General features: G+C 55.8%; 99 protein-coding genes and 3 tRNA genes (2 of these 102 cut by a window edge). 55 read left to right on the top strand and 47 right to left on the bottom strand.

What is annotated here, in order from left to right; translation table 11 throughout:
- Both ACXAIA_RS13175 and ACXAIA_RS13170 read right to left on the bottom strand, forming a co-directional pair.
- A protein-coding gene (locus ACXAIA_RS13175; RefSeq protein ID WP_475349724.1) for an N-acyl amino acid synthase FeeM domain-containing protein crosses the window boundary here: on the bottom strand, window positions 1-1,150 show its 5' portion. It extends 53 nt beyond the left edge of the window; the window shows 1,150 of its 1,203 coding nt (coding positions 1-1,150); the start codon lies at window positions 1,148-1,150; the stop codon falls past the left edge of the window.
- 241 nt (window positions 1,151-1,391) lie between these two features.
- Window positions 1,392-1,479: transfer RNA gene (locus ACXAIA_RS13170), tRNA-Leu, on the bottom strand.
- Window positions 1,480-1,595: 116 nt separating this feature from the next.
- On the opposite strand from ACXAIA_RS13170, the gene lipB reads away from it, so the two are divergent.
- From lipB to ACXAIA_RS13155, 3 genes are all read left to right on the top strand, one after another.
- Window positions 1,596-2,246 carry a lipoyl(octanoyl) transferase LipB gene (lipB, locus tag ACXAIA_RS13165; RefSeq protein WP_475349723.1) on the top strand — a complete coding sequence of 217 codons (651 nt, stop codon included), beginning with the start codon at window positions 1,596-1,598 and terminating at the stop codon, window positions 2,244-2,246.
- Between the two features lie 34 nt (window positions 2,247-2,280).
- Entirely contained in the window at window positions 2,281-3,312 is a 1,032-nt protein-coding gene (locus ACXAIA_RS13160) for a diguanylate cyclase (protein ID WP_475349722.1), read from the top strand.
- 301 nt (window positions 3,313-3,613) lie between these two features.
- The gene (locus ACXAIA_RS13155) at window positions 3,614-4,153 is read left to right on the top strand and encodes a hypothetical protein (RefSeq protein ID WP_475344644.1); all 540 of its coding nucleotides are present in this window, start codon (window positions 3,614-3,616) and stop codon (window positions 4,151-4,153) included.
- 347 nt (window positions 4,154-4,500) lie between these two features.
- Here the strand turns inward: ACXAIA_RS13155 and ACXAIA_RS13150 are convergent, their stop codons facing one another.
- Entirely contained in the window at window positions 4,501-4,806 is a 306-nt protein-coding gene (locus ACXAIA_RS13150) for a DUF4169 family protein (protein WP_475344641.1), read from the bottom strand.
- Between the two features lie 118 nt (window positions 4,807-4,924).
- Window positions 4,925-6,049 carry an OmpA family protein gene (locus ACXAIA_RS13145; RefSeq protein ID WP_475349721.1) on the bottom strand — a complete coding sequence of 375 codons (1,125 nt, stop codon included), beginning with the start codon at window positions 6,047-6,049 and terminating at the stop codon, window positions 4,925-4,927.
- Between the two features lie 337 nt (window positions 6,050-6,386).
- On the opposite strand from ACXAIA_RS13145, the gene ACXAIA_RS13140 reads away from it, so the two are divergent.
- The 3 genes from ACXAIA_RS13140 to ACXAIA_RS13130 all read left to right on the top strand — a co-directional run bounded on the left by ACXAIA_RS13140 (window position 6,387) and on the right by ACXAIA_RS13130 (window position 7,288).
- Window positions 6,387-6,463 (top strand) — tRNA-Arg (locus ACXAIA_RS13140).
- A gap of 54 nt (window positions 6,464-6,517) precedes the next feature.
- Window positions 6,518-6,594 (top strand) — tRNA-Arg (locus ACXAIA_RS13135).
- A gap of 172 nt (window positions 6,595-6,766) precedes the next feature.
- A complete protein-coding gene (locus ACXAIA_RS13130) occupies window positions 6,767-7,288 on the top strand; it encodes a glycine cleavage system transcriptional repressor (RefSeq protein WP_475349720.1) in 522 nt (173 codons plus the stop codon).
- Here the strand turns inward: ACXAIA_RS13130 and ACXAIA_RS13125 are convergent, their stop codons facing one another.
- Entirely contained in the window at window positions 7,289-8,380 is a 1,092-nt protein-coding gene (locus ACXAIA_RS13125; RefSeq protein WP_475349719.1) for a GGDEF domain-containing protein, read from the bottom strand.
- A gap of 459 nt (window positions 8,381-8,839) precedes the next feature.
- On the opposite strand from ACXAIA_RS13125, the gene ACXAIA_RS13120 reads away from it, so the two are divergent.
- Complete coding sequence (locus ACXAIA_RS13120) at window positions 8,840-9,826, top strand: HpcH/HpaI aldolase/citrate lyase family protein (RefSeq protein WP_475349718.1); 987 nt, start codon at window positions 8,840-8,842, stop codon at window positions 9,824-9,826.
- Between the two features lie 92 nt (window positions 9,827-9,918).
- Here the strand turns inward: ACXAIA_RS13120 and ACXAIA_RS13115 are convergent, their stop codons facing one another.
- Complete coding sequence (locus ACXAIA_RS13115; RefSeq protein WP_475349717.1) at window positions 9,919-10,941, bottom strand: zinc-binding alcohol dehydrogenase family protein; 1,023 nt, start codon at window positions 10,939-10,941, stop codon at window positions 9,919-9,921.
- 187 nt (window positions 10,942-11,128) lie between these two features.
- On the opposite strand from ACXAIA_RS13115, the gene ACXAIA_RS13110 reads away from it, so the two are divergent.
- From ACXAIA_RS13110 to ACXAIA_RS13075, 8 genes are all read left to right on the top strand, one after another.
- Entirely contained in the window at window positions 11,129-11,497 is a 369-nt protein-coding gene (locus tag ACXAIA_RS13110; RefSeq protein ID WP_475349716.1) for a winged helix-turn-helix transcriptional regulator, read from the top strand.
- A gap of 236 nt (window positions 11,498-11,733) precedes the next feature.
- Window positions 11,734-12,690: an acetyl-CoA carboxylase carboxyltransferase subunit alpha gene (locus ACXAIA_RS13105; RefSeq protein WP_475349715.1), complete on the top strand. Its 957-nt coding sequence runs from the start codon at window positions 11,734-11,736 to the stop codon at window positions 12,688-12,690.
- Window positions 12,691-12,816: 126 nt separating this feature from the next.
- Window positions 12,817-13,653, top strand: a complete 837-nt coding sequence (locus ACXAIA_RS13100; protein WP_475349714.1) for an ion transporter — start codon at window positions 12,817-12,819, stop codon at window positions 13,651-13,653.
- A gap of 114 nt (window positions 13,654-13,767) precedes the next feature.
- Window positions 13,768-14,547 (top strand): MBL fold metallo-hydrolase, encoded by a 780-nt coding sequence (locus tag ACXAIA_RS13095; RefSeq protein ID WP_475349713.1) that lies wholly within the window; start codon window positions 13,768-13,770, stop codon window positions 14,545-14,547.
- Between the two features lie 93 nt (window positions 14,548-14,640).
- A complete protein-coding gene (locus tag ACXAIA_RS13090; protein ID WP_475349712.1) occupies window positions 14,641-17,868 on the top strand; it encodes an ABC transporter transmembrane domain-containing protein in 3,228 nt (1,075 codons plus the stop codon).
- A gap of 59 nt (window positions 17,869-17,927) precedes the next feature.
- Window positions 17,928-18,173: a hypothetical protein gene (locus tag ACXAIA_RS13085; protein WP_475344612.1), complete on the top strand. Its 246-nt coding sequence runs from the start codon at window positions 17,928-17,930 to the stop codon at window positions 18,171-18,173.
- Window positions 18,174-18,348: 175 nt separating this feature from the next.
- On the top strand, window positions 18,349-19,836 hold the full coding sequence (locus tag ACXAIA_RS13080) for an NAD-dependent succinate-semialdehyde dehydrogenase (protein ID WP_475349711.1): 1,488 nt from the start codon (window positions 18,349-18,351) through the stop codon (window positions 19,834-19,836).
- 42 nt (window positions 19,837-19,878) lie between these two features.
- A complete protein-coding gene (locus ACXAIA_RS13075; protein ID WP_475349710.1) occupies window positions 19,879-21,279 on the top strand; it encodes an aminotransferase in 1,401 nt (466 codons plus the stop codon).
- Window positions 21,280-21,410: 131 nt separating this feature from the next.
- On the opposite strand, the gene ACXAIA_RS13070 is transcribed toward ACXAIA_RS13075, so the two are convergent.
- Both ACXAIA_RS13070 and ACXAIA_RS13065 read right to left on the bottom strand, forming a co-directional pair.
- On the bottom strand, window positions 21,411-21,812 hold the full coding sequence (locus tag ACXAIA_RS13070) for a hypothetical protein (protein ID WP_475349709.1): 402 nt from the start codon (window positions 21,810-21,812) through the stop codon (window positions 21,411-21,413).
- 194 nt (window positions 21,813-22,006) lie between these two features.
- Window positions 22,007-23,026 (bottom strand): TRAP transporter substrate-binding protein, encoded by a 1,020-nt coding sequence (locus ACXAIA_RS13065; RefSeq protein WP_475344603.1) that lies wholly within the window; start codon window positions 23,024-23,026, stop codon window positions 22,007-22,009.
- Between the two features lie 219 nt (window positions 23,027-23,245).
- Between ACXAIA_RS13065 and ehuR the strand changes: the two genes are divergently transcribed.
- From ehuR to ACXAIA_RS13020, 9 genes are all read left to right on the top strand, one after another.
- Window positions 23,246-24,643, top strand: a complete 1,398-nt coding sequence (ehuR, locus tag ACXAIA_RS13060) for a MocR-like ectoine utilization transcription factor EhuR (RefSeq protein ID WP_475349708.1) — start codon at window positions 23,246-23,248, stop codon at window positions 24,641-24,643.
- A 155-nt stretch (window positions 24,644-24,798) separates the two neighbouring features.
- Window positions 24,799-25,383 carry a TRAP transporter small permease gene (locus ACXAIA_RS13055; protein ID WP_475349707.1) on the top strand — a complete coding sequence of 195 codons (585 nt, stop codon included), beginning with the start codon at window positions 24,799-24,801 and terminating at the stop codon, window positions 25,381-25,383.
- 14 nt (window positions 25,384-25,397) lie between these two features.
- A complete protein-coding gene (locus ACXAIA_RS13050) occupies window positions 25,398-26,681 on the top strand; it encodes a TRAP transporter large permease (RefSeq protein WP_475349706.1) in 1,284 nt (427 codons plus the stop codon).
- A gap of 108 nt (window positions 26,682-26,789) precedes the next feature.
- A complete protein-coding gene (locus ACXAIA_RS13045; RefSeq protein ID WP_475349705.1) occupies window positions 26,790-27,590 on the top strand; it encodes a maleate cis-trans isomerase family protein in 801 nt (266 codons plus the stop codon).
- Complete coding sequence (eutB, locus tag ACXAIA_RS13040) at window positions 27,587-28,576, top strand: hydroxyectoine utilization dehydratase EutB (RefSeq protein WP_475349704.1); 990 nt, start codon at window positions 27,587-27,589, stop codon at window positions 28,574-28,576. Before ACXAIA_RS13045 ends, eutB begins: the two co-directional genes overlap by 4 nt.
- A gap of 4 nt (window positions 28,577-28,580) precedes the next feature.
- Complete coding sequence (gene eutC / locus ACXAIA_RS13035) at window positions 28,581-29,573, top strand: ectoine utilization protein EutC (protein WP_475349703.1); 993 nt, start codon at window positions 28,581-28,583, stop codon at window positions 29,571-29,573.
- A 48-nt stretch (window positions 29,574-29,621) separates the two neighbouring features.
- Window positions 29,622-30,803 (top strand): ectoine hydrolase DoeA, encoded by a 1,182-nt coding sequence (gene doeA / locus ACXAIA_RS13030; protein ID WP_475349701.1) that lies wholly within the window; start codon window positions 29,622-29,624, stop codon window positions 30,801-30,803.
- A 126-nt stretch (window positions 30,804-30,929) separates the two neighbouring features.
- A complete protein-coding gene (gene doeB, locus ACXAIA_RS13025) occupies window positions 30,930-31,928 on the top strand; it encodes a N(2)-acetyl-L-2,4-diaminobutanoate deacetylase DoeB (RefSeq protein WP_475349700.1) in 999 nt (332 codons plus the stop codon).
- A gap of 2 nt (window positions 31,929-31,930) precedes the next feature.
- A complete protein-coding gene (locus ACXAIA_RS13020) occupies window positions 31,931-32,422 on the top strand; it encodes an Lrp/AsnC family transcriptional regulator (protein ID WP_475349699.1) in 492 nt (163 codons plus the stop codon).
- Between the two features lie 79 nt (window positions 32,423-32,501).
- Here the strand turns inward: ACXAIA_RS13020 and ACXAIA_RS13015 are convergent, their stop codons facing one another.
- The 11 genes from ACXAIA_RS13015 to ACXAIA_RS12965 form a co-directional block, all read right to left on the bottom strand.
- Window positions 32,502-32,687: a hypothetical protein gene (locus ACXAIA_RS13015; RefSeq protein ID WP_475344580.1), complete on the bottom strand. Its 186-nt coding sequence runs from the start codon at window positions 32,685-32,687 to the stop codon at window positions 32,502-32,504.
- A complete protein-coding gene (locus tag ACXAIA_RS13010; protein WP_475349698.1) occupies window positions 32,687-34,039 on the bottom strand; it encodes an amidase in 1,353 nt (450 codons plus the stop codon). The genes ACXAIA_RS13015 and ACXAIA_RS13010 overlap by 1 nt, the downstream gene beginning before the upstream one ends.
- A 13-nt stretch (window positions 34,040-34,052) precedes the next feature.
- The gene (locus ACXAIA_RS13005) at window positions 34,053-35,474 is read right to left on the bottom strand and encodes a TRAP transporter large permease (RefSeq protein ID WP_475349697.1); all 1,422 of its coding nucleotides are present in this window, start codon (window positions 35,472-35,474) and stop codon (window positions 34,053-34,055) included.
- A gap of 56 nt (window positions 35,475-35,530) precedes the next feature.
- Complete coding sequence (locus tag ACXAIA_RS13000) at window positions 35,531-36,103, bottom strand: TRAP transporter small permease subunit (protein WP_475344572.1); 573 nt, start codon at window positions 36,101-36,103, stop codon at window positions 35,531-35,533.
- Window positions 36,104-36,200: 97 nt separating this feature from the next.
- Window positions 36,201-37,358 (bottom strand): TRAP transporter substrate-binding protein, encoded by a 1,158-nt coding sequence (locus ACXAIA_RS12995; protein WP_475344568.1) that lies wholly within the window; start codon window positions 37,356-37,358, stop codon window positions 36,201-36,203.
- A gap of 206 nt (window positions 37,359-37,564) precedes the next feature.
- The gene (locus ACXAIA_RS12990; protein WP_475349696.1) at window positions 37,565-38,530 is read right to left on the bottom strand and encodes a 2-hydroxyacid dehydrogenase; all 966 of its coding nucleotides are present in this window, start codon (window positions 38,528-38,530) and stop codon (window positions 37,565-37,567) included.
- 599 nt (window positions 38,531-39,129) lie between these two features.
- Window positions 39,130-40,293, bottom strand: coding sequence for a Gfo/Idh/MocA family protein (locus ACXAIA_RS12985; RefSeq protein WP_475349695.1), 1,164 nt, complete (start codon window positions 40,291-40,293; stop codon window positions 39,130-39,132).
- A gap of 69 nt (window positions 40,294-40,362) precedes the next feature.
- The gene (locus tag ACXAIA_RS12980) at window positions 40,363-41,418 is read right to left on the bottom strand and encodes a sugar phosphate isomerase/epimerase family protein (RefSeq protein WP_475349694.1); all 1,056 of its coding nucleotides are present in this window, start codon (window positions 41,416-41,418) and stop codon (window positions 40,363-40,365) included.
- Window positions 41,419-41,520: 102 nt separating this feature from the next.
- Entirely contained in the window at window positions 41,521-42,477 is a 957-nt protein-coding gene (locus ACXAIA_RS12975) for an ABC transporter substrate-binding protein (protein ID WP_475349693.1), read from the bottom strand.
- Between the two features lie 63 nt (window positions 42,478-42,540).
- Window positions 42,541-43,554 carry an ABC transporter permease gene (locus tag ACXAIA_RS12970; RefSeq protein WP_475349692.1) on the bottom strand — a complete coding sequence of 338 codons (1,014 nt, stop codon included), beginning with the start codon at window positions 43,552-43,554 and terminating at the stop codon, window positions 42,541-42,543.
- Complete coding sequence (locus tag ACXAIA_RS12965; RefSeq protein ID WP_475349691.1) at window positions 43,547-45,100, bottom strand: sugar ABC transporter ATP-binding protein; 1,554 nt, start codon at window positions 45,098-45,100, stop codon at window positions 43,547-43,549. The genes ACXAIA_RS12970 and ACXAIA_RS12965 overlap by 8 nt, the downstream gene beginning before the upstream one ends.
- Before the next feature lie 177 nt (window positions 45,101-45,277).
- Between ACXAIA_RS12965 and ACXAIA_RS12960 the strand changes: the two genes are divergently transcribed.
- A complete protein-coding gene (locus ACXAIA_RS12960; protein WP_475349690.1) occupies window positions 45,278-46,327 on the top strand; it encodes a LacI family DNA-binding transcriptional regulator in 1,050 nt (349 codons plus the stop codon).
- Window positions 46,328-46,345: 18 nt separating this feature from the next.
- Here the strand turns inward: ACXAIA_RS12960 and ACXAIA_RS12955 are convergent, their stop codons facing one another.
- The gene (locus tag ACXAIA_RS12955) at window positions 46,346-46,834 is read right to left on the bottom strand and encodes a VOC family protein (RefSeq protein WP_475349689.1); all 489 of its coding nucleotides are present in this window, start codon (window positions 46,832-46,834) and stop codon (window positions 46,346-46,348) included.
- Window positions 46,835-47,369: 535 nt separating this feature from the next.
- On the opposite strand from ACXAIA_RS12955, the gene nspC reads away from it, so the two are divergent.
- From nspC to ACXAIA_RS12915, 8 genes are all read left to right on the top strand, one after another.
- Complete coding sequence (gene nspC, locus ACXAIA_RS12950) at window positions 47,370-48,467, top strand: carboxynorspermidine decarboxylase (RefSeq protein ID WP_475349688.1); 1,098 nt, start codon at window positions 47,370-47,372, stop codon at window positions 48,465-48,467.
- Between the two features lie 80 nt (window positions 48,468-48,547).
- Window positions 48,548-49,789, top strand: a complete 1,242-nt coding sequence (locus ACXAIA_RS12945) for a saccharopine dehydrogenase family protein (RefSeq protein WP_475349687.1) — start codon at window positions 48,548-48,550, stop codon at window positions 49,787-49,789.
- A gap of 392 nt (window positions 49,790-50,181) precedes the next feature.
- Entirely contained in the window at window positions 50,182-51,258 is a 1,077-nt protein-coding gene (locus ACXAIA_RS12940) for a substrate-binding domain-containing protein (RefSeq protein WP_475349686.1), read from the top strand.
- Entirely contained in the window at window positions 51,255-52,601 is a 1,347-nt protein-coding gene (locus tag ACXAIA_RS12935; RefSeq protein ID WP_475349685.1) for an ABC transporter substrate-binding protein, read from the top strand. The genes ACXAIA_RS12940 and ACXAIA_RS12935 overlap by 4 nt, the downstream gene beginning before the upstream one ends.
- An 80-nt stretch (window positions 52,602-52,681) precedes the next feature.
- Window positions 52,682-54,001: an ABC transporter permease subunit gene (locus ACXAIA_RS12930; protein WP_475349684.1), complete on the top strand. Its 1,320-nt coding sequence runs from the start codon at window positions 52,682-52,684 to the stop codon at window positions 53,999-54,001.
- The gene (locus tag ACXAIA_RS12925) at window positions 54,001-55,230 is read left to right on the top strand and encodes a carbohydrate ABC transporter permease (RefSeq protein WP_475349683.1); all 1,230 of its coding nucleotides are present in this window, start codon (window positions 54,001-54,003) and stop codon (window positions 55,228-55,230) included. The genes ACXAIA_RS12930 and ACXAIA_RS12925 overlap by 1 nt, the downstream gene beginning before the upstream one ends.
- Window positions 55,227-56,576 carry an MGH1-like glycoside hydrolase domain-containing protein gene (locus ACXAIA_RS12920; RefSeq protein WP_475349682.1) on the top strand — a complete coding sequence of 450 codons (1,350 nt, stop codon included), beginning with the start codon at window positions 55,227-55,229 and terminating at the stop codon, window positions 56,574-56,576. The genes ACXAIA_RS12925 and ACXAIA_RS12920 overlap by 4 nt, the downstream gene beginning before the upstream one ends.
- 1 nt (window position 56,577) lies before the next feature.
- Window positions 56,578-57,642, top strand: a complete 1,065-nt coding sequence (locus tag ACXAIA_RS12915) for an ABC transporter ATP-binding protein (protein WP_475349681.1) — start codon at window positions 56,578-56,580, stop codon at window positions 57,640-57,642.
- Between the two features lie 175 nt (window positions 57,643-57,817).
- Here ACXAIA_RS12915 and ACXAIA_RS12910 read toward each other — a convergent pair whose 3' ends face one another.
- The 5 genes from ACXAIA_RS12910 to ACXAIA_RS12890 all read right to left on the bottom strand — a co-directional run bounded on the left by ACXAIA_RS12910 (window position 57,818) and on the right by ACXAIA_RS12890 (window position 64,420).
- On the bottom strand, window positions 57,818-58,246 hold the full coding sequence (locus ACXAIA_RS12910; RefSeq protein ID WP_475349680.1) for an Lrp/AsnC family transcriptional regulator: 429 nt from the start codon (window positions 58,244-58,246) through the stop codon (window positions 57,818-57,820).
- A 228-nt stretch (window positions 58,247-58,474) separates the two neighbouring features.
- Window positions 58,475-59,695: an amidohydrolase family protein gene (locus tag ACXAIA_RS12905; protein ID WP_475349679.1), complete on the bottom strand. Its 1,221-nt coding sequence runs from the start codon at window positions 59,693-59,695 to the stop codon at window positions 58,475-58,477.
- Window positions 59,688-62,237, bottom strand: coding sequence for a branched-chain amino acid ABC transporter ATP-binding protein/permease (locus ACXAIA_RS12900; RefSeq protein ID WP_475349678.1), 2,550 nt, complete (start codon window positions 62,235-62,237; stop codon window positions 59,688-59,690). Before ACXAIA_RS12900 ends, ACXAIA_RS12905 begins: the two co-directional genes overlap by 8 nt.
- Window positions 62,238-62,251: 14 nt before the next feature.
- Complete coding sequence (locus ACXAIA_RS12895) at window positions 62,252-63,127, bottom strand: branched-chain amino acid ABC transporter permease (protein ID WP_475349677.1); 876 nt, start codon at window positions 63,125-63,127, stop codon at window positions 62,252-62,254.
- Window positions 63,128-63,232: 105 nt separating this feature from the next.
- The gene (locus ACXAIA_RS12890) at window positions 63,233-64,420 is read right to left on the bottom strand and encodes an ABC transporter substrate-binding protein (protein WP_475349676.1); all 1,188 of its coding nucleotides are present in this window, start codon (window positions 64,418-64,420) and stop codon (window positions 63,233-63,235) included.
- A 270-nt stretch (window positions 64,421-64,690) separates the two neighbouring features.
- Between ACXAIA_RS12890 and ACXAIA_RS12885 the strand changes: the two genes are divergently transcribed.
- A complete protein-coding gene (locus ACXAIA_RS12885) occupies window positions 64,691-65,116 on the top strand; it encodes a nuclear transport factor 2 family protein (protein WP_475344537.1) in 426 nt (141 codons plus the stop codon).
- Window positions 65,117-65,216: 100 nt separating this feature from the next.
- Here the strand turns inward: ACXAIA_RS12885 and ACXAIA_RS12880 are convergent, their stop codons facing one another.
- Entirely contained in the window at window positions 65,217-65,930 is a 714-nt protein-coding gene (locus tag ACXAIA_RS12880; protein WP_475349675.1) for a GntR family transcriptional regulator, read from the bottom strand.
- Between the two features lie 141 nt (window positions 65,931-66,071).
- Here ACXAIA_RS12880 and ACXAIA_RS12875 point away from each other — a divergent pair, with 141 nt between their 5' ends.
- Window positions 66,072-67,664, top strand: coding sequence for a gamma-glutamyltransferase family protein (locus tag ACXAIA_RS12875; RefSeq protein ID WP_475349674.1), 1,593 nt, complete (start codon window positions 66,072-66,074; stop codon window positions 67,662-67,664).
- Window positions 67,665-67,798: 134 nt separating this feature from the next.
- Here ACXAIA_RS12875 and ACXAIA_RS12870 read toward each other — a convergent pair whose 3' ends face one another.
- The 5 genes from ACXAIA_RS12870 to ACXAIA_RS12850 all read right to left on the bottom strand — a co-directional run bounded on the left by ACXAIA_RS12870 (window position 67,799) and on the right by ACXAIA_RS12850 (window position 72,995).
- Entirely contained in the window at window positions 67,799-68,551 is a 753-nt protein-coding gene (locus tag ACXAIA_RS12870; RefSeq protein ID WP_475349673.1) for an ABC transporter ATP-binding protein, read from the bottom strand.
- Window positions 68,548-69,309, bottom strand: a complete 762-nt coding sequence (locus ACXAIA_RS12865) for an ABC transporter ATP-binding protein (protein WP_475344530.1) — start codon at window positions 69,307-69,309, stop codon at window positions 68,548-68,550. The genes ACXAIA_RS12870 and ACXAIA_RS12865 overlap by 4 nt, the downstream gene beginning before the upstream one ends.
- 3 nt (window positions 69,310-69,312) lie before the next feature.
- Entirely contained in the window at window positions 69,313-70,491 is a 1,179-nt protein-coding gene (locus tag ACXAIA_RS12860) for a branched-chain amino acid ABC transporter permease (protein ID WP_475349672.1), read from the bottom strand.
- A 4-nt stretch (window positions 70,492-70,495) separates the two neighbouring features.
- The gene (locus ACXAIA_RS12855) at window positions 70,496-71,512 is read right to left on the bottom strand and encodes a branched-chain amino acid ABC transporter permease (RefSeq protein ID WP_475344523.1); all 1,017 of its coding nucleotides are present in this window, start codon (window positions 71,510-71,512) and stop codon (window positions 70,496-70,498) included.
- A 121-nt stretch (window positions 71,513-71,633) separates the two neighbouring features.
- A complete protein-coding gene (locus ACXAIA_RS12850) occupies window positions 71,634-72,995 on the bottom strand; it encodes an ABC transporter substrate-binding protein (RefSeq protein WP_475349671.1) in 1,362 nt (453 codons plus the stop codon).
- A 202-nt stretch (window positions 72,996-73,197) separates the two neighbouring features.
- Between ACXAIA_RS12850 and ACXAIA_RS12845 the strand changes: the two genes are divergently transcribed.
- The 4 genes from ACXAIA_RS12845 to ACXAIA_RS12830 all read left to right on the top strand — a co-directional run bounded on the left by ACXAIA_RS12845 (window position 73,198) and on the right by ACXAIA_RS12830 (window position 78,309).
- A complete protein-coding gene (locus ACXAIA_RS12845; RefSeq protein ID WP_475349670.1) occupies window positions 73,198-74,775 on the top strand; it encodes a helix-turn-helix domain-containing protein in 1,578 nt (525 codons plus the stop codon).
- 118 nt (window positions 74,776-74,893) lie between these two features.
- Complete coding sequence (locus ACXAIA_RS12840; protein ID WP_475344517.1) at window positions 74,894-75,277, top strand: response regulator transcription factor; 384 nt, start codon at window positions 74,894-74,896, stop codon at window positions 75,275-75,277.
- Between the two features lie 83 nt (window positions 75,278-75,360).
- Complete coding sequence (locus ACXAIA_RS12835) at window positions 75,361-75,540, top strand: hypothetical protein (RefSeq protein WP_475349669.1); 180 nt, start codon at window positions 75,361-75,363, stop codon at window positions 75,538-75,540.
- 3 nt (window positions 75,541-75,543) lie between these two features.
- Window positions 75,544-78,309 (top strand): ATP-binding protein, encoded by a 2,766-nt coding sequence (locus ACXAIA_RS12830; protein WP_475349668.1) that lies wholly within the window; start codon window positions 75,544-75,546, stop codon window positions 78,307-78,309.
- A gap of 86 nt (window positions 78,310-78,395) precedes the next feature.
- Here ACXAIA_RS12830 and ACXAIA_RS12825 read toward each other — a convergent pair whose 3' ends face one another.
- A complete protein-coding gene (locus tag ACXAIA_RS12825; RefSeq protein ID WP_475349667.1) occupies window positions 78,396-79,895 on the bottom strand; it encodes a CoA-acylating methylmalonate-semialdehyde dehydrogenase in 1,500 nt (499 codons plus the stop codon).
- A gap of 170 nt (window positions 79,896-80,065) precedes the next feature.
- On the opposite strand from ACXAIA_RS12825, the gene ACXAIA_RS12820 reads away from it, so the two are divergent.
- Window positions 80,066-80,977 (top strand): LysR family transcriptional regulator, encoded by a 912-nt coding sequence (locus ACXAIA_RS12820; protein ID WP_475349666.1) that lies wholly within the window; start codon window positions 80,066-80,068, stop codon window positions 80,975-80,977.
- A gap of 118 nt (window positions 80,978-81,095) precedes the next feature.
- Window positions 81,096-81,914, top strand: coding sequence for a hypothetical protein (locus ACXAIA_RS12815; RefSeq protein ID WP_475349665.1), 819 nt, complete (start codon window positions 81,096-81,098; stop codon window positions 81,912-81,914).
- A gap of 131 nt (window positions 81,915-82,045) precedes the next feature.
- Here ACXAIA_RS12815 and ACXAIA_RS12810 read toward each other — a convergent pair whose 3' ends face one another.
- Window positions 82,046-82,507 (bottom strand): MarR family winged helix-turn-helix transcriptional regulator, encoded by a 462-nt coding sequence (locus ACXAIA_RS12810; RefSeq protein ID WP_475349664.1) that lies wholly within the window; start codon window positions 82,505-82,507, stop codon window positions 82,046-82,048.
- A 140-nt stretch (window positions 82,508-82,647) separates the two neighbouring features.
- Here ACXAIA_RS12810 and ACXAIA_RS12805 point away from each other — a divergent pair, with 140 nt between their 5' ends.
- Entirely contained in the window at window positions 82,648-84,600 is a 1,953-nt protein-coding gene (locus ACXAIA_RS12805) for an FAD-binding monooxygenase (protein ID WP_475349663.1), read from the top strand.
- An 86-nt stretch (window positions 84,601-84,686) separates the two neighbouring features.
- Here ACXAIA_RS12805 and ACXAIA_RS12800 read toward each other — a convergent pair whose 3' ends face one another.
- Window positions 84,687-85,100, bottom strand: coding sequence for a DUF2218 domain-containing protein (locus ACXAIA_RS12800; RefSeq protein WP_475349662.1), 414 nt, complete (start codon window positions 85,098-85,100; stop codon window positions 84,687-84,689).
- A 333-nt stretch (window positions 85,101-85,433) separates the two neighbouring features.
- The gene (locus ACXAIA_RS12795; protein WP_475349661.1) at window positions 85,434-86,276 is read right to left on the bottom strand and encodes a fumarylacetoacetate hydrolase family protein; all 843 of its coding nucleotides are present in this window, start codon (window positions 86,274-86,276) and stop codon (window positions 85,434-85,436) included.
- 226 nt (window positions 86,277-86,502) lie between these two features.
- Between ACXAIA_RS12795 and ACXAIA_RS12790 the strand changes: the two genes are divergently transcribed.
- From ACXAIA_RS12790 to ACXAIA_RS12780, 3 genes are all read left to right on the top strand, one after another.
- Complete coding sequence (locus tag ACXAIA_RS12790; RefSeq protein ID WP_475349660.1) at window positions 86,503-87,162, top strand: dienelactone hydrolase family protein; 660 nt, start codon at window positions 86,503-86,505, stop codon at window positions 87,160-87,162.
- Window positions 87,163-87,206: 44 nt separating this feature from the next.
- Window positions 87,207-88,163: a D-2-hydroxyacid dehydrogenase family protein gene (locus ACXAIA_RS12785; protein ID WP_475349659.1), complete on the top strand. Its 957-nt coding sequence runs from the start codon at window positions 87,207-87,209 to the stop codon at window positions 88,161-88,163.
- Window positions 88,164-88,296: 133 nt separating this feature from the next.
- The gene (locus tag ACXAIA_RS12780) at window positions 88,297-90,018 is read left to right on the top strand and encodes an ABC transporter ATP-binding protein (protein ID WP_475349658.1); all 1,722 of its coding nucleotides are present in this window, start codon (window positions 88,297-88,299) and stop codon (window positions 90,016-90,018) included.
- A gap of 21 nt (window positions 90,019-90,039) precedes the next feature.
- Here ACXAIA_RS12780 and ACXAIA_RS12775 read toward each other — a convergent pair whose 3' ends face one another.
- The 9 genes from ACXAIA_RS12775 to ACXAIA_RS12735 all read right to left on the bottom strand — a co-directional run bounded on the left by ACXAIA_RS12775 (window position 90,040) and on the right by ACXAIA_RS12735 (window position 100,210).
- Window positions 90,040-90,831, bottom strand: coding sequence for an ABC transporter ATP-binding protein (locus ACXAIA_RS12775; RefSeq protein WP_475349657.1), 792 nt, complete (start codon window positions 90,829-90,831; stop codon window positions 90,040-90,042).
- Complete coding sequence (locus ACXAIA_RS12770; RefSeq protein ID WP_475349656.1) at window positions 90,828-91,877, bottom strand: FecCD family ABC transporter permease; 1,050 nt, start codon at window positions 91,875-91,877, stop codon at window positions 90,828-90,830. The genes ACXAIA_RS12775 and ACXAIA_RS12770 overlap by 4 nt, the downstream gene beginning before the upstream one ends.
- Window positions 91,874-92,350: a TroA family protein gene (locus ACXAIA_RS12765; protein ID WP_475349655.1), complete on the bottom strand. Its 477-nt coding sequence runs from the start codon at window positions 92,348-92,350 to the stop codon at window positions 91,874-91,876. The genes ACXAIA_RS12770 and ACXAIA_RS12765 overlap by 4 nt, the downstream gene beginning before the upstream one ends.
- Before the next feature lie 13 nt (window positions 92,351-92,363).
- A complete protein-coding gene (locus ACXAIA_RS12760; RefSeq protein ID WP_475349654.1) occupies window positions 92,364-92,858 on the bottom strand; it encodes a sigma-70 family RNA polymerase sigma factor in 495 nt (164 codons plus the stop codon).
- A gap of 327 nt (window positions 92,859-93,185) precedes the next feature.
- Window positions 93,186-94,970, bottom strand: a complete 1,785-nt coding sequence (atzF, locus tag ACXAIA_RS12755; RefSeq protein WP_475349653.1) for an allophanate hydrolase — start codon at window positions 94,968-94,970, stop codon at window positions 93,186-93,188.
- Window positions 94,971-95,021: 51 nt separating this feature from the next.
- Window positions 95,022-96,650: a dipeptide ABC transporter ATP-binding protein gene (locus ACXAIA_RS12750; protein WP_475344463.1), complete on the bottom strand. Its 1,629-nt coding sequence runs from the start codon at window positions 96,648-96,650 to the stop codon at window positions 95,022-95,024.
- Between the two features lie 2 nt (window positions 96,651-96,652).
- On the bottom strand, window positions 96,653-97,570 hold the full coding sequence (locus tag ACXAIA_RS12745; RefSeq protein WP_475349652.1) for an ABC transporter permease: 918 nt from the start codon (window positions 97,568-97,570) through the stop codon (window positions 96,653-96,655).
- Window positions 97,571-97,575: 5 nt separating this feature from the next.
- Entirely contained in the window at window positions 97,576-98,601 is a 1,026-nt protein-coding gene (locus tag ACXAIA_RS12740) for an ABC transporter permease (RefSeq protein ID WP_475344458.1), read from the bottom strand.
- A 4-nt stretch (window positions 98,602-98,605) separates the two neighbouring features.
- Window positions 98,606-100,210 (bottom strand): ABC transporter substrate-binding protein, encoded by a 1,605-nt coding sequence (locus tag ACXAIA_RS12735; protein ID WP_475349651.1) that lies wholly within the window; start codon window positions 100,208-100,210, stop codon window positions 98,606-98,608.
- A 131-nt stretch (window positions 100,211-100,341) separates the two neighbouring features.
- On the opposite strand from ACXAIA_RS12735, the gene ACXAIA_RS12730 reads away from it, so the two are divergent.
- Window positions 100,342-101,247, top strand: coding sequence for a LysR family transcriptional regulator (locus tag ACXAIA_RS12730; protein WP_475349650.1), 906 nt, complete (start codon window positions 100,342-100,344; stop codon window positions 101,245-101,247).
- Between the two features lie 49 nt (window positions 101,248-101,296).
- On the opposite strand, the gene ACXAIA_RS12725 is transcribed toward ACXAIA_RS12730, so the two are convergent.
- Together ACXAIA_RS12725 and ACXAIA_RS12720 are read right to left on the bottom strand one after the other, a co-directional pair.
- Window positions 101,297-101,998: a GntR family transcriptional regulator gene (locus ACXAIA_RS12725; protein ID WP_475349649.1), complete on the bottom strand. Its 702-nt coding sequence runs from the start codon at window positions 101,996-101,998 to the stop codon at window positions 101,297-101,299.
- On the bottom strand, window positions 101,995-103,368 hold the full coding sequence (locus ACXAIA_RS12720; protein WP_475349648.1) for a formimidoylglutamate deiminase: 1,374 nt from the start codon (window positions 103,366-103,368) through the stop codon (window positions 101,995-101,997). The genes ACXAIA_RS12725 and ACXAIA_RS12720 overlap by 4 nt, the downstream gene beginning before the upstream one ends.
- Before the next feature lie 82 nt (window positions 103,369-103,450).
- Between ACXAIA_RS12720 and hutI the strand changes: the two genes are divergently transcribed.
- The 7 genes from hutI (at window position 103,451) to ACXAIA_RS12685 (ending at window position 112,033) form a co-directional block, all read left to right on the top strand.
- Entirely contained in the window at window positions 103,451-104,665 is a 1,215-nt protein-coding gene (gene hutI / locus ACXAIA_RS12715; RefSeq protein WP_475349647.1) for an imidazolonepropionase, read from the top strand.
- A gap of 44 nt (window positions 104,666-104,709) precedes the next feature.
- Window positions 104,710-106,251 (top strand): histidine ammonia-lyase, encoded by a 1,542-nt coding sequence (gene hutH, locus ACXAIA_RS12710; protein ID WP_475349646.1) that lies wholly within the window; start codon window positions 104,710-104,712, stop codon window positions 106,249-106,251.
- A 2-nt stretch (window positions 106,252-106,253) separates the two neighbouring features.
- Entirely contained in the window at window positions 106,254-107,057 is an 804-nt protein-coding gene (gene hutG / locus ACXAIA_RS12705) for an N-formylglutamate deformylase (protein WP_475349645.1), read from the top strand.
- A complete protein-coding gene (gene hutU, locus ACXAIA_RS12700) occupies window positions 107,054-108,730 on the top strand; it encodes a urocanate hydratase (protein ID WP_475349644.1) in 1,677 nt (558 codons plus the stop codon). The genes hutG and hutU overlap by 4 nt, the downstream gene beginning before the upstream one ends.
- 77 nt (window positions 108,731-108,807) lie before the next feature.
- A complete protein-coding gene (locus ACXAIA_RS12695) occupies window positions 108,808-109,902 on the top strand; it encodes a TRAP transporter substrate-binding protein (RefSeq protein ID WP_475349643.1) in 1,095 nt (364 codons plus the stop codon).
- A gap of 62 nt (window positions 109,903-109,964) precedes the next feature.
- Window positions 109,965-110,486, top strand: a complete 522-nt coding sequence (locus ACXAIA_RS12690) for a TRAP transporter small permease subunit (RefSeq protein ID WP_475344433.1) — start codon at window positions 109,965-109,967, stop codon at window positions 110,484-110,486.
- Window positions 110,486-112,033, top strand: a complete 1,548-nt coding sequence (locus ACXAIA_RS12685; protein ID WP_475349743.1) for a TRAP transporter large permease — start codon at window positions 110,486-110,488, stop codon at window positions 112,031-112,033. The genes ACXAIA_RS12690 and ACXAIA_RS12685 overlap by 1 nt, the downstream gene beginning before the upstream one ends.
- A gap of 89 nt (window positions 112,034-112,122) precedes the next feature.
- Here ACXAIA_RS12685 and ACXAIA_RS12680 read toward each other — a convergent pair whose 3' ends face one another.
- Window positions 112,123-113,412 (bottom strand): NtaA/DmoA family FMN-dependent monooxygenase, encoded by a 1,290-nt coding sequence (locus ACXAIA_RS12680; protein ID WP_475349642.1) that lies wholly within the window; start codon window positions 113,410-113,412, stop codon window positions 112,123-112,125.
- Window positions 113,413-113,543: 131 nt separating this feature from the next.
- Here ACXAIA_RS12680 and ACXAIA_RS12675 point away from each other — a divergent pair, with 131 nt between their 5' ends.
- Together ACXAIA_RS12675 and ACXAIA_RS12670 are read left to right on the top strand one after the other, a co-directional pair.
- Window positions 113,544-114,332, top strand: coding sequence for an ABC transporter ATP-binding protein (locus ACXAIA_RS12675; RefSeq protein WP_475349641.1), 789 nt, complete (start codon window positions 113,544-113,546; stop codon window positions 114,330-114,332).
- Window positions 114,329-115,343, top strand: partial view of a FecCD family ABC transporter permease gene (locus ACXAIA_RS12670; protein WP_475349640.1) — the 5' portion only. The gene runs 11 nt beyond the window's last position; 1,015 of the gene's 1,026 nt are visible here — the first part of the coding sequence; the start codon lies at window positions 114,329-114,331; the stop codon falls past the right edge of the window. Before ACXAIA_RS12675 ends, ACXAIA_RS12670 begins: the two co-directional genes overlap by 4 nt.

Genomic DNA, 115,343 nt, shown 5'->3' with positions numbered 1-115,343 from the left:
TGTTTTCTGCCTGAAGCTTATCAAGGAAACGCTCTGCCTCTTCCAATGAGGCGCGCGACATATCGGCAAATTCCTGCACGGTCATTTTGGAGCGCAAAATATCAGGGTTCCGAACATCTTCGACCGCCGTTCTGCGCAGCATTTCGGCGAAATAGCTCAAACGCTCGTCCAAAGAGGCGTAGGCATAGATCATGCTCAGGTTGTTTGCGTCCCGAAGACGCGCAGCAAGAACCTGCATCAGGTCTTTCAGCCGCGTTGGATCCTCATAGCTTTTATCCCAGAACACATCGCGATTGATTACAACCAATTCGGTATTACGGCTCGCAACAGCCGTTGCGGATCGTTCGGAACTGTCGATCAGTGAAAGCTCGCCGAACATATCGCCTGGTCCCAGCCGCGCCAGATAGAGCGTTTTGTCCGCAGCTTCATGAAAGCAGGTGATATCAACACTCCCCGTGGTGATCAGATACGCTTCGTCGCCAGGCTCCCCCTGGGAAAATATTTTGGTCCCCTTGTCGACCAGATACCAGGTAAAGCACCCGCTGAACTGTTCCAGCAGGTCTTTTTTCTCCCGGAACATGCCAAACGCCCAGCGATACATTGACGCCATCGTCGTTGCAAAGGGCGATATGTTAACCCCAAAGTCCCCCATCGGCACCGGCGAGGACAACCTTTCCCACCCCAGCCGCTCATAGATGCCGGCTGTCTCATCATTCACCGTCGCAACAATATGGGTAACCCCGAACATGTGACCGATATCAACAGCCATCCGCAGAAGCCCCGCAAACACATTGCGACGATTGCGCCACTCTGCTGCAATCGCAAGCATCCCGGCACTGGCAAAGATCGGCTGGCTCCGACCAGCAGCCTGTTCCTCTGCGGCAATGCGTTCCCGGTAAGGTGTGAAATCATAAGTGTGATCTGATGGCAGCTTAAGTGCGGTATCCAGATTGACCCGGATCGTCGCGATTGGCACGCCATCGTTATAAGCGATAATGTTGGCAACCGACGGAATGGCGTCGAATACATCGACGATTGCATCATCATATTCTTCGGCAAATCGCCCTAACTCGGAATAGACCTGATAACGTAACCGATAAACATCACTCAGTTCTTGTTCGGTTTCGGCAAGTTTTATTCTGATAGACATCGTATCGCCTTCACGCCTTCGCTATCCCGATGGCCTTATCGTGGGCAACCGCAAGAGGCTATGGCAACACCGACTGAAAGGACATGGAACTTCCTTTTGTACCGACCTTCACACCAATACGTGCCCAACAATAGCCATAACCATAGGTTACACAATCAAATTTTGTGATGTTTGGACCGCGCGCTGCAAAGACATGCCGGAATCAAAAAAGCCCTCCCTTGAAAATAAGGGAAGGCCTTTTTGGTGCGGTCGAGAAGACTCGAACTTCCACGGGCTATTAACCCACAGCGACCTCAACGCTGCGCGTCTACCAATTCCGCCACGACCGCATATATATGTCAACAAGCCCTTGAGGTACTGAAGCGGGCTTGCCTTGGCGCGGAAAGGGAGATAGCAAATTGGTATCCCCTGATCAAGGGCTCATTTCACTTATTTGACAGGAAAAATGCAAAGCAACGCCCCAACCGCGCAAAACCCCGAGTGGCGCACCACCTCCGGGTTGGTTTCCTACCCCGAAGCCCTTGCCGAAATGGAAGCCCGCACCGAAGCGATAAATGCCGGCGAAGCCCATGAACTTGTTTGGTTTCTTGAACATCCCCCGCTTTATACAGCGGGCACCAGCGCGCATGTCGAAGACCTTGTCGACCCGGATCGCTTTCCGGTCTATGACGCGGGCCGTGGTGGGCAATATACCTATCACGGGCCGGGTCAGCGCACTGTTTACCTGATGCTGGACCTCAAGAATCGTGGGCGCGATGTCCGCGCCTATGTCCATAATCTTGAAGAATGGGTGATTCGCACACTGGCGCTGCTTGGCATTACGGGCGAACGTCGGGATGGCCGTGTCGGCATCTGGGTCGTGCGCGATGATGGTCGCGAAGACAAGATCGCCGCCATTGGCGTGCGTGTGCGCCGCTGGGTGACCTTCCACGGCATTGCAATCAATGTCGCCCCCGACCTGTCACATTTTGGTGGGATCGTCCCCTGTGGCATTTCCGATCATGGTGTCACCAGCCTGAAGGACCTTGGCGTCGACATCCCTATGGCGCAGCTCGATCGCCTGTTAAAACAAACCTTTGATGAAATCTTTTCGTAAACACGATCCCTGAAACGGATCCGGGGCCATTCGCATGAGTGACACGTCGCAACCGGCCAAGGCTGACCCTGCCCTGGCAAAGCCAACCACCGGCAAGTCCAGGGGCCACAAGATGCCCGAAAGCGTTGCTGATGGCGGGATGGCCGATGCCGAACGCGACATCCTGGCCGAACTCGACAAGGCGCTTGGCGAACATGTGGCCCTTTTGCTGCGCTGGAACCGCAAACTCGCCCTGCCGGATTCGCCCGCCGGTCCCGATCCCGATACGGACGATGACGATCATGATTGCGATTTCGGGTCCTGGTATGCGCTTAATCGCCATAACCGGCTGATTGACCAACCCGCCATGCATGCGCTGGCCGCGACCCATCAACAATTGCACGATTCGGCCAAGCGGCTTTTATCGGCGCGCGAAGTTGACGGCGAAGTCGATTCGGCCGAATTCGACATGATGGCGCTGCGTGCAGAATCCTTCTTTGCCCAGCTCCGTCGCCTTGAACGCGCTTTCAGAACCGCACGTTCGGATGTTGACCCTCTCACGGGCACCTATAACCGGCAAACCATGATGGGTGATCTGAATTCCGAACGGGAACGCGCGATCCGGACCCAAGTCCCCACCGCCATTGCATTGGTCGATCTCGATCACTTCAAATCGGTCAATGACACCTATGGCCACCAGGCAGGCGACATTGTCCTGCAATCGGTGGCGGGCATCCTGCAATCGCATGTCCGCCCGTTCGATAAGGTTTATCGTTATGGCGGGGAGGAATTCCTGATCTGCCTGCCCAATGCCGATATGAAGCAATGTGCGCGTGTGCTTGAACGCCTGCGTCGTGTGATCGAGGCATCACCGGTCACCATCAGCGATGAGACGGTTCTGCCCGTCACCGCCTCGATTGGGGCCGCCCCGATGACCAAAAGCCGCACGACCGAGCAAATCATCGAAAAGGCCGACAAAGCCCTTTATGCCGCCAAGGAAGGCGGTCGCAATCGCGTGCGCGTCTGGCGCAACCCGGATGGCAAGACGGCCTCCACGGCGTCAAAACCGGGCAAGGATGCGACCTGATCGGCGCACTACCATCCACACAATCCCCATCTGAACACAGATCGCGAAAATTTTTCCCCAAGCGTCATTGCAGCGCAGCACCCTTAATCTGTGGCGGATTTCAATTTATTAGCCGGGAAAAGTGTTTTTGTTCACTGCGAAGAACAAAAAATTCCGCATAAGCGAAATCTTGTCTTCACAAGTTGGAAACATATCTGCAAACTATAATAACAATAAGGCAGCCGGGTTTATAAACCCATGAGAGAGAAAAACGCTGCCGACTTGGGAGGGAATTCGTTTAGACCCGAACGGAGGCCCATGAATGTCCAGTTCTATGGATTTCGCGCCCGGCGATCCCGCCTTGATGCTGACCGTACTTCGTAGCGCCGAGGCAAATCTTGATCGCAGCATGTTGCTGCGCCGTGTCTTATCCCTTTTTTGCACTGATGATGACGGCAACCAGGTTGCCATCGAAGACGGCCCGGACCTGCAGCGCCGTATCGACAGTGCCATTGCCCACCTCAAACTGGCCGGACTTATCCGCATGACGGCTGGTGACGAACTTTCGATCACCTCGCTTGGCTCTGCCATGATGATGGCCTACCCGATGGGCATTGATGATGGCGTGCTCTGCTCCCTGCCGGCATTCCGCAACAGCATCTATGAAACCCACGCCCCCGTGGTTCAGGAACGCCATCTGCCGAACTCGGCCTATGGTTCGGGCTTCTCGGCGGGTATCGATGCCCACCGCCTGACTGAAAACCCCTATCCATCTGATTCCCGCGACTTTGAAGACTGGTTGATGGGCTGGGACGAGGCGCTTGATCAGGCCAAACGCGAAGCGGAAACGCTGGTGAACTGATCCCTGCACTGCCCCTTATCCAAGCGGCAATGCGACCAAAGACATGCGACCGGCACCGCAAACGTGATTTATCGGTGCTGTGATTTGAAGACCCGGCCATGCCGGTATTGCCGTGCCGCCCTGTGTAACGGCCCATGCCTGCCCGTTTGACCCGCAACGATGGCAACACGCCATTGTCACTGCGCACCAAACAAGGGCAGCGGCTTTTTGCCCCCTGATCGCAATTTCCTGAAAAATCCGCCGAAGGCCCCATCACCGCATCTGCACGTCCGCAGCGCAGCGCAACGCATGCGATGGCGACCCCGTGTGGCTTAATAATGGTTCGTGAAAAGCGCTGAGGTCAGGTCTCAGTCAGAAGAACGATCCGGGGAAAAGATCGAGACAACATTGTTTTCAACCCCCTCAGTGAACGCTGCATCTTCGGTGGGCGCTGCGTCCTCGCCTGTAGACGTTTCAAGCAAAGGCTCATCCTTGCCAGCATGGACACGCTTGTGCCCGTCATGCTTTTTATCGGCGCTCTTTCGTTCCTGCTCGGTCAAACTGCGCTCGTCACGGGTGCGACCGTGCAAAGCCCGGTTCTGATCGGCCTTGCGGGACTTTTCATCACGCTGTTTTTGTTTGCGCACCTGACGCAGATTGACGAGATCGCCCATATCACTTTCCGGGTTTCAGCCTGCCAACAGGGCAAAGCCGCAAATAAAAAACGGGTGCTTCGATTTCGCGAAGCACCCGTTAGCCGTTCTTAAAATCCCCGTTGGTGTCCAGCAGGACTTAGCGCACGAAGACGTGCACCTCGTTGGCCGAGACAGATGCGCTGGTCGCATCAGAAGCACGCACACGCGAGCTTGGCATGCCCATATCGGTCAGGGACCGAAGAACTGCCTGCGCGTTGCGCTTGGATTTGTTGGCGTTCAGCGCAACCTGCGCCGGGGTACCACGATTCGGCGTGACCGCAACCACATCAAAGCTTGCCTGCGGGCGGCGTTCCAGAACGCGGTTGACCGCGTTGTAAAGCGCCTGTTCGTATTTCACGCTTGCCGTGTCAAAGCGAATGACAACCAGCGGGCGGTCACTTGGCGTGGATGCCATGCGCTGACCGCTTGATGCCGGTGCGGCCTGCGACTGGAAAACACGCTTGGAAAGGGAATCCCCGAAGATTTCGCCATTTTTGACAGCCAGAGCCAGCGCATTAAGGTTTGCGCGCTCGGTACTTACATAAGACGTCTGACGAGCAAGGCTTTCGCTGATTTCATTGAGAAGACGGTCAATCAGCACTGTGGTGCGGTTGGTTTCGTCTTCAAGCAGCGCCAACTGACGGTGGTCTTCGTCAATCGCACCGGAAACCTGATAGGCCGAACGAACCGACTCAAGCAGGAAGGTCGACAGCGTGCTGTCGGCAGCAACCTTGTTGGCCAGCGAGTTCAGCGCGGCGATATCATCGTTTACACGATCAAGTTCGCCTTGCGCAGTGTTCCACTGCTGCACCAGAACCGGGTTACCCGGCGTGGTGCCGACTTGCAGACGTGCACTGATCGCAGCCACAGTACCGTGATAGGCCTGCGAATGCGCAACTGTCTGTGCACGAAGCTGCTGTAATTCATTGTTATGCTGGTTCAAAGCCGCCTTAAGACGGTTGAGTTCCTGCTGCATGTTCTCGACTTTGGAACCGACAAAGGTTCCGGTCTGAGACACACCGGTCAGCGGTTCCGTGCTTGCAGCAGCGGTATAGCTGGTGGTGGTGGTGTCAGCACCAGCCGGCTGAGAAGCAACGACGTTTTCCTGCGTCGTTTCCTCTTCTCCGGCGAGTGTCGGCCAAAGGGCCTCAGAAGAAAAAGAACATCCCCCCAGCATCAGGGCGGTGCCGATTACGGCGAGGTAGGTTTTACGAACGGCCATTTCGATCTATTACCTAAGTAGAAATATGCGAATCTCCCTGGGCTTGCCTTTTTATCTAGGTGAAACAAGCCCCTGCTCCCCCGGGATTGAAAGCATCTTAGTCTACGACCACTTATGGAACAAGACGCATTTGCCCCTTTTTTGCCGAGTCTTGTCCTTATTCACTTTAAACCGGACAAAGCCGGGCAAAACAGGGCCGTAGCAGTCAGGCAAACCGCGCCTTACGAAAAAATGGCAAAATTTCAAATTTACTACTTGCAATGACCAGCTCGTTTGCATAAGTTCCGCTCCGCCGACGGGGAGCAGTCCTTTGCAAACCGCCGGAAAACAAGGCAAAGCGCCCGTAGCTCAGCTGGATAGAGCATTTGACTACGAATCAAAAGGCCGGGAGTTCGAATCTTCCCGGGCGCGCCATTGAAAGGCTCGACGTTAGCGCGTCGAGCCTTTGCCTTTTATACAAGCCAAAAAGCGCCCGTAGCTCAGCTGGATAGAGCATCTGACTACGAATCAGAAGGCCGGGAGTTCGAATCTTCCCGGGCGCGCCAATCAAAGGCCCGACGTCACCGCGTCGGGCCTTTGTGCTTTTAAGCCCCTTCCCCACACAAAAGACTTGCTGTCCCGTGCCCTCAAAAGAAATGGGAACATCGAAACCGGGATGATAAGGTTTGCCAAGACCGCCCCACGAGGAAATACCGAGAAAATACAAGGAGTGCCGCGATGAAAGCCAATACCCGCATCTCAGTGTCCTGCAATGACCGCGTTGGACTGGTGTCTGACATCACCGGACGGCTTTTTGATATCGGCGCCAACCTTGGACCGACCTCGTTTGCGCTAGAAGGCGCGACGGCAAAGTTCGAAACCAGCTGCGAACTGCCCGAAGACTGCCCGATCACCGAATGTGAAACCGGCCTTCGGGAACTCGCGCTTGAAAATGCCGATATCACGGTCGAGGCCATCGCGGCTGCCCCGGAACTGACCACCGCACCGGGTGCCACCCATCTCATTGAATGTTCGGGGATTGATCAGCCGGGGTTAATCGCGCGCCTGTCGGAAATCTTTATCGAATACAACGCCAACATCGTGCGCCTGGCCGCATCCGCCACCGATGAAAAAGATGCCCGGATCTATACCCAGCGCTTTGCGGTTGCCATTCCGCCAGAACGTTCGGCCAATTGCCTGGCAACCCTTGCCAATACGGCAGGCTCGATGCGCCTTGTCTTCAAATTTGACGAGCTTTAATCAGATCACCACCCGGTTCCGGCCTGATTGCTTTGCCTGATAAAGTTTCTGGTCGGCACTTTTCAGAACCGCCCACGGATCGGTGGTGTCTTCGTCGCGTTCGCACACACCAACTGAAATGGTGACGGAAACGGATTTATTCTTGTCCGGCGGGGTGATCTTGTTGTCCGAGATCCGTTGGCGCAGGGCATCAAGCGGTTCTTGGGCGCGCTCGGACGTTCGTCCGGCAAATAGGACGGCAAATTCTTCGCCGCCATAACGATATGCCTTGCCCCCGCCGCCAACACGGGCCAGTTCACGCGCGACCTTTTTAAGGACGATATCGCCAACATCATGGCCATAGGTGTCGTTGAACTTCTTGAAGTGATCAACATCAAGCATCGCAATCGCATATTGATTGCCAAGTTCGGCCATCGCATGGCCAAGGGCACGCCGACCCGGCAATCCGGTCAGATCATCGACAAACGCCATCCGCCAGGCTTCCTGCGCCAATCCTGCCAACACCACACCGGTTGCCGCCAGATACCCATATTGAATAACGCCAGTCCCCATCACGGTGGCCACATCAATCGCAATGATCGCGCTCGCAAAGCTGGTTTCAAGCGGCTTGTGACGGATTAAAAGCAACACCACCGCAAGAACCGAAATGACCATCGCTGGATGGGGCAACGCCCCAAGCACACCCGTGCTGACAAAGAATCTGGTCTCAAGAAGCCGATAAAGGGCTGATCCAACATCAGGTTGGCCCGCAAGCATCAGCATGACAAAAATCTGCAAACCCAAAATCAGCATTCGGGCAATGCCACGCGGGTTCAAAACACCACGTTCTGCGGTAAAGCCCAGCAACAGCAGATTGATCGGGATCAGATAAAGGGTCGCAACCCGAAGGAACGCCAAACCCTCGGCCGAAATGCCCGCCCCGTTACCCACCAAAAGCCAATAACAAATCAGCAGCAACAGCATGACGAAAACCGCACGTCCGCGGTTAAACCACCAGCCAATCGCCCCGCCCAGCATCGCCAGCAAGAACGGCCCGTATCGCACAAGCCCGGCAAGTTCTGCGGGCACCAGCGTCGGAGATACGGCCAGCATAAGGCACGCCCCCATAATAAGCGCAGGCGCCAGACCGGCAGAAACAACGATGGAATAAGCGCGACGCATGGGTCGTTTAATACTACCTGCTGATAGGGACTTTCGGGCGCGCGTTTGGCCACAAACCCGATATTGTCGGTAATCTAACGACAGTCTTGTTAAGGGGCTATTGCTTTATCGGGCTTATCTCGAGTTTTTCTGAAGTACCGACCCTGTGCGTCGAAAGCACTAGAAGGATAGGTGTATTTGGGCTTGCCACCATTCGCATCCGCACCATAGATTACCCACAGGATTACTGCGACGCACAATGATCGCAGGCCACATAACTGTCACGGCGGCCACGGTACGATCCCGAAAACGGGACGCAAGAATACGCCACATGCTTCGCGCGATGATCCCTCGGCGATCCGTCGCCTGCGACGCACTGATTGAAATGACAGGTTCTGGAGAAACGTTACCATGAGCTTCACCACACCGACCCCGGCCCCGGCACGTCTGAACCGGTCCGAACTTGCCGTTCCCGGCAGCCGGATCGAACTGTTTGAAAAGGCCGCCAAATCCAAGGCCGATGCCATTTTCCTTGATCTGGAAGACGCCGTCGCGCCCAGTGACAAGGAACAGGCACGCAAAAACATCATCGCCGCGATCAACGATATCGACTGGGGCGACAAGGTTCTGTCGGTTCGTATCAACGGTCTTGATACCCATTACATGTATCGCGATGTCGTCGATGTTCTCGAACAGGCCGGTGACCGACTGGATCTGATCATGATCCCCAAGGTCGGGACCGCGGCGGATGTTTACGCCCTTGATATGATGGCAACCCAGATCGAAACCGCCAAGGGCCGCAAGAAACGCATCGGGTTTGAACTGATCATTGAAACCGCCCTTGGCATGCAAAACATCCACGAAATCGCGGCTGGTTCGCCGCGCAATGAAAGCCTGCATTTCGGTGTCGCCGATTACGCCGCCTCGACCAAGGCGATGACGACCGGCATTGGCGGCCCGAACCCGCATTACGGCGTTTTGACCGACAAGGACGGTGATAATCCGCGTGACTATCACTGGGGCGATATGTGGCATTACGCCATTGCCCGCATGGTGGTGGCGGCCCGCGCCAATGGTCTCCGGCCGATTGACGGCCCGTTTGGTGATTTCTCTGACCCGGATGGCTACCGCGCCCAAGCCGCCCGCGCCATGGTACTGGGTTGCGAAGGCAAATGGGCCATCCACCCAAGCCAGATCGCGCTATCGAACGAGGTTTATTCACCGTCCGAAGAAGAAGTCACCAAGGCCAAACGCATCCTCGAAGCCATGGAAAAGGCCCAGGTCGAAGGCTCTGGTGCCGTCGCCCTTGATGGCCGCCTGATTGACATCGCCTCGATCAAACAGGCCGAAGTCATGGTGCGTCAGGCCGAGGCCATTTCCGCACGCGACGCGGGCTAAGCCCGAAACACCAACAAAATTAGCCAAATCAGAAAGGGCCGGCGGTTTCATCCCCGGCCCTTTTCCCGTACGCCAACAACAAAGAAGCTGACTTAATCTGCAATACCGTCAAAGGTGATTTTGCCGATTGCCTTGCCACTTTCAAGCAACGCATGCGCCTTTTGCAGACTTTCCGGTGACAGAGGGCCAAAGCTTTCATTGGCGGTGTTGGTGATCGTTCCATCATCAACCAAATGGGCCACAGTCGCCAGAAGCTTGTGCTGTTCAATCATGTCAGCCGTCTGGAACATCGAACGGGTAAACATGAACTCATACGAGAAGCTCGCAGACTTGGCTTTCAAGAGATCCACATTGTGGTTTTCCGTGGCCTCGGTAATCGTCACGATCCGGCCCTGCGGGGCGATGATTTCGGCCATCACATCAAAATACTGATCGGTTTCCGAGGTGCAGAAAATGTAATCGACATTGGCAACATCAATTGCTGCCAATTCTTCATCCAGCGGATTGCGATGGTTGATGACGATATCCGCACCAAGCTTTTTAACCCAGTCAATGGTTTCCGGTCGCGATGCGGTCGTAATCACCTTAAGGCCCGCAAGCTTGGCCAACTGAATGGCGATTGACCCCACGCCACCGGCACCACCGATGATCAGGATCGATTTCGATGCGTTGACATCAATTGCGGTGCGGTCAATCAGAAGACGATCAAACATTGCTTCCCATGCCGTGATGCTCGTCAACGGCAGGGCTGCGGCGGCCGCAAAATCAAGCGACTTTGGTTTCGATGCCACAATGCGCTCATCAACCAGTTGGAACTGCGCGTTTGACCCCGACCGGGTCACATCGCCAGCATACCAAACTTCATCACCCGCACGGAACAGGGTCACATTTTCGCCAACAGCCTCGACGATACCGGCGGCGTCCCAGCCAAGCACCTTGAACTCACCATCATCCTGCTTGCCCTGGCGGACTTTGAAATCGACCGGATTAACCGCGACACCTTTTACCCGTACGAGGATGTCATGGCCCTCCGCCACCGGAATATCTGTTTCGATCTGGGTGAACAGGTCCGGGGTTTCGACCGGCGCGGATGTGTAAACACCAATGGCTTTCATTTCTGCATCCTTTTCATCAAAGGTTTGAATTGTGAATGTGAAACAAATAGACCATAATCACGATTGTGATAAGTACGCACAATTTATGCATATAGTATCAATTTGTATACTAATGTGATTTTCTGCGAAAGAAGAACCAGCATCGCGCCTTCCCCGTCGATATCGACGCCGTCAAAGGAGACACCTGATGGATATCTGCCCACCCAACAGAAGCCCTGGCTGCCCGGTTGAAGGCGCGCTTGATCTGATTGGTGGCAAGTGGAAAGGCGTTGTGATGTTCCATCTGCTTGATGGCAAAAAACGCTTTAACGAATTGCGCCGTTTGATGCCCGGGGTGACCCAGCGCATGCTGACCCGCCAGCTCCGGGAACTTGAAGGCGACGGCCTCGTCCATCGTGAAGTTTACGCCGAAGTCCCGCCGCGCGTTGAATACAGTCTGACCCAAAAGGGTGAAACACTGCGCGCAATTATTCTGGCCTTGAAGGACTGGGGCGAAACGCACGTGCCATATTATGCCATGTCAAATCACCCGCTGCCTGACAGTGAATCAGCGTAATCGGGCGTTTGGGCGAATACGCAGCACCTTTGCCCCCGGACTTTGAGCCCGGTGTGATCTGGTTACTGGACGGGACTGGCATCAGCGTGCAAACTGACGACCAATTAAAGACAGCACCTGACGCTATATACTTTACGTAAACGGAAAATACAGGCTGCTCATCGGTCGACCCTTGACGTAGCGGGTCGATATACTATGTTCCGCCCCATTGTTTCCCAGTCGGATATGATGCACTGATGCATAACTTCCTCGATTTTGAAAAGCCGATCGCCGAACTTGAAGGCAAGATCGAAGAGCTCCGTCACCTGACGGGCAATGACGAAGTCAACATCGCAGACGAAGTCTCGCGCCTGCAAGAAAAGCTGACCAAGCTTTTGCAGGGCACCTATGGCAAGCTGACCCCCTGGCAGAAAACCCAGGTGGCGCGCCATCCGGACCGTCCGCATTTCACCGACTATATCGCCAACCTGTTTGACGATTTCACCCCGCTTGCCGGCGACCGCCAGTTTGGCGAAGACGCGGCAATCATCGGTGGGTTCGGTCGTTTGCAGGGCCGCACGGTGATGGTCATCGGCCATGAAAAAGGCCGCGATACCGAAACCCGCGTAAAGCACAATTTCGGCTCCGCCCGCCCAGAAGGTTATCGCAAGGCGATCCGCCTGATGCGTATGGCCGAACGGTTCAACATTCCGGTTGTCACCCTTGTTGATACCGCCGGTGCCTTCCCGGGTGCCGATGCCGAGGCACGCGGCCAGTCCGAAGCCATCGCACGGTCGATTGAAGCCTGCCTTGATATCAAGGTGCCGCTGGTTTCCGTCATCATTGGCGAAGGCGGATCGGGCGGTGCGATTGCGCTTGCGGTCGCAAACTCGGTACTGATGCTTGAAAACTCGATCTATTCGGTGATTTCGCCGGAAGGGTGCGCATCAATCCTTTGGCGTTCGGGCGATGAAGCCAAAACGGCCGCCGAGGCGCTGCGTCTGACCGCACAGGATCTTTTGCAGCTTGGCGTCATTGATGAAATCGTGCCCGAACCGCTTGGCGGTGCGCAGCGCGATGCCAAGGAAGCCTGCAAACGGGTTGGCAATGCCATCATCAAGTCGCTTGAAAGCATGGACGATGTCGAAGGTGGCGTTCTCAAAGCCCGCCGTCGCGACAAGTTCCTTGAAATGGGCCGCAAAGGCCTGAACTGATTTTCCATTCAGGGCGCAGACCATCGATAGCGATGCTGCGCCCTGTTGTTATTTTCCGGCGCAGTCTGTCCGTCGGTGACATCCGGCACAATGAAGCGCCCTTTTCCGACCTGGTCGGGAGGCATCATGAACGTTCTTCGCCGGATTGTTGAATCCAGCCGTTTTCAGAATTTCATCACCGCTGTTATTGCGCTGAATGCCGTCATTCTCGGGCTTGAAACATCCCCGACCGTGATGAATGCCGCGGGTACCGTCCTGCATGTGCTTGATCAGCTGGCTGTTGCGATCTTTGTGATCGAACTTCTGATGAAACTCGCCGTTTATCGGTTGGCCTTTTTCAAGCGCGCCTGGAACATCTTTGATTTCACCATTGTTGCCATCACCCTGATGCCCGCGGGTCAGGGCGTCTCGGTCTTGCGTGCACTGCGTATCCTGCGTGCCTTCCGCCTGATATCGACCGTGCCGTCCATGCGTAAGGTGGTCGAAGCCTTGATGCGCGCCATTCCGGGCATGATTTCGGTCCTGACCCTGCTGTCGCTGGTATTTTATGTTTCGGCTGTGATGGCAACCAAACTGTTCGGGCAAGGCTTCCCCGACTGGTTTGGCACAATTGGCGCGTCGCTTTATTCCCTGTTCCAGATCATGACACTGGAAAGCTGGTCGATGGGCATTGTGCGACCCGTCATGGAGTCTTATCCGCTGGCATGGCTGTTCTTCGTGCCATTCATCCTGATTACGACATTTGCGGTGCTAAACCTGTTCATCGCGATTGTGGTCGATGCGATGTCGACCCATGTCGATGTTGAAGAAACCCAGACACGTGGCGTGATCGAGCTGGATCATCAGGAAATCATGACCGAATTGCGCGCGTTACGGGCAGAAATGAGCAAACTCAGCAACGCGCAAAACGAACCGCCCCAGAACACTTCGTCCGAGCAAAACACACCGTCGCAAACACCCTGACCCGTCGGTCAGGATTGGTTTGCCTGCAAAAATTGGAACTTTCCTTATAAAAGGGGGTGGTTAAACGCCCCGAACCTCGTCTAATCTTTCGACAAAATATCGGGAGATCGGGGAATGAAACTTACGTTTGCGGGGACAGGCTCGGCCTTTTGTATGGCCGCCGACAATTTTCAGAGCAACATGGTTCTGGAAACGACCCCGTCGGGCGATGACCAGCCACAACGTCTGCTGATTGACTGTGGTTCAGACGCGCGCCATTCGCTGCGCAATCTTGGTTATATGCCAAACGATTTTCATGGCGTTTACATCAGCCATCTGCATTCAGACCATATCGGTGGTCTGGAATGGATGGCGCTGGCCAATTACTTTGTCTTTGATGGGCACCGCACCGAACTGTTTGCGGTCAAGGAATTGCTCGATCCGCTGTGGGAACATTCACTGCGCGGTGGCCTAGAAACCAGCGACCATGGCAACAGCAATCTGTCATCCTATTTCGATGTTGCACCGCTGACGACCAAGGACGGCTTTGACTGGCAGGGCATGCATTTTGATGTCATCCCGGTTGCCCATGTCGTGACACCGGAAAATACGATGTATTCCTACGCCCTGTTCGGGCATGGCAAGGACAAAACCTTTTTCCTGACAACAGATGCGATTTTCAATCCAAAAGACCATATGCCGTTCTATAAAAAGGCGGATATCATCTTTCAGGATTGTGAACTTGGCCCCCGCCATTCCGGGGTACATGCCCATTACGACCAACTTGTGACCCTGCCCGACGACGTAAAGGCAAAGATGTGGCTGTATCACTATCAGGCATATGACAAGCCCGACGCCGTGGCAGACGGATTTTGTGGATTCATTGAGCCGGAACAAAGTTTTGATCTTGGTTGATCAGACATTCGGCGCATAATCTGCACACTACCCAAACAATAAAACGAGCAAACGGGACAAAAATGTTCCAGATCCACAAAACGGGACGTGCGAATGCCAAAATCGGTTTTTGCCTATATCTGGCGTCATAGCCGCCTCCAGCAGATCATTCTGACGGTGATCACGCTGGCTTCTTTCCCGTTCCTGTATTACTCGCTTGATCTGCCCAAACAGATCGTCAACGAAGCCATCGGCGGTGCCGGTGCGCCTTATGACATCATGGGCTTTGACCTGACCCAGATCGAATACCTGTTCGCACTTTCCGGTATTTTTCTGGCCTTGGTCTTTATCAATGGCGGGTTCAAATACGTTATCAATGTTTATCGCGGGGTGATGGCCGAACGGCTATTGCGGCGCCTGCGCTATTTGCTGTTTGACCGTGTCTTGCGTTTCCCGGTGCCGCATTTCCGCAAAACCAGTCAGGGCGAAATCGTCTCCATGATCACCGCCGAGGCCGAACCGCTTGGCGGTTTCTTTGGCGAGGCGATCTCATTGCCGCTGTATCAGGGCGGTATCCTGATCACGATTTCGGCCTTTATCTTTATCCAGGACCCGTTGATGGGGCTGGCGGCCATCGCGTTTTATCCGCTGCAGGGCTATCTGATCCCCAAACTGCAAAAACGCGTCAATCTGCTGGGCAAACAGCGCGTGCAGAACGTGCGCCGCATGTCCGAACATATCGGTGAAACCGTTGGCGGGGCGACCGATATCCGCGCCAATGAGACCCAGGGCTTTGAACTTACCCATTTCACCCAGCGTCTGGGACGGATTTTCGATATCCGCAAGGAAATCTATTATCGAAAGTTCTTCATCAAGTTCCTCAATAACTTCATCGCCCAGATCACGCCGTTCTTCTTCTATTCGATCGGCGGCTATCTGGTCATCACCGGTGATCTGAGCTTCGGTGCGCTTGTCGCGGCCCTTGCCGCCTATAAGGACATGTCCGCACCGTGGAAAGAGTTGCTGGCCTATTACCAGCGCCTTGCCGATGCGCGCATCAAATACGAACAGCTTCATGAACAGTTTGAGCTGAGCGACCTTGGTCCTGAACATCAACTCGAAACCCAGACATCCAAGCCGCTGACCGGTCCGCTGGATGTCAGCGCGCTGTCATGGACCGATGATGACGGCACGCGCGTAGTCGAAAACGTGTCCTTTAACATGCCGCTTCCGGGCAAGGCGCTTCTGACCGGATCATCCGACAGTGGCAAGTCACAGCTCGCAAGACTTCTGGCGCGTATTCTTGATCCCAGTGGCGGTCGCATTCAATTTGCCGATCTTGATGCATCAAAACTGCCGGCCGCCGTGGTCGGGCAACGCTTGGCCTATGTCGGCGCGGATGCCTATCTGTTTAATGGCAGCATCTCGGACAACCTGTTTTATGGCCTGAAACACCGACCGGTTCTTCTCGAACAGGGCAACGACAACCCCGATCCGAAAAAAGACACATCGGGAACCGCCGTTGTCACCAGCAATGCCGCACCTGAAAAGGCAAAACCCTTCCCGGATCCGAAATTCGTTGACGTGATCGAGCTGTCCGATCCCACCGAATTGCCGTGGAAGCTCACGCGCGAGATGTATGACGAGATCAATATGTCGGGCAATATCCCCTATGATCCGTCTGCCGAATGGATTGACTATGTCGGTCCGGGCTTTTCATCGCGTGAAGACCTGCAAAAGGAACTGATGCGCCTGCTTGAGGTGGTCGGTCTGGATCGCGATATTTATCGTATCGGTCTGTTGCGCCGGATCAGTCCGGAAGAACGCCTGGATCTTGTCGAATCGGTTCTGACCGTCCGTCCGCGGCTCAAGGAAATTCTAGCAGAACGCCAACTGTCCGACCTTGTCGAACCGTATGACTTTGAAAAGTACAATGATAACGCGCCGGTCGGCGTGAACATCATGTTCGGGACACCGTCCCGCACGGAATTCAAGCGGTTCGACTTCCTGTCGCACCCCTATATTCAGAAAAGCCTGCGTGAAAACGGCCTTTACGACAAGATGGTCAAGATGGGGCGTGAAACGCTTGATCTGATGATCGAACTGTTTACCGGCCTGCCCCCCGGGCATGAATTCTTTGACCGTTACAGCTTTGTCTCGGCCGATGAAATTCCCGAGGTCAAAAACATCCTGCGCCGGACCGAAGGCGTCGCCGTTGATGACATGCGCAAGGAAGACCAGCTGCGTCTTCTTGATGTCGCCATGCATCTGACCCCGGCCCGTCACCGTTTGCGTGTGATTGATGACGGCTTCCGCGAACTTGTCTTGCAGGCCCGCCCCAAGGTCCGCGCCAATCTGCCCGAAGAACTGGCGAAATATATCGACTTCTTCGAGGCCGATGGTTATGCACCGGCCGCCCCGATCCTTGATAACCTGCTGTTTGGTCGTTTTGCCTATGGCCGTGCAAATTCCGAAGAACGCGTGGGCGAAGTCCTGTTTGAAATCGCCCATGAAGGCGGCCTTTACGAGGGGCTGGTTGCACTGGGACTTGAAAGTCAGGTCGGGGTTGGCGGCAGCCGCATGTCGCAAACCCTGCGTCAGAAAATCGCCCTTGTCCGTGCCCTGATCAAGAACCCGGACCTTCTCGTCGTTGACGAAGGTCTGTCAGCCCTTGATCGCGAAACCCGCGAAAGCATCATCAACTACCTGACCGGGGAAACAGACCATACCAGCTTGGTCTGGGTCGATGATGATGATCATGCCGGCGAAAAGTTCGACACCCTTCTGCACATGTCGAACGGCAAGCTGGTCAAACGTCGCAGCATGGCCGATGACAGCGAAACAACAACCGATGACGGCGAAGACGATGCCGCCGCACTGGCAAATGGCGACATCGATCAGGAAGTCCGGTTGCTGCGCACCATCCCGCTCTTTGCCGGGCTTGATCCCAGTGTCGTCAAGCTGCTGGCCTTTACCAGCCCGCGCCTGACATTCAAACATGGCGAGGTTCTGGTCAAACAGGGCGACCCGGGAGATGCGGCCTTTATCGTCATTTCCGGGCGCGGTGAAATCTGGCTGACCACTGATGAACATCAGACCCTGAAACTGCGTGATGTCCATCCCAAGGAAGTCATTGGTGAAATCGCCCTTCTGGTCGATGCACCGCGTTCGGCCACCATCCGCGCGGTCGAGGACATGACGGTCCTGAAACTCGACAAAGCCGAATTCCTTGGTCTTGTCCGACAGGACCAGGCGGTCTCCAACCAGCTGATCCGTGTTCTGGCCGAACGCCTTGATCAAACCACCAAACAGCTGACCAACCGCAACAATGACAAGGAATGACGAAGCTTCGCGCTTTGTCATTCCCGCCTTTTTTGACCTGACTTTATGAACTGCGCCCCATGAACAAAATCGCCTCCATCCTGCTTGCCGGACTGCTTGCCATTGTCATGCTGGGTGGCTTTATCGCCCTGGTAGGCGGCAGCATCGTCGGTGCGCTGGTCTTTGTGGTTGGCATTCCGGTCGCCTTTCCGATGACCACCAGCGTCGTGGTGCTGTTCTTTACTGTCATCATCATCCGTACCGTCATCGAAAAGCGCCGTCAGAAACGTGAAATGCGAAAATATCTTGATCGCGCAGAAGACTGAATTTCTGCGCTTTTTGGCCGCTGGCAGAAAAAACATTCGTTTTTTGCCGCTCCTCGCCAAAAAAAACGCATTAAATGGCACGGAGTTCGGACACCTCCTCTGACCAAGCGTTGCTACCTTCCTGTCAGTTCAATGACACGCTTCGCGCACACTGCGCTTAAGGAAGGAGGTCCCCATGACGGCACAATCAAAGGAACAACGCTGCGTATCACTCAGCCAGCTTTCCGATCTGCGTCTGCTGCGCGAACATGCCTATATTGATGGCCGCTGGTGCTCGGCTGATAATCTTCAGGTGATCGAAGTCACCAACCCGTTTGATGGCAGCTTCATCGGCACGGTGCCCAACATGGGTGTCTCCGAAACCCGCAAGGCAATCGCGGCCGCCAAGGAAGCCTTCCCGGCCTGGGCCGCCCTTCTGCCGCAGGAACGTGGTGCGGCGTTGCGACGCTGGCATGATCTTCTGATCGAAAACAAGGAAGACCTGGCCCTTCTGATGACCCTTGAACAGGGTAAGCCGATCAACGAAGCCCGCGGTGAAATCGACTATGCCGCAAGCTTCATCGACTTTTACGCCGAAGAAGCCAAACGGGTGAATGTTGAAAACATCACCTCCCACCTGCCCGGTCGCAACATGACGGTCAAACGTGAACCGATTGGCATCACCGCCGCGGTAACACCATGGAACTTCCCGTGCGCAATGATCACGCGCAAGGCCGCCGCCGCACTGGCAGCGGGTTGCTCCATGATTGTCCGTCCGGCCACCGAAACGCCGTTCTCGGCCACCGCACTGGCCGAACTGGCCGAGCGTGCCGGTATCCCGGCAGGTGTGTTTAACATCGTAACAGGCGATCCGAACCCGGTGGTCGGCGAGCTTTGCGGCAATACCGAAGTCCGCGCGCTTTCCTTTACCGGCTCGACCGAAGTTGGCCGTCTCCTGCTGTCGCAAGGTGCGCAGACGATCAAGAAAATGTCGATGGAACTGGGTGGTCATGCACCGTTCATCGTCTTCGACGATGTCGATCTCGACGAGGCCGTTGCCCACGCGGTGAATGCCAAGTTCGCAACCAGCGGTCAGGACTGCCTGGCAGCCAACCGCATCTTTGTTCAGCGCGGTATTTATGACGACTTTCTTGATAAATATGCCAAGGCCATCGCAGAGTTGCGGGTCGGCAACGGTATCGAGGAATATGTCGAAATCGGTCCGCTGATGCATGACCGTGCGGTTGCCAAATGCGAAGACCATGTTGCTGATGCGCGTGCCAAAGGCGCCCGTGTCCTGACCGGCGGCAAGAAAATGGGCGGGTTGTTCTATGCCCCGACCCTGCTGGCCGATGTCACCGACGACATGCAGATTTATCGCGAAGAAACATTTGGCCCGGTGGCCCCGGTCATGGCCTTTGATAGCGAAGACGAAGTCGTCGCCAAAGCCAATGACAGCGAATATGGCCTGGCTGCCTATCTGATGACCAAGGATTACGACCGTGCCGCACGTGTTTCGAACGCGCTTGAATACGGCATGGTTGCACTGAACTGCGTGAAAATCACTGGCGCTCCGATCCCGTTTGGTGGCGTCAAACAATCCGGCCTCGGCCGCGAAGGATCGCGTCATGGCCTCGAAGAATTTACCGAACTGAAATACGTCTGCGCTGCTTACAAAGCGTAATGCGCGCAAAGGCATCAACCGCATTCACATGGGAGAATTAAAATGAATGTCATCAAAAACACCACTGCAGATCTGCAGGAAATGGACCGGGCGCATTTCATGCACCCGTCGACCCACATGCGTCAGCACGCAGCCGGAGAAACCCCGAACCGCATCATCAATGGCGGCAAGGGTATCTATATCCATGACACCGAAGGCAAGGAAAGCCTCGATGCATTTGCTGGTCTGTACTGTGTAAACATTGGCTATGGCCGCACCGAAATTGCCGATGCGATCTATACGCAGGCAAAGGAACTGGCCTATTACCACACCTATGTTGGTCACAGTAACGAAGCGATCATTCGCCTGTCCGATCGTATCGTTAAAAGCGCGCCCGAGGGCATGCAGCGCGTCTATTATGGCATGTCCGGTTCGGATGCGAACGAAACCAACATCAAGCTGATCTGGTACTACAACAACATCCGCGGCCTGCCGCAGAAAAAGAAAATCATCTCGCGTTGGCGTGGCTATCACGGCTCGGGCATCATGACCGGCAGCCTGACCGGCCTTGCTGCCTTCCACAACGCATTTGATCTGCCGCGCAGCCCGGTTCTGCACACCACCTGCCCGCACCACTACTGGAATGCCGAGGCCGGTGAAACCGAAGCAGAATTCGCCAAACGCTGTGCGGATGATCTGGAAAAAATGATCCTGCGCGAAGGTCCGGAAACCGTTGCTGCCTTTATTGGCGAGCCGGTCATGGGTACGGGCGGCATCATCACCCCGCCGGAAGGCTACTGGGAAGCCATCCAGGCTGTTCTGAACAAATATGATGTTCTTCTGGTTGCCGACGAAGTCGTGACCGCCTTTGGCCGTACCGGCTCCTATTTCGGCTCCCAGCATTATGGCATCAAACCGGACCTGATCACGATCGCCAAGGGCGTCTCGTCGGGCTACCTGCCGCTTTCGGGCGTGATCATCGGCGAACGCGTCTGGAAAGTTCTCGAACAGGGGTCCGATCAGATGGGCCCGATCGGCCATGGCTGGACCTATTCCGCACACCCGGTTTGCGCCGCGGCAGCCAACGCCAACCTCGATATCGTCGATGGTGAAAACCTGACCGGCAACTCGGCAGAAACCGGTGGCTACTTCCAGAAGCGGATGCATGAAACCTTTGACAACCATCCGCTGGTTGGCGAAGCACGTGGCGTTGGCCTGATGGCAGCCCTTGAGTTTGTCGCAGACAAAACCAAGAAGGAACGCTTTGATCCGAATGCGAAAATCGGTCCGCGCGTTTCGGCAGCCTGCCTTGAGCGTGGCATGATTGCACGTGCCATGCCGCATGGTGACATCCTTGGCTTCGCACCGCCGCTTTGCATCACCAAAGCCGAAGTCGACAAAGTCATCGACATCGCCAAACAGGCTGTTGATGCAGTTGCCGACGAAGTCGCTGCTGGCAAATAAGCCAATCAAACATCACCGATAACCGCCGCGTCATACCTTCTTCCCGACGCAGCGGCCCACAGGGGCCGGACCCATGCCGGCCCCTGTTTTATTGTGTCGTCTGGCTGAATTGTGCCCCGATACAGCCAGGATTACTTACACTTCGTTTTATAGGCACTACCGTCCTTAACGGCATAGACAGAGCATGTTTTCTGTACGGACCCCATATAGAGAACCTTCACGACGACAAACTCACCATCACTGTCTTTTTGCCATGCGTCGCCATTGGCCAGGACAAGATCATAGCTGTTGCCCTGCTCTCCTCCTGGGTTAGTTGCACCTTTAACCACGTCCGGATCTGCCGATCCTTTCAGCACGTCAATGACGGTCACCTTGCCGTCAGAAGCGGTTTGCTTGAGCAAAGATGATGGGGCACGCCCGTCCCCCTGATAAACTTCCGCTTTTGGCGAAGTCACAACAGAGCCGAGCAACAGCAAAGCAAACATGATTGCCGGGAAAAGGGCGTCGCGCAGCCCTTGAAGCAGGTTGAACATATTCACAGCCAGATCCTTTCACGTCAGTTTCAACACCCAGTCCGGTCCTCCGACAGGGCAGGTATGAGACGCGTAAAGCCTGATGTTGTGAGTATCACCACGATCCGGGTACATAGCTTTCAGGACAAACAAAAACCCCCGCAAGCAGCGCCTGCGGGGGTTTTGAGAGATCCCGTTATGTTCGGGAATTCTGATTACATTGCGGTACCGAATTCTTCACGAAGCGATTTCAGCACTTCTTCGGTGTCGCCGCCAACTTCGTCAACAAGGCTTGCGCCAATGCCTTTGGAAGCTTCCTTGAACACCGAACGCTGTTCTTCGTTCAGACGGATAACTTCGATTTCCGGCTTGGCTTCCTTGATGCGTGCCAGCGCTTCTTCATTGGCCTTGGTCTGGGCTTCATAGATGAAGTCGTCCAGTTCGGCCTTCACCTCTGCCAGCATCTCTTTACGCTCGTCAGACAGACCGTCATAGAACGCCGCGTTCGATACCACGGTGGTGGTGTATTGCTGCTGACCGGCATAGATCAGATAGTCGGTCACTTCGTAGAATTTCGCACTTTCAACGAAGAAGATCGGGTTGACCTGTGCGTCAATCACACTGGTCTGAAGACCGGAATAAACTTCACCCCACGGCAGAGCCACCGGATCGGAACCGAACGACTCATAAGTTTCGATCAGGATTGGCGAGGTCATCACGCGGAACTTCACACCATCGAAATCAGCCGGCTTTTCGACCGGTTTCTTGGTGGTCCAGACCATTTCGCCTTCCGGGTACATGGTATAAAGCTTGAGCCCCTTGGACTCGAAATCCTTCGACAGACCGTCATAAATCGTCGGGCTGGAGGACAGGACCTTCTTGTTCACCTCGTTATCCTGCGACAGCAGGTAGGGAACGCCAAAGACCTGAATTTCCGGAACAAAGGTCCCAAGGTGACCAGGGGATGCGTTCGAGAACTGAACAGCACCGGCTGCGGTCAGCTCGGTAATGTCATTCTCGGTGCCCAGCTGGCCATAGGTGTAGATGGTCACGTTCACATCGCCATCGGTCTTTTCTTCAACCAGGCGCTTGAATTCCTGCGCATACAGGTCCTGAACATCACCCGGGCTCTCTTCGTGGGCGAATTTCCATTCCTCGGCGTGGGCAGCGGTCCCGGCAACTGCAAACAGCGCAGCAGCCGATAGGGTCGCCTTAAGGAGTTTGTTCAAACTCATATCGAAGTCTCCCGTGTTTTCACGCGCAACGACCGGCTATGCAGCCTGAAATCGGGGGCGTTTGGTTGGAACATCACTGTCATGAACGCGCAAAGTGTTGAAATGTTCCTGCATCAGGTCAATGCTAGTTTTGTCTCATGACAAATTAACATCCAGACCTACACAGAACCCCGCCCCTCATGTTAGGCTGCCAAAAATATCAGGGGTGGAAATAGAAAAATGTGGTTACCTGAAATCGACCTAAGTGGCGAAACAGGTCCGAAATACAAGGCACTCGTCGAAGCAATCATTACCGATATCGAAGCAGGCAGACTTCGGCATGGTGTCAGGATGCCAACACACCGTGAACTGGCCTATCGCCTTAAAGTCAGCGTGCAAACTGTCAGTGCGGCCTACAAGGAAGTCGAACGACAGGGCTATCTCAGATCCGAACGCCGGCGTGGCACCTTTGTGCAGGCCCGGCTGACGGACCGGGCATCGTCCTTTATCCTCGACAGCCGTCAGCCCGATCTGATCGACCTTTCGATTGTGCGCGCGGCCTATACCGACTTCCACAATGACCTGTCGCGCCAGATGCATGCCAAACTGGCCGAAGAACCCCATCACAGCTGGATGGAAAGCTGCCGGCCCGTCGCCGGGTTCGAGTATCACCGCGAGATCGGCCGCACCTGGCTTGCGGGCATGGGGGTTGATGTCGAACTGCCCAACCTGCTGATTACCAATGGCGCGGCACAGGGCGTCTTCACCGCCCTGTCCACCGTCATTCAGCCCGATGATGTCGTGCTGACCGAAAGCCTGACCGATCATGGCGTCATCGGATCGGCCAGCATCCTGCGCTTTAAGCTCGGTGCTCTTCCCACCGATGACGAAGGCATCCTGCCCGATGCGTTTGAGCGCGAATGCCGCACCCGTCAGGTCCGCGCCCTTGTCGTCACCCCGATCTTTACCAACCCGACCAATTGCCTGATGGGGCTTGAACGGCGCAAACGCATCGCCGAAATCGCCGAACATTATGGCGTTTACGTCATCGAGGATGATGTCTATCGCCCGCTTCTCGAAGAAAATCTGCCGCCAATCACAAGCTTCCTGCCCAAACTTGGCTTCCATGTATCAAGCCTGACCAAGGTGGTTATGCCGGGGCTTCGCACCGGCTTTTTGACGGTGCCGGCACATTTGTCGATTCGCGCCAGCAGCGTTTTGCGCGTCACCGGCTGGATGGGGACTCCATTGATGGCCGAGATCGGCGCACGCTGGATTGCCGATGGCACCGTCGATCAGGCCGTAACCGTGCAGCGCGCCCTGATGCGCGAACGTCAGGCACTGGTGGCCGATATTCTTGGCGATGCGGTTGTCCGTCATCACCCGACCTCCTTGTCGGCCTGGGTCCGCATTCCCGAACACTGGCAGGAAGAATGGTTTGCCTCTGAACTGCGGAAAAACGGGGTTGCGGTCACGATTTCCGACCCGTTCATGACGGTCAAGGTGCCCCGGCCAAATGCCATGCGCATTTGCCTTGGCGGTGCCGCCGACACCCCGAGCGCCCATCACGCCCTGATCCAAATTCGCCATACCATGGATCAGATGCCGGGCGTCCATGCGTTCGACGTGATGTATTGATTTTGTGTCATGACAAAAATCTGATTGAACCACCACAAAGCGTTTTTATTCTGACAGGACCGGCGTGAAGCGGAAGACAGCCCGTGTGGGAGGGAACCAAGCAACCACACAGAACGTTCCACAATAATGTCTCGCACGCGCATCAAGGAGGTTCTATGTCAGGTTCAAACGGGGAGGCCCCCGCTCCGAGTGGCGGGGCGTTGGGTATTCTGAGAAAACTTGATCACAGCTTGTCCGTTGTCGAGCGACAGCTTCTTGGATGGAGCATTGTGATCATGGCGGTGAATACCGTCGCCAACGTGATCATGCGTCTGGGCTTCAATTCGAGCATCTTCTTTTCCGAAGAGCTCAATCAGTTTCTGATTATTCTTGTGACCTTTGTCGGCATCAGTGAAGCCGCCCGCATGGGGCGCCACATCCGCATGTCCGCCTTTACCGATATGCTGGGCCCGCGTGCCAGCAAGATCATGATGATCATCATCACGCTCGGGACGGCCAGCTTGCTGTTCCTTCTGGCCTGGTATTCGCTTGATTATGTGTCCTCCCTGATCGCATCAAACCGGCTGACCCCGGCCTTGCGAATCCCCTTTTACCTGACCGTTCTGATCGTGCCGTTTGGTCTGTGCGTTACCGGTATCCAGTTTGTTCTGGCCGCACTGACCAATATCCTCAAGCCTGGGACGCACCTGTCCTATCAGGTTGAGGATACGTTTGACGACGCCGACGAGCATCATCTGTAAGGGGGAATGGAAAAATGGATTTAGGTACTTCAATCCTTCTGGTGATGCTGGTCCTTTTGGTCCTTGGCTTCCCCATGATGGTGCCGCTTGCAACAGCCAGCGTCGTTGCCTTCATGTTTTATATGCCCATTCCCGAACGCATCCTGATTCAGCAGATGGTTACGGGCATTTCACCGGTGGCACTCATCGCAGTGCCGATGTTTATCTTTGCCGCCGATATCGTGACAAAGGGGCATACGGCCAACCGGCTGATTGACCTTGCCATGACCTTTGTCGGCCATGTGCGTGGCGGCCTTGCCGTCACCACGGCCCTTGGCTGCACCATGTTTGGCGCGGTATCGGGCTCGACACAGGCCACCGTGGTTGCCATGGGCGGCCCGCTGCGTCCCAAGATGCTCAAGGCAGGGTATGAAGACAAATTCGCCATGGCGCTGATCATCAATGCCAGCGACATCGCCTTTTTGATCCCGCCATCGATCGGCATGATCGTGTTTGGCGTGGTTGGCAAGGTGTCGATCGGTGAACTGTTCCTGGCCGGGATCGGTCCGGGCATCCTGATTTTGGTGATGTTCTCGCTCTATTGCATGTACTACGCCAAAAAGAACGACATCCCGACCATCCCGCGCATGACCTGGGCGGAGCGTGGCAAGGCCGTGATCAATGCCGGCCCGGCCATCATGTTCCCGGTTCTGATCGTGGGCGGCATCTATCTGGGTTGGGTCAGCCCGACCGAGGTCGCGGCAGTTGCCGTTGTCTATGCCGTCATTCTTGAAGTTATGGTCTTCAAGTCGGTCAAATGGTCTGAGCTGCTGTCGATTGCCCGTTCAACCGGCCTGATCACGGCTGTTGTGTTCATTCTGGTGGGTGCCGGCACGACATTCTCGTTCGTGATTTCCTTTGCCCAGATCCCGCAACATGTGATTGGCGCGCTGGGTCTTGAAGGGGCGAACCCCTACATCATTCTGGCTGCGATCTGCATTGCCTTCTTTGTCGGCTGCATGTTCGTTGACCCGATTGTGGTCATTCTGGTACTGACGCCAATCTTCATGCCGCTTGTCAATTCGGCCGGTCTGGACCCGGTTCTTGTCGGGACGCTGGTCACGCTTCAGGTTGCCATTGGCTCTGCCACGCCACCATTCGGGTGTGACATCTTTACGGCCATAGCGATCTTCAGGCGACCCTATGCCGAGGTCATCCGTGGAACGCCGCCCTTCATCTTCATGCTGCTGCTGGCAGCCGTGATTTTGATCTTCGTTCCGCAGATCGCCCTGTTCCTGCCAGAGCTTGCCTTCCGCTAAGCAAGCACTGGCCCGCAATTTCCGGGCTCGCCCGGAAGCACATTTGAAAATAAAAAAACGGGATCGTCCTGAGGATTATCGGGACGATCCGCCTCTGGAGTTCAGGACATGTCCGTATCCCGTGCGGTCACGCCAGAGCCGGTAGATGTGCCGTATTCACCCGCCCCTGTCGGACCGGCAGGGCGGATCGGCCTCATCACACTGGCAACCGATTTCAATAGCGAGGATGATCTGCGCACCATCCTGCCAGGTGACCTGCGCCTGTTCACCACACGTATCGAAAACGCCAATCCCGTGACGGTTGAAAACCTGCAATCAATGGCGGCCGACCTGCCGCGCGCGGCCAAAACCCTGCTGCCCGGCTATGGCGTCGATGTCGCCATTTTCGGCTGCACTTCGGGAACCGCTGTGACCGGGTCGGACAAAATCGCCGAACTGATCAATCAGGGTATGCCGGGCACCAAGGTCACCAACCCGCTTCTGGCCAGTGAATTGGCGCTGCGTGCGGTTGGTGCGCAAAAAATTGCCATCCTGACCCCGTATCTTCCGGCTGTGACCCAGTCCGTTGCCGATCAATTCGCCGCAAAGGGCTTTGACGCCACCCATATCATGGGCTTTGGTCTGGATAATGATTTTGACATGACCGCCTTGCCGCCCGAAGCCATTCTTGAAGGTGCGCTTAAGGTCAACACCGTTGATGCCGATGCGGTGTTTATTTCCTGCACCGCCATCCGGTCTGCCGAAATCATCGCTGCGGCTGAACGCAAGCTTAAGAAGCCTGTCATCACCAGCAATCAGGCCCTGGTCTGGCATGCCTTGAACCTGATTGAGTACAAAAAGCCGATCACTGGGTTCGGAACCCTGTTTGATCAGGTCCCGCAACCAACGAACGAAGTCGAGGTCCCATGAAAGACCCCATCACATTTGCTGATGTTCTTTCTGCCCGTAAAAACATTGCGGATCATATCATCCACACACCGCTTCGCCCGTCTGCCGCACTCACGGACCGTGTCGGCAGCCCGGTCTGGCTTAAATGCGAACAGCAACAATATACCGGCAGTTTCAAGTTGCGTGGTGCCGCCAATGCGGTTTTACGCCTGAATGAAGAACAAAAAGCCAAAGGTGTCGTCGGTGTATCCACCGGCAATTATGGTCGGGCACTTGCCTATGCGGCGCGCAATGCCGGTGTCCGATCGGTCATTTGCATGTCGGAACTGGTGCCGCAGAACAAGGTGGACGGCATCCGCGCCCTTGGGGCAGAGGTCCGCATCATCGGCCAGTCACAGGACGAAGCCCAGCATGAAGTCGACCGCCTGGTCAAAGAAGAAGGCATGATCATGTTGCCGCCCTTTGACCACCCCGACGTCATTGCCGGGCAAGGCACGCTTGGCCTTGAAGTCATCGAAGCCCTTCCTGACGTGGATACCTTGTTGGTGCCCTTGTCGGGCGGCGGCTTGCTGGCCGGTGTGGCGCTGGTGGCCAAATCGGTCAATCCGATGATACGGGTTGTCGGCATCACCATGGAACGCGGCTGTGCGATGATCACAAGCCTACAGGAAGGCAAACCGACCGCCGTCAAGGAACTGCCGACCCTGGCAGACAGTCTGGGCGGCGGCATTGGTGAGAACAACCAGTACACCTTTGATATGTGCGGTGATCTGACCGATGATTTCGTACTCGTCAACGAAGCCCAGATCGCTGATGGCATCCGGGCGGCCTATCTTGATGATCAACAGGTGATCGAAGGATCCGGTGCGGTTGGCATTGCCGCCCTTCGCGCCGGTCTGGTCGACAATCCGGGGCGCACGGTTGTGCTGACGACCGGATGCAATATCGACATGGATCTGCATAAACGCATTGTCGGCGGCGAAGACGTCGACCTGATGGCGGAGTAACCTTATGCCCACGATCAGAATTCTGACCGAAACCGACCTGCGCAAGGTCATTGATCTGGACATGGATGCCATTGATTGCGTCGAAGGCGCGTTCAAGGCGCTGGCAACCCAGGATGTCCGCATGCCGCCGATCCTGCGTCTGGATATTGATGAATATAGTGGCGAGGTCGATGTCAAAACCGCCTATGTGCCGGGCATCGACAGCTTTGCGATCAAGATCAGTCCGGGCTTTTTTGACAACCCAAAGCTCGGCCTGCCATCGGTTAATGGCTTGATGAACCTGTTTTCATCCAAGACCGGCCTGCTTGAGGCCGTCTTGCTCGATAATGGCTATCTGACCGATGTGCGCACAGCGGCGGCTGGTGGGGTTGCTGCCAAACATCTGGCGCGCTCCGATGCCAAACATGCCGCAATCTATGGTGCCGGTGTGCAGGCACGCCTGCAGCTTAAGGCGCTGACACTGGTGCGCGATATCACCTCGGCCACCATTTGGGCGCGCGATATTGCCAAGGCCGAGGCGTGCGCGAAAAAGGCATCGCTAGAACTGGGCATTCCAGTGACGGCCACCGCGGATGGCAAGGACGCCGCCGCAACGGCCGATATCATCGTCACCACCACCCCGGCGCGTGAACCGGTCCTGAAGACCGACTGGGTCAAACCGGGCACCCATGTCACTGCCATGGGATCGGACGCCGAACACAAAAACGAAATTGATCCTGCCCTGATCGGGCAGGCTGATCTCTATGTCAGCGACAGCCAGGCACAAACCCGCATTCTTGGCGAACTTCATCACGCCATCGATGCCGGGATTGTCGCAGCCGACGCGACATTGCCCGAACTTGGTCAGATCATCGCCAAATCCTTGACCGGCAGAACATCTGCGGGTCAGATTACGGTCTGTGATTTGACCGGAACCGGTGTTCAGGACACCGCTATCGCCACCCTCGCCCGTCACCGCTGCGACGCAGCCGGTGCAGGGGTCGAGATTACTTCTTAACAACAAAGGGAAACAGGGTCTGGACCCACCTTTATCTGGAGGCCTGCGATGAGCCAGGTAGAATTGAATTTCACGCGTGAGGAATACGCCGAACGCTTGGAGAAAACCAAAAAAGCCATGGTGGAAAAGGGCGTCGATCTTATGATCGTGACCGATCCGTCAAACATGGCCTGGCTGACCGGCTATGACGGCTGGTCGTTCTATGTCCATCAATGTGTGCTGGTACCGATAGAAGACGACCCGATCTGGTTCGGGCGTTCGCAGGATGCCAACGGCGCCAAACGTACGGTCTATATGCCCCATGACCGCATCATCCCGTATGCGGACTACTATGTGCAATCGACCACGCATCACCCGATGGACTACCTTGCCGAGGTGATTGAACATCGCGGTTGGGCATCGCGGCGCATTGGCGTGGAAATGGATAACTACTATTTCTCTGCCAAGGCCTTCCTGCAGCTTCAGACACATCTGCCCAACGCCAAGTTTTCCGATGCCACCGCCCTTGTGAACTGGCAGCGCGCAATCAAATCGGAAACCGAGATTTTCTATATGCGTCAGGCCGCCCGCATTGTTGAAAACATGCACGAACGCATTTTTGAAATCGTCGAGCCGGGCATGAAAAAGAACGAACTGGTTGCGGAAATCTTCCGTACCGGGATCGCAGGTGTCGACGGGATTGGCGGCGATTACCCGGCCATTGTGCCGCTTCTGCCATCAGGCCAGGACGCCAGCGCACCGCACCTAACCTGGGATGAAAAACCCATTCCGTCCGATGCCGGGACCTTCTTTGAAATTGCTGGCTGTTTCCGTCGTTACCACGCACCGCTGTCGCGCACGATCTATCTTGGTGATCCCGATCAGCGTTTCCTCGATGCCGAAAGTGCCCTGATCGAAGGCCTTCAGGCCGGCCTCGAAGCCGCCAAACCGGGCAATGTATGCGAAGACATCGCCAATGCCTTCTTTGGTGTTCTGCAGAAATACGGCATCGAAAAAGACAGCCGCTGCGGCTATCCGATCGGGCTTTCCTATCCGCCGGACTGGGGCGAGCGCACCATGAGCCTGCGTCCGGGAGATCGCACGGTTCTCGAACCGGGCATGACCTTCCACTTCATGCCCGGCCTGTGGTTCGATGACTGGGGGATCGAGATCACCGAAAGCATGATGATCACCGAAAGCGGGTCGAAAACCCTGACCAGCTATCCGCGACAGCTGTTTGTCAAAAACTGAGTTCGGACCCGAAAAACCGTACCGCACGCCATGACATCGCGCCTTTTGCGCGGGTCTGGTGTGCGGCACCAGATGCCACAGCCTGACGACGACGGTCGCGAAGTCAGGCTTTTTAAGGATACGACCATGACAAAACCATCACCCATCAGCCCGACGATCCCGCTTGACCAGGATGGCATTCACCACGGCTTTTTGAAGCTGCCCTATTCGCGTGATGATTCCGCGTGGGGCGCTGTGATGATCCCGATCACCGTGATCCGCAATGGCATTGGCCCGACCGCCCTTATGACGGGCGGCAACCACGGCGATGAATATGAAGGTCTGGTGTCGCTGTTCAAACTGGCTGAATCGCTCTCGGCTGCTGAAATCAATGGTCGTGTGATCATTCTGCCCGCCATGAACTATCCGGCATTTCGCAATGCATCGCGGACATCCCCGATTGATGCGGGCAACATGAACCGCTCCTTCCCGGGCAAGCCCGATGGCACGGTCACGCAAAAGATCGCCGATTACGTTTTCCGCCATCTCGTGCCCGAAGCCGATATCGTCCTTGATATCCATTCCGGCGGCAAGACGCTTGATTTCATTCCGTTCTCGGCCGCCCACGTCCTGCCTGACAAGGAACAGGAAGCCCGCTGTGTTGCGGCCATGAAGGCATTCGGTGCCCCCTATTCAATGATGATGCTCGAACTTGATGCGGTTGGCATGTTTGACACCGTGGTCGAGGAAGCTGGCAAAACCTTTGTCACCACCGAACTCGGTGGTGGTGGGTCAACAACTGCCGAACGTGTGGCGATTGCTGATCGCGGTGTGCGCAACATCCTTGTTCATGCCGGCATTCTTAAGGGCGAAATTGAACCGTCCCCGACCGGCACGACCATGCTCGATATGCCAGATGACCGGTGCTTTGTCGCATCAGAAGCCAGTGGCCTGTATGAGCCCTGCGTTGATCTGGGCGATATGGTCAAGGAAGGCGATCTGATCGCGCGCATCTATGATGTGGAACGTACCGGAACCCCGCCGCGTGAATATTATGCCCCACGCGCGGGCATTGTGTCGTGCCGCCACTTCCAGGGCCTGATCAAAACGGGCGACTGTCTGATTGTGATTGCCGAGGTGCTCTGATCATGATCAGGCTTGATGAGCTGGATCTGAAAATCCTCAAAACCCTGCAACGCGAAGGGCGCATCACCAAGGTCAAACTGGCCGAGGCGGTGAACCTTTCGCCAAGCCCGTGTTGGGAACGGCTCAAACGGCTTGAAGACCTTGGCGTCATCTCGGGCTATCACGCACATCTCAATCTGGAAAAGCTGGTCAAACCGACTCTGGTTCTGACCGAAATTACCCTGCGTCATCACCAGCATGACGATTTCCAGATTTTCGAACGTGCGGTTCAGGACATCCCGGAAATCGTCGAATGCTATGCGCTTGGCGGCGGGGTGGATTACATGATCAAGGTACTATGTCATGACGTTGACTCCTATCAGCGCATGATTGACGGCCTTTTGGTGTCCAATATCGGCATCGATCGGTATTTCACCTATATCGTCACCAAAAAGGTCAAAACCACACCGATCCCGCCGATCGAAAACCTTGTGGCGCCGCCCGAACGCAAATGAAGCACAAAAAACGGGGCAGGAAGCGCTTCCTGCCCCGAAGTTCGGCTTGCATCCCCAAAGGGTTGGTCCCTTCGTTGGATCAGTGTGTGTCTTCCTTGTGGCCCATGGCGACATGCCACATGTCCCAGCCTGCCAGAAGCAGGGTGAACCCCACCATGATCGCCAGATCCCAACGCGGGACATAAACCACAAGCGTTACGACAGATGCCGCGAGGACGACAAAGGCCAGCAAGGCCATCGCACGATTTAAAAGAACGTTTTCCATCACGCGTCCTCCTGATTACCAAGATATGTTTTAAGCCAGTTGGCCGTGCGCATTAGTCGCGCATCATCGCCAACCCGCCCGACAAGCTGAATGCCCATCGGCATGCCGCCCTGTGACCACAACATTGGAATGGTCACGGCTGGCGTACCGCAGAAAGTCCAAAGACCATTAAAAATCGCATTACCGGTGGTCTGAAGATTGGCCGGTGCAGGCCCCGGTGCGGCCGGTGTGATGATCGCATCACAGCGTTTGAACACCTCTTCCAGTCCGGCATTAAGCACCTTGCGCCAATCAAGGGCCGCCAGATAGTCACGCGCCTTGACGTCATTGCCCTTATCAAGGGCTTCGCAGATTTCAGGCGACAACTGATCCCGGCCCCGCTTTTCATAGCCATAGTAATCCTTGGCCATTTCCGCAAAGTTGATCCGGGCTCGCAATGCGGCCGCGTCGTCAAACGCGTTTGGCAACGGCGCCTCAAAGCATTGATCACCCAGCATGTCGGTGATCTCGCGAAACGCCATAACGGTTTCTTCGTCGGCAAGTTCATCAAACTGTGGCGGGCGAACAAAGGCCAAGGTTGGTGTCACGCGCGGGGTTGCTTTGGCGGTATCAAGCAAGCGCGGCGTCGGGCTTGGCGTGGTTGCCGGGTCCCCTGCGTCATAGCCAAATAGGCTTTCGGCCACCATCGCCGCCCCATCGACCGAATTGGCGAACACGCCAATGGTATCAAGGGTCGGGCTTTGGCTAAGAACACCGGTACGGGCAATCGCGCCAAAGCTTGGCTTGAAACCGACCACCCCACAGAACGAGGCGGGCCGGATCACCGACCCACCGGTCTGGGTCCCGACCGCAAGCGGGATCATGGCCGCGGCAACGGCGGCGGCCGATCCGGCAGATGACCCACCGGGTGTATGATCCGGATTGTGCGGGTTACGTGTTTTGGACGGATGCATGAAGGCAAGCTCGGTCGAAACCGTCTTGCCCATGATGATCGCACCGGCCGCCTTCAGACGCGATACAAGCACCGCGTCTTCGCTTGGCACTCGGCCCTCGTCCAGAACGGTGCCATTGGCGGTTGGAATATTGGCCGTATCAATCACGTCCTTAAGACCAACCGGCAAGCCATGCAGCGGGCCAATCGGTGCCCCGGCCTGACGCCTTGCATCAAGGGCGCGGGCCTGGGCAATGGCATGATCGCTGTCAAGCCACGCCCATGCCTGAACCTGTGGTTCGACTTCGGCAATACGTTCCAGACAGGCCTCGACATATTCGACCGCGCGCACCGCCCCGCTTGCAAGGCGGTCACGCAATTCGACGACATCAAGTGTCAGTAACGGGTTGATGGTACTCATTCAGGCAATCCCCTTAGCGTGCGCCGTAGAACAGATCCGGCAGATGGAACACGATCTGTGGGAAAGCGTACATCAAAACCATGCTGACAATCACCATGAACAGGAACGGCATGATCCCCTTGAAGATATCGGTCAACAATATCCCGTTTGGCGCCACCCCTTTAAGGTAATAGGCCGACATGGCCATGGGCGGAGTCAGGAACGACGTCTGAAGGTTCAATGCCACCAGAATGCCAAAGAACAGCGGATCAATATCAAACAGCGGCAAAAGCGGCAGGAAGATCGGAACAAAGATGATGATGATTTCCGACCATTCCAGCGGCCATCCCAGCAGGAAGATGATCAGCTGTGCCAGCAACAGGAACTGAAGTGGCGTCAGGTCAAGACCACCGACAAACTCGGCAATCACATGTTCCCCCCCAAGATAGGAGAACACCGACGAGAAGGTGTAAGAACCCACAAACAGCCAGCACACCATCGCTGATGTCCGCACCGTCAGATAAACCGACTCCCGCAGGCGATCAAAGGTCAGCGCCCGATAGGCAGCCGCCAGGATCATACCGCCCAGCGCACCGATTGATGCCGCCTCGGTCGGGGTGGCCAGACCAAACAGGATTGATCCAAGTACCGCCAGAATCAGGAAGGCCAGCGGGAAGAACGAGGTCGCCAGCATCAAAAGAACCTTGGGCAGCGGAACTTCGGGCACTTCGTCCTCGCTCGGGCGCGGGGCTGCTTTGGGCTGCAGCATCGCACGGCCCATGACATAAAGAAGATACAACCCGACCAGCGTCAGACCCGGCAGAAGCGCACCAGCATAAAGACGCACGATCGAAACACCCGAGGCCGCCGCATAAACGATCAGCATGATCGATGGCGGGATCAGAATGCCAAGCGTACCACCGGCACAAATGATGCCCGATGCAAAGCTTTTGTCATAGCGTGCCTTCAGCATCGCGGGCAGCGCCAGCATCCCCATCAGGGTCACAACCGCGCCGACAATCCCGGTCGCGGTTGCAAACAGCGCACAGGTAATCAGAGCAGCCACACCAAGCGACCCGGGGATATTGCGTGCAGCAATGTTCAGGGTCGAAAACAGACGGTTCACGATGTTGGCACGTTCAACGATATAGCCCATGAACAGAAACAGCGGCACTGCTGTCAGGACCTCGTTGGACATCACCGTGTATGTCTGGTTGATAAACAGATCGAATATTCGGTTGTTAAACGCCCCCTCGAACCAGGTTAAGGCCGAGGTCAAAGTATCGCTGTCCTCAGCCAGTCGGTTAAAGGCCCGCCACATGCGGCCTGCATCGAAATAGGCGTAATAACCAAACCCGATCCCCAGCGCCATCAGGGTGAAGGCAACCGGAAAACCGAGGAATACCAGTAAAATAAAGATGCCCAGCATCATCAGGGCGACATGTGCGTCAATCACTTTGGCTGCTCCGTTCGGGGGCGTGTTTCGCGTATGAACCAGGAACTGTCATAAGATCAGTCTTCCGTGGTCACGCGCTGCTTCATCAGCAGCTCTTCGGTTTCTTCAACATCGTCATCCGCATTGCGCCAGTACCCTTCGCGGATACACAGAATGCAGCGCATCACCTGTGCGATGCCCTGGATGAACAAAAGAATACCGGCCGCGACAATCACCGCCTTGAATTGAAAGATCGGAACACCCGCCGGGCTGTTCACACTGACTTCCTCGTATCCGAACGACCGGGCGGCATATTTCCAGCCTGCCAGGATCAGTGCGGTCACACCGGGGAAGAAGAAGAAGATATACAAAACCAGGTCGACCTTGGCCTGGGTCGTCGGCTTCCACAGGCGATAAAGGAAATCGCCGCGAACATGCCCGCCACGTGACAGGGTATAGGCCCCACCCATCATGAACAGCGTGCCATACATGATAAAGGACACATCAAGTGACCAGGTGGTTGGTGCGTTAAATAGGTATCGCGAGATCACCTCATAGCTCATGCCAAGCGTCATAAGAATGATCAGCCAGCCAAAGGCCTTGCCAAACCAGGCTGACAGTTTGTCCGCGAATTCAATAAATCCGATCATGAAATCCTGTCCGTTCGCGTATTGACTGCTCCGCCAGCCAAAAGATCAGGCCAACGGAGCAGTCAGGATCATCAATACTCTAAACCCGGTCGGGCGATCAGAGTTTCAGTTTGCCCGGGAAGTAGTGATCATATGCGAGCACGTAATCAGGCGAGTTCATCAGTTCATAATAGGTCACGCGCTCAACCCAGGCGCGCTGGCTATCAAGAACACGCTTCATGAACGGATCTTCCTCAAGGGTCGGGATCAGTTTGTCCCAGGCATCAAGCTGACCGGCGAGGATGTCTTTCGAGGTCCGGTGGACTTCAACACCTTCGGACTGCAGTTTCTGCAAGTCGGCAGAATAGTTATCCATGGCAAGTGCCGTGTTCGAGGTCGAAGCCGCCTCGACACCGTGACGCAGGATCGCCTGCAGGTCCGGCTCAAGATCTTCAAGCATCGATCTGCTGAACAGGAATTCGAAGCTTTCAGATGCCTGATGGTACGAAGACAGATAGTAGTTCTTCGCAACATCCTGTGCACCAAAGCGCATGTCAGAAGACGGGTTGTTGAATTCAAACGCGTCAATCACGCCACGTTCCATGGCCGGTACGATCTCGCCACCCGGAAGCTGTGCGACCGACATGCCCATCGACTGCAGAAGGTCTGCTGCCAGACCAACGGTGCGGTACTTGAAGCCTTCGATATCGGCAACGGTGTTGACCTGGCCCTTGAACCAGCCAAACGGCTGTGCTGGCATCGGGAAGCCAAGAAGACCAACAACATCAAGGCCCATCACGTCCTGGGTCAGTTCGCGATAGAACTCTTCACCACCGCCGGCATAGAACCAGCTCAGCATGGTGGTTGCAGAACCGCCAAACACCGGACCGGTGCCAAACAGCGATGCGGCCTTGTTCTTGCCGTACCAGTAAACCGGCACGGAATGGGCGATATCGATCAGGCCATCATTGACCGCATCCAGAACCTGGAATGCCGCAACAACCGCGCCTGCCGGCAGAAGGTCGATTTTAAGACGACCACCGGACATCGCTTCAACACGATCAACATATTGCTGGGCAAAGGTCATCCAGATATCGGATGATGACCAGGACGTCTGCATTTTCAGCACCATCGGTGCCGGTTGTGCATGAACAGCCGGAGCAGCAAAAACGCCTGCTGCCGCAGCACCGCCTGCGACCACCCCTGTCGCCCCTTTGGTCAGGAACGAACGACGGGATACTTCCGTGGACTTCACGTCTTCAGACTTGGTTTTCATATCCATATTTCCTCCCAGATTTACCGCAATCTGCAGACACCCATTGCCTGTAAACACGCGGTAACTGTCAGCCTTCAAAAGCCCCTGATCCCGACATCCGGGATTCTTTTTGATGCGCTTGGCCCGTTCCGGGACCTCAAAAACGGCACGCATTTTGTTTTTGTTAGAGACTTGAACAAACTTTAGTCCGGCGGTTTCCCCGCCTTTTATGCCACCCGGTCACCGGGTGCTTTTCCCTGAAAATAAGCATCAAGGTTATCAAGTGCGCGAAAGCCCATGGCATCACGTGTTTCTTCTGTTGCAGACCCGATATGGGGCAGCAAAAAGACGTTATCCAAGGCACTGATGCGCGGATTTCCGCCCGGTTCGGTGCAAAACACATCAAGGCCTGCGGCAAACAGTTTTCCGCTTTCAAGTGCCGCCACCAGCGCATCTTCATCCACCAGATTACCTCGCGCCGTATTCACAAGAATGGCCCGGTCGGGCAGCATTGCGATGGTCTTGGCATTGATGATCCCCTTGGTTTCCGGGGTCGACGGGCAATGCAGCGACAACACGTCAGAATGCGCAAACAGATCTTCGATGGTGTCGTGGAAAATCGCCCCCTTGGCGAGATGATCGGGCAGTGGCTTGCGATTGTGGTAATGCACTTCCATGCCAAATCCGCGCGCCCGTTCGGCGGCAACCTGACCAACACGGCCCATGCCCAAAACGCCAAACCGTTTGCCAGAAACCTGCCGACCGACCATGAAGGCCGGTGACCAGAAATCCCACTTACCGGCCCGTACCATGGCATCACCCTCGGCCCCGCGCCGGGCAGCACCCAGCATGCACAGCATGGCGATTTCGGCCGTGGCATCGGACAGCACATCGGGCGTATTGGTCACGACAATCCCGGCATCCTTGGCCGCAGTCAGGTCAACGTGATCGACCCCGACCGAATGATTCGCGATGATCTTGAGACTTTTGGGCAGCTCCGCGATGACATCGGACGAGAAATGCTCGGAATGGCATGGCAGGACAGCATCGACCTGCTGACACTTTTCGATCAGCTCCGCGCGTGAAAAAACGCGATCCTCGTCATTGGTCAAGACCTGATAGTCCCGCGCGGCGCGTGCCTGAACGGCATCACGCAATCGTCGCGTTATCAGAAGCTTTGGCTTCTCGGGCATGCGGACGCTCCCGGTGTTTTCCCTGAAAGTAATGTTATTTTTTATGGTCTAGGGTCAGTACCCATTACTTTGGTTTGAATGGTTGACCGGATTTGTGCGGATACACGGAGTAAAACCGCAGGAAGATATGCATCTTTCAAGGTTTTACGACAAAGTAGCCCGTGCAAATCCGGTTAATCCGAAGGACAGACGTTATATTTGCAAACTTCGTCGTCAAACCCCTTGGCCGGGCTCCAGCCCGCCCTACGAGCTTTTCCTTGGATTTCACAAATATAACGTCTGCCATTCAAATCAAAGTAATGGGTACTGACCCTAAGGAAACACCTATACGGAAAATCCATCAATAGGTGATCAACCAAGCCGCAAGTCTTTTTCACTTCGTGGAAAACCAATGATTAAACGTGAACACCTTCACACGCGCATTTGGTTTGTTAATATACTGGTTTTAATTCATAAAAACGCGATTTGACGGCCCCGTCAGAAAAGCAAAATGGCCGCCATCAAAAGACAGCGGCCATGCCAAAAACCAAATTGAATTTCAAAATCTGCCTGAGTCTCGAGGCGGCGGAATCATACGCCTGACAGATTGTGAGGAACCCTCACATTTTAACCCAGGCCGCCCCATCCTGACCGGATCGCACGACGGCCTCGACGAATTTCATGCCATCGAGACCTTCTTTGACACCCGGGACAAGACAGCTGGCCGGGTCGATTTTTGCACCACTCAGATGCGCAACCAGTTGATCGGCAAAATCTGTATACAGGCTGGCGAAGCCTTCAAGGTAGCCTTCCGGGTGTCCGGACGGAACGCGGATATTGCGCTGTCCGTCTGCACCGTTGCCCGGTCCGCCGCGCGTGATCAATTCCGGGCGTTCATCGAGCTTGCGGAAAAGCAGCTGGTTGGGATGTTCCTGCCCCCATTCAATGCTGCCCTTATCGCCATAGATCCGCAGACGCAGACCATTTTCATGGCCAACCGCGACCTGGCTTGCCCACAGCATGCCGCGTGCCCCATTGGCATAGCGCAGCAGGATCTGGACATTGTCGTCAAGCTTGCGGCCCGGAACGATGGCATCGACATCGGCACACAGTTCACTGATCTCAAGCCCGGAAACAAAGTTGGCCAGGTTATGGGCGTGGGTTCCGATATCGCCCAGCGCCCCGCCCATCCCGGCTTTTGCCGGATCGGCGCGCCAGCTGGCCTGCTTGTTATCGGTGTCCTCGACCCTTGTGGCCATCCAGCCTTGGGCATATTCCACCTGAACAAGGCGAATATTGCCAAGCTTACCATCTGCCACCATTTGGCGCGCCTCGCGCACCATGGGATAGGCGGTGTAGTTATGGGTCAGCGCAAACAAAAGACCGGTGTCAGAAATCTTGGCTTCGATCTGTTCGGCCTCTTCCACCGTCAGGCACAGCGGCTTGTCGCAGATCACATGAATACCGGCATCAAGCATCGTCATCACAGCTGGAAAATGCAGGTGATTGGGGGTGACAATCGCGCACACATCAATGCCGTCTTCGCGCGCGGCTTCCTGTTTGGCCATGTCTTCAAAGCTGTCATAGCTCCGATCAGGCGCAATGAACAGCTCGGCTGCCGAGGCGGCCGCGACGTCAGGCTTTGACGACAGCGCACCTGCCACCAGCTCGTAACGATCATCAAGCCGGGCGGCGATCCGGTGCACAGCCCCGATAAAGGCCCCCTGCCCACCACCAACCATACCCAGACGAAGGCGGCGGCCGAGGGATGTTTGCGTATTCATGTCTGTCTCCAAAGTCCTGATCTAGTCTGGCCGTGTGCGCGGCACGTTTCATGTTTTGCGATAGGTGGCCTAGTCGATACCAAGAATGCGGCGATTTGCCGACAGGTCCGTGCCGCCATCGGCAAAATCGTCAAATGCCTTTTCCGTCACGCGAATGATGTGGTTCTTGATGAATTCCGCCCCTTCGCGCGCGCCGTCTTCGGGATGCTTCAGCGCGCATTCCCATTCCAGCACGGCCCAGCCATCAAAATCAATCGCCGCAAGCTTCGAGAAGATCGCACCAAAGTCGACCTGCCCATCGCCCAGTGAGCGGAACCGCCCCGCCCGATCAATCCAGCTTTGATAACCGGAATAGACACCCTGACGCCCGGTCGGATTAAATTCCGCATCCTTGACGTGGAACATCCGGATACGATCGGCATAGATGTCGATGAAATCAAGGTAATCAAGCTGCTGCAAAACAAAGTGGCTCGGATCATAAAGGATGTTGGCGCGTGCATGATTGTTCACGCGCTCCAAAAACATCTCGAACGTCGCACCATCAAACAGGTCCTCGCCCGGATGAATTTCAAAGCAGACATCAACACCAACGTCCTCGGCTGCGTTCAGGATCGGGGTCCAGCGTTTGGCAAGCTCATCAAACGCCGTTTCAATCAACCCGGCCGGGCGTTGTGGCCACGGATAGACATACGGCCAGGCCAGCGCACCTGAAAACGTGCCATGAACATCAATGCCCATATGGCGCGATGCCTTGATCCCTGCCTTGACCTGATTGACCGCCCATTCCTGACGCGCCTTGGGATTTCCCCGGACCTCAGGGGCTGCAAAGCCATCAAACATTTCGTCATAGGCCGGATGAACCGCGACCAGCTGCCCTTGCAGATGGGTGGAAAGTTCGGTCACCTCAACACCATGCTTGGCAAGGGTGCCTTTGACCTCGTCACAGTAATCCTTGCTGTCAGCCGCCTTTTGCAGGTCAAACAGGCGCCCGTCCCAAGTGGGTATCTGAACCCCTTTATAGCCCAGTGATGCTGCCCATTTTCCGATGGAATTAAGGCTGTTGAACGGGTCTTCATCGCCTGCAAACTGGGCAAGGAAAAGTGCCGGTCCCTTAAGCGTTTTCATCACGGGCCTCTTTGAGTTTGTTCTTGTGGGTATTGGCATGCGTATTGGTTGCAGTCTGGCACCGGGCAGCTATCCACCCGGTGCCATCATTTGTCAGTCCGATCAGAACGGGCTGTCCGGGAAATAGAAGTTCTCGGCATTTTCCGGGGTGACTTTGGTCGCGCCCAGAATATAACGGCCTTCGACCGGTGCATTTGACGTGAACTTCATCGCGGTGATGTCCATCGCGGTTGCGATCATTGCCGGCGGATACAGAACATCAATCGGGGTCAGGTCATCACCATCCATTACGCGTTTGATGATGTCCTTCATGCCGCCGCCGCCAACGATGAACATTTCATCGGTGCGTTCGGCCTGCTTGACCGCCTCGATCACGCCAAGGGCGATGTCGTCATCCTGTGCCCAGACCGCGTTGATTTCCGGGAAGCGCGACAGGAAGTCCTGCATCACTTCATAGCCGTCATCACGGTTCCAGTTGGCATGTTTCATATCGAGGATTTCGATATCGGTTCCTTCAAGGGTTTCAACAAACGCGTCCACACGTTCGGTATCAACCGTGGTCGGAATACCGCGCAAGACAACGATCTTGCCGGCGTCATTCAGACGTTCACGCATATATTCACCAGCGACACGGCCCAGTTCCGGGTTGTTGCCCGCAACATAGACATCCTCGATCCCCGGGATCGAAAGACCACGGTCAACAACCGTGACGAACTTGCCAGCTTCCTTGACCTGCTGGACCGGAACCGTCAGCGGATCGGATTCAAACGGCAAAACCACCAGCGCATCGATATCCTGAACCGAAACCAGATCTTCAAGATCGTTGGCCTGTTCGGATGCGCCATTCGCGGTCACGACGATGACATCAATATTGGGATAGGTAGCTTCAAGCCGCTTTTCGGCCTGTTCGGCATGCCAGTTCAGACCACCGGCCCAGCCATGGGTCGCAGCCGGGATCGAAACCCCGATTTTGATCTTTTCCTGTGCAACCGCACCGGTGGCAGCAACGCCAAGCCCGAAGGCACAGGCGATCCCCAGAAACTTTGTAAACGTTTTCATTCAACGCTCCTCCTGATCAAAAAATGATGCATTTTCCACATTCTTCCGGTCGTTGGTCGCCGGTTATTTGCTTTTTTTGCGTTGCCAATCCCCGCGTTGCAGAAACACGGCAACGATGATGATCAGCCCCTGAACAGCCCCGTTCAGATAGTTGCTGATCGCATCCGTCAAATTCAGAATATTGCCAATGGTGGTCAGCATGATCGCACCCACGACCGTGCCCCAGATCCGGCCATAGCCGCCCTTAAGCATGGTGCCACCAATGATCACCGCGGCAATGGCTTCAAGTTCCCAAAGCACGCCGGTTGAACTGGATGCCGAACCAAGGCGCGGCACATAAATAATGGTGGCAAGCGACACACACAGCCCCTGGATCACATAGGTCAGGGTCTTGATGCGGTCGACATTGATCGCGGAATATTGCGCAACCTGTTCGTTTGATCCGATGGCAAAGCATTTGCGGCCAAACGGCGTCATGTTCAAAAGGATGTAGCCGGCAACCGCCACACCAAAGAACACAATGACCGGCATCGGAATGCCAAGGATATCGCCGTAATAGACCGGGCGATAAAAACCACGCACATCGAAATCAAGCGACAGCGTCCCGCCATCTGCCATATAGGTCACAAGCGATCGGTAAATCCCCATCGTGCCAAGGGTCACGATAAAAGCTTCGATCTTGCCCTTGGTGCTGACCAGACCGTTGATTGCCCCGGCACCAATCCCCAAAACGATGGACAGCAAAATACCGAGCAACACGGTTTCGATCCCGGCCCCCAATGTGGCGACCAGCCCGTTCATCACGACAATCATCGCACCGGAAATGAACGCCGCCATCGAACCGACCGAAAGATCAATCCCGCCGGCAGTGATCACAAAGGTCGCCCCGACCGCAATGATCCCGATAAAGGCCGCGCGGGTGAAGATGTTTGAAAGGTTGCCACCACTTAAAAAGGCTTCGTTGATCGCCGTTCCCAGAATGAACAGGCCAACCAACGCCAGAAACGGCCCAAGCGCCTTGAAGTCGATGCTAAAACCGCCGGATGATGCGGTTTTGGTGCGCTCTGCGCTACTCATGAACAGACACTCCCTGCTTGCCTGAAATTCCTGTCGCATGCCGCATGATTTCATGTTCATTGCGGTCGTTTCCTTCGAGGATGCCGGTAATGTGGCCGGCTGCCATCACCGCGATGCGGTCTGACAGGCCAAGCATTTCGGGCATTTCCGACGACAGGAGAATGACGGATTTTCCACGATCGGTAAGATCGCCGATGAAATGATAAATCTGGCTTTTGGTGCCGATATCGATGCCGCGTGTCGGCTCGTCGATGATCACGATGTCCGGGTCGGTTTCCATAACCTTGGCCAGCAAAAGCTTCTGCTGGTTGCCACCGGAAAAATCCCCGACCTTGGTTTTGGGATCAGCCGCACGGATATCAAACGCCTCGATGGCCTTTTCAAGGGCGGCCTCCTCGGCCTTGCGGTCAATCAGAATGCGGCCAAATTTTTCAAGTGCGAGCAAGGTCAGGTTGGGGCGCATATCCATATTGAGCAACAACCCGCTGCCCTTGCGATCCTTGGTCAAATAGACAATGCCCGATTTCTTGGCATCCTCAAGACTGCGGATATTAACCGGCGCGCCATTGCGCGTGATCTCGCCACTTTCGCGGTCGCGCAATCCGATGATGGCTTCCATCAATGCGGTGCGCCCCGCACCGACAATCCCGGCAAACCCCAGAACTTCACCCCGCCTAAGATCAAAACTGGCATCGCGCACAGCCCCGGCAACCGAAAGCCCGCGCACCGACAGCACGACATCAGTATGATCAGGCACGGCACGTTCGGGGAACATCTGGCGTATGTCACGCCCGACCATCAAACGCGCCATATCATCCTTTTCAAGATCGGCGACGGGCTCTGTCGTGATGTGGCGACCATCGCGCAGGACGGTCACGCGGTCGGCCAGCGTTTTGATTTCATCAAGCTTGTGGGAAATATAAAGGATCGCGACACCCTGTTCGCGCAGGCGCCGGATCTGATCAAACAGGATATCAACTTCGCGCCCGGTCAGAACCGCCGTCGGTTCATCAAGGATCAGGATATCGGCCTTTTTGGAAAGCGCCTTGGCGATTTCGACCATCTGACGATCAGAAACCGGAAGATCACGAATACGCGTGCGTGGATCAATGTCACATTGCAGCTGATCCATCAGCTTTGCCGTTTCGGCCCGCATTGCCGCTTTGTCCAGGAACCAGCCACGTTTGATCTCGCGGCCGAGAAAGATGTTTTCTTCAACGGTCAGTTGTTCGGCAAGGTTAAGCTCCTGATGGATCAGGATGACCCCGTGCTTTTCACCCGCTTCGCTATCGGCAAAAGAGACCTGTGCATCATCAAGGATCAATTCACCGCTGGTCGGCTGATGATAGCCCGACAGGATTTTCACCAGTGTCGATTTGCCCGCACCGTTTTCACCCAAAAGGGCATGGACCTCGCCCGCGTGCAGATCGATGGACACATCAAAAAGCACCTGTGCCGGTCCGAATGACTTGCTGATTTGCCGACCGGACAGACGTACAGGTCTGTCGGGACCGGGATTAACGGCGTAAACGGCCGCATCCGTCATTGGTAGTTCCTCCCTGGCGCCGCATTTTTTGCGATCAACTCATTCGTTGAGTCCTCTGTAAACGTTTTCATTTTCTATGTAAACCTTTACATTTCCATTCAAGTGACCAAAATCACCCCTGACGAGCACATAATGAATGCCGCTGGACAGGCCGGGACCAGCGAAGTAGGAAGAAGCATGAGTGAAAAAATCGCGACGATTGAAGATGTTGCCCGCCATGCAGGGGTGTCTATCGCCACTGTCAGCCGGGCACTGCACAAGCCTGACGTGGTGTCGGAAAACACCCGTGAGAAAGTGCAAACTGCGATCGCCGCGACCGGCTATACCGCCAATGTCATGGCCCGGAACCTGCGCCTGAACCGTTCGGGCATGATCCTTTTGCTGGTACCAGACATTGGAAACCCTTTCTTTTCGGCGATTCTGTCGGGCATTGAAAAAGGTGCCAGCCAGGCGGGCTATAACGTTCTGATCGGCGACACGCAAAACGATCCCGAGCGCGAGGCAACCTATGCCGCCTACCTGCGCAGTAATCAGGCCGATGCCATGATCCTGCTTAATGGCCGCCTGCCGGTTGCGTTTGCCAATGCGCCGGCCAATGCCACCCCGCCGGTGGTGATTGCCTGCGAACGCATTCCGGACTGCGCACTTCCGACCGTGATCATTGATAACGACGAGGCGGCCTTTGTTGCGACCCGCCACCTGACCGACCTGGGCCACCGCCGGATTGCCCATGTTGCGGGTCCTGCCAAAAATATCCTGACCATTGATCGCGTTGCCGGATATCGCCGCGCGCTGGAAACCGCCGGGATCACGGTTGATCCCGATCTGATTTACACCGGCGATTTTTCGATTGATTCCGGCATCACTGCCGGGCGGGCTTTGCTGGCCAACCCGAAAACCCGCCCGACCGCGGTTTTCTGTTCAAGTGACGGCATGGCAATCGGTGTGATCGTCGCTGCCAAGGAACAAGGCCTTCGGATTCCCGAAGACCTGTCTGTCGTTGGTTTTGACGATATTCCACATGCCGCGGCCTATGATCCACCAATCACCACCGTACGTCAGCCACGCCGCCGACTGGGCGAACAGGCGATCGCCCTGTTACTGGAACGTCTTGGCGCCAAACTGCCGCTTGCCGCAGATGATAATGGCCCAAGCATCATCCCGACGGAACTGATTATCCGCCAAAGCAGCGGCCCCGCGCCGACCATTGATCCCAAACAAGGCTGACGCCTGCGGTCTCAGTCATCACGCGCCAGAAATGCTTTGCCACTCGCCGATGACGGCGCGGGCATTGCCCTCGTGGTCGTCATGTGATCTTGCCTGCTCGGATGCAAAGATCTCAAACCGGATGCCGTTGGGATCACGCACGAACAGACGTCGGGATTTACCGTCATCCTCGCTATGGTAAACGATCTTGTGCTGGAAAAAGTGGTTCTGCCAGGCAATGACATCGCGCGCCGTTTCGCACCGTAATCCGATATGAAACACATCATCGGGCATTTCCGGATCATTCGGATAGGGCCCGGTATCGGCTGGCCAGTCAAAGAATGACAAACGTGTCCCGTCAGGCAGCGCAAAGGTAATCAGCAAATAATCACTTTTCCAGGACGGGCTGTAACCACTTTCCGCGTGAACCAGTGTTGCGCCGACCACCTTGGAATAAAAGTGATCGGTGGCCTCAAGGTCGCGGGTCGGAAAAGCAAGATGATCGACACTTACAGGTGCAGGTGACATGGGGCTCCTCCGTCAGGTTTGATCCTTAACATCCGATCGCCGGAACAATGTCTGCACGGTTTGGCAGCTTCGTACGCGCCCCCAAACACTGCGCGATCCGGCTCATGTTTTCGGGCGGGACATCAAAACATTGCCCGCTGCCCATGATCAACAGATGGGATAATCGCACCCCAAAATCAATGCGATTACCCCCTTGATCAATGCGTCATGAAACCACAACATGCTGGGGGGACATTGAGTATTGACCGCCCCCACCCGCGCTGCTATTGGGACGCGGCAAATAGATATATCCCTGTGCCCCGTGCCGATTGATGGCAAGGCACAGTTTGGCAACACCTTAAAAGATGGAGGCATCTGATGAATGAATACAGTTTATCTGTCTCCGTCTATTGGATGACGCACCGTCAGGCGGATCACTAGACGCCGCGTGCGGTCCACCTTGATGGTGATTTTGCCAAAACCCGGATCATGACAGCCTGATCGCGCTTTCCGAGTTCATCCGCATTCCCCGTGACATAGTTGTAGAGAGCCGCCCATGCCCGCAACGCCCTATTACCTGATCGACAAGTCCAAGCTGCTGCGCAACATGGAAAAGATCGCATATGTGCGCCAACATTCTGGCGCAAAAGCACTTTTGGCGCTGAAATGCTTTGCGACCTGGTCGGTATTCGACTTCATGTCCGACTACATGGATGGCACGACCTCCTCGTCGCTCTATGAGGTCAAACTCGGCCGGGAAAAGTTCGGCAAGGAGACGCACGCCTATAGTGTCGCCTATTCCGATGACGAGATTTCTGAAGTCATCGAAAACGCCGACAAGATCATCTTCAACTCGATCGGCCAGCTGACCCGATTTGCCGATCAGGCATCCGGCATTGTGCGCGGTTTGCGACTGAACCCGCAGGTCTCGACTTCAAGCTTTGATCTCGCCGATCCGGCGCGGCCCTTCTCGCGTCTCGGTGAATGGGATGTCGCCAAGGTCGAAGCGGTGATGGATCAAATCTCCGGCTTCATGATCCACAATAACTGTGAAAACGAAGACTTCGATCTGTTTGATCGCATGCTGACCGACATCGAAGAAAAGTTCGGATCGCTGATCGCACGCGTTGAATGGGTCAGCCTCGGCGGTGGCATTCACTTCACCGGTGATGACTACCCGCTTGATAAATTCTGTGCCCGGCTTAAGGCGTTTTCCGAGAAATTCGGCGTGCAGGTCTACCTTGAGCCCGGCGAAGCATCGATCACGAAAAGCACGACCCTTGAGGTTACCGTGCTTGATACCCTGTTTAACGGCAAGAACCTGGCCATCGTCGATAGCTCGATCGAAGCGCACATGCTTGATCTTCTGATCTATCGCGAAAATGCCAAGGTGCTGCCCAATACCGGCGATCACCCCTATATGATCTGTGGCAAGTCCTGCCTTGCCGGTGATGTCTTTGGCGAATTTGATTTCGAAAACGAGATCAAGGTGGGCGACCGTATCTCCATTCAGGATGCGGCTGGCTACACCATGGTCAAAAAGAACTGGTTTAACGGGGTCGGCATGCCGTCCATCGTGATCCGGGAACTCGACGGAACAGAGCGCGTTGTGCGTGAGTTCACCTTTGACGACTACGTTTCGAGCCTTTCGTAAAACCACGAAAGCGCAGTTTTCATAGCGAACCGGAGCACGACGTGCTCCACCTCTCAAAACAGGGGAGTTTTTGGCCCGACATGAAAAAAAATGTTCTGATTATCGGCGCAGGTGGCGTCGCCCAGGTCGTTGCACATAAATGCGCACAACATAACGACGTGCTTGGCGATATTCATATCGCATCACGCACAGCGTCAAAGTGCCAGTCCATCATCGACAGCATCCATGAAAAGAAAAACCTCAAAAACCCCGGCGTTCTTGAAGGTCACGCACTGGATGCCACCGATGTCGACGCAACCGTCGCCCTGATCAAAAAAACCGGTGTCGAGATTGTCATCAATGTCGGGTCTGCCTTCATCAACATGCCGGTCATGTCGGCCTGCATCAAAACCGGTGTGGCGTATCTCGATACCGCCATCCATGAAGAGCAGGACAAAATCTGCGAAAACCCGCCATGGTATGCCAACTATGAATGGAAGCGCCGCGAAGAATGCGAAGCTGCTGGCACCACCGCCATTCTTGGCGTCGGTTTCGATCCGGGCGTTGTGAACGCCTATGCCAAGCTGGCCGTCGAAGACTACTTCGACAAGATTGACTCGATTGACATCATCGACATCAATGCCGGTAGCCACGGCAAATACTTTGCCACCAACTTCGATCCGGAAATCAACTTCCGCGAATTCACCGGCACCGTCTATTCCTGGCAGGACAGCAAGTGGCAGGCGAACAAGATGTTCGAGATCAAAAAGATCTGGGACATGCCGGTTGTCGGCGAAAGCCAGACCTTCATGACCGGCCATGACGAGGTCCATTCCCTGTCCCAGAACCTTGACGTACCAAATGTCCGTTTCTGGATGGGCTTTGGCGATCACTACGTCAATGTCTTCACGGTCCTGAACAATATCGGCCTGCTGTCGGAAAAGCCGGTCACCACCGCCGAAGGTCAGGAAGTCGTGCCGCTCAAGGTCGTTAAGGCTTGCCTGCCGGACCCGAGCTCGCTCGCCCCGGAATATACCGGAAAAACCTGCATCGGTGATCTGGTCAAGGGGACCAAGGAGGGCAAGGAAACCGAAGTCCTGATCTATAACGTGGCCGACCACAAAGACGCCTACATCGAAGTCGGCAGCCAGGGCATTTCCTACACCGCCGGTGTGCCGCCAGTTGCGGCGGCCATGCTGATCGCCACGGGCGAATGGGATGTGAAGAAAATGGCAAACGTCGAAGACCTGCCATCCAAACCGTTCCTGAACTTGCTCAACGGCATGGGTCTTCCGACCCGTATCAAGGATGCCGATGGCGACCGCGCACTCGATTTCAGCTAAGCGGCGTATATCCTGATATAATACGTAAAATGGCGGGCCATACATAGTTTGGCCCGCCATTTTTTGTGCCGAGTCCTGACCTGCTGGTCAAGAACGCGCCTTTTGGGTGCCTGTTCGTTGACAGTGTGCGTCGCAACAGGATACAGAAAATATCGCCTATGCGTTTGGTTGATAACCGCCCTTAACCCGCGCAACAACCAAGATTCCCCTTGGAACAATCCCATCCCTAGGAATGGCGCCCGGCCCATCTCGCGGTGCAAAATTAAATCATTCAAAATCAACAATTTGACAACCGAAAGCGGTTTCGTATAGCGTTTCGAACGTTTCCGAAAGCGGTTTCGGAAACAGCCAACATCATCAACAAGATGATGAAAAAGCATAAGGGAGGTTCCGTGTCGCGGGTTAAGCAAAGCCGTAAGGTTGTGTCTATTGCCCAACTGGCAAAGCATCTTGGCTTGTCAGAAGGAACCGTTTCACGCGCCCTGAACAATTATCCCGACATTGCCCGGAAAACCATCGAACGGGTCCGCAAGGCCGCGGATGAATTGGGCTATCGCCCGTCTACGACAGCGCGTCGTTTGGCACGCGGTGTCGTAGAGACCGTCGGTTTTGTTTTACCGGCCCGCGATGGCCATCAGATTGATCCGTTTCTGGCTGAAATTCTTGATGGTCTGGCGACCGAACTTGCGCTTTCTGACTGGGATTTGCTGGTCGCAGCCGTTCCCGAAGGCCATGACGAAGTCGAAGTCATGGACAGATTGATCCGATCGGGAAAGGTCGGTGGTTTCGTGATCGCACGCACCAAGCGCAAGGACCCAAGGGTCGATTTCCTCAGATCAGCCAACCTGCCCTTTGTCGTACAGGGGCGCACCGAAAACTGCGACGATTACGCCTGGCTTGATATCGATAATGAAAAGGCATTTGCCGATGCGATGGATCATCTGGCTGGTCTGGGGCATCGCAAGATTGCCTATCTTGGGGGCGATCCGGAACTGAACTATGCCTGGCAACGCCGCGCGGCATATCTGGCTGCGGCCCGAAAACACGACTGCCCTGTTTTGCCAGGCTACCTTCATGACGGCATCACCAATGAAATGGCCGCACGCGATGCGGTGACCGAACTTCTCAAACACCCCGACCGCCCGACGGCCCTTTTATGTGTCACCGACGCTGTCGCAATTGGTGCCATTCATGCACTTGCCCATGCCGGGATCACGGTCGGGCGTGATATTTCCGTCATTGGTTTTGATGGCTTGCCAATGGGTGAGGCCATTCACCCCGGTCTGACCACAATGGCACAGGCCAGCTATGAGATCGGCCGCGAAGTAGGCCGGATCGTTGTTTCGCAGGCCAACGCGCCTGCATCCGAATTTTCCCAAATTCTGTGGGAAGCATCGCTGACCGTCCGTGGGTCAGCCAACCCGCCAGCATTAAAGCTGGCCGCCAATGCCAAGGGAGGCACCTCATGAAAACAAGGTTTACGCATGCTTTAACGCTTGCTGCCGCGGGCCTGCTGATTTCCACCAGCATCGCCAGTGCGCAACTGCGTTTCTGGACCACCGAAGAACAACCCGAACGCCTGGCCAAACAAGAAGAAATGGCCAAGCAGTTCGAAGCCAAAACAGGCACCGCCGTTGAAGTCATCCCGGTCACAGAGTCAGAATTGGGCACGCGCGCCACGGCCGCCTATGCCGCTGGTGATTTGCCAGACGTCATCTATTTGACCCTGCAATATGTTCTGCCCTGGTCCGAAGCAGGCATCCTTGATACCGAAGCCAACAACGAAGTTGTTATGGATTTGGGCAAGGATACCTTTGCACCGGCAGCTCTTTCGATGGCCGACTTTGACGGCGAAGTGGCTGCTGTGCCGTCAGATGGCTGGACGCAGATGGTTCTGTACCGCAAGGATCTGTTTGATGCAGCAGGCCTCGAGGCCCCCAACAGCTATGCCAACATCCAAAAGGCGCTTGATGCGCTGCATAATCCACCCGAAATGTATGGCTTCGTCGCCGCGACCAAGATCGACGAAAACTTCATGAGTCAGGTGCTTGAACATGTTTTCCTCGCCAACGGTGCAACCCCGGTTTCCGCGGATGGTTCGGTTGGCTTTGACAAGGACAAACTGGTCGAGGCACTGGAATTCTATAAATCCATCGCCGAAGCATCCCCGCCCGGTGACCTGTACTGGAAACAGTCCCGCGAGGTTTATTTCGCTGGCAAGACAGCAATGATCATCTGGTCACCCTTCATCCTTGATGAATTGGCCGGTCTTCGTGACAGTGCCCCCCCCACCATCAATGATGATCCGACCTCTGATGAATTGGCCTCCAAAACCGGTGTTGTGACCCGCCTGATGGGCCCGTCCAATCCGGATGGTGCGGCATGGGGTGACATTCGTTACTTCGGCATTACCAATGATGCCGATACCGATGCCGCCGAAGAATTTGTCAAATTCTCGCTTGATGAAGGCTACACCAGCACGCTTTCCATCGCACCAGAAGGCAAATTCCCGGTCCGTCACGGCACAGCCGATGACCCGGAAAAATTCGTCAAAGCATGGTCGACCCTGCCGGTTGGCGTCGATCGCAAAAAGCCGCTGTCGGAACTTTATGATCCGGCAGTCATCACCGACATCGTTTCCGGTCTTGAAACCGCAAACCGTTGGGGTGTTGCCGAAGGTCAGCTTTCGTTGGCATCGCGCATCATCAACAGTCAGGTCATCAACCGCTACGTTCGTGAATATATCGACGGCGAACGTGACGCAGAAGCCACGGCTGACCTGATCAACGAAGAAATCGCCGCCATCGAATAAGCGACGTACAGCCTTGTATCCGGGGCACCCAACAATACCGGTGCCCCGGACTTCGGATTTTCAGAACGGATGGCAAGACGATGACCACGCCCCAAAGCACAAAGACACCGTCCGCAACGGCCCCTCCGCCCAAGCGGAAATCAAAGTTGGGGCCGATGGCCCGGCGCGAAGCACGGCTGGCCCTTTGGATGCTTGCCCCGACATTTCTGATCGTCATGGGCGTTGTGCTGTTTCCGCTGCTTGCCAACTTCTGGATTTCGGTCAAGCCGGTCAAACTCTCTGATCTGCGCCCACCGACACCGGTGGTTTCCGAACGTGTGCGCGGGGATATGGATGTCGCCGGGCAGGAATTTCGCATTCAGTACAGGATACGAAATTCATCGCGCAAAGGTGACATCACCGATATTGTCCTGATTGATACTCTTCCTCCTGGCGTCACCATCATCACAGATGACCCTGCATGTAAGGTAAATGGACCGGATGTGCGCTGCACGCTTGATCAGCTTGAAGCAGGCGAACGCACCCGTCTTGAACTCACCGCCATTGCAGATGAAAGCTTTGCTGCCAATCCGGTATCACCGCGTGACAGTGAACCGACGGTTACCGGGAACGCCGAAAACATCCTGACCAACAGCGAATTTACCCTCGAAAACTTCGCACGGATTTTTGATTCCCGCGAATTCTGGTCGGTTTTGTGGGTGACCCTCGCCTATACCGTGTTTGGTACTCTGGGCGCGCTGGTTTTGGGGCTGTTTGCCGCCCAAATGCTCAACAAACCGTTTGCCGGACGTTCCATCCTTCGCGGCCTGTTTCTGTTTCCCTATGTCGCACCTGTGATCGCGGTCGCCTTTACCTGGGTGATCCTGCTTGATCCGTTCAACGGCACATTCAATGCGATTTTACAGCGCATGAACCTTGCGGATGAAGGGGTGAATTTCTTTGGTCAGCGCGCACTGCCAATCGATGTTTTCGGACTGACCATTGAATTCCCGCTGGCTCTGGCCACTGTCATTGCCTTTGAAGCGTGGCGTTATTTCCCGCTTTCCTTCCTGTTCATTCTGGCACGCATGCAGTCGATTTCATCTGACATGTACGAAGCCGCCGAGGTTGATGGCGCCACCCCGCTTCAACAGTTCTGGCACATATCGCTGCCGCAACTTCTGGGCATTCTGTCCACCCTGTTCCTGTTGCGCTTCATTTGGACATTCAACAAATTCGACGACATCTTCCTTCTGACCGGTGGTGCGGCAGGCACACGGACATTGACCGTTGATGTCTATGAGCAGGGCTTTGCCCTTTCAAATCTTGGTGCGGGGGCTGCGGTCGCGGTTGCGATCTTTATCCTGCTTCTGATCTTTGCAGTATTTTACTTCAAGTTCGTCCATCGGGAGGATTCGTGATGCGTATTGGTACGGGTCTTCTTCTTGGCCTTTTGTCCGGTCTTTTGTGGGGTGCGATTGCCGTTGCCATCACTGGCATTTCGCTGACGCTGATCACCGGCCTTCCGGCAACGCCGATCATTTCGGCCGGTGCCTTGGGCGGGGCGGTCAACGCGGCTGTCATCATGATGCGCGCTCCGTCTGATCGCACACCGGGGCTGTATCTGGTGGCCTTCGCATCCGTGATCATTGCCATGATGCTGATGTCATTCGGCGCACCGTTCAGTCTGGCGTTTTCACAAAGCTCTGCCATTCAGGCACTTGGTGTCGGTGTGATCGCGCTGGCCGTGACCTTTGCCAACCGTGCGGTCCTGATCGACATCCATTCGGGCATGCTCAAACGCTACAGCATTGATCTTGTGATCGTGCGTGTTCTCAAGGGCTTCGGCTTTGTGTTTTTCAGCGTGATTGTTGTCTTGCCGTTCTATGTGATGGTTATGACCAGCCTGAAAAACCAGCAGGAGCTGTTCTTAAACCCGCTTGATCTGTCGATCAATCTGAGCCAGGGCGCAGCCAGCCTGTTTGACAGCTATGTCGAACTGTTTACCGAATTTAATTTTGGCCGGTTCCTTCTGATTTCGACCATCGTCTCGGTGTCGACGGTCATTATCACGCTGGCCTTTTCGATCCCCGGGGCCTATGCGGTCGCGCGTCTGAAATTCCCGGGTCAGACCGTTCTTTCAAGCTCGGTCCTGCTGATCTATCTCGTGCCGATGATCGTTCTGGTCATCCCGCTTTATGCCGTCTTCAGCCAGCTTGGCCTGCGCAACACCGTGGTTGGTCTGTTGATTGTCTATCCCGCGACGACGGTTCCCGTCGCACTTTACATGCTGCAGGGCTACTTCCGCGGACTTCCGGCAGAATTGGAAGAAGCAGGCCTGATGGATGGTCTGTCACGCTTTGGCGTGATCGTGAAAATCACCCTGCCACTGGCCTTGCCTGCATTGGCATCGGTATCGCTTTACGTCTTCATGATTGCCTGGAACGAGTTCCTCTTTGCCTTCATGTTCCTTGACGATCCCGACATCTTTACCCTGTCACGCGGGGTCGTATCGCTGAACTCATCGGAAGTTCCCCGCCAGCATCTGATGGCCGGGGCCGTCATCGCAACGGTACCGATCCTTGTGATCTTCCTGTGGTTCGAACGTTTCCTCGTTCAGGGCCTGACCGCCGGGAGTGTAAAGGGATGACCATGTCGATTGATCAGCTTTCGGGCACGAACAAACGTGCCGCCGAAATCCTTCTGGCCAATGATCGCGGCGGCTATACGGTACCAAGTGCAAAGCTTTATCCGTTCCAGTGGAACTGGGACAGCGCACTGGTCGCGCTTGGATTTTCCGTCTTTGATCCCGACCGCGCCTGGCAAGAAGTCGAAAGCCTGCTGTCTGCGCAATGGGACAACGGCATGGTGCCCCACATCATTTTCTGGAAGGAAGAAAAAAGCTATTTCCCCGGCCCAGAACAATGGGGCACAAAAGATATTGCCGATAACCCGCCAACATCGGGCATTACACAGCCCCCTGTTGCCGCGACCGTGATCGAACGCCTTCTGGCCGAAGATATTAACGCCCACCGCGAACGCGCAGCAAAACTTCTGCCCAAACTCGATCGCTGGCATCAATGGTTCCTTGATGCCCGTGATCCCGATGGCCGCGGTGTTGTTGCAAACATGCACCCCTGGGAAAGTGGACGTGACAACCTGCCGGACTGGGATCGCCCGTTGTCCTTTATCGATACAACCGGCGTCGGCACCTATCACCGGCGCGACACGGACATCGTCAACAAAGACGAACGCCCGAAAAAAGATGACTACGACCACTATATGTCGTTGGTAAAGTTCGGACGCGATTGCAACTGGGACCCGCAGGTGATTGCGCGTGATTGTCCGTTTTGGGTCGCTGAACCGGGAATGAATGCAATCCTGCGGCGCGCCGAACGCGATTTGATCACGATGGCCAGACTTTTGGAACTTGATGATATCGCAACCCGCGCCAAAGACCGCCTTGCCCGTCTTGATGCCGGGTTTGAAGCACTTTGGTCTGAGGCTGTTGGCGGATACGTCACCCTTGATCTCAGAAGAAATGAACATGCAACCGCGCTGACATCGGGCAGTTGGCTTGCGCTATTCGCCGGCCAGGTCGAGAAAATCCGGGCCCAAAAGATGGCATCAACCCTGTCACGCTGGCTTTCAACGGTTAAGCATGGCGTGCCCAGTTTTGACCCGAACCATGAACTGTTTGATTCGATCCGATATTGGCGGGGGCCTGTCTGGGCCATGATCAACTGGATGATCTCCACGGGTCTGATCGAACATGGCGAAAACAGCCTTGCCGAACGTATCCGCATCGATACACAGGCACTTATCGACCAATCCGATTATCGTGAATATTTCTGCCCGGTAACCGGCCGTGGCGGCGGGGGCACTGATTTCTCGTGGACGGCATCCATGTCGCTTTACTGGGCCTCCCGTCCCGAAAGTTTGCCCGTCGCCGGACATCTGTCGCAAACCGGCACCGCAGATCAGGAGAATACATAAAATGGGCCAGATCGAACTTAAAGCCATCCGCAAGTCATTTGGCGGGATTGATGTCATCAAGGGGATCGATCTTCAGATAAATGAGGGCGAACTGGTGATTTTTGTCGGGCCGTCCGGCTGCGGTAAATCAACGCTTTTACGTCTGATTTCGGGCCTTGTCGAAGCATCCGACGGCCAGATCATGATTGATGGCGATGATGTCACTGGCAAACCACCGGCAGAACGCGAACTCTCGATGGTGTTTCAGTCCTATGCGCTCTATCCCCATAAATCCGTGCGTGAAAATATGGGCTTTGCGCTCACCGTGGCGGGTATGCCCAAGGCCGAAATCACCCAAAAGGTCGATGAAGCTGCCGCGACCCTGAAACTTGAAGACTATCTGGATCGCAAACCCAAGGCCCTGTCGGGCGGCCAACGCCAGCGCGTCGCCATTGGCCGTGCGATTGTCCGCGAACCCAAGGCCTTCCTGTTTGACGAACCGCTGTCCAACCTTGATGCCGCCTTGCGTGTCGAGATGCGCCTTGAAATCGCCCGCCTGCATCAGAAACTTGGCGCGACCATGATCTATGTCACCCATGACCAGGTCGAGGCGATGACGCTTGCGGACAAGATCGTCGTGCTGCAGGCCGGTCAGATCGAACAGGTCGGTAGCCCGCTTGATCTCTATCGCCATCCGGGCAACCTGTTTGTTGCCCAGTTCATCGGCTCCCCGAAAATGAATGTAGTCGATTGCACCGGCAGTGGCACGTCGCTGACCTTTGGCAATGGCAAGACGTCCGATATTGCCCGCAATACAGATGGGGCCACCAGGATGGGCATTCGCCCGGAACATATGGTGCTTTGTGATGTGACTGACACCGACAAGGCGATCCTGACCGGCCAGATTGATGTCATGGAACATCTCGGCTCGGATAGCTTTGCCTATGTTAATGTACCTGATGTCGGCCTGTTCACCGTCCGTATTGTCGGTCATTCCGATGCGGCCGAGGGCGACACGGTCGGGCTGTATTTTGCCTCAAGCGATGTTCATCTGTTCGATGCATCGGAAAAAACCATCCCGGCATGACGAAACGTGCATGTCGGGTTTCCGGTTTGGAAGCCGTTTTAATTGTATGAGGATTAAAGCGGCATCCAATATGGGTCACATCGTGGGCTTGTGCCTGCTGTCTGACTTTTCACCAATACTGAATAATGGGCTTGGTTATTCATTTTAAATGAACAACCAAATAGCCCCTGTGGTGCTATTTCAGCGACCCCAGAACCGCCAGACTTTCATAACGTTTGACATAGGGAACATGAAATTCCCGCTCGACAAAGGCGCTATATTCTTCCATATCGGCGACCTGTACGCGCAAAACGAAATCATGCGCGCCTGTGACATGGTCACATTGCACGACTTCCGGCATGTTTACCAACGCCGCGCGCATCAAATCATACCGATCTGGCCGGTCGCGTTCCATGGTCAGCAGAACCATCACCGTCATGCCTTTGCCAAACACCTTGGGCGAAACCACAGCAACGTCACGCTCAATCACGCCGGTTTCACGCAACCGTTGCACACGCCGCAGACAGGCAGCAGGCGACAGGCCGACCTTCTCGGCCAACTCATTGCCCGTTTGGCGACTGTTCACCTGTAACAGTTCAAGCAGGCGCAAATCAAACTGATCCATTGTCCGGAATGGCCCTATTTCCGCGCATTCATCTCGTATTGCTAGCGCTAACAATGGACTATTTACGCGATATGAGGAATCGAATTTCCCCCGATCCGCGCGAAAATCACGCAAAAACTGACGTCCTCGATTACGCCCGCTTTGCTTTCACATGCAATCCAACCATTCCAAAACCCAACTTCCGACAAAAAGAGCAGCACATTCGCTGCCCTTTCTCGCTGGTCTGACTTATGGCCTAATAAGCTTTGCAGCAGGGTGCTCAAACGTTACCCGGCCATCCTTCATGCCCCAGATCGGGCGACTGATTTCCGACACAACCTGTGCCCGACTTTGCGCGGGCAGTACGATGAAGCTTGCCGCTTCGCCAACCGCGATCTTGTTGGATCGGCCGAGAAGTTTTGCCGGGGCGTCGGACACCATGCCAAAGCAGTTTTCAAGTTCGGCCTCGGTCGCGAGCTGGCTGACATTGGCATAAAGATTTGCCATTCGTGACAGCGAACAATCGCCATAGGGCGTGAACGGGTTAAGCACATTATTGGTCGCAATGGTGCAGCAAACGCCATGCTCAGAAAGCTTGTGGGCCGGGGCGACACCACATGGCACCGAATGATCATGGTCACGCCCGGTCAGGAAAAGATCGGTTGCCGGCAGCACGGTCAAGCCGATCCCCGCATCGCGCATGATGGCAATGGTGTTGTCGAGTTCCGGTTTGGGCAGAACCGACAGTTTGGTGACATGGCCGATCATCACCCGGCCCTGCCAGCCAAAGGCGATGGATTGTTTGGCGACTTCATCAAGATGACGCCAGCTGGCATCAAGATCGAAGTCCAGATGGAAATCCAGATCGACATCATATTCGCGTGCCATTTCAAACAGGCGCAGGATCTGGCCATTCGGATCAGTATCCATATAAGGACAGCCGCCGAGCAAATCGGCACCGTTATCAAGCGCCTCGCGCAGAAGTTCCTCGGTCCCGGGATAGTTAAAAAGCCCTTCCTGCGGAAACACGCAAATCTCGATATCCATCGCCCAGGCATAGTCGGCCTTAAGCCGCTTGATGGCGTTAAAGCCGGCAAGACCAATGCCCGGATCAATCTCGACATGGGTGCGTACCGCATTGGTGCCCTCGGTAATCGCCCTTTCGATGACTCGGGCACCACGGGCATAAATGTCATCCTCGGTAAAGCCGCTTTTGGCATTGGCAACCGCACTGATGGCACCCTGCAAAGTGCCGGTTTCGTTTTTGGCACGATCCAGGATGCAGGCCTTATCAAGGTGGATGTGGCTTTCAACAAAGCCCGCGCTCAGTAGCTGGCCGCCCGCATCAAAGCTTGGCGCATCGCCGGCAATCGATTGGGCAATCTCAACAATTTTCCCATTCGCGACGGCAAGATCGACAAGCGTGGTCTCACCAGGCAGGCAGGCGTTCCTCACCAGATAATCAAGCATTCTCTTGTGCTCCTTGTTCCGGGCTTTTATCGCCCTGTTCTGCGCCACCCAGATAGGCGGCAATCAGGCGTTCATCCTGTCGCAAATCTGCGGCCTTGCCCTTGGCGACCACCTGCCCCTGTTCCAGGACATAGGCGTAATCGGCGACCGAAAGCGCCATGGTTGCCATCTGATCCACCAGAAGAATGGTGACACCTTCATCGCGCAATTCGCCCAAAATGGCATAAAGTTCCTCGACCATGGCCGGGGCCAGGCCAAGCGATGGCTCATCGAGCAACAGCGCCTTTGGCTTGGCGACCAGACCACGGGCAATCGCCATCATTTGCTGCTCGCCCCCGGACAGAAGACCAGCCGGGCTGTTGATGCGATCGCGCAAACGCGGGAAGCGGGTCAAGATGGCTTCAAGCTCGTCCGCGCTGACCGGTTTGGGTTGCTTATAGGCCCCGAGTTCGATGTTTTCACGCACGGTCAGTTCCGGGAAGACCTGACGGCCTTCGGGGACCAGAACAAGACGCTGCTCGACGATCTGATGCGGGGCAAGGTCATGGATATATTCGTTATTAAGAACGATCTTGCCATCCACGGGGCGGAGCAATCCGGACAGTGCGGTCAGGAAGGTCGATTTTCCCGCACCGTTTGCACCGAGCAGTGCGACCATTTCGCCCTGACGAACTTTAAGGTCAACCGAATGCAGAACCGGGGCCGCGCCATAGCCCGCGGTCAGACGCAGCGTTTCGATCACCGGGGAGTCCCCGGCTTCAAACGGGATCGGACGTGGGCGCGCCTTCATTTCCCCGTCGCCAAGGTAGGCGGCAATGACCTGCGGGTCTTTTTGCACGGCTTGGGGCGTGTCAAAGATGATCGGGGTTCCGGCATCAACCGCCAGAATCTGATCGGAAATGCCCATGACCATTTCCATGTCATGTTCGACCAGCACCACGGTAATTCCGGCATCGGCCAGTTGACGCAGCAATTTGGCCAGTGACACCTTGTCGGCATGCATCAGACCCGCGGCTGGTTCATCAAGCAACAGGACACCGGGTTTGGTCGCAAGGGACCTGGCAATCTCCACCAGCCTGCGATCGACATGCGGCAGATCACCGGCACGGGCATCGATATCGCCGTGATAGCCACAAAAGGCCAGAAGTCCGGCCGCATGATTGCGGTTGGCATCTGATGCAATCGCGCTGAACGGTTTGCCAAATCGGCCGACCGGAAGTCCGGCAATGACGTTATCGATCACAGACATGTTTTCAAACAAACGTGTCGCCTGATAGGTGCGTGCAATGCCATTGCGCGCGGCAAAATCGGTGGGCTTGCCAGCGATGTCCTGCTCGCCGATGCGCACCATACCTTCGGTCGGTTTGTAAAAACCGCTGATGATGTTCAAAAGTGTGGTTTTACCCGCCCCGTTCGGGCCGATGATCGAGGTGACATCGCCCGGCTTGGCGGTAAAGGACACATCATTGACCGCCTTCACCCCGCCAAAGGCAATCGACAGGTTTTCAACCACTAGACCATCGGATTTGGCGTAGGCTTTTAAACCTGCCTCGATCTCGCTCGCCGGGGTGGCGGTCACCCCACGCTTGGTCAGCGGGATAAACCGTTCGATCACACCCACAATGCCACGCGGTGCGATCAACAGAACGACGATCAAAAGACCACCAAAAATCAGCAGGCGATATTCGGCGAAATCAGCCAGAAGTTCGGGCAACAGAACCGACACCGAGGCGCCGACCAGCGGGCCCAGGACCGTGCCGGCCCCGCCCAGAATGACGGCAAACAGATAGAGGATCGACTGGCTGAGCGGGAAGTTTGACGGCGCGATAAACATCATCAGCGGTGCAAACAACGCCCCGGCAAGACCGGCCATGGCCGCGGCAATCGCAAAGCCGGTTGCCTTGACGGTAAAGGCATTATAGCCCAGCGAACTGGCAGCGATTTCGGCATCGCGCATGCTGGTCATTGCCATGCCCCAGCCACTGGTCGCGAGACGGCGGAACGCAAACAGCGCGATCCCGGCCAGAACAACGCACAGCATCACAAGATCGCGTTCGCTAAACATATAGCCAAACAGTTCGGGCATCGGGAAGCCCATCAGGCCGTTTTGCCCGCCGGTCAGTGCGCGCCATTCAATCGCGCCATGCTCTACAATAAAGGCAAAGGCAATCGTCACCATGGCCAGAAACGGTCCGGCCATCCGCACCGCCGACAGTGCCAAAACACAGCCCGCCAATCCGGCAATCACGGTGGCAGCAACCAACGAAAGCCAGAAGTTAAGCCCGGCCAAGGTCAGGATCGCACTGGCATAAGCACCAATGGCAAAGAAGCCGACCTGCCCCAGCGACACGAGCCCCGTGAGGCCATACAAAACGTTCAGCCCAACACACAAAACCGTGGTGATGGCGACAAGGCCGATGACGAATTGGGTATAGCCGCCGGTGATGGTCACCCCGATCAAACCGGCAATGATGGCCGCCAGGATCACGCCATCCAAGGCGACGGGTTTATTAAGCTTGGGCATCGGATTTTTAAACTTCATATCGCGTTTCATCATCAGACCTTCTTGATCGCAGCACGGCCAAACAGACCGCTTGGTTTGACGGTCAGAACCGCGATCACAAGCGCGAACACGACGATGAAGGTGTAGGACGATCCGAGATATGTGGTTACACCGGCCTCAACCAGACCATAGATAAAGCCAGCCAACATCACACTATAAGCCGATGTCATGCCACCCAGAATGGCGACCGCAAAGGCCTTGAGACCGAAAAGCGTGCCCATATCGGAATGCACCGAAAATAGCGGCGCAATCAAAAGCCCGGCACAGCCCGCCAGCATCGATGAAATGGCAAAGGAGCCGGTCACCATCAAGGTGGTGTTGATCCCCATCAGCTTGGCCGCCTGAAGGTTCTGCACAACCGCCAAAAGCGCACGCCCCTGGCGGGTGCGGCGAAACAGCGCATTAAGCGCCAGCGCCACACCAATGGCGGCAACCGGGATCAGGATTTGTTGCGGATAGACACCCGTGCCAAAAACATTCCAGCTTTCGCCAACAAGGGTGGATGGCAGGGTGCGGGGCTCATTGCCGAAGGTAAACAGCACCGCGTTATCAAGCAAAATGCCGCCCGCGACAGTCGCCATCAGCCAGGCTTCGGAATTGCGAATGGCAAACGGGCGGACAAGGAAAAATTCAACCAGAATACCGGCAAACCCGCAGCATAAAATGGCCAGCGGATACCCGACAATGACGGGAAAACCATATCGCTCGCAGAACACAAAGCCCAGAACAGCGCCCAGCATCACCATCGATCCTTGGGCGAAATTGACCTTTGAGGACACCGAATAGGTGATCTGGAACCCAAGCGCGATCAGGCCATACATACTGCCCAGACCGATCCCGGTAATCAGGGCTGCGATTAAAAGTGTCATTGCCAGTTGCCTGCTTATGCCGTGCACGCATGTGCATCATTTAAAATGGATAAATCCCCGAATGGCGCGCATTGGGGAACGCGCCATCCGGGTTAGATAACGTGCTTATTTGATCGGAACGATCTGACCTTCGACGAAATGCGCGAAGGTGTAATCTTCCGGACCAAGCGCATCCTGATCATCGGGGGTGAACGGCGTGTCATAGGTTTTGATCATGCCTTCAACACCGCTGATCTCGTACATCGCTTTGCGGATGGCCGGACCTTCGGTCGAACCGGCTTTTTCAATCGCCGCTGCAATCAGAAGGGTCGCGTCATACGCGTTGGCAATACCCGTTGCCGGGGTCACGTCGGCAAGGGTTTCGATCTCCGGGAATTTTTCCTGAAGTTTGACAAACATCGGGTTTGCCGGATCGGTGAACAGATAGGTCTGAATGAAGTGGACTTTCTCGCCCGACTTGCCTGCCAGTTCGGTGAAACGACCACCGGCCGGACCCCAATGCGATGAAATCGGAACATCCCAGCCCATACGATCAAGCGACTTGATCACCTGTGCGGTCGGGGCAACGTTGGCAACCACGAACAGGGAATCTGCACCATTTTCCTTCAGACGGGTCAGCTGCGGGACAACATCAACGTCGTTGGATTCAAACTTTTCAATCCCGGCATGTTCCATACCACGTTTATCAAGCGCCTTGAGCAAGCCCTTCTCGTTGGACTCCCCCCACGGGTTGTTGATCAGGATCATGCCAGGCTTTTTGGCATCGTAATTGGCGATCAGATATTCCGTGATGGCTTCGTCGACATATTCATCAACGGCGGAAACGCGGAAAACATAGTTTTCCTCGGCACCGTTTTTGGTGATGCCGGTCCCTGCAGCCCACGGACCGACAAACGGAATTTTCTGCTGGTTAACATAGGGCACGATGGCAAAGGAGACCGGGGTATCAAGACCACCCAGGATCGCTGCAACGCCTTCGCGCTGCGTCAGTTCACGGGCGGCAACCAGACCCTTGCCCGGGTTGCTTTCATCATCACGCGAAACAAGTTCAAGCGGCTTGCCAAGAACACCGCCCTCGGCATTGATCTTGTCCATCGCAAGGGTGATGCCACGCGTGATGGCTTCACCCGATTTCGCCGACTGACCACTAAGTGCTGCAACAAGACCAAGCTTGATGGTGTCTTCTGCACGGGCATCCTGGGCCGGCAGGGTGGCGGCAAACATCAGCGCAGCAGTGGCCCCGAGAAGGGCGGCACGGCGCGTTATTTTCCCAAAAGGCGAAGAAATAGGCATGAGAGACTCCCTGATTATGTGACTGCGTCGTCCGGCGTCGCGTATTTATGATGCGCACCAAATCGTCACCGCACTGCAGCAAGCGACATGCCAAGAATCAGAACCATTCAAAATCAAATACTTAGATAATTTTCTGTGATTCCTAAAACCGCAATTGCCTCATGTATACGCAGATTGCATGCAATTTTTGCATAAAATTAGTGCATGCAAATTTTATGCACAGCGTTTATGCTGTGGACAGATCAATTCCCGCGAACAGAGGACCTTCAAATGACCGACCAAACCACGGAAAATGTGCTCGACACCCTGCCGCCCGAGGCGCAGACCGTGCGTGATTTTCTTGATGCCTCGATGAAGCCCGACCCCGAACTGGCGGCAACTTTCATGTCTGATGATGTCGTCATCACCTTTACCGATGGTCAGAAATACGACCATCCGGCGGGCACCACGGCATTCAACGCTGCACGTTATAAATGGGTAAAAAAGAAGTTCGGTCAGTTCGATGTCGCCCACACCAACGGCCAGACCGTTGTTTACAGCACCGGCTGGCTATACGGCGAATGGCCGGACGGCACCCCGTTTGAGGGCAACCGCTATATCGACCGTTTCGTGATTGAAAACGGCAAGATCATCAAAATGGATGTCTGGAATGAAAGTGCGGAACGCATTCTGATCCGCAAGGGCATCAAGGCATAACAAAGATTGCATGCAAAACGCACAGATCACACAGCAGCACGCACCTTGCCTCATTGGAATGGAGGATGCGCGGTTGTGTGATCATTGGCAAGATGCCGCCTTATTCCCCGCCGTCGCGCACTTTTTTGGCATAGGGTTCAAGCGCATCGAGATACAAAAGCGGCCCGCCTTCCTCTGTCGTGAACAGGGCGCGGTCGGCAACGGCGGTCAGGTGATGACGCATCAGTTTGCGCGCCGTGTCCTCGTCCCCCTTGGCAAGGGCATCGATAATCTGGCGGTGTTCCTGAATGCCGCAATCGGTCGAATGCGGGCGGGCATAGAGCGACAGCGTCAAGCCACAGCGATAACCGATCTCCTCGACATAGCGCAGCAAAACCGGGCTTCCGGCAAGGCGCGCCAGCAGGATATGGAACTCGGTGGCAAGCCGGATCGAAATCGGCTCGGATGCGTTTTCGGCTTCGACTTCCTTGGCAAGATGGGCTTCAAGTTCGGCCAGAATTTCCGGGCTCATATTCTTGATCACACGGCTGATGACAAGATCTTCGATCTGGGTGCGGAGCTCAAAAAGATCGCGTGCTTCTTCCAGGCTGGGTTTGGCAACCATCGCCCCCTTGTTGCGGCGAAGCTCCACCAGACCTTCGGCGGCAAGCCGTTCAAGCGATTGGCGAATAAGGGTTCGGCTGACCCCGAAACGTTCCCCCAGCGAATCTTCGGGCAGCTTCATGCCCGGCATCAATACACGTTCGAGAATTGCCGAACGCAATGCCGAACTGATCATGTCTGTGCGATGCTTTGCCTTGTCCGCTGCTTTCATCCCTGTCCGCCGAGTTTCTTGTTTCGAACATTTTATGCCCTGCGCTTGTATAAAGGATTGTATGCAATTTCGCCACTCTCGATCCACGCGCACTCCAAAACCATTTGAATTCAACCATCCTGGCTGAAAGACCCAAATCCGATGACCGAACACCAGACTGCCTCAAAATGCCGCGCCATGGTCACAAGTCCGAGCACCGCGGCCAGCGAAGCCGGGGCCACGGTCCTGCGCGATGGCGGGACTGCGATCGAGGCCGTGGTTGCCACCGCCTCGGTTCTGGCGGTGACCTATCCGCATTTTTGCGGCATTGGCGGCGATGCGGTCTGGATGGTTTCCGATAACAGCGGCAAGGTGCAATCCTTCCTTGGCATTGGTCAGGCGGCCGAAAACGGGGCTGAGACCGTCGCGCCCAACACGCCCATTCCATTGCGCGGGCCGGGCTCAACCCTGACCACCGCCTGCACGGTGGATTCCTGGCAGCATGCACTTGATCACTCGGCAAAACGTTGGGGTGGCCGCAAGAACTTGGCGGACCTGATTGCGCCGGCGATTGAACTGGCCGAGAACGGCTTTGCGATCAGTCCCTCGCAGTGTTTCTGGCTTGATTTCCGCAAGGAAGACATCGCCAATTGGCCGGGTTTTATGGATGTTTTCACACCAGACGGTCGCATGCCCCATGCTGGTGAAACCTTCTGCCAGCCACAACTGGCCAGCAGCCTGAAACGCATTGCCCAATTCGGCGCACGCAACTTTTACGAAGGCGCCCTGGCCGATCAGATTGTCAAAGGCCTGTCTGCGGTCGGCTCCCCGATCACCAAGGCGGATTTGGCGAAAACCCGCACCCGCACGGTCGATGCCGTATCGCTTGACTATGGCGACGTCACTCTGTTCGCCCCACCCGCACCGACGCAAGGTTTGGCGACGCTCATGACCATGGGTGTTTTGCGCGAACTGGGCGCAAAAGACTGGGCTGAAGGAAACGCCGATCATTACCATCTGGTGGTCGAGGCCATCAAACGCGCCTTCCTGAAGCGCGATCAGATCGCTGATCCTGATTTCACCGACACCGATTTCACAGCCCTTCTGAAGGGCGCTGGTCTTGCCGCAGACGCCAAAGATATCTCGCCCACCAAGGCGCTTGATTGGCCCCATCGGTTCCGTCATGGCGATACCGTATTCCTTGCAGCCAAGGACGAAAACGGCAATTGCGCCAGCGTCTTGCAAAGCACCTATTTCGATTGGGGCAGCGGGGTTGTTGCGGGTGATACCGGCATTGTCTGGCAAAACCGCGGGGCCGCGTTTAGCACCGATCCAAGCCACCCGAATGCCTTCGCACCGGGAAAACTGCCGTTCTATACACTCAATCCCGGCCTCGCCCTGAAAGACGGCAAACCGCACTTGCTGTACGGGACGCAAGGGGCCGATGGGCAACCACAAACCCTTGCCATGTTGCTTACCCGCTTGCTTGATTTCGGCCTATCGCCACTAGATGCGCTCACCAAACCGCGCTTCCTGCTGGGCAAGACATTTTCCGATACCAATGACAGCCTGAAGCTTGAAGTCGATGCCGGGGACAATGTGTTTGATGAACTGGTCGCCCGTGGCCATGTCCTTCGTGCGATCGAACAACAAAGTGCGCTGGCCGGTCAGGCCGGGATCATTCGCATTGATCAGGATGGTTTTGTTGACGGGGCACATGACCCGCGCAGTGACGGCATGGCGATTGGCGTGTAACGCTCTCCATCATCCATCACGCATCCTTTACAACGGAAAAGGCCGCGCCCAGTCGGCACGGCCTTGCCTGTTCCGAAGCTCCCCTTACAACTAAGCTTCGGAAACTTCCCCCATGCAAAAGATGCTAGCTGGCACTAGATTGCAAGGTACTGATCACGCAGTTCCTCATCATCAAGAACCGCCTGCGCAGTCCCGTCAAAGACGATCTCGCCGCTGTCCATGATGATGGCACGGTCGGCCAGTTTCAGGGCTGCAATCGCGTTCTGCTCGACAATAATCGTGGTGATGCCAAGCTTCTTGACGTTTTGCAGGGTCTTTTCGATTTCCTGAACAATGACCGGCGCCAGACCTTCATACGGTTCATCCAGCAGCAGGATCTTGATGTCGCGCGCAAGCGCACGGCCAATGGCGAGCATTTGCTGCTCGCCACCGGAAAGTGTGATGGCTTCCTGTTGCGCCCTTTCACCAAGACGCGGGAACAGTTCATAGATGCGCTGGATCGACCAGCCATGCGGCTCGGCAATCTGGGCCAGTTCAAGGTTTTGCTCAACCGTCATGCCCGGAATGATGCGGCGATCTTCGGGCACCAGCTGCAGGCCCAGACGGGCGGCCTGCCATGCCTTCATTTCGTGCAATGGCTTGTGATCAAGCCAGATCTCGCCATGTTTGAGTTCCGGGTCGCCCATGCGGGCGAGCGTGCGAAGTGTTGATGTCTTGCCTGCCCCATTACGTCCGAGAAGGGCAAGAATTTCGCCCTCGCGGATGTCAAAGGACAGCCCCTGAACGATGTAGCTTTCACCGTAATAGGCGTGGATATCATAGACCGAGAAAAAGGCCGGATCGCCACCCTGTTTACGGACAGGTTCCTGTTTTGGCAGCGCGTTCATTCTGCTTCCCCTCCGAGATAGGCTTCCTTGACACGTGGATCATTGCGGACTTCTTCCGGGGTGCCTTCACAAATGATGGCCCCCTGCGCCAGAACGCTGATGCGATCAGCCAGGCTGAACACAACATGCATGTCGTGCTCGATAATCACCTTGGTCATGCCGCGTTCCTTGATCCGTTTGAGCAGATCAATCGTGCGGTTGGTATCATGGCGCGCCATGCCCGCGGTCGGCTCATCAAGCAGGAACAGCTTGGGATGTTGACCCAGGCACATGGCAAGCTCGAGACGGCGTTTGTCACCACGCGACATCGAACCGGCCAGGTGGTCCTTGTGCTGAAGCAATCCGACATCCTCAAGAAGGTGCTCGGCTTGTTCGAGAACTTCTTTTTCCGCAAACAGGCTGTTGAGGAAGTTCATTTTGAAAATGCCTTCGCGCTTGGCAAAGGCCGGCACCATCACGTTCTGTAAAAGCGACAGTTCCGGGAAGATTTCCGGCGTCTGGAAAACACGCGCAACACCAAGCTGGTTGATCTCGTGCGGCTCCTTGCCGGTCAGAACCTGATCGCCCAGCAACACACGGCCACGGCTGGGTGCCAGACGTCCGACAATCACGTTAAGCAATGTCGACTTACCCGCACCGTTCGGTCCGATGATCGCGTGCACGGTGCCTTCCTTGACCCGAAGGTTGATATCGGAAAGCGCCTGCAGACCGCCAAAGTTCTTGTCGACGTCGGTGACGTCAAGAATGTATTCGGACATGGATCAGACCTCCCCCGCCGATGTTTGTTCTTTTTCTTTGTTTTCATGGTCGCCGGATTTCGGCTCGGCTTTTTCACGGTTGGTCACCAGACGCGTCAGGCGACTGATACCTTCCATGATGCCACCGGGCAGGAAGATCACGATCAGCATGAAGACAAGGCCAAGGGTCAAATGCCAGCCTTCGCCAACAAACAGGCCAACCACGGATGCGACCGGGTGTGCCAACCAATCAGGCAGGAAGGAAAAGGCATTGAGCAGCACGGTATCGTTAAAGGCCGAGAAGATGTTCTCGAAGTATTTAATGATACCAGCACCCAGAAGCGGACCGATCAGCGTGCCAACACCGCCAAGGATCGTGATCAGAACGACCTCGCCCGATGCGGTCCACTGCATGCGCTCTGCACCTGCCAGCGGATCGGTCACGGCCAGAAGCGAACCGGCAAGCCCGGCATACATGCCCGAGATGACAAAGGCCGTCATCAGATAGGGACGCGTGCTGAACCCGGTATAACCCATACGGTTCTGGTTCGACTTGATCGCGCGCAGCTTAAGCCCGAAGGGCGAGCGGAAGATACGCAAGTAAATGAAGAACGAAATCAGCATCAGGGCCGCACAGATATAGAAGCCCGAATAACCGATGCCTTCAATCCCGAACAGGTTCGGGGTCGGAAGCGATCCATCATTGACGATGCCCGACATGCGATCAAGCACGCGCGGATCGGCCTGTTCAAGCTGCAGACCGGTTTCACCATTAGTGATCGGGGTCAGAACCGAATAGGCCAGGTTATAGGACATCTGCGCAAAGGCCAGTGTCAGGATCGAGAAGTAAATCCCCGAACGACGCAAGGACACAAAGCCGATGGCCAGTGCAAACAGCCCGGAAAGGACCGTGCCAAAGATCAATGCCGGAATGACATTCATCGACAGCAGTTTGAACGACCAGACGGCGGTGTAGGACCCGACACCCAGAAAGGCTGCGTGACCAAAGGACAGATAGCCGGTCAGACCAAACAGAATGTTATAGCCGATGGCAAAGATGCCAAAGATCATGAATTTCTGCATCAGGTCAGGATAGGCCGCCCCGAAAGGCTGCAGCCACAACGGCATGGTCAGGACCACGGCCGACAGAATGGCCATGAAGATCATATCTTTTTTGGGCGAGACGATTTTTGTATTGGACATTTTTTTAGCTCTCCATCACGCCCCGGCGTCCCATCAGACCGCGCGGACGGGTCAGCAGAATGACGACGGCAACAAGGTAGATGATGATCTGGTCAATCCCGGGAAAGATGTCTTTTACCTCGGTCATGGACGAGAAGGACTGCAGGATCCCCAGCAGGAAGCCAGCGGCCACCGCACCGGGCAAGGAGCCCATGCCACCCACAACAACGACGACGAATGACAGCACCAGGAAGTCCATGCCCAGATGGTAATCCGGGGGCAGAACCGGCGTGTACATCACGCCTGCCAGACCCGCGACCACGGCCGCGATGCCAAACACAATCGTAAAGCGACGTTCGATATTGATGCCCAGAAGTTCGACCGTTTCACGGTCCGCCATCCCGGCACGGACCACCATCCCGTAGGTAGTGAAATGCAGGAAGGAGAAGACCAGGCCAATCGTCGTCAGCGAGAACGCCAGATAAATAAGACGCCACCATGGATAAACCACGGCTTCACCCAGACCAAAGATCGCCCCGACGGCAGCAGAACCTGCGACAATGTCAGGCGCGCCTTGCGGGATCGGGTTTGCGCCAAAGGTCGCCTTGACCAGTTCCTGAAGAACAATGGCCAGACCAAAGGTCACCAGAATTTGCTCGGCGTGTGGACGCTTGTAGAAATACCGGATGAGAGAGCGTTCCATGACAATGCCGATCAACAACATCACCGGTATTGCCAGAATGATGGATATTGGCACTGACCAATCAATGATCGCCGTACCGGTATCGCCAAACCAAAGTTCGAGGTAGGGCGTTTCCTTGTAGGCATCAAAGAAGGTTACCGACTCATCCTTGACCTTGACTGAGAGGGTCAGGAGTTTTTCCACTGTAACCGCACAGAAGGCCCCCATCATGAAGATGGCCCCATGTGCAAAGTTCACCACGCCAAGCGTGCCGAACACCAGGGTCAGGCCAAGCGCAATCAGTGCATAGGCACCGCCCTTGTCCAGACCATTCAGGATTTGAAGAAATATAGCGTCCATCAGGTTATCCGCCGCGTATTCGTAAGGGACTTAGTCAAAAGTCGTACAGGCCGAGGCCAGAGGGCAAACGGGCCGACCATTGGGAGAATGGTCGGCCCTGCTTGCATCAATGTTGGGTGTATCAGGCTTGATACGGGCCCAGTTCTCCGCCGAACATGTCGGCCGGATACTCGACCTGTGCACGCGGAACGTTCTTGACGACTTCGAGAAGGTCGAAGTTGGACTGCGGGTTTTCTTTACCACGCACAACCAGAACGTCTTTGAAGCACTGGTGATCTTCTGCACGATACAGGGTCGGGCCGTTGCCCGCGCCATCGAACTCGAAGCCTTCGAGCTGCTTGATGACTTCCCAAGGTGCGAAAGTACCGGCCATTTCGCAGGCGTTTGCATAAAGCAGCGTCTGGACGTAGCAGGTATGCGCCGCCTGGGACGGCGGGAAGCCGTATTCCTGACCGAACGATTTCACGAAGGCTTGCGAACCGGCATCCGTCAGCGACCAGTGCCAGTTGGTGGTCCCAAGGATACCTTTTGCAGCTTCGCCAGCACCCTGTGCCATCAGGCGGGAATACAGCGGAACAACGATTTCGAAGTTCTTGCCATTCACCTGCTTGTCACGCAGACCGAACTGAACGGCCTGGGTCAGGGAGTTGACCATGTCCTTACCATAGTGGTTCAGGATAAGGACATCCGCGCCAGAGTTCAGAACCGGGGTGATGTACTGCGAGAAGTCACCTGCACCCACCGGGGTACGAACGGTGTTCACAGTTTCCCAACCGATATTCTCGGTCGCGGCCTTGATCGATTCTTCCTGGGTCCAACCCCAGGTGTAATCGGCCGTCAGGTGGTAAGCGCGGCGCTCGTTGCCATACTCGTCAAGCAGAACCGGTGCGATCGCCTGACCGGACATGTAAGCGTTGAAGAAGTGGCGGAAGCCATAACGCTTTTTGTCTTTACCGGTGGTGTCGTTCGAGTGGGTCAGACCCGCCATGAAGATGACGCCCATTTCCTGGCAAAGACCCTGTACGGCGATTGCCACACCAGAGGACGAACCACCGGTAACCATCGCCACATTGTCTTTTTCAATCATACGCTTGGCAGAAGCACGCGCGGCATCGGACTTGGTCTGGGTATCACCGGTCACGAACTCGACTTTCTTGCCGAGGATGCCGTTACCCTTGAGCTCAAGCGGCTTCATGGTATTGATCATACCACCGTCGCCTTCGCCGTTGATGTGCTTGACCGCAAGCTGATAGGCACGCAATTCGTCAGCACCCTCATCGGCATACGGGCCGGTCTGCGGCACGTTGAAACCGAGTTTGACGCTGGCTGCATTACCCGGATCGCCACGGAAGGTCTGGGCATGCGCATTCTTGATGAAATGCATCGGGAAAGTGCCGCCAATGAGGGCTGCACCCGTGGTTGCCGCGGATCCCTTCAGGATCGTACGACGAGATACATTTCCGATAAGCTTAGTCTCCGACATGGTTTTCCTCCCCAATGTCTTGGGATCTGTTTCAGAGAAATCTTGAGGCCTGTTTTCTGGTTCGTTTTTTATCGACCTGTCAAAACAATGAGGAGCAATTGAAAATTAATCAACACCTAGTTGATATAAAACAGTTTTTTTGTAAATATATAGATGAGCGTTGTGAAAATTTGTAAATCTTGTCAACAGGTAAGACTTTAGTATGGCGCGACAGGCCCCCATCGGACACCGCATTCGCGGTCGCAGAAAAGACATCGGGATGACCCAGAATGCCCTGGCAAAGGCTGCGGGCATCTCGGCGTCCTACCTTAATCTGATCGAACATAACCGCCGCTCGATCGGGGGCGGATTGCTGATGCGCATTGCCGAGGCGCTCGAAATTCACCCCCACACTTTATCGGGCTCCGAGGAAAGCCGGTTGCTGTCTGATCTGGCCGAGGCCGCCTCAGACCCGGTCTTTCGCACGACCCCGGTCGAAAGCCGCGATTTCCCGGCCATGATCGCCGCAGCCCCTGGCATGATCACGGCCTTCCTGTCGCTGTATCGCGCCTATCGCAGTGGCCTGGATGATATCGACGCCCTGTCAGAACGGCTCAGCCATGATCCCTTCCTGACCGAGGCCAGCCATTCGATCCTGACGCGGATTACCTCGATCCGCACCGTTGCCGAGATTTTTGATGACTATGATGATCTTTCGCCAGATCAGCGCGCGCGCTTTAACGCGACACTGGTGCGGGAATCCCAGCGGCTTGCAGAATCCGCGACCGAGATTTTCAACTTTCTTGAACGCGGCGAGGCCGGACGACCGGCTGCCAGCCCGGCCGAGGAAGTTGACGATCTGCTTTATGACAATGCCAACCACTTCCCGCCCCTTGAAGAACATGCCAACAAGATGCGCCCGGCCATTGACCCGGAAGGCGGCCTCTATCTGACGGATTTGATCAACTATCTTGAAGATACCCACAAAACCCGGATCGAGCGCCTGCCATCCGAGGACTTCCTGACCAGCGGCTATCAGTGGGATGCCAAGAACAACACGCTTCGCATCTCGCGCGCCCTGCCGATCACCTCGGCCCGCTTTCAGGCTGCGCGCACCATTTGCCGGCTTGAGGCCGCCGAGCCGATTAACGAAATCCTTGATCAGGCCCAGATCGGCAGTCCGGCCGGACGGGTGCGCGCCTCCGAGGCGCTGATATCCTACGCCGCGGCGGCCTTGCTGTTTCCCTATGATCTGTTTTTGGATGATGCGCGCAGCCTGCGCCATGACATCGAGCTTTTGCAGCAGCGCTACGCCGCAAGCTGGGAGCAGATCTGCCACCGCCTGACGACACTGCGCCGTCCGGGGGCCGAAGGCATTCCGTTCCACCTGGTGCGTACTGATATTGCCGGAAATATTTCCAAACGCTTCTCGGCATCCGGCCTGCAATTGCCGCGTTATGGCGGGGCCTGCCCGCGCTGGGTGGTGCATGAAGCCTATACCGCGCCCGAACGCGTCATCCCGCAATTTGTCCGCCTGCCCGATAACAGCGAATACCTGTTTATCGCACGCGCCCTGCGATCCGGTGCGGGCGGATATGGCGTGCCCCGTTCGGTCCACTCGGTGATGATTGGTTGTGACACGGCCTTTTCCAATGATGTGGTCTATGGTGATCGATTGTCGCTTGATCGCCCGGAATCCGCCGTTCCAGTCGGGATTTCCTGCCGCCAGTGCCCGCGCGAAGATTGCGCCCAGCGGGCCTATGAAATGGCTGACGGCACGCCGAAAACCGCCCCGAAATGATCGGCAATCGCGATCACAAGCGTTGCCTTATGTATACCACCCCAAAGTAGCATTATCATTCGGGTCATAAGCCGTTAGGATTGGGAATATAACAATCCGAAAAATCGGGAGAACGTCCTTGAGTGAGAGACCAAAGGTCTTGATTGCCGAAGACGAGGAAACAATTGTCGAATCACTCAGCTTTCTGATGGAAAAGGAAGGCTATGACGTCAGCGTCGCCACCGATGGCCGCACGGCGATTTCCATGATCGCGCGCGACATCCCCGACATGGTGCTGCTGGATGTCATGATGCCCGTCTGTGACGGGTTTGAAGTCGTGCGCGCAACGCGGAACGATCCAAACACCCGACAAATTCCCATCATGATGCTGACCGCCAAAACCCGCGAAGTGGACCGCCGCAAGGGGCTGGAACTTGGCGTGGATGATTTTGTCACCAAGCCGTTTTCAACCCGCGACGTCGTTTCCCGGGTCAAGGCCCTGCTTGAACGCGCGGCAAACTGAAACGCGGCTTCGCGTTCTTCTCCAACCGGCAGGAGGCCCCCATCACACCGCCACGCAGACTTACCGAACGGGCTCTTGCGCTGATGCTGGTGGCTTTGTTTATCTGGCTGCCGCCGATTGTCGGGATGTTTTCCCTTGATGGCACCATCCTTGGCCTGCCGATCCTGTTTGTCTATTTCTTTGCCGGATGGGGCATTCTGATTGCGTTGTGCGCCATCCTGACAAGCGCGCTTCGCCACGCCGCCCAGGCCGAGAGGAAATAGCCCATGCTTTCCTCGGAACTGGTTATCCTTGTTTCGCTGATTTATGTCGGCCTGCTCTATGCGATTGCATGGTGGGGTGACAAACGCGCACGTGATGGCCATTCCTGGGTCCGCAACCCGACGGTCTATACCCTGTCCATCGCGGTCTATTGCACGTCCTGGACGTTTTATGGCGCGGTAGGCACGGCGGCGCGCAACGGGCTTGAATACCTTACGATCTATCTCGGCCCGACCGTGATCTTTCTCGGCTGGTGGTTCCTGCTGCGCAAGATGCTGCGCATTTCCAAGGCCCATCGCATTACCTCGATCGCCGATTTTATCTCGTCACGCTACGGCAAAAGCACACAGCTTTCAGTCCTCGTCACCCTGATCGCGGTGATCGGCACCACCCCCTATATCGCGCTTCAACTCAAAGCAATCGCCACCAGCTACACAGTGCTGACGGTCTGGGATCACGGCATGATCGAGCCGGTGCGTGAAACCGTCAGCATCTTTTCCGATAGCGGCTTCTGGGCGGCGGTTGGCCTGACCCTGTTTGGCATTCTGTTTGGCACGCGCTTCATTGATGCCGATGAACATCACGAAGGCATGGTCGCTGCCATTGCCTTTGAAAGCCTGGTCAAACTTTTCGCCCTTTTGGCAGTCGGGTTCTTTGTCTGCTTTGTCATGTATGACGGGCTTGGGGATCTGTTTTCCCAGTCTGCTGCAAATGCCGATACGGCAAAACTGTTGGTCCTGCCTGAAGATGGCAGTTCACGCTGGTTGACCCTGATGATGCTTTCGATGGCGGCCATCCTGTGTCTGCCGCGCCAGTTTCAGGTCATCATTGTTGAAAATGTCGATGAACGCCATCTTGCCACCGCAAGTTGGGCCTTCCCGCTTTATCTGTTGGCGATGAACCTGTTTGTCCTGCCGATTGCACTGGCCGGGCTTGGCGCGCTTCCGGTCTGGTCGGACCCGGACTTCTTTGTGATTTCCGTCCCCCTGTTTGAAGACCAATCCATGCTGGCCCTTCTCGCCTATGTCGGGGGTCTTTCGGCCAGTACCAGCATGGTGATTGTCGCGACCATTGCGCTGTCGACCATGGTCTGTAACGACCTGATCGTGCCCGCACTATTGCGCATTCGCCCGCTGCGCCTGACCGAACGCGATGATCTGACCGGGCTTCTGATCTTTATCAGGCGGGCTTCGATCGTTGTCGTGGTGTTTCTTGGCTTTGCCTATTACCGATCTGCCGGCGCCAGTGATGCCCTGGCCGAAATCGGCCTGATTTCCTTTGCCGCCATTGCGCAATTCATCCCGATCATGATTGGTGGGCTGTACTGGAAGGGCGGCACACGCACCGGCGCACAAGTCGCACTTACCATCGGGTTTGCCGTTTGGGGCTATACGCTTCTGCTGCCATCGCTTGCCGATAGTGGCTGGATGGACCCGTCCCTTATCCTCAACGGCGCCTTTGGTCATCCGTGGCTGCGCCCCGAAAGCCTGTTTGGGTTGACCGATTTCGCCCCGCTGACCCATGCACTGATCTGGTCGATCTCGCTCAACACCGCGGCCTATGTGTTGATCAGTCTGTTTACCGAACCAAGCGCGCTTGAGCGCATTCAGGCCACCCTGTTTGTTGATGCCTTTTCGCGTAAAGGCCAGGACACCGTGATCTGGCGTTCCTCGGCTTCGGCCAATGATCTGTATGAACTGGTCGAACGGTTTCTGGGCCGTGATCGCGCCTATCAATCCTTCCGCCAGTTTGATCGCAGCATCGATCCCACCTGGCGTGGCAAGGGCGAAGCCGATGCCGACATGATCGCCTTTACCGAACGCCTTTTGGCCGGGTCCATCGGCGCGGCATCGGCCCGCGTGATGGTATCATCGGTCGCCAAGGGCGAAATGGTCAGCCTCGAGGAAGTGCTTGAGATCCTCGAAGAAACCTCACACGTCATTGAATATTCCCAGCGCCTTGAACAAAAATCCCATGAGCTTGAACAGGCGGCCGCCGAACTGCGCGCGGCCAACGAACGGCTCAAGGAACTGGACCGGCTCAAGGATGAATTCCTGACCATGGTCAGCCATGAATTCCGAACCCCGCTGACCTCGATCCGGTCCTTCTCGGAAATCCTGGTCGATTCCCCCAATCTTGATCCGAAACAGACCGACCGGTTCCTTGAAATCATTGTCCGCGAAAGCGAACGTCTGACACGTCTGATTGACGATCATCTCGATCTTGCCCGTCTTGAAGCCGGCCATTCCGACTGGCGCGCGGTCGAGGTTGATCCACGCACCGTGCTTGATGAAAGCATCGAGGCGGTCAAAGGTGTATTTGATGCCAAGGGTGTGGTGCTCACCAAGGAATATTCACGCAATTCGGTGCTGCTGCATGTTGACCGGGATCGCCTGACGCAGGTCTTTATCAATCTGCTGTCAAATGCTGCCAAGTTTTCCGACCCCGACCACCCGGAAGTTTCAGTGCGCGGCGAAGCCATGGATGGCGGCTATCTGGTGTCGATCACAGATAACGGCAAGGGTGTTGCCGCCAACGAGCTTGAGATCATCTTTGACAAATTCTCGCGCGGCGGCAAATACGCCGATGACAAACCAAAACCCTCTGGCTCCGGACTTGGTCTGGCGATTGCCAAACATGTTGTCGAGCATTGTCAGGGCAAGATATGGGCCGAAAGCCCGCCCGGGCGGGGTGCGACCTTCCGCGTCTTCATCCCTGGCGAAATGATGGAGGCGATTGATCCCGCCAAACCCGACAGCTTCGCCAAGTAATCCAGCTTTCAGAATCAAAAAGGGCGCGCAAAGCAAACCTTGCGCGCCCTTCTTCATTGCGATGATCGCAATGCTTATTTCATCACTTACTTCATCGTCGGCATGACGAATTCGGCACCCTTGCGAATGCCGGTCGGCCAGCGCGAGGTGATGGTTTTCAGCTTGGTATAGAAGCGAACGCCTTCCGGGCCATGCATGTGGTGGTCACCAAACAGCGATGCTTTCCAGCCACCAAACGAATGGAAGGCCATCGGGACCGGGATCGGCACGTTGATGCCGACCATGCCGGTCTGGGTGCGGGCCGCAAATTCACGCGCGGTGTCACCATCGCGGGTAAAGATCGCGGTACCATTGCCATATTCATGGTCATCAACAAGGTTGGCTGCCGTGTCGAAATCATCGGTACGCACAACCGACAGAACCGGGCCAAAGATCTCTTCCTTGTAGATGCTCATATCCGGGGTGACGTCATCAAACAGGGTACCACCGACGAAATATCCGTCTTCATAGCCCTGCAGATTGATGTCACGGCCATCAACCACAAGCTTGGCACCTTCTTCGACACCCTTGTTGATATAGCCAACAACCTTGTCGCGGTGTGCAGCGGTGACCAGCGGGCCCATTTCGGCCGCCGGATCGGTGCCCGGTGCGACGCGCAGTTCATTGATGCGCGGAACCAGTTTCTCGATCAGGGTATCTGCGGTTTCCTTGCCAACCGGCACAGCAACCGAAATCGCCATGCAACGCTCGCCAGCCGAACCGTAAGCAGCGCCCATCAGGGCATCAACCGCCTGATCCATATCGGCATCCGGCATGATGATCATGTGGTTTTTCGCACCACCAAGTGCCTGACAACGTTTGCCCTGCGCGGTCGCGGTTTCGTAGATGTATTTGGCAATCGGGGTCGAACCGACAAAGCTGATCGCCGAGACGTCCGGATCAAACAGAAGCGCATCAACCGCTTCCTTGTCACCCTGAACAACGTTGAACACACCGTCAGGAAGACCAGCTTCGGTCAGCCATTCTGCCAGCAGAAGGGATGCCGACGGGTCACGCTCGGACGGTTTCAGAATGAAGCAGTTACCGCATGCAAGGGCGACCGGGAACATCCACATCGGCACCATGGCCGGAAAGTTGAACGGCGTGATACCGGCAACGATGCCAAGCGGCTGACGGACTGAATGGCTATCAACCTTGGTGCCAACGTTCTCGGTGAACTCACCCTTCAAAAGCTGCGGCGCACCGGTTGCGAATTCAACAACCTCGATCCCGCGGGTCACTTCACCCAGCGCATCGGACAGAACCTTGCCATGCTCGGCGGTAATCGCAGCGGCCAGTTCTTCGGAACGCTCTTCGAGGATACCCAGGAATTTGTTCAGAATTCGCGCACGGCGCAGCGGCGTGGTTGCGGCCCATTCGGCTGCAACGGCCGATGCGGATTCAACAGCGGCACGGACTTCGGCCTTGGATGCCAGATCGACGGTTGCGCTTTCGGCGCCCGTTGCCGGATTGAAAACCGGTGCGGAACGGCCGGACGTACCGGCAACGCGTTTGCCGTTGATGTAATGGGTAAGTTGGGTTGCCATTGGGTTTCTCCCGATAAACCTGATGATCAGTGAGACGATCTTAATATTAGATGGGGCCTTTGACCCCAATAACCTGATCCCATTATGGCTATGCACAGGGATGCACATCAATTATCATTTCCGCAAATTCGATGTGCAAAATTTAAAGTCATTAAAGGACAACATCCGCCATGGATTGGGATCGCTTTCGTATCTTCCTTGCTGTCGCCAGGCATGGCCAGATTTTGGCGGCTGCCCGTCAGCTTGGCCTTAACCACGCAACGGTGGGTCGCCAACTGACCGCTCTTGAAAAGGAACTTGGCACCAAGCTGATCGAACGGCGCACCACCGGATCGGACCTGACCCCGGCGGGACAGGAACTCATGCAGGCGGCAGAGGCCGCTGAATCCGCATTCCTGCGTGCTGGCACCGCCGTTTCCAATCAGTCGGAGCTCATCAGCGGCACCGTCCGCGTCGGCGTCCCCGATGGATTGGGCAACTACTTTCTGGCAAGTGAGTTGGCTCACTTTTCATCCAACCACCCGGACCTTGTCATTCAGCTGGTGCCGCTACCGCGTACATTTTCACTCTCGCAACGCGAAGCCGATATCGCCATCACGCTGGATCGCCCAAAACAGGGCCGCTTGGTAATCCGCAAACTCACCGACTACACGCTTAGCGTCTACGCCACCAAATCTTATATCGAACGCTTTGGCGCAGTCGAAACCGAGGCCGATCTAACAGACCGCCTGTTTGTCACCCATATCGAAGACCTGATTTACAGCCGCGCACTCGATTACGCTGCCCGCCTGGGCAAACTGATGAAACGCCGCTTTGAATGCGGCAGTGTGGTCGCCCAGATGGAGGCGGTGCGCAACGGATATGGCATCGGCATCCTGCACGACTACGCCACCGAAGGCATCCCCGACCTCGTCCGCCTGCTCCCCGAAATCCGCTTCACCCGCAACTACTGGATGCTCCAGCACCCCGACACCAAGGACACGCGGAGTGTCGCCGCCATCGCAGAGCATATTACGAAGGTCGTGCGTAGCGCACGGGATAGGTTTGTAGACAATTGGCCTATTAAGCAGTCATCAAATTAATTTCTATGCACACGATAGGTCAGTGCACCACAACTATCCAACGTCAAAATCAACCTTTGAAAAACAAGACCGCAACTATAAACTATAAAATGGCCAAAAATTTAAATTTGAGGTTGATATGCATTCCGTCCGCTTTTCAGAAATTAAAGCCGCTAGCTGTCCATTTCCAAATGACGAAAGCTCTTTAGTCGATTCGTCCTATTCAGACGATACTGGCTCAGTCGGAAATCGAAAATTCCCCGCAGTTGCAAATGGTCGCTACTATTCTCAACATCCTGTATTTGATAGCTCAGGAGACCAAATCGGGTCGATGGTAAAAGGCCAAAATAAACTCGGCTATACTTACGGAAATATTTACTCTGATAGGTTTGCGTGCTTTTTAATTGCTCACTGCCCATTTAACGCTGTGTGGGGGGATAGATCTGGGCACAACAGTTACCTGTCAATCGTCCAAGAAACTGGAAAGTTCTTCTTCAAGAAAAAAGGCTTAAAGTTCGAGCAAACTGAGGCCATCAAACTACCGGCAGGTTTCGTCGATTATCCCACTATCTACAAAATAATGAACGATGGCTACAACCTGTTGTATGCCACCTCGAAAGGATTCGTTTTCGTCGACCTAGTGACAAAAAAAATTACATCTTCAGTTGCCTTTGATTTGCAAATGCCGAATTTTGGATCAAAAGGATTTTCCCTTTCACCAAAAGCAAACATACTTGCCGTAGCTTTTTCTGCTGAAGGAGAAGATGACCTACTGACCGGTAAAAGCACATACAAGAACATCATTCGCCTCTACCAATTGGACCAAGGTAAAATAGTTGGGGAGCAGAGACTCTCTGACAGTTCCCGTCACGATTGGACTGTAAACTTTGGGACCGATGGTAAGACCTTAATGACTTACAGCTCGAAAGCTCAGCATATTTTTGAGTTACACTCTTAGGTTCCTTCATCCGATCTACTTAGTTTAAAGGATCTTTCACCAGACCAAAAACTTCATGCGTAGCATGAGTTATTTTCTAACCTTATTGAATTGACCATTTTACGTTTATGACTGCGCAAAACTAGAGTGCGTTAGGCTTCTCCCTTCAACGGCGCCCTGCTCTGCTCATTTCCCGCAGCAGTTGCCTTTGCCATCAAACGCATCAGTTCTGACTGCTCTGCCGCGTCCAGACCGGCCAGCATGCTTTTCTGAGCTTGCAGGACGGCGGGGCTGACTTTGGCGAAGGTGTCGCGCCCCTTGTCGGTCAGATGGAGTTCGCGGGCGCGGCGGTCGCGGGTGCTGACAACGCGTTCGATATAGCCCTTCTGCACCAGACGGTCGACAACACCGGTGATGGTCGCGCGGTCATAGGCGATCAGGCCGGCCAGAGTCGCCTGATCGACGCCATCGATTTCCGCGATTTTTGCCATGGCGGCGTATTGCACCGGGGTCAGGTCGACCCCGGTCTTGGCGACCTCGGCGTGGAAGATTGCCACGGCAATCTGTTGAAAACGCCGGATAAGATGGCCTGGCATCTGATCCACTTCACTCACGCGCACCTCCTGATCGGGCCGCCAGCTTGACAGCCCGGCTAATAGTAAGCATGCTTATCATTAGTACACAAATTATATAACAATCCGTAGTGCCTGTTATTTCGCAACTTCGGAGATTTGTCCAATTCGGAGGAACAATCATGCAATTCCATCTCGACGGTTTTCGCGCCGGTGACCCGACCATCGCCCCGGCCACCACGCAAAGCAATGCGTTGCAAAGCGATGCCCTGCCCAAGGAGGTGGATGTCCTGATTGTTGGCAATGGCCCGGCGGGCCTGACGCTTGCCGCGCAATTGGCGGCCTTCCCCAACATCACGACCCGCATTGTTGATCAGAAAGATGGCCCGATGGAACTGGGTCAGGCCGATGGCATTGCCTGTCGAACAATCGAGATGTTCAATGCGTTTGGCTTTGCCGAGCGGGTGTTGAAAGAGGCCTATTGGGTTAATGAGGTTTCCTTCTGGAAGCCGGATCCGGCAGATCGCAGCAAGATTGCCCGTACTGATACCATTCAGGATACCGAAGATGGCCTGTCGGAATTCCCGCATGTGATCCTGAACCAGGCGCGCGTGCATGATTTCTATCTGGATGTCATGCGCAATGCCCCGAACCGGTTGGAGCCGGACTATTCCCGCCAGGTGATTGAAGTTGCCATCGATCCCAAGGCAGGTACCGCAAGCAGCCCCAGCCACCCGGTGACGGTCACCCTTGAGCGCACCGATGCGGATAACGCCGGACGCCGCGAAACCGTCAAGGCGCGCTACGTGGTTGGCTGTGACGGGGCGCGCAGTGCTGTGCGCAAATCCTTGGGCCGCGAACTGCGTGGGGATTCCGCCCATCAGGCATGGGGGGTGATGGATGTGTTGTGCGTCACCGACTTCCCCGATATCCGCAAAAAGGCGACCATTCATTCCGCCAATGAGGGCAACGTCCTGATCATCCCGCGCGAGGGTGGCTATCTTGTGCGTTTATATGTCGAGCTCGACAAACTGGCCGACGGAGAGCGCGTTGCCAGCCGCAACATCACATCAGATCACCTGATTGCTGCCGCGCAGCGCATCCTGCATCCCTATACCCTTGATGTGAAAGAAATCGCCTGGTGGTCGGTTTATGAAATCGGTCAGCGCCTGTGTGACAAGTTCGACAACCTCAATGGCGAGGCTTCGGCGACGCGCATTCCGAATGTCTTTATCGCCGGTGACGCCTGCCACACCCATAGCCCGAAGGCCGGTCAGGGCATGAATGTTTCGATGCAGGATACCTTTAATCTTGGTTGGAAGCTGGCCGGTGTTCTTGAAGGCCGGATCAAGCCGGAAATCCTGCACAGCTATTCCGAGGAACGTCAGGCGATCGCCAAGGAGCTGATCGATTTTGACGGCAAGTTCGCCAAGATGTTCAGCGCCCGCCCGAACGAGGACGGCAAAGCCGACGGCACCGGCGTCGACCCAAAAGAATTCCAGAAATACTTCATTCAGCAGGGCCGCTTTACCGCCGGCACCGCCACCCGATATACGCCATCCGTACTGACCGGGCCGGATACCCATCAGGATCTGGCAAAGGGTCTTGTCATTGGCATGCGCTTCCATTCGGCACCGGTGGTGCGTTTGTCTGATGCCAAGCCGGTGCATCTGGGTCATTGCGCCAAGGCCGATGGACGCTGGCGGCTGTATGCCTTTGCCGGCAAGGATGATCACGGGCAACCTGGTGCCGGCATCCATGCGCTGTGTGATTTCCTGCAAACGGCGCCGATTTCGCCAATGGTGAAGTTCAACCGCGACGCCGAAGACCCAGACAGCGTGCTGGATGTCCGCGCCATTTTCCAGCAGCCACATCGCAGCCTTGCGATCGAGGCCATGCCAAAGCTCCTCCTGCCGCGCAAAGGCAAATACGGCCTGGTTGATTATGAAAAGATCTTCTGCCCGGATCCAAAATCAGGGAACGACATCTTTGGCATGCGCAGCATTGATCGTGATCAGGGCTGCATGGTTCTGGTCCGCCCCGATCAGTATATTTCCCATGTCCTGCCGCTTGACGGGTACGGGGCGCTCAGCGCGTTTTTAAGCAATATCCTGATCGCCCGGAACGGGTCGTAATCAGAAACATCTTCCGACCGAGCAAACAAAATAAAAGCCCGTTCAGACGTGAACGGGCTTTTCAATCACAAATACGTGACCAGTCGTCACTTATTGCGCCAGTCGATCTCAAAGCTGGTTTGCGGCGCCAGGCTCCGCAGCTTGTCTTCGAAATAGGCCTGCATTTCAGCAAGACTTGCTTCGTCAGCGGCCGACATCGCAACCGTCAGAAACAGCGAGGTCGCGCTCAGCTCGCATGCGCCTTTTTCGAACGCCAGCAGTCCGGCATCAGGCTTGCGCAGGGTTGCTTTGACGTCTTCGCTGCGTGCCTGCAGCATCAGACCTTTGAGGTAGCAGGGCGCGCTGCGCAGATAGATATCCGCGAATGCGAAGCTATCAGCGTCGCTCTGCTGTTTAGACGTATGGGCAGCAGGGGAGGTCTGGTCACCCGAAACATCCAATGATTTGACCGCATCGGGCCAAGCGTCGTTCACTTTGATCGCCAGGTTAGACATGTGCATCACCAATCCTTTAAGGGCGCAATATGCGCACGGTATCCCCATACCCCTTGGACACGCATTTCACATTGCTTACAGCGCTGAACAATAATGAATGTTGGTCATTTATTGCACACCACAGGACAACGTCAATGCACTTTGTGATGACAAAAGTGTTAGAAATCGGGCAAGCCGCAAGTCTTGGGGCGGAGATTTTCTGAAATCCGCCCGGAAACATACGCAAAAATACGCAAATTTTCGCAGAAAACTTTGCAGTTTCAGGAATATGACCCCGTGATCACATTGGTGTGAAATGCCCCTGTTTCACGCTTCCCGCTATTTGCATGGCTGGGTTGTTCAGCCTTGAACGACGCTTTGGCGCTGCGCCCCAAGCCCGTCGATTCCCAATTCCATCACGTCACCGGGCTTGAGAAACACCTGCGGGTTCTGCCCCATGCCAACACCGGGCGGGGTCCCGGTCGAGATGATATCACCGGGCTGCAGGCTCATGAAGCGGGACAAATAGCTGATCACGAATGCCACGCCATAGGCCATGGTTTTGGTGCTGCCGTCCTGATAGCGCTTGCCATTGACATCAAGCCACATGGCAAGGTTTTGCGGATCAGAAACCGCGTCGCGCGTTACCAGCCACGGTCCAATCGGGCCAAAGGTATCGGCACTTTTGCCCTTTACCCACTGACCGGAATGTTCAAGCTGAAAGGCCCGCTCGGAAATATCATTGGTCAGGCAATAGCCCGCGACATAATCAAGCGCATCTGCCTCATCGACATATTTGGCCTGCTTGCCAATCACCACGCCCAGTTCGACTTCCCAGTCGGTCTTGGTCGAGCCGCGCGGGATTTCGATATTGTCATTCGGCCCACACACGGCCGAGGTCGCCTTGAAAAACACGATTGGTTCGGGCGGCAGCTCCATCCCGGCCTCTGCGGCATGGTCGGAATAGTTCAACCCAATGCAAATGAACTTGCCCGGACGCCCGACACAGGGCCCGATGCGCGGATCACCGGAAACCACCGGCAGGTTTTCCGGGTCAATTGCGGCAATACGTGCAAAAGTCTCATCCGAAATCGTCGTCGGATCAATATCGCCGATCACCGCCGAAAGGTCACGGATGACACCACCGGCATCACAAAGCCCGGGTTTTTCCGCCCCCTTGGGGCCATAACGCAAAAGCTTCATGATCTGATTTCTCCTGATGGCGTGACGTAATCACTTGCGGGATTGCGGGCATGCAAATCCCGCAAATAGAAGGGTTTATTCCTCACACCATAGTGATGTCACATCCGGCTGACAAAGTGCAAGCCAATTGGAAAATCATGCTTGGCTCGCACCATCATGATTGTTCTGCCGTGCCAATTCGATATCATCACCGCGAAGCCCACCACGCCCCAAAGGATATAAACACATGATGCAGACCATTACCGCCACTGATGGGCACGCGCTTGATTGCTGGTTTGAAGCACCGGTCGGTGAACGCCGCGGGGGGATTGTGATCCTTCAGGAAATCTTTGGCGTCACCGATCAGCTCAAAGACGTTGCAAAGAAATACGCGGCCCTTGGCTATGAAGTCGCCATTCCCGCCCTTTTTGACAGGATCGAGCGCGGATCGGTCGTGGCATTTGATGATTTTGAACGCGCGCGTAACCTGATGATGGCATCCGATGTTGCCAACACGCTCAAGGATATTGATGCCGCTGTCCAGGCCTTGGCTGCAAATGGTGGCAAGGTCGCGGTGATCGGTTTTTGCTGGGGTGGCGGCCTGGCGCTTCGCACCGCACAGACCCTTGATGTTGTCGCAGGCGTTTCATTTTATGGCACACGCCTGGACCAGTATCTTGATAAACCGCTTTCCATTCCGTTCCTTGGGCATTTTGGTTTGAGCGATGAACACGTTCCGGTCGAGATGATCGAAGACGCCAAGACCGCCCTGCCCGGTATGGAAATTCACATGTATGAAGCCGGTCATGCCTTTGCCAACGAAGCCCGCCCGTCCTACGTCGCCCCGGCCGCCGAAGTGGCGCATGCCCGCACCGTTGAATTCCTTGCCCAACATCTGGCGGGGTAACGCCCCCGGATCCCGGTCTTCATACCTCAGGACATCACGCCACCATGCGCATTGCCATCCTCGACGATTATCAGAACCTTGCCCTGCAATCCGCCGACTGGTCCAAGGTCGAGGAATTCGGCGAGATCACATTATTCAATGACACCATCTCGGATCGCGATGAGCTGATTGAGCGCCTCAGCCCGTTTGAGGTCCTGTGTGTCATGCGCGAACGCACCCCGCTTTCGGGCGATCTTCTGCGTGCACTTCCGAGCCTCCGCCTGATCGTTACCACCGGCAAACGCAATGACGCCATTGACGTCGCGACTGCAAGTGAACTGGGCATTACGGTCTGCGGCACTGAGTCCCCGTCCACCGCAACGCCCGAACTGACCTTTACCCTGATGCTGGCCCTTGCGCGCAACATCGTTGCTGAAAACGCCTCCATGCGGTCCGGTGGCTGGCAGGTCGGGCTCGGTCAGGACCTTGCCGGGTCGACATTGGGGATTATAGGCCTTGGGCGGCTGGGGGCAAAGGTCGCCAAAATGGCCCAGGCTTTTGACATGAAGGTTTGCGCCTGGAGCGCCAACTTGACGCCGGAGCACTGCGCAGAACGCGGCGTCACCTTCATGGAAACAAAGAAAGACCTGCTTCGCGCATCTGATTTCGTCACCATCCACCAGCGCCTGTCGGATCGCACCCGCGGACTGATCAGTGCACCCGACTTCAAGGTGATGAAACCCACGGCCTTTCTCATCAACACCTCCCGCGGGCCGATTATTGACGACAACGCGCTGATCAAGGCCATCAATGCCGGCGAGATTGCTGGCGCCGCCCTTGATGTGTATGACAAGGAACCGCTTCCCGCCGACCACCCTTTGCGCGATTGCAGGAACCTGCTGCTCAGCCCGCATCTTGGCTATGTTACCCGCAATACCTGGAAGGTATTTTACGGCCAGACCGTCGAGGCCATTCTGGCCTGGCAGAACGGCACACCGATCCGGGTGATCGCGCCGAGCTAACTGCGCCAAACGCAGGAAAGAAAGCATAGGCAAACCGCCGTATTTTTTGCCCGGAATCCGCCGACTTATCCTATGCAAATAAGAACCATTCCTATACATATAACCCTGTCGGTTATTGTTGGAATGCGCGCGCATGCTCAAAGAATTCTTTTCCTATTATCTGCCGCACAAACGGTTGTTCCTGCTGGATTTCGGGTGCGCTGTTTTGTCGGGTCTTTTGTCTTTGGGCTTCCCGGTCGCCGTGGCCGGATTTGTCGATACCCTGCTGCCCAAACAGGACTGGGTTCTGATCCTGCTGGCCGCCCTTGGTCTGTTGATTGTCTATCTGATCAATACCGGCCTGATGGCGGTTGTCACCTATTGGGGACACGTTTTGGGCATCACGATTGAAACCGAAATGCGCCGCCGTGCATTCGATCATCTGCAAAAGCTGTCCTTTCGTTTTTACGACAATCAGAAAACCGGCCATCTGGTTGCCCGCGTCACCAAGGATCTCGAAGAAATCGGCGAAGTCGCCCATCACGGGCCAGAGGACCTGTTTGTCGCCATCATGACCTTTGTCGGCGCGCTGATCCTGATGTTTACCGTCCACACCCCGCTGGCCCTGATTGCCATGACCATCGCACCTTTGGTGATGTGGCTTGTCGTGCGGTTTGGCGGCGATATGACGCGCAACTGGCAAAACCAGTTCGGACGCGTGCGTGCCTTCAATGCCCGGATCGAGGAAAATGTCGGCGGCGTACGTGTGGTGCGTGCCTTTGCCAACGAAGATCATGAACGCGCCCTGTTTCATCGCGATAACGAGCAATACCGAACCGTCAAATTGCAGGCCTATGCCATAATGGCCATCAGCCTTGCGATCAACTATCTCGGCATGCGCATTGTTCAGGTCGTCATCCTGATTGCCGGCACCTATTTCGTGGTCAATGGCGGGCTCAGCATCGGCGGCTTTGTCGGCTTCCTGTTGCTGGTAAACGTCTTTTACCAACCGCTTGAAAAGATCGCTGCCGTTGTTGAGACCTATCCCAAGGGCATTGCCGGTTTCCGCAATTATCAGGAACTGATGAATACCGAACCCGACATTGTCGATCGCCCGGATGCGCGCGATGACCTTGCCCTGTCCGGCAATCTCGCCTTTGAAAAGGTCACCTTTGGCTACACCCCGGATCGCACCATTTTGGATGATATCAACATCACGATCGAAGCGGGCGAAACCGTGGCCTTTGTCGGGCCATCGGGTGCAGGCAAAACCACGCTATGCTCTTTGGTGCCACGTTTTTATGACGTGGATGGGGGTCGCATCACCATTGATGGTGCCGATATCCGCGACATGACGATGAAATGTCTGCGCAGCCAGATCGGCATCGTACAGCAGGACGTCTTCCTGTTTGCCGGCACCTTGCGCGATAACATCGCCTATGGCCGCCTTGACGCCAGCGAGGATGAAATCCTTGCGGCTGCCAAAAGTGCCCGCCTTGATGACCTGATCGCAAGCCTGCCAGCCGGTCTTGATACGGTGATTGGCGAACGTGGTGTGAAGCTGTCAGGCGGGCAAAAACAACGTGTTGCCATCGCGCGTATTTTCGTGAAAAACCCGCCAATCCTGATTTTGGACGAAGCCACATCAGCACTTGATACCGAAACCGAGCAGGCCATTCAGCAATCGCTCGATGATCTGGCCAAGGGCCGCACCACGCTTGTCATTGCACACCGCCTGGCGACCATTCGCAATGCTGATCGCATCGTCGTCATCACCCAGGATGGCATCGCCGAACAAGGCAGTCATGATGCCCTGCTCGCCCGCGATGGCGCATATCGCCGCCTGCATGAAGCACAGGTACTCAGAACCGGCTGATCGCCAATACCAGCGCAATTTTCAGGCGGGCTCAACATCCCGTAGCGGACGGATAACATGCACAATCGGTCGTCCGTCTCCATCGGACGAAACGCGGGTTTCGACCCGATACACACGTGCCAGATTGGCAGGCGTCAAAACCTCTGACGGGGTTCCCGCTGCAATGATCTTGCCCCGATGTAAAAGCACAATCCGGTCGCTATACCGGGCCGCCAGATCAAGGTCATGCAAAGCGGCAATCACAACCCCGCCCCGCTCTGCCAGACGCTCGCGTACGAGATCAAGCACCACCATGCGCCAGTGCAGATCAAGGGCCGATGTCGGCTCATCAAGCAACAACACGTCGGGATCGCGCATCAATGCCAGCGCCAAACCAACCAACTGGCGCTTACCCCCCGACAGGGTATGAAGCGGTGAAAGCGCAACTTCGGCCAACCCCAGCCGTTTGAAAATCTCCTCGATCTGATCGCCAAGTTCCTGATCGGAAAAATCAAGATCAAGCGCACGGGCCGTGCTCCACATCAGCTCGGTGGGCAAAAGGGCCGACGGGTTGGGCGGCGTTTGCGGCATGGAGGCCAACCGGTGATGCCAACCATCATGGCCCATATCCGCGCGCGTTTTCCCATCAATCGCAATCTGGCCCTCGGTTCCCTTTTCACCAGACAGGCAGCGCATCAATGTCGACTTGCCCGATGCATTTGGTCCCAAAAGCCCCAGAACCTGATTATCGCTGAGATCGGGCAAATCAACCCGGTCAAGCACATGGCTGCGCCCGTAAAATGCCGAAATGCCTTTTGCCGTAAACAGGGTCATGCCATGCGCCTCCGCCCCGAAAGCAACCCCAGAAAGACCGGCACGCCGACAACAGCGGTCAAAATACCAACCGGAATGATCACGCCGGGAATCAACGCCTTTGACAGGAACGATGCACAAGACAGGATCAGCGCCCCGCAAAGGGCCGATCCAGGCACCAGCATCCGATGATCTTCACCCAGCATCAGACGCGCAATATGCGGGCCCACCAATCCGATAAAGCCAATCGCGCCGACAAAGCACACCGCAAAGGCGGCCAGAAGCGACACCCGCAAAATCACCCAAAGCCGCAGTCGCGCGACATTGATCCCCATGCTGCGTGCATGTGCTTCCCCACCACGCAAAAGCGTCATGACCCAGACATGACGCAGCGAAAATGGCAACACACACAGAAAACAGGCACTGACCATCGCAACCTCTGGCCAGCCCGCGCGGGTCAAGTTGCCAATCGTCCAGAAGACAATCTGCTGCACCGCCTCGGCACTGGCGATATATTGCAGGCCCGCCGTCAGGGCATTGCACAAAAACACAAGCGCAATACCAAACAGCACCACGGTTTCACGCGCGCCGTTGCTCCATCGCACAATCGCCAGGATCAGCACCCCCGACCCCAACGCAAACAGCAACGCCATCACCGGCAATACGGCTGCCTCGGCAAAAAACGGCACCACCGGCACGACGACAATCGCAAGACTGGCCCCCAGAACTGCGGCCGATGACACGCCAAGCGTAAACGGACTGGCCAGCGGGTTATCAAGAATGGTCTGGGTTTCGATCCCGGCAAGACCAAGGGCCGCGCCAACCGCCAACGCAATCAGGGCATCGGGCAGACGCACGTCCCACAAAATGATACGATGGCGCAGATCAAGTTGCTGTGGGTCGATCAACCCCGAAATGATATCGGAAAACGCTAGTCCGGCGGGCCCGGCCCAAAGATCAAGACCCAGCATCACCACAACCCCGACCGCCAACAGCGACACCATCCCAAGACGCCGCTTGTGAATACTGCCAAACCGTTGATACAGTGTCACCCCGATCTCTGTCATTGGACGGCCCCGACGGTCGCGCTAAAGGTCCCGTTCAATTCAAACGGCAACCAGCGCTCATAAATCTCGGTCAGGGTGTCCATCGGATCGATGTCAGTGAAAAGCTCCGGATGGGTCCATTTGGCAAAGGCTTCAAGCGCGACGATGTTAAATGGCGAGTTATAGAAATTATGCCAGATGCTGTGCGCCCGCCCGTTTCGCACCGCATCAAGGGCTGCAAATTCCGGTGCGGACAAATAGCGCGTCAAACTTTGCGACGCGGCTTCGGGCGTCATACCGGCGCCAAGCGCGACCGGATCCGCGCCGTCGCTAAATTCCGCAAAGGTGCCCGACGCCGTCCCAATCCAGACATCGGGATTTTCGGTTAGCAGGAACTCTGCGGTGTGCTGTGCCGTCGGCCCCGGCGCCACCGCATCAGCGATGTTCGTGCCCCCGGCAATTTCGACAAACGGCCCCAACATGCCATCCGCCATGCCCCAGCAACATTCAAACCGGCCAGGATGGGCTTGCAGGAACACAGTCGGGCGCTCTTTGGTTTGGCTGACGCGCGGTACCGACCGACACATCAAGGCGCTTGGCGATCTCGGCATATTTGCAGCCACCGAAACGATGCATCTCAAGTGCGATGCGTGATTTCTCGGGCAATTGGGACAGGGCCTTTTCAAGTAACCGGACCTGTCCGCGCGCGATCGCCTTTTCTTCGGGATCGGGCCCCTCGGCGGCAACCATGTCCGCCGTGCCACTGGCATCGCCCTGAATAAAAGTATTCTCGCGCCCGATCCGGCGGCGTCCATCAATGGCTAGGTTGCGCACAATCCGAAAAATATAGCCAACCGGTTCATCAAGCTTGTCATCAAGTTTCACCTGCTGGGCGCGCTCAAGGCGGAAATAGGCATCCTGAACGACATCTTCGGCAAGCGCGGTATCGCCCACGATTGCACGCGCATAGCTCACAAGCTCTGCCCGATGAGCAATCAGCAAGGTCAACAGTTCCCTATCGCGCAAGGTCGCAACCATTCCCAAAACCTGTCCGCCTCGCAATCAAAAGCGACTGCGAATTGTTTGCATTTACTTGGAATTGACTGACCTGTCAAACAAAGGGACAACTTCTGAGACCTGTCTTAATCAGTGTTCTGATTGGGACGTTTCGTAAGTCACTACACTTTCCCACCCAAATATCCATTACAGTGCGACAACGCGTCCGTCACCCATCCAACCGTTTTCAACGCAAATCGCACCATCAGGTCAGATCCCGAACAGTGCGATTCCGTGTAAGACGATTGCGAATTTTATAATCGGATTAGATGGTTAGCTGGCCATTTGATTGATGTAGGCGCGCCAGCTTCCAAGCCCGGTGATTTCGGTTGCCCCGGCAAGGCCGGCACCTTCACACAGGAAACCTTTTTCGAAGGTCCCATCTTCAAGCTCTACCGAGCCCAGACACAGCGGTGATGGGATACCGGCAAGGAAACCGCCGACCTCGGATTTTGGCAAGGCCCAGACTTCGACATCAATCGCACCACCGCCATCAGGGGTCGCAACCATCCCCGGTCGTTTGGGCGGACCACCCGCCAAAGCATAAAAACGATATTTCGGTGCCGTTCTGGTTTTGCTCAGCAACCGCGCGCCGCGACTGGTCAATTCCGAATTAAGCGGCAAATCCGTCATGTGCGCACCACAGACCACCATGGCAATTTCATCTTCGCCAACAGTATCCGCGCGCGGTGCAACGGCATCCCGTTCCCATCCGGTTGCCCCAACGGCCCCGGCTTCGAGGGCCGCGGCAAGGGACGCTACCATGGCGTCCTCGCCCATACGTGCAAGGATGGTCAGGCTGCCCGGTCGACCGTCGCTGCGTGCGCCTGTCGGCACAGCAATACCGCACATATCAAGCAGATTAACAAAGTTGGTATAGGTCCCAAGCCTTGAATTCGGCCCGATAGGGTCGTTTGTGATATCATCAACAGAAACGAAATGCGGAATGGTCGGCACACAGATCGCATCAATATCCGCCAAGGCAAATCCGCACTCCCGCACCAAATCCTTAAGGCGATACATGCCTTTAAATGCATCTGCTGCGCTGAGTTTGAGACCCGGCTCCAGAATGGCACGCGTTGTTGGATGAAGGGTCTCGGGGGCATCAATAAGGCGATTTCCCACAGCCGCGACGCGTTCTGCAACCCAAGCACCTTCGTAAAGCATCTTTGCAACATTGTAGAACGGGGTGAAATCAATCTCTGTGATTTCGCAGCCAAGACGGGCTAATCTTGCCACATCCGCATGGAAATGCGCGCGCTGGATGTCATCGCCAAATGTTTCAAGCGTCTTGTTATTGGGTACAGCAACCCGGTTCGACAGAATTTTGCGCAAACCGCAAGATTTGGGAAGTTTCCGCGAATAGGCATCCGTTGGATCGTATTGGGCCGCGACCGAGAAAACATCCCAGGCATCGGAAACATTCAGTGCAAACACCGAAATGGTATCAAGCGTCCGACATGCAGGGACCACGCCACGTGCCGAAAAAGCACCAAGTGTGGGTTTCAGGCCAACGATACTGTTAAGCGCAGCGGGTACACGCCCGGAACCGGCTGTATCTGTTCCGAGTGAGAATGTCGCAATGCCATGCGCCACAGAAACCGCCGAACCAGATGATGAACCGCCCGGCACAACGGCCGGATCAATGGCATTTTTCGGAACCGGATAAGGGCTTCTGACACCAACCAATCCAGTAGCAAACTGATCAAGGTTGGCCTTGCCCAGACAAACTGCACCCGCCTCAAGAAGCTTTTCGATGACAAAGGCATCATCGTCCGGGTCATAGGCGAAGTCCGGGCAGGCGGCTGTTGTCGGCATGCCCTTAACGTCTATATTGTCCTTGGCGACGAAGGGAACACCCCACAGCGGACGCCCATCATATTCACCAAGGTCGGCTGCCGCCTCAAGGGCCGCTTCACGTGCAGGGTGAATAAATATGCCCGGATCATTGATCGCATCAAGGCGGCGAAACGCTTCTTCGATGACCTGCACCGGAGACAAACCGGATGCGTATGCCTGCCGGAGGGCAGCAAGTGTGAAAGGAAGATCAGCAATCATTTTTGGCCGTCCGTCTGTGGCATTGTTGAAATTTCTTGTGGCGGAGTTTGATCAGGCAGTTTCGGGCACCGGCGCCTGGGGCGCGGCTGAGAGCAATTCGCGTGTGTAGGGATGACTTGGGTTTTCCATTACGGTCACGACCGGACCGGATTCAACGATGGTGCCATTTTGCATGACGATCACGTGATCACAGAGCAAACGCACCACATTGAGATCGTGGCTGACAAATAGGTAACTAATGCCAAGGCTGACGCGCAGGTCTGCCAAAAGGTTCAGGACCAAGGCCTGGATCGAAACATCAAGCGCCGCGGTCGGTTCATCAAGGATCAGGAAATCCGGTTCTGTCGCAAGTGCACGGGCGATCCCGATACGAGCCTTTTGCCCGCCGGAAAGCTGATGGGGGAACCGGTCCAAAAGATGACTTGGGAAACCGGTCATATCAGCCAGTTCTTCGGTGCGTTTGTCAACAGCATCCCCGAGCATTCCCATCAGTCGCAATAACGGATCGGCAATCGCCTGACGGGCCGTAAAGCGCGGATTCAAGCTATCAGTTGCATCCTGAAAAACCATCTGGATTTTCGAACGCAAAGGATGTTTGGCAAAGTCCGCCGCCGGAAGGGCTGCGATATCCTCACCACGGTAAAAGATGCTGCCATGCGTGGAGTCAAGCAGACGCACGAGCATCGAGGACGTGGTCGATTTCCCACATCCAGACTCACCGACCAGGCCAACACTTTCGCCTTCATGGACCGTGAAACTGATTTTCTTGACCGCATGAACCGGGCCATTCTTGCCCTGATAGGTCTTTGAGAGATTAACAACATCGATCAGTGGTTTTTCACTAATGACGTGGGGTTCAAGAGCCGGCCGGTCGCCTTCGGGCAACAAAGACCGGATCGTTCCTGTCCGGCGCGGCGTTGCATGCACCAGTTTGCTGGTATAGGCATGTTGGGGGTCGGTAAAGAGCTTAACTGGATCGCCCGCCTCGACAATCAGGCCGTCCTTCATCACGACAATCCGATCGCAGTATTGCGATGCCAGTCCAAGATCATGCGTAATCAGGATGGACGACATCCCGCGCGCACGGACCAGACCATCAACCAGATCCATCACCGCCTTTTGGGTTGTGATATCAAGCCCAGTGGTCGGTTCATCGGCAATGATCAATTGGGGATCACAGGCCAATGCCAGTGCGATCACAACACGCTGGCACATGCCACCGGAAAGTTCAAAGGGATAGGCGTCATAGCGTGCGGCAGCATCGCGAATTTTGACCGCTTCGAGGGCCTCGATTGCCTTTGCCCTGGCATTTTGGCGGGTTGCACGGCTATGACGGCGCAGGACATCTTCGATCTGATGACCGACCTTGCGGGTCGGATTGAGGGCGGCACGCGGGTTTTGGAAAATCATGCTGATTTCGCGCCCGCGGATATCACGCATGTCGCGTTCGGATGCGTTGCGCAAATCAATACCGCTATAGATCGCATCACCGGCCTTGATCTGCCCACCAGCATCAAGGATACGCATCAGAGCAAAGGACGTAACCGACTTGCCCGATCCACTTTCTCCCACGATGCCAAGGCGTTCGCCCTTTGCCAGTTCGAAGTCGATCCCTTTGACCGCATTGACTTCGCCATTCCGCGTCCTGAAGGCGACGCTTAATCCCTTGATGGAAAGCATGATTATGTCCTCCGCCGAGGATCGACGATATCGCGCAGACCATCGCCCATCAGGTTAAACGTCAAAACCGCAATCATCAGTGAAAGCCCCGGGAACAGTGCCAACCACCATTCACCCGACACGATAAAGTTCGCCCCCTCGGCGACCATGATCCCCCATTCCGGGGTCGGCGGACGCACGCCCAAGCCAATGAAGCTGAGCCCGGCAGCATTCAGGATCGCCCAACCAAGGTTCAATGACACCTGCACCATCATCGGTGGCAGAGCATTGGGAAAGATATGAAATGCCAGAATGCGGGCATCGCTGTTGCCTGAAAGCTTGGCCGCCAGTGTAAAACCTGCATTGCGGCGAATATTGACCTCGGCGCGGACAAGACGGGCATAGAACGGGATATTGATGATCGCGGTTGCGTAGATGATGTTATCAACCGAGTTGCCAAGGGCAGCGACCACCCCCATTGCAAGCACAAACAGCGGGAATGCCATGATGGTATCAAGTACGCGGTTCAGCGTGATATCGGTCCATCCACCGCGATAGCCTGCAATCGCGCCCAGAAATGAGCCAATCACGAATGACAGTGCGACTGCAGCAACCGAGATCACCAAATCAAGCCGGGTGGCAACAACCACGCGGCTAAACACGTCGCGGCCAAGATTGTCTGTACCAAACCAATGCGCCAACGAAGGCGGCTGCAACACAGCAGCGGCATCGGTTGCCAACGGGTCATAAGGAACAATGGATGGCCCAAACACCGCAGCAAAGATCAACAAGCCAAACATGCCAAAGGCAAGACCGGTCACCGGATTTTCTCGAAGCACATAGAGAATATGACTAAAGGCGCTGGGCTTGGCTTTGGTTGCGCTGACTGCCAGTTGGTTAGTTGCAGCTTGCGCCGTGGAATCAGTTACTGGTGACGCCATTTTGTTCATTTCCCGGATGTCCCGAAACGCGGATCAATCAGGCCATAGGCCAGGTCAATCACCAGATTGAGGAAGACGAAAAGAAACGCCATCGCCAGAACAAAGCCTTGAACAGCGGCATAGTCCGATACGATCAGGGCTTCGACCGCGTAAGACCCTATACCGGGCCAGGCAAAGACCTTTTCGACTAGAACGTTCGCGCCCAGAACAAAGGAAAACACCATACCAAGTGTCGTCACCACGGGCAGAAGCGCATTGCGAAACGCATAGCCATATAGAATGCGCCCAGACCCAAGCCCGGCTGCACGGGCTGTGCGGATATAATCCGATGACAGCGCCGAAAGCATCGCTGCACGGGTCATGCGGGCAATTGGCGCCAAGGTAAACAGTGCCAACGTGACAGCAGGTAGGATCAGCTGTTTGAGTGCACCAAACCAGGTTTCCCAATCGCCAACCAATGCAGCATCAATTAGAAAGAAACCAGTCACATGTGGCGGATCCAGATAGATGAAATCAAGCCGTCCTAATGGCGAGGGTGAAATACCCAAAAGGTAATAGAAGACATAAATCAGCATCACGCCGGTGAAGAAGGTCGGAAGTGATACCCCCATGGTCACCAGCAAACGGCAAATCTGATCAACCCAACTTCCCGGTCTTGTTGCAGCCAAAACCCCCAATGGAATAGCAACAACACATGAAAGAATAAGCGCACTGAGCGTAAGCTCAAGAGATGCCGGAAGTCGACTGGTCAGTTCTGTCAGTACCGGGCGCCCGGTTGATACCGATTGCCCCAGATCGCCCTTGAGCAGTTGAACAAGATAGACCGCAAACTGTTCTGGCAATGGTTTATCAAGACCAAGCTTTGCGCGCGTTTCTTCGATGGTTTCGGGCGTTGCCATGATCCCAGCAAACTGGACAGCCGGGTCACCAGGCAAAGCACGTGTGAGGACAAAGCTGATGACAATGACCCCGAACAGGACCGGTATGGCCTGTGCGATACGTGTCAGAATACTGGTTCCCCGGACTGCCATAGGCTTAGCTTTCCACCGTGGTCAGGCCGCGGATATCAAGCTGACGGTGGAACCAGAACTCATATCCACCCGCACCGTTCAGCGCGACGTTAAGAGCCGGCTGCCACAGCGGAATACGCGGCAAGTCTTCGTGAACGATGTCAATCATACGCATGATCTTGGGGGCGTAGTCCGGATCATCCATGGCCATGTGCAGGGTTTCGTTCGTGAGCTGTTCGACTTCTGGGTTGGAATAGTTCGACGAGTTGAACAGATGCCCTTCCTGATAAGCCCAGAAGAAATAGTAATCCGGTGTATTGAGCCAGCCACCGAAGTTTTCCAGATGGAAATCAAGACGCTTCTCGACCAGTGCGGCTGTACGCCAGTTCGCACCCGGGATTTTTTCAATCTCGACCTTGATTCCCAGTTTACCAACCGCTTCCTGGATCAGAAGGGCTGCGGGTTCCATCCAGGATGACAGGTCGGTCGAGATGGAAAGCTTGGTCTCGAAACCATTGGCGTAGCCCGACTTCGCCATATGTTCAGCGGCTTTTTCAAGATTGGTGTCATAGGGCGACTTTCGTGGCCATGCGATGTCTGTTGCCTTGGCCTCGCCACCCCAAAGTGGTGCACCACGACCATAGGCAGCAGCATTAAAGATCGCTTCATATGGCACGACATAGGCAATCGCCTTACGTACGTCCGGGTCCTGGAACGGTTCGAACTTAGTATTCAGGCACAGCGCATGGACGCAGTTTTCAATCGGTGTTGAATGAACAGTTACCTTATCTGCCAGTTCCGCTGCATCCTTGTCAGGAATGTTGAACGCAACCTGAACGTCACCGCGTTCAATCAGTGCGCGGCTGGTTGCTGCTGATGGAACTTCACGCATGATCACACGACGCACAGGAGGGGTCGGACCACCAACCCAGTTCTCATTGCGTTCATATACGACCTGTTGACCGGCATCCCAACGCGTAACGGTGTAAGCACCGGAGCCAATGGTATTGAGGTGCAAATATTCCATTGCCCACGGATCATCCGTCGTGGCGTTTTCCACCGCGACTTTGGAATTGATAATAAACGGCACAGGTACGGCAAGATCGGGTAGCGAAAGCTTGGAAGGTTGATCAAGCTTAATGACAAAGGTTTCGTCATCAACGGCCTCAAACTGATCCGGGCGAGACAAACCACCTGCCTTCATCTGGACCGTTGGGAACCCACCGACACTTACGGCGCGGTCAAATGACCATTTGACGTCGGCAGCGGTAACCTTGTTCCCATCGGTGAAGACGGCATTGGATTTCAGTTTGAAGGTCATTGTCAGACCATCGTCCGAGAAGGTCCAGCTTTCCGCCAGTTCCGGAACTATTTCCGAATAGTCGTAAGACAGTCCACCGCCCTCTGCCGGTTTGGTACCAAATGATACCAGACGGTCATAGCAGTTGATAGCGATCTGATAGCTGGCACGGTTTGTTCCGGTCCGGTGCAGATCAAGGCTGTTGACCGTCTGGGCCGAAACAGCAACCAACGTGTCGCTGCCTGCAGCCATTGCAGAGAATGTTTTTGCGAATGGAATAGTACCAGCAACCAGTGCGCTACCCTTCAGGAAATTACGTCTCGTAAGCATCTTCGAAAACCCCCATGAACTGCTAGTTAAGAATCCGTTGGATTCAGTTTGCAGTTTTTTGCGTTCGCGAAAACTGCTATGAATTCACCAATGCGGTGCAAAAAATGCACCGCTCTGAAGATGGACTGTTCATGAAGTACTTGCAGACTTTCCGAATGATCGAAGCTGTCGCCCGTGCGGGTTCAATGCGGAAGGCGGCCGAAGACATGAACCTGACGGCATCGGCTTTGAACCGACGAATCAACGGGTTTGAGGAAGAGTTCGGGTCAGAACTTTTTGAACGCCTGCCAAGCGGGGTTCGATTAAACCCGGCCGGCGAGCTTTTGTTGCACCATTACCGGGCGATGGCATCCGATCTGGAACGTGTTCAGGGACAGGTCGCCGATTTGACCGGAGAACGCCGCGGGCATGTTTCCATTGCCTGTTCGCAGGCGCTTTTACCCTATTTCCTGCCAGAACAGATTGCGATTTACCGAGAGGCTCATCCCGGGGTGACCTTTAGCGTCAATGTCCGCGATCGCGCGCAGGCCGAACAGGAACTGGCAAGCTATTCTAGTGACATTGCGCTGGTGTTTGAACCGATCTACCTAGTCGATTTTGAAGTCATCCATGCCATTGCGCAAACGGTCGATGTCGTGATGCGATCCGATCATCCATTGGCTTCACGTGATGAAATCAGGTTGCGTGACTGCCTTGATATGCCCCATGTCGCGCCAACCCACCGATTTGGTGTCCGTCACCTGCTGGATTTTGCCGCCCGACGCAGCTCACGCCATGTCTCACCCGTGGTCGAGACCGAGAGCTTCGAGCTGATACGCCACTATGTCCTGCATGAAAATGCGGTTGGCTTTCAAATTCCTATCGGTCTGCGCGTACCCGAAGACGGGTCATTGGTCCATTGCCCGATTTCCGAGCGCGATATGCCTCCGGGAAATCTTATTTTGGGCCAGATGCGCGGGCGCACCTTACCAGTCGCCTCTGCGCGGTTTGCCATGCAACTTACCAATGCCCTTAAGGATTATCAGGTCAGTCAGTAAAGCACATTGCAAAACACCTTGCCTCGACTGCCCATCGCAGTTTTTATGGTCAGATAGCAGAATGCTTGCGATAGCCCGGTGCGAACAGAAGCCTTGCCGATGTAATACCGGTATTGTTTTCCCACGTGGTACGTTCCATCAGGAAAAGCGACGTGCCCGGATCGGTGCGCAGCACCTTGGCCTCGGTCTCGCTGGCATTGACCGCAGAAAAATAGATATCGCCGCGCGTATAGGGCGCATGCAAGACCAGCCATTCATTGGCGCTGATTTTATCAAGGTCAGCATCAAGGATTGTTGGTGTGGCCGCGATGGATACCCAGCGGTCTTCGAACATGAACGGTTTGCCGTCGGCGAGATGGAGCGAAGTGATATGCAACATATCACTTTCCGCTGTCACGCCCAAATTGGCGCAGATTTCCGGCGGCGGGGTGCGGCGTTCGCTAAACAGCAGGCCATAGGCATATTTCTGCCCGCGGCCTTCGATCTCAAGCCGAATAACCGGAATATCTAGTTTGGCGCGCCGCACCGGATGGGCGGCCACCCGCGTGCCGGCCTTGCGCCGGCGATCCAGGAAACCTTCGGATGCCAGTTCACGCAGCGCACGGTTCACCGTTGCGCGTGCACAGCCAAGTTGCTCGGCAAGTTCGACTTCCTTGGGGATCAGGTCGCCCGGTTTCCACTCACGGGTGTGAATGCGGCGCAGAACCTCGTCATGGACCGATTGCCAGCTTTGCTGTTCCAGGCTGTTCACACTGCTTCCTTGAGTTGTTCCATCACTTTGCGATACCGGCTGGTGATCGCGTCATGGGCGATGTGGCGGCCCTCGGTCACGACATGACGACCGGCCGACCAGACATCACGCACCATGCGATCATCTCCGGCGAAGATATATGTATCGAGGATCGTATCGCCTGTCCGGCCGATCAGGTCAACCGCCGAACCATCGAGCGCCATCAAATCGGCCAGTGCGCCGACCTCGATCCGGCCCGCGTCACGCCCTGCCGCCTGTGCACCGCCCTTGGCCGCCGCGTCATAAATCCGGCGCGCGGTTGATTTCTGTTCTGTGGCCAAAGCCGCGCGGGAATTATCCCGCAGGCGCTGACTGTATTCCAGCGTGCGGAGCTCTTCCGAGAGTGAAATACGGATATTGGAATCCGACCCCACGCCAATCGCACCGCCAGCATTCAGGTACCGCACACCATCAAAAATGCCATCGCCCAGGCTGCTTTCAGTGATCGGGCACAGGCCCGCAACGGCCCCGGTTTTGGCAAGCCCAAGCGTTTCATGTTCTTCCATCTGGGTGCAGTGGATCAGACACCAGTTTGCGTTCACATCGGCATTTTCAAGCAGCCATTCGGTTGGGCGCTTGCCCCAGCTGTCGCGGACTTCATCAACCTCGGCCAACTGTTCGGCCAGATGCATATGAACAGGTCCATCCTTGGACAGCAGGCTGGTGGCGATCAGATCTTCACGGGCCACCGCGCGCAGGGAATGGGGCGCGACCCCCATCACCGTATCGGCGGGCAGGTCTTTAACCGCGCGAACGGATTCCTCATACAATTTGGCGAACTGGTCGGGATCATTGCCAAAACGAATCTGGCCTGGGCCTAACGGGCGCTTGTCACAGCCACCATATTGATAATGTACGGGCAGCAGGGTCAGGCCGATGCCGGTGGTTTCGGTGGCGGCGGCAATGCGTTCGGCCATCTCGGCGATATTGTCATACAAATGCCCGCCGGGACGATGATGCAGGTAATGGAACTCGGTATTGTTGGCGTAACCGGCTTCCAGCATTTCCATCTGAACGAAGGCTGCAATCGCTTCGACATGATCAGGGGTGAGCTGATCAAGGAAGCGGAACATCAATTGCCGCCAGGTCCAGAAGGTATCGCGCGGATCGGGCCCGCGCCGTTCCGTCAGGCCGGCCATGGAGCGCTGAAACGCGTGGCTGTGCAGGTTTGAAATCGCCGGAAGAAGGATATCGGTTTTGCTGGTGGCATCGGATGGCGCCGCAGAATCGGCCTGAATCGCAGCAATTCTGCCACTCTCATCAATCTCGATCCGGACATTGTTTTGCCAGCCCGCTGTCGTAAGTGCCTGATTTGCCCAAAGAACCTTCATTGCCTCTACCCGTCTTGACAGAAATATTATGTACGTACATATTATCCTTAATAACAAACTTATCAAGGGGTGATGCTTCGCGATGCTGCTTCGAAACGCAAAAATCGTCACGTTTGAGGATCACGACAGCTATGGCCTGATCGAATGCGGCGCGATCGCTATTGGCAATGGTCTGATTAATTGGGTCGGTGCCGATGACGCCATCCCCGCCCAATATCTGGAAGACACCCCAAAGGATCAGATCCGCGACCTTGAAGGCCGCCTGATCACCCCAGCCCTGATTGATTGCCACACCCATGTCGTGCATGGCGGCGACCGTGCGGTTGAATTCGAAATGCGCCTGAAGGGGGCAAGCTACGAAGAAGTCGCCCGTGCCGGCGGCGGTATTGTTTCGACCGTGAAGGCCACCCGCGAAGCATCGATTGATGACCTTCTGACATCCGCCCTGCCGCGTGTGGACGCGCTGCTGGCTGAGGGCGTATCGGTGATCGAGGTCAAGTCGGGCTATGGCCTGAACGAAGAGACCGAACTCAACATGCTGCGCGCCGCACGCAAGATTGCCGATCATCGTAATGTGCGGATCAAAACCACCTTCCTTGGCGCCCACGCGGTGCCGGTGGAATATAAAGACAATCCGGACGGCTATATTGATGAGGTCTGCATTCCGACCCTGAAGGCTGCCCACGCCGAAGGACTGGTCGATGCGGTGGATGGCTTCTGCGAAGGCATTGCCTTTAACACCGATCAGATTAAACGTGTGTTTGACGTTGCCCGCGATCTTGGCATTCCGGTCAAACTCCATGCCGAGCAATTGTCCAACATTGGTGGCACCAAACTGGCCGCCGAATATGATGCGCATTCGGTCGATCACGTCGAATATGCGACCGAGGAAGACGCAATCGCCATGGCCAAATCCGGGTCAGTCGCGGTTCTTCTGCCCGGTGCGTTTTACACCCTGCATGAAACCCAGTTGCCGCCGATCGAGGCGTTCCGCAAACATGGCGTGCCGATGGCGGTTGCGACGGACTGCAACCCCGGCACATCGCCGCTGGCATCAATGCTTCTGACCCTGAACATGTGCTGCACGCTGTTCCGCCTGACCCCGGAAGAGGCGCTTGTTGGCGCGACGGCCCATGCCGCGCGCGCCCTTGGCCTGTCCGATACCGGGCGGATCAAACTAGGACTGCGCGCCGATCTTGCCATCTGGAATGCCAAACACCCGGCCGAACTTTCATACCGCATCGGGTTCAATCCGCTGTTTGAACGCATTTTCGGCGGTGAAACCGTCCCCAAATAACCACCACCGCGCCCCCGCATTAACACGTGCCCCGAGGATCGATTATGACTGTCACACTTATCCCCGCTTCGGTCAAACTGGCAGAGCTTGAAAGCATCTGGCGTGATCAGGTTGCGGTCAAACTCGATCCATCCGCGCGCGAAGGTGTTGAAGCGGCCCACGCAATGGTGCGCAAGGCCGCTGATGGCAGCGAGGCGGTGTATGGTGTGAATACCGGCTTTGGCAAACTGGCCTCGGTCAAGATTGCGCCGGAAGATACCGAAACCCTGCAACGCAACCTGATCCTGAGCCACTGCTGCGGCGTCGGCGAGCCACTTGATGGCGCGACCACCCGTTTGATGATGGCGTTGAAATTGCTCTCACTCGGGCGCGGTGCATCGGGTGTGCGCTGGGAGCTGATCGAGTTGATCGAAGGTATGCTGGCCAAGGGCGTGACGCCGGTTGTTCCGTCGCAAGGATCGGTGGGCGCTTCGGGCGACCTGGCACCGCTGGCCCATATGGCGGCTGTCATGATTGGTGCGGGTGAAGCCACCTATAAAGGTGAAACCCTGCCCGGGAAGGATGCCCTTGCCAAGGCCGGGTTGAACCCGGTGGTGCTCGGCCCGAAAGAGGGTCTGGCGCTGATTAACGGCACCCAGTTTTCAACCGCCTGCGCGCTGGTTGGGTTGTTTTCGGCCTGGCGCAATGCGGCAAGTTCGATCGTCACCGCATCGCTTTCAACCGATGCCATCATGGGATCGACCGCACCGCTGGTCGATGAAATCCATACCCTGCGGGGCCATCCGGGCCAGATCAATGTCGCGCGTGCAATGCGTGACCTGATGGCCGGATCGGAAATCCGTGAAAGCCACCGCGAAGGCGACACCCGCGTTCAGGACCCCTATTGCATCCGCTGCCAGCCACAGGTCACCGGGGCGGCGATGGATTTGCTGCGCTTTGCCGGTCAGACGCTTGAGATCGAAGCCAATGCCGTCACCGACAACCCGCTGGTGCTTAAAGAAGACGGCCGCATTGTTTCGGGTGGGAACTTCCACGCCGAACCGGTCGCCTTTGCCGCCGATCAGATCGCGCTTGCGGTTGCCGAAATCGGCGCGATTGCCCAGCGCCGTGTGGCGCTGATGGTCGACCCGACCCTGTCGCATGATCTGCCGCCATTCCTGACCCCGGAGCCGGGCCTGAATTCCGGTCTGATGATTGCCGAGGTCACGACAGCCGCCCTGATGAGTGAAAACAAGCATCTGGCCAACCCGTGCTCGACCGACAGCACGCCGACCAGTGCCAATCAGGAAGACCATGTGTCGATGGCCGCCCACGGCGCACGCCGACTGGCACGGATGAATGCCAACCTTTCGAACATTCTTGGGGTTGAGCTGATCTGTGCGGCGCAGGGCGTTGAATTCCGTGCGCCGCTCAAGACCAGTGCAGGGCTTTTGAATGTTCTGAAATCCGTGCGCGCCGATATCCCGACCGTCAAGGAAGACCGTTACATGGCGCCGGACTTGGCGAAGGCAGCCGAGCTTGTCAGCCAAGGCGCGCTGGTGGCTGCCGCCAAACTGTCGGGCTTTGTCGTTGGGGAGGCTGCATAACCATGACCAACCCGGTTGAAATCAAACACGGCGAGAGTCCGATTGTCTTGGGGCTCCCCCATACCGGCACCTATGTCCCCGATGACATTGCCGCGAAGCTGAATGACCGTGGCCGTGAACTGGCCGATACCGACTGGCATATTCATACCCTGTATGACGGGGTGCTCGATGGTGCGACGACGGTGCGTGCGACGTTCCATCGTTATGTGATTGACGCCAACCGCGATCCCGAAGGGGTCAGCCTGTATCCCGGTCAGAACACCACGACGCTTGTGCCGCTGACCGATTTTGACGGCGAGAACATCTGGGACGTTGCCCCGACTGAAGACGACATTGCCTATCGCGCAGCGACCTTCCACACGCCCTATCATCAGGCACTGGCGGCCGAGCTTGAACGGGTGCGCGCCAAACACGGGGTCGCGATCCTTTATGATTGCCATTCGATCCGCTCAAACATTCCGTTCCTGTTTGACGGCACATTGCCGGACTTCAATGTCGGCACCAATCTGGGTACCACCTGCGACCCGATGATTGAGACGCTGACATCTGAAATCTGTTCGCAGGCGCAAGGATACAGTGCCGTTCTGAACGGGCGTTTCAAGGGGGGCTGGACCACGCGTCATTATGGCCGCCCGGAGATCAATCAGCACGCCATCCAGATGGAACTGGCGCAATCCACCTATCTGACGGCCGAGGAAGCCCCTTGGTCCTATGACGAAAGCCGTGCGGCAAAACTGCGCACGCATCTTACTGAAATCCTGAAGACACTGGCCGATTTGGCCCCAGCACTAAGAGGCAAGTCATGACCAACAATCCGCGTCACAATCAGCGTGATATCTATCCCGACACCGGGAGCGAAATTTCGGCGAAAAGCTGGCTGACCGAAGCGCCGATGCGCATGCTGATGAACAACCTGCATCCGGATGTGGCCGAAAACCCGCATGAGTTGGTTGTCTATGGCGGCATTGGCCGGGCGGCCCGCACCTGGAAGGACTTCGATCAGATCGTTGCCAGCCTCAAGGAACTTGAAGATGACCAGACGCTTCTGGTGCAGTCGGGCAAGCCGGTTGGCGTGTTCCGCACCCACAAGGATGCGCCGCGTGTTCTGATTGCTAACTCCAACCTTGTGCCACATTGGGCCAACTGGGACCATTTCAATGAGCTCGATAAAAAGGGTCTGGCGATGTATGGCCAGATGACCGCGGGGTCGTGGATTTATATCGGGTCGCAGGGCATCGTTCAGGGCACCTATGAAACCTTTGTCGAGGCTGGCCGCCAGCATTATGACGGCGACCTTAAGGGCAAATGGATCCTGACCGGTGGCCTTGGCGGCATGGGCGGTGCACAGCCGTTGGCGGCCGTCATGGCGGGGGCTTGCTGCCTTGCAGTCGAGTGCGATGAAACCCGTGCGGATTTCCGCCTGCGCACCCGCTATGTCGATGAGAAAACCCATTCACTGGACGAAGCGCTTGAAATGATCGAACGCTGGACCAAGGCGGGTGAAGCCAAGTCGGTTGCCCTGATCGGCAATGCGGCGGATGTCTTCCCGGAACTGGTCAAACGCGGCGTTCGCCCGGATATCGTCACCGACCAGACATCGGCACATGACCCGGTTCATGGTTACCTGCCGCAGGGCTGGACCGTTGCCGAATGGCGCGAAAAACAGGAATCCGATCCCAAGGCGGTTTCCAAGGCCGCGCGTGCATCGATGCGTGTTCAGGTCGAAGCGATGGTTGCCTTCCACGACAATGGTATTCCCACCGTCGATTACGGCAACAACATCCGTCAGATGGCCCTTGAAGAAGGGTTCGAGAACGCATTCGCCTTCCCGGGCTTCGTTCCGGCCTATATCCGCCCGCTATTCTGCAAGGGCATCGGTCCGTTCCGCTGGGCAGCCCTGTCGGGTGATCCGGAAGATATCTACAAGACCGACCAGAAGGTCAAGGAACTGATCCCTGATGATCCGCACCTGCATAACTGGCTGGACATGGCGCGCGAACGCATTTCCTTCCAGGGCCTGCCGGCCCGTATTTGCTGGGTCGGTCTGGGGCAGCGCCATCGCCTCGGCATGGCGTTCAACGAAATGGTCAAGAATGGTGAACTGAAAGCCCCGGTCGTGATCGGGCGTGATCATCTTGACAGCGGTTCGGTTGCAAGTCCGAACCGGGAGACCGAAGCTATGAAAGATGGCTCGGATGCGGTCAGTGACTGGCCGCTTTTGAATGCGCTGCTGAATACGGCGTCCGGGGCAACCTGGGTCTCGCTGCATCATGGCGGCGGTGTCGGAATGGGCTTCTCGCAGCATTCCGGCATGGTGATTTGTTGTGACGGCACAGAAGATGCCGCACGCAGGGTCGAACGCGTCCTTTGGAACGATCCGGCAACCGGTGTGATGCGTCATGCGGATGCGGGATATGACATCGCACTGGATTGCGCGCGGGAAAACGGGCTGAACCTGCCCGGTATTCTCGGCAAATAAGTCAAACTCACGCGTGGGGGCAATGACGATTGCCCTTACATCGCCCTATCAGGGTACACTCAAGGAGGCTTCTTAACATGAAAAGACGTGAATTTCTGACCGCTGGCGTTGCCGGCGCAGGCGCAGCGGCCGCTGCGACATTCGCAACCCCTGCCATCGCACAGGACAAGCGCCAGTGGAACATGGTTACCGCATGGCCGAAAAACCTGCCTGGGCCGGGTGTAGCTGCACAGAAACTGGCAGACCGTATTACGACCCTTTCGGGCGGTCGTCTTGAAGTCAAACTCCATGCCGCTGGCGAACTTGTTCCGGGCCGTGGTGTGTTTGATGCCGTTTCCGAAGGTACGGCCGAGATCTATCATGCGGTTCCGGCCTATTGGGGTTCGAAATCCAAAGGCATCCTTCTGTTCGGGTCGCAGCCGTTTGGCCTGCGTGCCGACGAACAGGTTGGCTGGCTGAACTACGGTGGCGGTCAGGAACTGTATGACGAGATCTATGGTCAGTTCGGCCTGAAGCCGTTCCTGTGCGGCAACTCCGGTCCGCAGTGGGCAGGTTGGTTCCGCAATGAAATCAATTCGGTCGATGACCTTAAGGGCCTTAAGTTCCGTACCACCGGTCTGGCATCGGAAATGTGCGCGAAACTCGGCATGGCGGTTCAGGCCATGGGCGGTCGCGACATGTTCCAGGCGCTGCAAAGCGGTGCGCTTGATGCCGGTGAGTTCATCGGTCCGTGGACCGATAGCGCACTTGGCTTCTATCAGGTTGCCAAGAACTATTACTGGCCGGGTGTTGGCGAGCCGTCCTCGGCCGAGGAATGTGCGGTGAATGCCAAGGCCTATGCAGACCTTCCGGAAGATCTGCAGGCAGTCGTCAAGTTCGCGGCAGACAGCCTTTATAACGAAGTCTGGACCGAGTACGAAACCAACCACGCCAAGGCATTGCAGAAACTGGTTGCCGAGCAGGACGTCAAAGTCCGCAAGCTCCCGGATGAAGTCGTTGCCGCGATGGGTGACGCTGCGACCGGGGTTTATGCAGATCTGCGTGAAAGCGACGATGCATTGACCCGTAAAGTCACCGAAAGCTTCCTTGCCTATCGTGACCTGATCGGCGGTTACATGACCTATGCCGATAACGGTCAGATGAATGCCCGCGCCAAAGTGCTCGGCTTCTGATAGAACTGAAAACCGGCGCAGGGATATCCTTGCGCCGGTTGTTTTTCTGCTTGGGGAAATTCATGGAACGCCTTGCTGATCGGCTTGATCTGGTCAATCAATGGACCGGCATGACAGTGCGCTGGTTTGCACTGATCATGGTTCTTTTGCAGTTTGCCGTGGTCTTGCTGCGCTATGTTTTCGGGTTCAGTTCAATCGCGCTTAATGAAAGCGTGCTTTATCTGCATTCCGCTTTGTTCATGTTGGGGGCGGGTTATACGCTGTTGGTTGATGGCCATGTCCGGGTGGACATTTTCTATGCCGCTGCCACCGACAAGACCAAGGCGCGGATCGATGCCTTTGGCTATCTCGTTCTGGCAATTCCATCAATGCTGGCCCTGCTTTATTGGACCTGGCCGTCGGTGATCAATTCGATCTCGATGATGGAAGGGGCGATTTCGGTTGGCGGCATTCCGGCCGTCTGGCTTTTGAAATCGCTGATCCCGGCCTTCTGCATTCTGTTGATTATTCAGTCTGTGGCCTGCCTGCTCAGGCAAGTGATTTTGCTGCGCGGGAATATTGAAGATCAAGGTGGTGCGAAGTGATGGAGTATCTTGATCTCTTGATGTTTGCCGCCCTGATGGGCTGCATCCTGCTGGGCTTTCCGGTGTCGTTTTCGATTGCCGGCACGGCGGTGATTTTCGGTTATCTCGGCTGGGTGACCGATACGATGAATATCGGTCTGATGGGGGCATTCGGGCAGCGCGTATTTGGCACGCTGACCAATGATGTTCTGATCGCCATTCCGCTGTTTGTCGTTATGGGTGTGATCCTGGAACGGTCGCGCATTGCCGAAGATCTGCTTCATACCATGGGGCGTCTGTTTGGCCAGTTGCGCGGTGGTTTGGGCATTTCGGTTGTTTTGGTCGGCGCGTTGCTTGCGGCCTCGACCGGGATTGTTGGGGCGACGGTGATTGCCATGGGCATGATTGCCCTGCCGACCATGTTGCGTACGGGCTACAACCCCAAAATGGCATCCGGCCTTGTCTGTACTGCAGGTACATTGGGGCAGATCATTCCGCCCTCAACACTTCTGATTATTCTCTCAGACGTGATGTCGTCGGCCTATCAGCAGGCGCAATATGAACAGGGAAAATTCACGATCGAAACCATTTCGGTCGGGCAGATTTTTGCCGGGGCCCTGATCCCGGGTCTGACGCTGGTGGCGATCTATATCATCTATATCCTGCTGCGCGGGGTGTTTCGCCCCGATGACATGCCACCGGTGCAAAGCGATGATGGCCGCCCCAGCCTGCGCGAAGTGGTTGGTGCGGTTCTGCCGCCCGTGCTTCTGATCATTGCCGTACTGGGTGCCATTCTGGGCGGGGTTGCCACCCCGACTGAGGCCGCATCAGTCGGGGCGATTGGTGCGATCCTGATGGCCGGTATCCGTCAGGGGGCGAACCGCAATCTGGTTTTGACCGGAACCGTCGCACTTTTGATCCTGGCTGTTATGGCCGGGGTTGCGCCGGTGCGTTTCCAGCGCAGTGATCTGACCGGTTCTGATTATGCCCTTGGTGTTGGCTACGTTATCTTGGCGATCATCGGGATCCTTGCGATCCTGGCCTGCCTGCGTCAGGCATGGAAAACCGACATTCTGAAATCTGCCCTGACCTCGACCATGACGGTGAGTTCAATGATCTTTGCCACCATCCTGACGGCCAGCATGTTCTCGCTGGTGTTTATCGGGCTGGGTGGTGAAGACCATGTGGCAGAGATTTTGGAATCAATGCCCGGCGGTCCGACGGGTGCGCTGATCTTCTGCATGGCGTTGATCTTTGTGCTCGGCTTCTTCCTTGATTTCGTGGAAATCACCGTGATCCTGCTGCCGCTGATTGCGCCGGGCCTGATCATGATGGGCCACGATCCGGTGTGGCTGGCGATCCTGATTGCGATCAACCTGCAGACATCATTCCTGACCCCGCCATTTGGTTTCTCGCTGTTTTACCTGCGCAGTGCCGCCCCGCCGGAAATCACCACTGGCCAGATTTATCAGGGCGTCATCCCGTTCATCGCGCTTCAGCTGTTTGGCATTTTCGTGATCTGGCTCTGGCCGTCACTCGCCAACTGGCTGCCCAGCGTGGTGTTCTGATCAAAGGCTCATCCAAAACAAAACGCCCCCGGAAATTCGGGGGCGTTTTGTTTTATGACACAATGCCAGTTGGGTGCCCCAAGCAGCCCTTATTCTGTCAGATGCCCAAGGAAGCTGTTGGCTGAGTATTCCTTGCGGAACAGGCCTTCTTCGGCGAGCTGTGGGATGAATTCCGTGAGCGCGCGTTGCATGCAGCCGACGGAGCCGCCCGGCACGGTGATAAAGCCGTCAATGGCGCCTGCTTCAAACCATTCTTTGACCGACTGCACCGCGTCCTCCACGGTGCCGACAACCTGCCAATGGGCAGAGGTCATGACTTCCGGGCGGGCCAGAAGCTGTTTGACCGTCATGCTTTCGCGCAACAAGGCGCGCCTTAGCAGATCGGAATGCGTGCGGCTGCGCACCTTGGCCGGGTTTTCCGGCAGATCATCGGCCGTGATCAGTTTGTCTTCCGGCCAGTCGGCCAGATCAAGGCCGATCATTTCACGGATGATCATGATCTTGCGCGCCATATCCGCCCCGGCATGGGTGGCTTCGTACAGGTCGCGGGCTTCGGCCCGGCTATCGGCGAGATACAGGTTCAAACCGGGCAGGACGCGGATATCGCTTTGCGCGCGGCCATGATTTTGGGCCAGCAACTGCAAGGATTTGCGCAGCTCGACGGCGGCATGCATGTCCGGCGTTGCGGCAAAGACCGCATCGGCAATCGAGGATGCAAAATTTTGTCCCACCGGCGATGCCCCGGCCTGCACAAGCGGAATGCGATCGCCCGGATAGGTGGGCACATTCAGCGGGCCTTTGACCTGAAAATGCTGCCCCTGATAGTCGATCGGTTGTACGCGATCTTTATCGCCATAAAGGCCGCTTTCGCGATCTTGCACCAGTGCATCAACCGGGAAACTGCCCCACAGCTGACGGACCGCATCGACGAACTCGGCAGCACGGTCATAACGTTCTTGCGAGCTTGGCATGTCCTGCAAACCGAAATTCTCATGCCCGCCCAGTGCCGTCACAACGTTCCAGCCGACCCTGCCCTTGCTGAGCCAGTTCAGCGATTGCAATTGGCGCGCAACGATATAGGGCTGACTAAAGGTGGTCGAGATCGTCGTCAAAAGACCGATATGCGATGTTTCATGGGCGATGGATGACAGCATGATCGTCGGATCAAGGGCCGAGAAACCGGCACCTTTGGCCAGGACATCGGTATCGATGTACAGCGTGTCGGGGAAGAAGACGAAATCGAGCTTGGCGGCCTCTGCCAGTTTGGCGACCTTGATGTAATAGTCGCGAGTATAAAGGTCTTCTATCCCGCTATCGTCGCGGCGCCATGCCTGCCCGTTCAACCAAGTCGGCGCCAAAGACATCCCGATCCGAAGCATTCGATTATCCTGCATTCCCGAAAAACCAATCATGTTCATTCAAGCACATTGTTAATAGTGCGACGCATTTCCACTTTGCTGTGAACCTTACCTTAGTTTAAGTTGCCTGCAACGAAAAAGGAGAGCCGTTCGTGATCCAGCTAGAGACAAAAAACGTCGTGGCAAGCTATGGGAAGAACATTGTTCTTAAAGGGATTTCTTCCAAATTTGCCAAAGGCCGTTTTACAGCACTGGTCGGGCCGAACGGTTGCGGCAAATCAACCCTGTTAAAAGCGATCATGGGTTTTTTACCGCTCGATAAAGGTGACATCACGCTTGGCGGTAATCCGGTCCATGCGATCAGCCGGCGTCATCTGGCACGCCAGATTTCCTATCTTCCGCAAGACAACCATTGCCCGGACCATATGACCCTTGGCGAACTGATCGAGCTTTCGGGTTATTCGCGCTATTCGTTTTTTGGCGGGCCGACGCAAAACGACCGTGAATTGTTCATCGATGCGCTTGAGACGGTTGGTCTTCTCGATATGGCAAATCGCCGGGTCAACACATTGTCGGGTGGGCAGAAACAGCGTGCGTTCATTGCCATGGTTCTGGCCCAGGATTCCGAAGTCATCCTGCTTGATGAGCCGGTCAATCATCTGGACATGAAATATCAATACACCGTTCTTGATATCGTTCAGAAATACGCATCGCTTAAGGGCAAAACGGTTATTGCCGTGCTGCATGATCTGAACATCACGGCGACCTTTGCCGATGATGTGGTGATGCTGCGCGATGGGCAGGTGGTTGCATCCGGCCCTGTGCGCGACACCATCACGCCGCAACATGTGCATGATGTTTTTGATCTCCCGACCAGCATCTTTGAACGTGATGGGCGGCTTGTCTGCCTGCCAGATCGCATGGCGGCAACCCCATCATGACGCCCAAAGACAAATCACGCCGATGGCCCATGATGATCCTCGTCATGCTTGTCTGCATGACCTTTGCCATGGACCTTGCCATCGGTTCTGCGCCGATTGCGCCGGGCGATATTCTTGCCGCACTGATCGCGTTCGATGGCGATGAGTTTGACCATTTTGTTGTGGTGTATCAACGTTTGCCCCATGCGCTGATCGCGGCATATGTAGGTGCTATCATGGCAATGGGCGGGACAGTTCTTCAGGGGATTACCCGTAACCCGCTCTCCTCGCCCGCATCGCTTGGCATCAATGCCGGGGCGACGATGTTTATCGTGATATCGGTCTTTGTGTTTGATCTGGGCATGTATGCCCAAGGCATTTTCGGGCTTGCCGGGGCGATCTTCGGGTTTGTCTGTTGTGTGCTTTTAACCCGATTGACCGGTGCCAAGGCGGTTGGCAGCGGGCTTAGCTTCATTATTTCCGGTGCGTTGATTTCGATGCTGTTTTTCGGGATATCAAACGCGCTTTTGCTGTCTGATCCGGCCAAGAGAAGCGATTACCTTGGCTGGATCAGTGGCAACATCAATCATGTCTATGCCGATCGATTGTATCTGATGGCGGTGATTGGCGGGGTTTCGACGCTGGTTCTGCTTTATATCTCGCGCGGGTTGACCCTGATTACGCTGGGCCCGGAAAAGGCCGCATCAATGGGCGTCAATGTGCCGCGTACATCCTGGATTGCGGTTGCTTGTGTTGTTCTTGGCTGTGGGTCGGCAACGGCCATTTGCGGGCCGGTCGGTTTCGCGGGCCTGATCGTACCCCATATCGTGCGGCCGATTTTTGGCGCCAATTTTTCGATCAACCTGCCGGCATCCGCCCTTTTGGGGGCGCTGGTGGTGTTGCTGGCCGATATTGTTGCGCGCACCGCCTTTAGCCCGTTTGTGCTGCATACCGGCATTATCATGGATCTGATCGGGGGCGCGATGTTCGTCTATATCGTGCGTCGCTATTACGTGCTCACCAAAGACAGGG

It is taken from the genome of Thalassospira sp. ABL2_045 (assembly GCF_056161285.1).
This window is presented reverse-complemented; position numbering and strand designations above follow the sequence as displayed.

Coding starts and splice junctions, on each gene's coding strand:
- doeB (WP_475349700.1), top strand. CDS start 30,930: ATGACAAAACCATCACCCATCAGCCCGACGATCCCGCTTGACCAGGAT.
- ACXAIA_RS13120 (WP_475349718.1), top strand. CDS start 8,840: ATGAGCTTCACCACACCGACCCCGGCCCCGGCACGTCTGAACCGGTCC.
- ACXAIA_RS12905 (WP_475349679.1), bottom strand. CDS start 59,695: ATGCTTGATTATCTGGTGAGGAACGCCTGCCTGCCTGGTGAGACCACG.
- ACXAIA_RS12910 (WP_475349680.1), bottom strand. CDS start 58,246: ATGGATCAGTTTGATTTGCGCCTGCTTGAACTGTTACAGGTGAACAGT.
- ACXAIA_RS13125 (WP_475349719.1), bottom strand. CDS start 8,380: ATGCTGGCCGTATCTCCGACGCTGGTGCCCGCAGAACTTGCCGGGCTT.
- ACXAIA_RS12740 (WP_475344458.1), bottom strand. CDS start 98,601: ATGGCAGTCCGGGGAACCAGTATTCTGACACGTATCGCACAGGCCATA.
- ACXAIA_RS12770 (WP_475349656.1), bottom strand. CDS start 91,877: ATGACAGAGATCGGGGTGACACTGTATCAACGGTTTGGCAGTATTCAC.
- ACXAIA_RS12720 (WP_475349648.1), bottom strand. CDS start 103,368: ATGAAGGTTCTTTGGGCAAATCAGGCACTTACGACAGCGGGCTGGCAA.
- ACXAIA_RS13080 (WP_475349711.1), top strand. CDS start 18,349: ATGACGGCACAATCAAAGGAACAACGCTGCGTATCACTCAGCCAGCTT.
- ACXAIA_RS13100 (WP_475349714.1), top strand. CDS start 12,817: ATGAACGTTCTTCGCCGGATTGTTGAATCCAGCCGTTTTCAGAATTTC.
- ACXAIA_RS12750 (WP_475344463.1), bottom strand. CDS start 96,650: ATGCTTTCCATCAAGGGATTAAGCGTCGCCTTCAGGACGCGGAATGGC.
- ACXAIA_RS12990 (WP_475349696.1), bottom strand. CDS start 38,530: ATGCCCGAGAAGCCAAAGCTTCTGATAACGCGACGATTGCGTGATGCC.
- ACXAIA_RS12775 (WP_475349657.1), bottom strand. CDS start 90,831: ATGACCCTGTTTACGGCAAAAGGCATTTCGGCATTTTACGGGCGCAGC.
- ehuR (WP_475349708.1), top strand. CDS start 23,246: ATGTGGTTACCTGAAATCGACCTAAGTGGCGAAACAGGTCCGAAATAC.
- ACXAIA_RS12970 (WP_475349692.1), bottom strand. CDS start 43,554: ATGAGTAGCGCAGAGCGCACCAAAACCGCATCATCCGGCGGTTTTAGC.
- ACXAIA_RS13045 (WP_475349705.1), top strand. CDS start 26,790: ATGTCCGTATCCCGTGCGGTCACGCCAGAGCCGGTAGATGTGCCGTAT.
- lipB (WP_475349723.1), top strand. CDS start 1,596: ATGCAAAGCAACGCCCCAACCGCGCAAAACCCCGAGTGGCGCACCACC.
- hutU (WP_475349644.1), top strand. CDS start 107,054: ATGACCAACAATCCGCGTCACAATCAGCGTGATATCTATCCCGACACC.
- ACXAIA_RS13110 (WP_475349716.1), top strand. CDS start 11,129: ATGGATATCTGCCCACCCAACAGAAGCCCTGGCTGCCCGGTTGAAGGC.
- ACXAIA_RS12855 (WP_475344523.1), bottom strand. CDS start 71,512: ATGGACGCTATATTTCTTCAAATCCTGAATGGTCTGGACAAGGGCGGT.
- ACXAIA_RS12765 (WP_475349655.1), bottom strand. CDS start 92,350: ATGGCGGATGGCATGTTGGGGCCGTTTGTCGAAATTGCCGGGGGCACG.
- ACXAIA_RS12695 (WP_475349643.1), top strand. CDS start 108,808: ATGAAAAGACGTGAATTTCTGACCGCTGGCGTTGCCGGCGCAGGCGCA.
- ACXAIA_RS12935 (WP_475349685.1), top strand. CDS start 51,255: ATGAAAACAAGGTTTACGCATGCTTTAACGCTTGCTGCCGCGGGCCTG.
- ACXAIA_RS12860 (WP_475349672.1), bottom strand. CDS start 70,491: ATGTCCAATACAAAAATCGTCTCGCCCAAAAAAGATATGATCTTCATG.
- ACXAIA_RS12875 (WP_475349674.1), top strand. CDS start 66,072: ATGACCGAACACCAGACTGCCTCAAAATGCCGCGCCATGGTCACAAGT.
- ACXAIA_RS12865 (WP_475344530.1), bottom strand. CDS start 69,309: ATGTCCGAATACATTCTTGACGTCACCGACGTCGACAAGAACTTTGGC.
- ACXAIA_RS13145 (WP_475349721.1), bottom strand. CDS start 6,049: ATGGCCGTTCGTAAAACCTACCTCGCCGTAATCGGCACCGCCCTGATG.
- hutG (WP_475349645.1), top strand. CDS start 106,254: ATGACCAACCCGGTTGAAATCAAACACGGCGAGAGTCCGATTGTCTTG.
- ACXAIA_RS12820 (WP_475349666.1), top strand. CDS start 80,066: ATGGATTGGGATCGCTTTCGTATCTTCCTTGCTGTCGCCAGGCATGGC.
- ACXAIA_RS12830 (WP_475349668.1), top strand. CDS start 75,544: ATGCTTTCCTCGGAACTGGTTATCCTTGTTTCGCTGATTTATGTCGGC.
- ACXAIA_RS12960 (WP_475349690.1), top strand. CDS start 45,278: ATGAGTGAAAAAATCGCGACGATTGAAGATGTTGCCCGCCATGCAGGG.
- ACXAIA_RS12845 (WP_475349670.1), top strand. CDS start 73,198: ATGGCGCGACAGGCCCCCATCGGACACCGCATTCGCGGTCGCAGAAAA.
- ACXAIA_RS12895 (WP_475349677.1), bottom strand. CDS start 63,127: ATGACACTTTTAATCGCAGCCCTGATTACCGGGATCGGTCTGGGCAGT.
- ACXAIA_RS13020 (WP_475349699.1), top strand. CDS start 31,931: ATGATCAGGCTTGATGAGCTGGATCTGAAAATCCTCAAAACCCTGCAA.
- ACXAIA_RS13150 (WP_475344641.1), bottom strand. CDS start 4,806: ATGGGCGATCTCGTCAATCTGCGTCAGGTGCGCAAACAAAAACAGCGT.
- ACXAIA_RS13070 (WP_475349709.1), bottom strand. CDS start 21,812: ATGTTCAACCTGCTTCAAGGGCTGCGCGACGCCCTTTTCCCGGCAATC.
- ACXAIA_RS13010 (WP_475349698.1), bottom strand. CDS start 34,039: ATGAGTACCATCAACCCGTTACTGACACTTGATGTCGTCGAATTGCGT.
- ACXAIA_RS13115 (WP_475349717.1), bottom strand. CDS start 10,941: ATGAAAGCCATTGGTGTTTACACATCCGCGCCGGTCGAAACCCCGGAC.
- ACXAIA_RS12790 (WP_475349660.1), top strand. CDS start 86,503: ATGATGCAGACCATTACCGCCACTGATGGGCACGCGCTTGATTGCTGG.
- ACXAIA_RS13105 (WP_475349715.1), top strand. CDS start 11,734: ATGCATAACTTCCTCGATTTTGAAAAGCCGATCGCCGAACTTGAAGGC.
- ACXAIA_RS12685 (WP_475349743.1), top strand. CDS start 110,486: ATGGAGTATCTTGATCTCTTGATGTTTGCCGCCCTGATGGGCTGCATC.
- nspC (WP_475349688.1), top strand. CDS start 47,370: ATGCCCGCAACGCCCTATTACCTGATCGACAAGTCCAAGCTGCTGCGC.
- ACXAIA_RS12925 (WP_475349683.1), top strand. CDS start 54,001: ATGCGTATTGGTACGGGTCTTCTTCTTGGCCTTTTGTCCGGTCTTTTG.
- doeA (WP_475349701.1), top strand. CDS start 29,622: ATGAGCCAGGTAGAATTGAATTTCACGCGTGAGGAATACGCCGAACGC.
- ACXAIA_RS12850 (WP_475349671.1), bottom strand. CDS start 72,995: ATGTCGGAGACTAAGCTTATCGGAAATGTATCTCGTCGTACGATCCTG.
- ACXAIA_RS13075 (WP_475349710.1), top strand. CDS start 19,879: ATGAATGTCATCAAAAACACCACTGCAGATCTGCAGGAAATGGACCGG.
- ACXAIA_RS12690 (WP_475344433.1), top strand. CDS start 109,965: ATGGAACGCCTTGCTGATCGGCTTGATCTGGTCAATCAATGGACCGGC.
- ACXAIA_RS12735 (WP_475349651.1), bottom strand. CDS start 100,210: ATGCTTACGAGACGTAATTTCCTGAAGGGTAGCGCACTGGTTGCTGGT.
- ACXAIA_RS12785 (WP_475349659.1), top strand. CDS start 87,207: ATGCGCATTGCCATCCTCGACGATTATCAGAACCTTGCCCTGCAATCC.
- ACXAIA_RS12730 (WP_475349650.1), top strand. CDS start 100,342: ATGAAGTACTTGCAGACTTTCCGAATGATCGAAGCTGTCGCCCGTGCG.
- ACXAIA_RS12975 (WP_475349693.1), bottom strand. CDS start 42,477: ATGAAAACGTTTACAAAGTTTCTGGGGATCGCCTGTGCCTTCGGGCTT.
- ACXAIA_RS12890 (WP_475349676.1), bottom strand. CDS start 64,420: ATGCCTATTTCTTCGCCTTTTGGGAAAATAACGCGCCGTGCCGCCCTT.
- ACXAIA_RS13155 (WP_475344644.1), top strand. CDS start 3,614: ATGTCCAGTTCTATGGATTTCGCGCCCGGCGATCCCGCCTTGATGCTG.
- hutI (WP_475349647.1), top strand. CDS start 103,451: ATGCTGCTTCGAAACGCAAAAATCGTCACGTTTGAGGATCACGACAGC.
- ACXAIA_RS12995 (WP_475344568.1), bottom strand. CDS start 37,358: ATGAAAACCAAGTCTGAAGACGTGAAGTCCACGGAAGTATCCCGTCGT.
- ACXAIA_RS12800 (WP_475349662.1), bottom strand. CDS start 85,100: ATGCACATGTCTAACCTGGCGATCAAAGTGAACGACGCTTGGCCCGAT.
- ACXAIA_RS12805 (WP_475349663.1), top strand. CDS start 82,648: ATGCAATTCCATCTCGACGGTTTTCGCGCCGGTGACCCGACCATCGCC.
- eutC (WP_475349703.1), top strand. CDS start 28,581: ATGCCCACGATCAGAATTCTGACCGAAACCGACCTGCGCAAGGTCATT.
- ACXAIA_RS12795 (WP_475349661.1), bottom strand. CDS start 86,276: ATGAAGCTTTTGCGTTATGGCCCCAAGGGGGCGGAAAAACCCGGGCTT.
- ACXAIA_RS12780 (WP_475349658.1), top strand. CDS start 88,297: ATGCTCAAAGAATTCTTTTCCTATTATCTGCCGCACAAACGGTTGTTC.
- ACXAIA_RS12825 (WP_475349667.1), bottom strand. CDS start 79,895: ATGGCAACCCAACTTACCCATTACATCAACGGCAAACGCGTTGCCGGT.
- ACXAIA_RS13015 (WP_475344580.1), bottom strand. CDS start 32,687: ATGGAAAACGTTCTTTTAAATCGTGCGATGGCCTTGCTGGCCTTTGTC.
- ACXAIA_RS12920 (WP_475349682.1), top strand. CDS start 55,227: ATGACCATGTCGATTGATCAGCTTTCGGGCACGAACAAACGTGCCGCC.
- ACXAIA_RS12980 (WP_475349694.1), bottom strand. CDS start 41,418: ATGAAAACGCTTAAGGGACCGGCACTTTTCCTTGCCCAGTTTGCAGGC.
- ACXAIA_RS12985 (WP_475349695.1), bottom strand. CDS start 40,293: ATGAATACGCAAACATCCCTCGGCCGCCGCCTTCGTCTGGGTATGGTT.
- ACXAIA_RS12815 (WP_475349665.1), top strand. CDS start 81,096: ATGCATTCCGTCCGCTTTTCAGAAATTAAAGCCGCTAGCTGTCCATTT.
- ACXAIA_RS13000 (WP_475344572.1), bottom strand. CDS start 36,103: ATGATCGGATTTATTGAATTCGCGGACAAACTGTCAGCCTGGTTTGGC.
- ACXAIA_RS13050 (WP_475349706.1), top strand. CDS start 25,398: ATGGATTTAGGTACTTCAATCCTTCTGGTGATGCTGGTCCTTTTGGTC.
- ACXAIA_RS13095 (WP_475349713.1), top strand. CDS start 13,768: ATGAAACTTACGTTTGCGGGGACAGGCTCGGCCTTTTGTATGGCCGCC.
- ACXAIA_RS12680 (WP_475349642.1), bottom strand. CDS start 113,412: ATGCTTCGGATCGGGATGTCTTTGGCGCCGACTTGGTTGAACGGGCAG.
- atzF (WP_475349653.1), bottom strand. CDS start 94,970: ATGATTGCTGATCTTCCTTTCACACTTGCTGCCCTCCGGCAGGCATAC.
- ACXAIA_RS12745 (WP_475349652.1), bottom strand. CDS start 97,570: ATGGCGTCACCAGTAACTGATTCCACGGCGCAAGCTGCAACTAACCAA.
- ACXAIA_RS12835 (WP_475349669.1), top strand. CDS start 75,361: ATGCTGGTGGCTTTGTTTATCTGGCTGCCGCCGATTGTCGGGATGTTT.
- ACXAIA_RS12955 (WP_475349689.1), bottom strand. CDS start 46,834: ATGTCACCTGCACCTGTAAGTGTCGATCATCTTGCTTTTCCGACCCGC.
- ACXAIA_RS13160 (WP_475349722.1), top strand. CDS start 2,281: ATGAGTGACACGTCGCAACCGGCCAAGGCTGACCCTGCCCTGGCAAAG.
- ACXAIA_RS13130 (WP_475349720.1), top strand. CDS start 6,767: ATGAAAGCCAATACCCGCATCTCAGTGTCCTGCAATGACCGCGTTGGA.
- ACXAIA_RS12880 (WP_475349675.1), bottom strand. CDS start 65,930: ATGAAAGCAGCGGACAAGGCAAAGCATCGCACAGACATGATCAGTTCG.
- ACXAIA_RS13055 (WP_475349707.1), top strand. CDS start 24,799: ATGTCAGGTTCAAACGGGGAGGCCCCCGCTCCGAGTGGCGGGGCGTTG.
- ACXAIA_RS12870 (WP_475349673.1), bottom strand. CDS start 68,551: ATGAACGCGCTGCCAAAACAGGAACCTGTCCGTAAACAGGGTGGCGAT.
- ACXAIA_RS12965 (WP_475349691.1), bottom strand. CDS start 45,100: ATGACGGATGCGGCCGTTTACGCCGTTAATCCCGGTCCCGACAGACCT.
- hutH (WP_475349646.1), top strand. CDS start 104,710: ATGACTGTCACACTTATCCCCGCTTCGGTCAAACTGGCAGAGCTTGAA.
- eutB (WP_475349704.1), top strand. CDS start 27,587: ATGAAAGACCCCATCACATTTGCTGATGTTCTTTCTGCCCGTAAAAAC.
- ACXAIA_RS12915 (WP_475349681.1), top strand. CDS start 56,578: ATGGGCCAGATCGAACTTAAAGCCATCCGCAAGTCATTTGGCGGGATT.
- ACXAIA_RS12900 (WP_475349678.1), bottom strand. CDS start 62,237: ATGAAGTTTAAAAATCCGATGCCCAAGCTTAATAAACCCGTCGCCTTG.
- ACXAIA_RS13085 (WP_475344612.1), top strand. CDS start 17,928: ATGAACAAAATCGCCTCCATCCTGCTTGCCGGACTGCTTGCCATTGTC.
- ACXAIA_RS12930 (WP_475349684.1), top strand. CDS start 52,682: ATGACCACGCCCCAAAGCACAAAGACACCGTCCGCAACGGCCCCTCCG.
- ACXAIA_RS12885 (WP_475344537.1), top strand. CDS start 64,691: ATGACCGACCAAACCACGGAAAATGTGCTCGACACCCTGCCGCCCGAG.
- ACXAIA_RS12945 (WP_475349687.1), top strand. CDS start 48,548: ATGAAAAAAAATGTTCTGATTATCGGCGCAGGTGGCGTCGCCCAGGTC.
- ACXAIA_RS13065 (WP_475344603.1), bottom strand. CDS start 23,026: ATGAGTTTGAACAAACTCCTTAAGGCGACCCTATCGGCTGCTGCGCTG.
- ACXAIA_RS13090 (WP_475349712.1), top strand. CDS start 14,641: ATGCCAAAATCGGTTTTTGCCTATATCTGGCGTCATAGCCGCCTCCAG.